At 63.1% G+C, this 114,544-nt stretch carries 100 protein-coding genes, 1 tRNA gene, 1 pseudogene and 1 riboswitch; of the genes and pseudogenes, 43 read left to right on the top strand and 59 right to left on the bottom strand.

Annotation, left to right across the window (positions count from 1 at the left end):
* Nucleotides 1-128 precede the first annotated feature (128 nt).
* A tRNA-Ser gene (locus HCN58_RS32345) sits at nt 129-218 on the top strand.
* A 106-nt stretch (nt 219-324) separates the two neighbouring features.
* Here the strand turns inward: HCN58_RS32345 and HCN58_RS32340 are convergent.
* Together HCN58_RS32340 and HCN58_RS32335 are read right to left on the bottom strand one after the other, a co-directional pair.
* Nucleotides 325-963, bottom strand: coding sequence for a 2-dehydro-3-deoxy-6-phosphogalactonate aldolase (locus HCN58_RS32340; RefSeq protein ID WP_171583397.1), 639 nt, complete (start codon nt 961-963; stop codon nt 325-327).
* A gap of 12 nt (nt 964-975) precedes the next feature.
* Nucleotides 976-1,890, bottom strand: coding sequence for a 2-dehydro-3-deoxygalactonokinase (locus tag HCN58_RS32335; protein ID WP_171583396.1), 915 nt, complete (start codon nt 1,888-1,890; stop codon nt 976-978).
* 217 nt (nt 1,891-2,107) lie between these two features.
* Between HCN58_RS32335 and HCN58_RS32330 the strand changes: the two genes are divergently transcribed.
* Nucleotides 2,108-3,100 carry a Bug family tripartite tricarboxylate transporter substrate binding protein gene (locus HCN58_RS32330; RefSeq protein WP_171583395.1) on the top strand — a complete coding sequence of 331 codons (993 nt, stop codon included), beginning with the start codon at nt 2,108-2,110 and terminating at the stop codon, nt 3,098-3,100.
* A gap of 46 nt (nt 3,101-3,146) precedes the next feature.
* On the opposite strand, the gene HCN58_RS32325 is transcribed toward HCN58_RS32330, so the two are convergent.
* On the bottom strand, nt 3,147-5,747 hold the full coding sequence (locus tag HCN58_RS32325) for a VCBS domain-containing protein (RefSeq protein WP_171583394.1): 2,601 nt from the start codon (nt 5,745-5,747) through the stop codon (nt 3,147-3,149).
* Between the two features lie 291 nt (nt 5,748-6,038).
* On the opposite strand from HCN58_RS32325, the gene HCN58_RS32320 reads away from it, so the two are divergent.
* Both HCN58_RS32320 and HCN58_RS32315 read left to right on the top strand, forming a co-directional pair.
* Nucleotides 6,039-6,695, top strand: coding sequence for a FecR family protein (locus HCN58_RS32320; protein ID WP_171583393.1), 657 nt, complete (start codon nt 6,039-6,041; stop codon nt 6,693-6,695).
* A 146-nt stretch (nt 6,696-6,841) separates the two neighbouring features.
* Nucleotides 6,842-7,660: a tetratricopeptide repeat protein gene (locus HCN58_RS32315; RefSeq protein WP_311966926.1), complete on the top strand. Its 819-nt coding sequence runs from the start codon at nt 6,842-6,844 to the stop codon at nt 7,658-7,660.
* Nucleotides 7,661-7,756: 96 nt separating this feature from the next.
* On the opposite strand, the gene HCN58_RS32310 is transcribed toward HCN58_RS32315, so the two are convergent.
* Nucleotides 7,757-8,737: a Bug family tripartite tricarboxylate transporter substrate binding protein gene (locus HCN58_RS32310; RefSeq protein WP_171583391.1), complete on the bottom strand. Its 981-nt coding sequence runs from the start codon at nt 8,735-8,737 to the stop codon at nt 7,757-7,759.
* Between the two features lie 249 nt (nt 8,738-8,986).
* A complete protein-coding gene (locus HCN58_RS32305; RefSeq protein WP_171583390.1) occupies nt 8,987-10,213 on the bottom strand; it encodes a glycosyltransferase family 87 protein in 1,227 nt (408 codons plus the stop codon).
* Nucleotides 10,214-10,463: 250 nt separating this feature from the next.
* On the opposite strand from HCN58_RS32305, the gene HCN58_RS32300 reads away from it, so the two are divergent.
* The gene (locus tag HCN58_RS32300) at nt 10,464-11,729 is read left to right on the top strand and encodes a S1C family serine protease (RefSeq protein ID WP_311966925.1); all 1,266 of its coding nucleotides are present in this window, start codon (nt 10,464-10,466) and stop codon (nt 11,727-11,729) included.
* A 163-nt stretch (nt 11,730-11,892) separates the two neighbouring features.
* Here the strand turns inward: HCN58_RS32300 and HCN58_RS32295 are convergent, their stop codons facing one another.
* Nucleotides 11,893-12,201 carry a hypothetical protein gene (locus tag HCN58_RS32295; RefSeq protein ID WP_171583389.1) on the bottom strand — a complete coding sequence of 103 codons (309 nt, stop codon included), beginning with the start codon at nt 12,199-12,201 and terminating at the stop codon, nt 11,893-11,895.
* Between the two features lie 489 nt (nt 12,202-12,690).
* On the opposite strand from HCN58_RS32295, the gene HCN58_RS32290 reads away from it, so the two are divergent.
* The gene (locus tag HCN58_RS32290) at nt 12,691-12,951 is read left to right on the top strand and encodes a hypothetical protein (protein WP_171583388.1); all 261 of its coding nucleotides are present in this window, start codon (nt 12,691-12,693) and stop codon (nt 12,949-12,951) included.
* Nucleotides 12,952-13,095: 144 nt separating this feature from the next.
* Here HCN58_RS32290 and HCN58_RS32285 read toward each other — a convergent pair whose 3' ends face one another.
* Together HCN58_RS32285 and HCN58_RS32280 are read right to left on the bottom strand one after the other, a co-directional pair.
* Complete coding sequence (locus HCN58_RS32285; RefSeq protein ID WP_235984083.1) at nt 13,096-13,689, bottom strand: hypothetical protein; 594 nt, start codon at nt 13,687-13,689, stop codon at nt 13,096-13,098.
* A gap of 84 nt (nt 13,690-13,773) precedes the next feature.
* A complete protein-coding gene (locus HCN58_RS32280; protein WP_171583387.1) occupies nt 13,774-14,238 on the bottom strand; it encodes an Lrp/AsnC family transcriptional regulator in 465 nt (154 codons plus the stop codon).
* A 158-nt stretch (nt 14,239-14,396) separates the two neighbouring features.
* Here HCN58_RS32280 and HCN58_RS32275 point away from each other — a divergent pair, with 158 nt between their 5' ends.
* Nucleotides 14,397-15,410: a 1-aminocyclopropane-1-carboxylate deaminase gene (locus HCN58_RS32275; protein ID WP_171583386.1), complete on the top strand. Its 1,014-nt coding sequence runs from the start codon at nt 14,397-14,399 to the stop codon at nt 15,408-15,410.
* 15 nt (nt 15,411-15,425) lie between these two features.
* Here HCN58_RS32275 and recQ read toward each other — a convergent pair whose 3' ends face one another.
* Nucleotides 15,426-17,288: a DNA helicase RecQ gene (gene recQ, locus HCN58_RS32270; RefSeq protein ID WP_171583385.1), complete on the bottom strand. Its 1,863-nt coding sequence runs from the start codon at nt 17,286-17,288 to the stop codon at nt 15,426-15,428.
* A gap of 245 nt (nt 17,289-17,533) precedes the next feature.
* Between recQ and HCN58_RS32265 the strand changes: the two genes are divergently transcribed.
* Genes HCN58_RS32265 through HCN58_RS32255 form a run of 3 tightly spaced genes read left to right on the top strand, consistent with a single transcriptional unit; the run spans nt 17,534 to nt 21,605 of the window.
* Complete coding sequence (locus tag HCN58_RS32265; RefSeq protein ID WP_171583384.1) at nt 17,534-18,886, top strand: c-type cytochrome; 1,353 nt, start codon at nt 17,534-17,536, stop codon at nt 18,884-18,886.
* Nucleotides 18,883-19,380 carry a (2Fe-2S)-binding protein gene (locus HCN58_RS32260; protein ID WP_171583383.1) on the top strand — a complete coding sequence of 166 codons (498 nt, stop codon included), beginning with the start codon at nt 18,883-18,885 and terminating at the stop codon, nt 19,378-19,380. The genes HCN58_RS32265 and HCN58_RS32260 overlap by 4 nt, the downstream gene beginning before the upstream one ends.
* The gene (locus tag HCN58_RS32255; RefSeq protein WP_171583382.1) at nt 19,377-21,605 is read left to right on the top strand and encodes a xanthine dehydrogenase family protein molybdopterin-binding subunit; all 2,229 of its coding nucleotides are present in this window, start codon (nt 19,377-19,379) and stop codon (nt 21,603-21,605) included. The genes HCN58_RS32260 and HCN58_RS32255 overlap by 4 nt, the downstream gene beginning before the upstream one ends.
* Nucleotides 21,606-21,613: 8 nt before the next feature.
* Here HCN58_RS32255 and HCN58_RS32250 read toward each other — a convergent pair whose 3' ends face one another.
* From HCN58_RS32250 to HCN58_RS32240, 3 genes are all read right to left on the bottom strand, one after another.
* Nucleotides 21,614-22,990, bottom strand: coding sequence for a vWA domain-containing protein (locus HCN58_RS32250; protein WP_171583381.1), 1,377 nt, complete (start codon nt 22,988-22,990; stop codon nt 21,614-21,616).
* Nucleotides 22,991-22,997: 7 nt separating this feature from the next.
* Nucleotides 22,998-23,945, bottom strand: coding sequence for an AAA family ATPase (locus HCN58_RS32245; protein ID WP_171583380.1), 948 nt, complete (start codon nt 23,943-23,945; stop codon nt 22,998-23,000).
* A 109-nt stretch (nt 23,946-24,054) separates the two neighbouring features.
* Complete coding sequence (locus HCN58_RS32240; protein WP_171583379.1) at nt 24,055-24,687, bottom strand: HAD-IA family hydrolase; 633 nt, start codon at nt 24,685-24,687, stop codon at nt 24,055-24,057.
* 107 nt (nt 24,688-24,794) lie between these two features.
* Between HCN58_RS32240 and HCN58_RS32235 the strand changes: the two genes are divergently transcribed.
* Nucleotides 24,795-25,556: a S1 family peptidase gene (locus tag HCN58_RS32235; RefSeq protein ID WP_171583426.1), complete on the top strand. Its 762-nt coding sequence runs from the start codon at nt 24,795-24,797 to the stop codon at nt 25,554-25,556.
* Between the two features lie 177 nt (nt 25,557-25,733).
* Here the strand turns inward: HCN58_RS32235 and HCN58_RS32230 are convergent, their stop codons facing one another.
* The 3 genes from HCN58_RS32230 to HCN58_RS32220 form a co-directional block, all read right to left on the bottom strand.
* The gene (locus tag HCN58_RS32230) at nt 25,734-27,956 is read right to left on the bottom strand and encodes an acetate--CoA ligase family protein (RefSeq protein ID WP_171583378.1); all 2,223 of its coding nucleotides are present in this window, start codon (nt 27,954-27,956) and stop codon (nt 25,734-25,736) included.
* Nucleotides 27,957-28,126: 170 nt separating this feature from the next.
* Nucleotides 28,127-28,705: a class GN sortase gene (locus HCN58_RS32225; protein ID WP_171583377.1), complete on the bottom strand. Its 579-nt coding sequence runs from the start codon at nt 28,703-28,705 to the stop codon at nt 28,127-28,129.
* Nucleotides 28,706-28,941: 236 nt separating this feature from the next.
* Nucleotides 28,942-31,215, bottom strand: a complete 2,274-nt coding sequence (locus HCN58_RS32220) for a marine proteobacterial sortase target protein (RefSeq protein ID WP_171583376.1) — start codon at nt 31,213-31,215, stop codon at nt 28,942-28,944.
* Nucleotides 31,216-31,402: 187 nt separating this feature from the next.
* Here HCN58_RS32220 and HCN58_RS32215 point away from each other — a divergent pair, with 187 nt between their 5' ends.
* The gene (locus HCN58_RS32215; RefSeq protein ID WP_171583425.1) at nt 31,403-32,167 is read left to right on the top strand and encodes a helix-turn-helix domain-containing protein; all 765 of its coding nucleotides are present in this window, start codon (nt 31,403-31,405) and stop codon (nt 32,165-32,167) included.
* Nucleotides 32,168-32,361: 194 nt separating this feature from the next.
* On the opposite strand, the gene HCN58_RS32210 is transcribed toward HCN58_RS32215, so the two are convergent.
* Nucleotides 32,362-33,909, bottom strand: coding sequence for an acyl-CoA synthetase (locus HCN58_RS32210; RefSeq protein ID WP_171583375.1), 1,548 nt, complete (start codon nt 33,907-33,909; stop codon nt 32,362-32,364).
* Nucleotides 33,910-33,972: 63 nt separating this feature from the next.
* Here HCN58_RS32210 and HCN58_RS37585 point away from each other — a divergent pair.
* Together HCN58_RS37585 and HCN58_RS36330 are read left to right on the top strand one after the other, a co-directional pair.
* A pseudogene (locus HCN58_RS37585) lies at nt 33,973-34,818 on the top strand (M48 family metalloprotease); the annotation flags it as partial.
* Between the two features lie 181 nt (nt 34,819-34,999).
* Nucleotides 35,000-35,896, top strand: a complete 897-nt coding sequence (locus HCN58_RS36330; protein ID WP_235984079.1) for a hypothetical protein — start codon at nt 35,000-35,002, stop codon at nt 35,894-35,896.
* A 118-nt stretch (nt 35,897-36,014) separates the two neighbouring features.
* Here HCN58_RS36330 and HCN58_RS32195 read toward each other — a convergent pair whose 3' ends face one another.
* Nucleotides 36,015-37,226, bottom strand: a complete 1,212-nt coding sequence (locus HCN58_RS32195) for an ABC transporter substrate-binding protein (RefSeq protein WP_171583372.1) — start codon at nt 37,224-37,226, stop codon at nt 36,015-36,017.
* A 214-nt stretch (nt 37,227-37,440) separates the two neighbouring features.
* Between HCN58_RS32195 and HCN58_RS32190 the strand changes: the two genes are divergently transcribed.
* From HCN58_RS32190 to HCN58_RS32160, 7 genes are all read left to right on the top strand, one after another.
* Nucleotides 37,441-38,595 carry an acyl-CoA dehydrogenase family protein gene (locus HCN58_RS32190; protein ID WP_210266253.1) on the top strand — a complete coding sequence of 385 codons (1,155 nt, stop codon included), beginning with the start codon at nt 37,441-37,443 and terminating at the stop codon, nt 38,593-38,595.
* Nucleotides 38,596-38,724: 129 nt separating this feature from the next.
* Complete coding sequence (locus HCN58_RS32185) at nt 38,725-39,876, top strand: acyl-CoA dehydrogenase family protein (RefSeq protein ID WP_171583423.1); 1,152 nt, start codon at nt 38,725-38,727, stop codon at nt 39,874-39,876.
* Nucleotides 39,877-39,912: 36 nt separating this feature from the next.
* Nucleotides 39,913-40,569, top strand: a complete 657-nt coding sequence (locus HCN58_RS32180) for a glutathione S-transferase family protein (RefSeq protein ID WP_171583371.1) — start codon at nt 39,913-39,915, stop codon at nt 40,567-40,569.
* A 195-nt stretch (nt 40,570-40,764) separates the two neighbouring features.
* Nucleotides 40,765-41,559: a helix-turn-helix domain-containing protein gene (locus HCN58_RS32175; protein WP_171583370.1), complete on the top strand. Its 795-nt coding sequence runs from the start codon at nt 40,765-40,767 to the stop codon at nt 41,557-41,559.
* A 90-nt stretch (nt 41,560-41,649) separates the two neighbouring features.
* Nucleotides 41,650-42,516: a beta-keto acid cleavage family enzyme gene (locus tag HCN58_RS32170; RefSeq protein WP_171583369.1), complete on the top strand. Its 867-nt coding sequence runs from the start codon at nt 41,650-41,652 to the stop codon at nt 42,514-42,516.
* A 117-nt stretch (nt 42,517-42,633) separates the two neighbouring features.
* Nucleotides 42,634-44,250 (top strand): acyl-CoA carboxylase subunit beta, encoded by a 1,617-nt coding sequence (locus tag HCN58_RS32165; RefSeq protein WP_171583368.1) that lies wholly within the window; start codon nt 42,634-42,636, stop codon nt 44,248-44,250.
* A gap of 11 nt (nt 44,251-44,261) precedes the next feature.
* Nucleotides 44,262-46,223, top strand: coding sequence for an acetyl/propionyl/methylcrotonyl-CoA carboxylase subunit alpha (locus HCN58_RS32160; RefSeq protein ID WP_171583367.1), 1,962 nt, complete (start codon nt 44,262-44,264; stop codon nt 46,221-46,223).
* A gap of 96 nt (nt 46,224-46,319) precedes the next feature.
* Here HCN58_RS32160 and HCN58_RS32155 read toward each other — a convergent pair whose 3' ends face one another.
* The 7 genes from HCN58_RS32155 to HCN58_RS32125 all read right to left on the bottom strand — a co-directional run bounded on the left by HCN58_RS32155 (nt 46,320) and on the right by HCN58_RS32125 (nt 54,815).
* Nucleotides 46,320-47,312: an ABC transporter ATP-binding protein gene (locus HCN58_RS32155; RefSeq protein ID WP_171583366.1), complete on the bottom strand. Its 993-nt coding sequence runs from the start codon at nt 47,310-47,312 to the stop codon at nt 46,320-46,322.
* Complete coding sequence (locus tag HCN58_RS32150; RefSeq protein ID WP_171583365.1) at nt 47,309-48,322, bottom strand: ABC transporter ATP-binding protein; 1,014 nt, start codon at nt 48,320-48,322, stop codon at nt 47,309-47,311. The genes HCN58_RS32155 and HCN58_RS32150 overlap by 4 nt, the downstream gene beginning before the upstream one ends.
* Nucleotides 48,322-49,215, bottom strand: a complete 894-nt coding sequence (locus tag HCN58_RS32145; RefSeq protein WP_171583364.1) for an ABC transporter permease — start codon at nt 49,213-49,215, stop codon at nt 48,322-48,324. The genes HCN58_RS32150 and HCN58_RS32145 overlap by 1 nt, the downstream gene beginning before the upstream one ends.
* Before the next feature lie 4 nt (nt 49,216-49,219).
* A complete protein-coding gene (locus HCN58_RS37265) occupies nt 49,220-50,167 on the bottom strand; it encodes an ABC transporter permease (protein WP_171583363.1) in 948 nt (315 codons plus the stop codon).
* 42 nt (nt 50,168-50,209) lie between these two features.
* Nucleotides 50,210-51,805: an ABC transporter substrate-binding protein gene (locus HCN58_RS32135; protein WP_171583362.1), complete on the bottom strand. Its 1,596-nt coding sequence runs from the start codon at nt 51,803-51,805 to the stop codon at nt 50,210-50,212.
* Between the two features lie 288 nt (nt 51,806-52,093).
* A complete protein-coding gene (locus tag HCN58_RS32130) occupies nt 52,094-53,644 on the bottom strand; it encodes an AMP-binding protein (protein WP_171583361.1) in 1,551 nt (516 codons plus the stop codon).
* Nucleotides 53,645-53,660: 16 nt separating this feature from the next.
* Complete coding sequence (locus tag HCN58_RS32125; RefSeq protein WP_171583360.1) at nt 53,661-54,815, bottom strand: iron-containing alcohol dehydrogenase; 1,155 nt, start codon at nt 54,813-54,815, stop codon at nt 53,661-53,663.
* Between the two features lie 730 nt (nt 54,816-55,545).
* Between HCN58_RS32125 and HCN58_RS32120 the strand changes: the two genes are divergently transcribed.
* The 3 genes from HCN58_RS32120 (at nt 55,546) to HCN58_RS32110 (ending at nt 61,347) form a co-directional block, all read left to right on the top strand.
* On the top strand, nt 55,546-56,703 hold the full coding sequence (locus HCN58_RS32120) for an efflux RND transporter periplasmic adaptor subunit (protein WP_311966927.1): 1,158 nt from the start codon (nt 55,546-55,548) through the stop codon (nt 56,701-56,703).
* The gene (locus HCN58_RS32115; RefSeq protein WP_171583358.1) at nt 56,700-59,852 is read left to right on the top strand and encodes an efflux RND transporter permease subunit; all 3,153 of its coding nucleotides are present in this window, start codon (nt 56,700-56,702) and stop codon (nt 59,850-59,852) included. Before HCN58_RS32120 ends, HCN58_RS32115 begins: the two co-directional genes overlap by 4 nt.
* Before the next feature lie 301 nt (nt 59,853-60,153).
* On the top strand, nt 60,154-61,347 hold the full coding sequence (locus tag HCN58_RS32110) for an ABC transporter substrate-binding protein (RefSeq protein WP_171583357.1): 1,194 nt from the start codon (nt 60,154-60,156) through the stop codon (nt 61,345-61,347).
* A gap of 164 nt (nt 61,348-61,511) precedes the next feature.
* On the opposite strand, the gene HCN58_RS32105 is transcribed toward HCN58_RS32110, so the two are convergent.
* From HCN58_RS32105 to HCN58_RS32090, 4 genes are read right to left on the bottom strand one after another with little or no spacing between them, the layout of a single operon-like run.
* The gene (locus tag HCN58_RS32105; protein WP_171583356.1) at nt 61,512-61,904 is read right to left on the bottom strand and encodes an MAPEG family protein; all 393 of its coding nucleotides are present in this window, start codon (nt 61,902-61,904) and stop codon (nt 61,512-61,514) included.
* A 30-nt stretch (nt 61,905-61,934) separates the two neighbouring features.
* Nucleotides 61,935-63,020, bottom strand: coding sequence for a lipocalin-like domain-containing protein (locus HCN58_RS32100; RefSeq protein WP_171583355.1), 1,086 nt, complete (start codon nt 63,018-63,020; stop codon nt 61,935-61,937).
* Complete coding sequence (locus HCN58_RS32095) at nt 63,010-65,472, bottom strand: ABC transporter permease (protein ID WP_171583354.1); 2,463 nt, start codon at nt 65,470-65,472, stop codon at nt 63,010-63,012. The genes HCN58_RS32100 and HCN58_RS32095 overlap by 11 nt, the downstream gene beginning before the upstream one ends.
* Nucleotides 65,469-66,155: an ABC transporter ATP-binding protein gene (locus tag HCN58_RS32090; protein WP_171583422.1), complete on the bottom strand. Its 687-nt coding sequence runs from the start codon at nt 66,153-66,155 to the stop codon at nt 65,469-65,471. The genes HCN58_RS32095 and HCN58_RS32090 overlap by 4 nt, the downstream gene beginning before the upstream one ends.
* A 257-nt stretch (nt 66,156-66,412) precedes the next feature.
* Between HCN58_RS32090 and HCN58_RS32085 the strand changes: the two genes are divergently transcribed.
* Nucleotides 66,413-67,699, top strand: coding sequence for an MFS transporter (locus tag HCN58_RS32085; protein ID WP_171583353.1), 1,287 nt, complete (start codon nt 66,413-66,415; stop codon nt 67,697-67,699).
* A gap of 164 nt (nt 67,700-67,863) precedes the next feature.
* On the opposite strand, the gene HCN58_RS32080 is transcribed toward HCN58_RS32085, so the two are convergent.
* Together HCN58_RS32080 and HCN58_RS32075 are read right to left on the bottom strand one after the other, a co-directional pair.
* Complete coding sequence (locus tag HCN58_RS32080) at nt 67,864-69,606, bottom strand: N-acyl-D-amino-acid deacylase family protein (protein WP_171583352.1); 1,743 nt, start codon at nt 69,604-69,606, stop codon at nt 67,864-67,866.
* 101 nt (nt 69,607-69,707) lie between these two features.
* Nucleotides 69,708-70,922: an MFS transporter gene (locus tag HCN58_RS32075; protein WP_171583351.1), complete on the bottom strand. Its 1,215-nt coding sequence runs from the start codon at nt 70,920-70,922 to the stop codon at nt 69,708-69,710.
* Between the two features lie 422 nt (nt 70,923-71,344).
* Here HCN58_RS32075 and HCN58_RS35395 point away from each other — a divergent pair, with 422 nt between their 5' ends.
* From HCN58_RS35395 to HCN58_RS32065, 3 genes are all read left to right on the top strand, one after another.
* Complete coding sequence (locus HCN58_RS35395; RefSeq protein WP_210266251.1) at nt 71,345-71,575, top strand: ATP-grasp domain-containing protein; 231 nt, start codon at nt 71,345-71,347, stop codon at nt 71,573-71,575.
* A 520-nt stretch (nt 71,576-72,095) separates the two neighbouring features.
* On the top strand, nt 72,096-72,413 hold the full coding sequence (locus HCN58_RS35390) for a hypothetical protein (protein ID WP_210266250.1): 318 nt from the start codon (nt 72,096-72,098) through the stop codon (nt 72,411-72,413).
* Nucleotides 72,414-72,795: 382 nt separating this feature from the next.
* Nucleotides 72,796-73,038: a hypothetical protein gene (locus HCN58_RS32065; RefSeq protein ID WP_065731995.1), complete on the top strand. Its 243-nt coding sequence runs from the start codon at nt 72,796-72,798 to the stop codon at nt 73,036-73,038.
* 30 nt (nt 73,039-73,068) lie between these two features.
* Here the strand turns inward: HCN58_RS32065 and HCN58_RS32060 are convergent, their stop codons facing one another.
* The 3 genes from HCN58_RS32060 to HCN58_RS32050 all read right to left on the bottom strand — a co-directional run bounded on the left by HCN58_RS32060 (nt 73,069) and on the right by HCN58_RS32050 (nt 76,063).
* The gene (locus tag HCN58_RS32060; RefSeq protein ID WP_171583350.1) at nt 73,069-73,359 is read right to left on the bottom strand and encodes a hypothetical protein; all 291 of its coding nucleotides are present in this window, start codon (nt 73,357-73,359) and stop codon (nt 73,069-73,071) included.
* A 6-nt stretch (nt 73,360-73,365) separates the two neighbouring features.
* A complete protein-coding gene (locus HCN58_RS32055) occupies nt 73,366-73,605 on the bottom strand; it encodes a hypothetical protein (protein ID WP_171583349.1) in 240 nt (79 codons plus the stop codon).
* A 187-nt stretch (nt 73,606-73,792) separates the two neighbouring features.
* Complete coding sequence (locus HCN58_RS32050) at nt 73,793-76,063, bottom strand: TonB-dependent receptor (protein WP_171583348.1); 2,271 nt, start codon at nt 76,061-76,063, stop codon at nt 73,793-73,795.
* Nucleotides 76,064-76,176: 113 nt separating this feature from the next.
* Nucleotides 76,177-76,375: riboswitch (cobalamin riboswitch) on the bottom strand.
* A gap of 280 nt (nt 76,376-76,655) precedes the next feature.
* Between HCN58_RS32050 and HCN58_RS32045 the strand changes: the two genes are divergently transcribed.
* The 3 genes from HCN58_RS32045 to HCN58_RS32035 are packed head-to-tail and all read left to right on the top strand — an operon-like array spanning nt 76,656 to nt 79,308.
* A complete protein-coding gene (locus tag HCN58_RS32045) occupies nt 76,656-77,699 on the top strand; it encodes a FecCD family ABC transporter permease (protein ID WP_171583347.1) in 1,044 nt (347 codons plus the stop codon).
* Nucleotides 77,696-78,478, top strand: a complete 783-nt coding sequence (locus tag HCN58_RS32040) for an ABC transporter ATP-binding protein (RefSeq protein WP_171583346.1) — start codon at nt 77,696-77,698, stop codon at nt 78,476-78,478. Before HCN58_RS32045 ends, HCN58_RS32040 begins: the two co-directional genes overlap by 4 nt.
* Nucleotides 78,478-79,308: an ABC transporter substrate-binding protein gene (locus HCN58_RS32035; protein ID WP_171583345.1), complete on the top strand. Its 831-nt coding sequence runs from the start codon at nt 78,478-78,480 to the stop codon at nt 79,306-79,308. Before HCN58_RS32040 ends, HCN58_RS32035 begins: the two co-directional genes overlap by 1 nt.
* Nucleotides 79,309-79,431: 123 nt before the next feature.
* Here the strand turns inward: HCN58_RS32035 and HCN58_RS32030 are convergent, their stop codons facing one another.
* The 10 genes from HCN58_RS32030 to soxC all read right to left on the bottom strand — a co-directional run bounded on the left by HCN58_RS32030 (nt 79,432) and on the right by soxC (nt 87,391).
* A complete protein-coding gene (locus tag HCN58_RS32030; protein ID WP_171583344.1) occupies nt 79,432-80,472 on the bottom strand; it encodes an MBL fold metallo-hydrolase in 1,041 nt (346 codons plus the stop codon).
* 191 nt (nt 80,473-80,663) lie between these two features.
* On the bottom strand, nt 80,664-81,125 hold the full coding sequence (locus HCN58_RS32025) for a DsrE family protein (protein WP_171583343.1): 462 nt from the start codon (nt 81,123-81,125) through the stop codon (nt 80,664-80,666).
* Nucleotides 81,122-82,870, bottom strand: a complete 1,749-nt coding sequence (gene soxB / locus HCN58_RS32020; protein WP_171583342.1) for a thiosulfohydrolase SoxB — start codon at nt 82,868-82,870, stop codon at nt 81,122-81,124. The genes HCN58_RS32025 and soxB overlap by 4 nt, the downstream gene beginning before the upstream one ends.
* A 119-nt stretch (nt 82,871-82,989) precedes the next feature.
* The gene (locus HCN58_RS32015) at nt 82,990-83,307 is read right to left on the bottom strand and encodes a hypothetical protein (RefSeq protein ID WP_376701245.1); all 318 of its coding nucleotides are present in this window, start codon (nt 83,305-83,307) and stop codon (nt 82,990-82,992) included.
* Nucleotides 83,304-84,170 (bottom strand): sulfur oxidation c-type cytochrome SoxA, encoded by an 867-nt coding sequence (gene soxA, locus HCN58_RS32010; RefSeq protein ID WP_171583341.1) that lies wholly within the window; start codon nt 84,168-84,170, stop codon nt 83,304-83,306. Before soxA ends, HCN58_RS32015 begins: the two co-directional genes overlap by 4 nt.
* Nucleotides 84,167-84,478 (bottom strand): thiosulfate oxidation carrier complex protein SoxZ, encoded by a 312-nt coding sequence (soxZ, locus tag HCN58_RS32005; protein WP_171583340.1) that lies wholly within the window; start codon nt 84,476-84,478, stop codon nt 84,167-84,169. The genes soxA and soxZ overlap by 4 nt, the downstream gene beginning before the upstream one ends.
* Before the next feature lie 82 nt (nt 84,479-84,560).
* On the bottom strand, nt 84,561-85,046 hold the full coding sequence (gene soxY / locus HCN58_RS32000) for a thiosulfate oxidation carrier protein SoxY (RefSeq protein WP_376701246.1): 486 nt from the start codon (nt 85,044-85,046) through the stop codon (nt 84,561-84,563).
* A gap of 38 nt (nt 85,047-85,084) precedes the next feature.
* A complete protein-coding gene (soxX, locus tag HCN58_RS31995; protein WP_171583420.1) occupies nt 85,085-85,408 on the bottom strand; it encodes a sulfur oxidation c-type cytochrome SoxX in 324 nt (107 codons plus the stop codon).
* Between the two features lie 80 nt (nt 85,409-85,488).
* The gene (locus tag HCN58_RS31990) at nt 85,489-86,163 is read right to left on the bottom strand and encodes a c-type cytochrome (RefSeq protein ID WP_171583338.1); all 675 of its coding nucleotides are present in this window, start codon (nt 86,161-86,163) and stop codon (nt 85,489-85,491) included.
* Entirely contained in the window at nt 86,147-87,391 is a 1,245-nt protein-coding gene (gene soxC / locus HCN58_RS31985; protein ID WP_171583337.1) for a sulfite dehydrogenase, read from the bottom strand. Before soxC ends, HCN58_RS31990 begins: the two co-directional genes overlap by 17 nt.
* A 218-nt stretch (nt 87,392-87,609) precedes the next feature.
* On the opposite strand from soxC, the gene HCN58_RS31980 reads away from it, so the two are divergent.
* The 5 genes from HCN58_RS31980 to HCN58_RS31960 all read left to right on the top strand — a co-directional run bounded on the left by HCN58_RS31980 (nt 87,610) and on the right by HCN58_RS31960 (nt 91,893).
* A complete protein-coding gene (locus HCN58_RS31980) occupies nt 87,610-88,011 on the top strand; it encodes an ArsR/SmtB family transcription factor (RefSeq protein WP_171583336.1) in 402 nt (133 codons plus the stop codon).
* 33 nt (nt 88,012-88,044) lie between these two features.
* Entirely contained in the window at nt 88,045-88,740 is a 696-nt protein-coding gene (locus HCN58_RS31975; RefSeq protein WP_171583335.1) for a DUF938 domain-containing protein, read from the top strand.
* A 105-nt stretch (nt 88,741-88,845) separates the two neighbouring features.
* Entirely contained in the window at nt 88,846-90,090 is a 1,245-nt protein-coding gene (locus tag HCN58_RS31970) for an MFS transporter (RefSeq protein WP_171583334.1), read from the top strand.
* Between the two features lie 27 nt (nt 90,091-90,117).
* Nucleotides 90,118-90,480 carry a nuclear transport factor 2 family protein gene (locus HCN58_RS31965; RefSeq protein ID WP_171583333.1) on the top strand — a complete coding sequence of 121 codons (363 nt, stop codon included), beginning with the start codon at nt 90,118-90,120 and terminating at the stop codon, nt 90,478-90,480.
* Between the two features lie 147 nt (nt 90,481-90,627).
* The gene (locus HCN58_RS31960) at nt 90,628-91,893 is read left to right on the top strand and encodes an MFS transporter (protein WP_171583332.1); all 1,266 of its coding nucleotides are present in this window, start codon (nt 90,628-90,630) and stop codon (nt 91,891-91,893) included.
* Here the strand turns inward: HCN58_RS31960 and HCN58_RS31955 are convergent.
* Complete coding sequence (locus HCN58_RS31955) at nt 91,856-92,332, bottom strand: helix-turn-helix domain-containing protein (protein ID WP_171583331.1); 477 nt, start codon at nt 92,330-92,332, stop codon at nt 91,856-91,858. The genes HCN58_RS31960 and HCN58_RS31955 overlap by 38 nt on opposite strands.
* Before the next feature lie 92 nt (nt 92,333-92,424).
* Here HCN58_RS31955 and HCN58_RS31950 point away from each other — a divergent pair, with 92 nt between their 5' ends.
* Nucleotides 92,425-93,288, top strand: coding sequence for a class I SAM-dependent methyltransferase (locus HCN58_RS31950; RefSeq protein ID WP_171583330.1), 864 nt, complete (start codon nt 92,425-92,427; stop codon nt 93,286-93,288).
* Nucleotides 93,281-93,781, top strand: coding sequence for a DUF2938 domain-containing protein (locus tag HCN58_RS31945; protein WP_171583329.1), 501 nt, complete (start codon nt 93,281-93,283; stop codon nt 93,779-93,781). Before HCN58_RS31950 ends, HCN58_RS31945 begins: the two co-directional genes overlap by 8 nt.
* A gap of 11 nt (nt 93,782-93,792) precedes the next feature.
* Here HCN58_RS31945 and HCN58_RS31940 read toward each other — a convergent pair whose 3' ends face one another.
* Nucleotides 93,793-94,287 (bottom strand): VOC family protein, encoded by a 495-nt coding sequence (locus tag HCN58_RS31940; protein ID WP_171583328.1) that lies wholly within the window; start codon nt 94,285-94,287, stop codon nt 93,793-93,795.
* A 174-nt stretch (nt 94,288-94,461) separates the two neighbouring features.
* On the bottom strand, nt 94,462-95,007 hold the full coding sequence (locus HCN58_RS31935) for a carboxymuconolactone decarboxylase family protein (protein WP_171583327.1): 546 nt from the start codon (nt 95,005-95,007) through the stop codon (nt 94,462-94,464).
* 161 nt (nt 95,008-95,168) lie between these two features.
* Here HCN58_RS31935 and HCN58_RS31930 point away from each other — a divergent pair, with 161 nt between their 5' ends.
* Nucleotides 95,169-96,353, top strand: a complete 1,185-nt coding sequence (locus HCN58_RS31930; RefSeq protein ID WP_171583326.1) for an acyl-CoA dehydrogenase family protein — start codon at nt 95,169-95,171, stop codon at nt 96,351-96,353.
* 79 nt (nt 96,354-96,432) lie between these two features.
* Complete coding sequence (locus HCN58_RS31925; protein WP_171583325.1) at nt 96,433-97,572, top strand: acyl-CoA dehydrogenase family protein; 1,140 nt, start codon at nt 96,433-96,435, stop codon at nt 97,570-97,572.
* Nucleotides 97,573-97,723: 151 nt separating this feature from the next.
* Here the strand turns inward: HCN58_RS31925 and HCN58_RS31920 are convergent, their stop codons facing one another.
* From HCN58_RS31920 to HCN58_RS31860, 13 genes are all read right to left on the bottom strand, one after another.
* Nucleotides 97,724-98,764 carry an amino acid ABC transporter substrate-binding protein gene (locus tag HCN58_RS31920; protein ID WP_171583324.1) on the bottom strand — a complete coding sequence of 347 codons (1,041 nt, stop codon included), beginning with the start codon at nt 98,762-98,764 and terminating at the stop codon, nt 97,724-97,726.
* A 52-nt stretch (nt 98,765-98,816) separates the two neighbouring features.
* Nucleotides 98,817-99,416 carry a L,D-transpeptidase gene (locus tag HCN58_RS31915; RefSeq protein WP_171583323.1) on the bottom strand — a complete coding sequence of 200 codons (600 nt, stop codon included), beginning with the start codon at nt 99,414-99,416 and terminating at the stop codon, nt 98,817-98,819.
* A 153-nt stretch (nt 99,417-99,569) separates the two neighbouring features.
* A complete protein-coding gene (locus HCN58_RS31910) occupies nt 99,570-99,701 on the bottom strand; it encodes a DUF2474 domain-containing protein (RefSeq protein WP_210266249.1) in 132 nt (43 codons plus the stop codon).
* The gene (gene cydB / locus HCN58_RS31905; protein ID WP_171583322.1) at nt 99,698-100,705 is read right to left on the bottom strand and encodes a cytochrome d ubiquinol oxidase subunit II; all 1,008 of its coding nucleotides are present in this window, start codon (nt 100,703-100,705) and stop codon (nt 99,698-99,700) included. The genes HCN58_RS31910 and cydB overlap by 4 nt, the downstream gene beginning before the upstream one ends.
* Nucleotides 100,702-102,111, bottom strand: a complete 1,410-nt coding sequence (locus HCN58_RS31900; protein ID WP_171583321.1) for a cytochrome ubiquinol oxidase subunit I — start codon at nt 102,109-102,111, stop codon at nt 100,702-100,704. Before HCN58_RS31900 ends, cydB begins: the two co-directional genes overlap by 4 nt.
* Nucleotides 102,112-102,254: 143 nt before the next feature.
* The gene (locus HCN58_RS31895; protein WP_171583320.1) at nt 102,255-102,821 is read right to left on the bottom strand and encodes a thioredoxin family protein; all 567 of its coding nucleotides are present in this window, start codon (nt 102,819-102,821) and stop codon (nt 102,255-102,257) included.
* A 17-nt stretch (nt 102,822-102,838) separates the two neighbouring features.
* Nucleotides 102,839-103,528 (bottom strand): cytochrome c biogenesis CcdA family protein, encoded by a 690-nt coding sequence (locus tag HCN58_RS31890; RefSeq protein WP_171583319.1) that lies wholly within the window; start codon nt 103,526-103,528, stop codon nt 102,839-102,841.
* 217 nt (nt 103,529-103,745) lie between these two features.
* On the bottom strand, nt 103,746-103,946 hold the full coding sequence (locus HCN58_RS31885; protein ID WP_171583318.1) for a hypothetical protein: 201 nt from the start codon (nt 103,944-103,946) through the stop codon (nt 103,746-103,748).
* A gap of 177 nt (nt 103,947-104,123) precedes the next feature.
* Nucleotides 104,124-104,735: a sigma-70 family RNA polymerase sigma factor gene (locus tag HCN58_RS31880; RefSeq protein WP_171583317.1), complete on the bottom strand. Its 612-nt coding sequence runs from the start codon at nt 104,733-104,735 to the stop codon at nt 104,124-104,126.
* Between the two features lie 340 nt (nt 104,736-105,075).
* On the bottom strand, nt 105,076-105,813 hold the full coding sequence (locus HCN58_RS31875) for a response regulator (protein ID WP_171583316.1): 738 nt from the start codon (nt 105,811-105,813) through the stop codon (nt 105,076-105,078).
* Nucleotides 105,810-107,555: an ATP-binding response regulator gene (locus HCN58_RS31870; protein WP_171583315.1), complete on the bottom strand. Its 1,746-nt coding sequence runs from the start codon at nt 107,553-107,555 to the stop codon at nt 105,810-105,812. Before HCN58_RS31870 ends, HCN58_RS31875 begins: the two co-directional genes overlap by 4 nt.
* Nucleotides 107,525-109,528, bottom strand: a complete 2,004-nt coding sequence (locus HCN58_RS31865) for a sensor histidine kinase (RefSeq protein WP_235984085.1) — start codon at nt 109,526-109,528, stop codon at nt 107,525-107,527. Before HCN58_RS31865 ends, HCN58_RS31870 begins: the two co-directional genes overlap by 31 nt.
* A gap of 80 nt (nt 109,529-109,608) precedes the next feature.
* Entirely contained in the window at nt 109,609-109,890 is a 282-nt protein-coding gene (locus HCN58_RS31860) for a hypothetical protein (RefSeq protein WP_171583314.1), read from the bottom strand.
* Between the two features lie 266 nt (nt 109,891-110,156).
* On the opposite strand from HCN58_RS31860, the gene ugpB reads away from it, so the two are divergent.
* The 3 genes from ugpB to HCN58_RS31845 all read left to right on the top strand — a co-directional run bounded on the left by ugpB (nt 110,157) and on the right by HCN58_RS31845 (nt 114,390).
* Nucleotides 110,157-111,467, top strand: coding sequence for a sn-glycerol-3-phosphate ABC transporter substrate-binding protein UgpB (ugpB, locus tag HCN58_RS31855; RefSeq protein ID WP_376701244.1), 1,311 nt, complete (start codon nt 110,157-110,159; stop codon nt 111,465-111,467).
* A gap of 135 nt (nt 111,468-111,602) precedes the next feature.
* On the top strand, nt 111,603-112,556 hold the full coding sequence (locus HCN58_RS31850) for an aminoglycoside phosphotransferase family protein (RefSeq protein WP_171583312.1): 954 nt from the start codon (nt 111,603-111,605) through the stop codon (nt 112,554-112,556).
* A gap of 211 nt (nt 112,557-112,767) precedes the next feature.
* Complete coding sequence (locus HCN58_RS31845; RefSeq protein ID WP_171583311.1) at nt 112,768-114,390, top strand: ABC transporter substrate-binding protein; 1,623 nt, start codon at nt 112,768-112,770, stop codon at nt 114,388-114,390.
* The last annotated feature ends 154 nt before the right edge of the window (nt 114,391-114,544 follow it).

Here is a 114,544-nt window from a genome sequence, read left to right as displayed (position 1 = left end):
CAAGCGCCCGGAAAGCCCCGATCATCCGAGCCAAATTGCCAAATAAATTCAAGGGATTGTGGAAATTTTAGCGGCCCTGCCCGGCTTCCCTTGCAAAATCAGTGCTGCCCCTTCAAGAGAGGGCCTCCGGAGAGATGGCCGAGTGGCTTAAGGCGCACGCTTGGAAAGCGTGTGTGCGGGAAACCGTACCGTGGGTTCGAATCCCACTCTCTCCGCCAGCCGCTCATCGCTTGCGCTTCGGCGCGGCGTGCCCGCGACCGGAGCGCACGCGAAGGCCACGCCATAGCTGCGCAGCAACGGCGGGCGGGTCGGACTCTCGCTGCTCTACCCCGCCTGTTGAATGGCCGCGTCATACGCCTCGATCGTTGCCTTGGCGCGAACAGCCACTTCCGCCGCCATCATGCCGGGCTTGTAGAGGCTGCTGCCGAGGCCGAACGCCAGAATGCCGGCCCGCGTGTAATCCACGAAGTTTTTGTCGGAGACGCCACCCACGGCGGCGATCATCAGGTCTGCGGGAAGCACGGCGCGAATGGCGGTGATCCCCGCCGCGCCGAGTACGTTCGCGGGGAAGAATTTGAGGCTCGAGGCGCCCGCCTTGGCGGCAAGCAGCGCTTCCGTCGGGCTAAAGACGCCGGGCATCGTGACCATGCCGCGTGCCCGGGCGCCGGCGATGATTTCGGGATCGACATTGGGGGTCACGAGAAGCCGGCCGCCAACATCATGGAGCCGCTCGACAGCTTCCAGCGTCAAGACCGTGCCTGCCCCAACCAGGATTCCGGCAGGGGCTTTTTTGACGGCGATCTCGATGGAGCGAAATGGCTCCGGCGAGTTGAGCGGGATTTCGATCGCCGTCATGCCGCTGTCGATCAGCACGCTGACGATATCCTCCGCCTCCTCGGGCCTCACGCCGCGCAGGATCGCGACCAGCGGACGCTTCATCGGGGGAAATGGGACAACACTCATTCAGCTGATCCTTCATACGTTCCAAATCGAGTGAGCGGCGATCGCGAGGCCGCGGCGGACCGCATCCTCGGCACCGATTGATCGGACAGGAACGGAAACCGTGTCAAATGCCAATTGGTAGAGCATCTGGAGCCGTCCTGAGGCCGCCAGCGTGATGCCCGCCTTAGGAGCTTCGTCGGCGAGCCCCGCCGCCAATTCGAGACCGATCAGCGTGCCCGATATTTTTTCGCGGGCCGAGGACGGCGTGCCGCCGTAGAGGAGCTGGCCCGATCGCACCTGAAACAGCAGATTGGCGGCAAACGCAGGCGTCTCGAACGCGGCCATGACCGCCGACTTGAATGCATCGATGTCTTCGGCCTCGTCGGCGCCCGCCACAGCGTGGGACAGAATCGTTTCGCGCGACACGACATCGAACAGCTCGCCCGTCATGAACGTGGCGAAGCGCTCGATGGTCCCGCCACTCGCCCTGACCCATTTCGAATGCGTGCCGGGCATGCAGACGAGCGCGCCGTCAATCGCATCCACGCCCAAGGCGCCGAGCAATTGTGTTTCCTCGCCCCGCATGACATCCGGCGCTTCAGGGTCTCGTTGTGCTATTCCCGGGAGGATGCGGATGTCACGATCCTGTCCGGGCACCGCGACGGCCTGCTTCAGGATCGATGCGAGCCGCGCCGGCGTGTCGACATACCCGGCTTCAACCCAGCCCTGCCGGGCGCCGGCCATGCCGCAAATGACAACGGGCAGTCCATCCGCGGCGCCGATGGCTTCCAGATGCGAGTGCAGCACGGTTGCGAAGCCAAGCTTGCCTGCCGCCATCATGCCTTCACGGCTGCGCCGTTCCTCCAGGACGTTGCCGGCCCGGTCGACGAGCCAAAGCCGAAAACTGCTCGTCCCCCAATCGACCGCGACATATGCAGCCTGGCTCATGTCAAGTTCGTCCCGATGCTATCTGCGCCTTGAGGACATGGTACCACGCCGATCTGCCGGCGAGCTACGTTCGCTTTCCATTTGATTTGCGGAAGCGCAATCAGCATGATCCGAGGTCATGCGCTGCCCGTCGTTTGCCGCGGCTCGGCTCGCCAACGGGTGCACGTCCGCGACAACGCGGCAGGCGACAAAAAGAAAGACTTGGGAGGACGCCCTCGTGATCAATTTTCCGCTCAGAAGCGCGATTGCGGGCCTTGGCGTCCTGATTGCGGCGCTCTCGCCGCAGGCGCACGCGCAATCAACCGCCAAGACGGTGACGCTGGTGGTGCCCTTTGCGGCCGGCGGCGGCACCGACACCGTCGCTCGTCTGATCGGCGAGCGGATGTCGCGCACGCTCGGCCAGACCGTCATCATCGAGAACGTGGTGGGCGGCGGCAGCACCCTGGCCAATGATCGCGTGGCCCGATCGGCGCCTGACGGCTCGACAATTCTGATCAATCACGTCGCGCTGCTCGCGGCGCCCAGCCTGTTCGTCAACTTGCGGTACGATACCAAGAGCGCATTTGAGCCGGTCGGGCTCGTCAACAACGCGCCGATGGTCCTGATCGGCCGCAAGTCGATGCCCGGCGCGGGACCGAAGGATTATGTGGAGTGGATCAAGTCGCAGGGCAACAAGGCGAACTTCGCGCATGGTGGTCTCGGGACCAACAGTCATTTGTGCGCTGTGATGATGGGCAATGTGCTCGGCTTCAAACCGACGGTTGTGGCCTATCGCGGATCAGCGCCGGCGATCTCCGATCTCCTGGCGGGGCAGATCGATCTTTTGTGGGATCAGGTGACCAACGCGCTGCCGCAGATTCAGGCCGGAACGCTGCACGGCATCGCCATTACCTCGCCGCAACGGCTCCAACAGTTGAAGGACGTGCCGACCACCGCCGAGCTTGGCATGCCCGAAGTCAGCTACTCGATGTGGCATGGACTCTACGTCGCGAAGGGCACGCCCAAGGAAACCGTGAATGCGCTGAATTCGGCGCTTCGCGCGGCTCTGTCGGAGCCTGAGCTTGTGGAGAAGCTCAAGCAACTCGGAACACTGCCGTTTCCGAAAAACGAGCTGTCGCCCGAGGCGCACGCGCGCCTGTTCGCCAGCGACCTGACGCGGGTGGCAAAGCTCGTTGAAAGCTCGGGAATCAAGGCGAGCGAAGCGAAGTAGGGGTCTCGTGCGGCGGGCCCGCTGCGCTGAACCGGCCGCAGCTCCGTCACACGATCAGATCGTGCGGCGCTTGGATAATGACAGCGTTACCCGGCTGATCCCAAACAAAACTGTCGGACGAGTGATGCCATTGTGCAGACATATCGATCGTTTGGGCTGCCCCTGAAATCGCTAACGGTCCACTGGTTCCTGCAGTGTTTTCAGGGGAACTGATCGAGGCCGGGATGTCCTCTGTGAGATCGATGGCATCCGAAGTTCGGGCGTCTGACATATTGTCCTTGAAGTGGAACGCGTCGTTGGCGCCGTTGATGGTGATCGTCACCACCTGTGCGGTGCCGTCGATGGTGGTCACCGTGAAGGTGTCGGTCAGCCCGTCGCAGTCGTTGAGCGCCTGCACTTCGCAATTGGCGTTGTCGAGCTTGTAGGTCCAGACGCCATCCGTCGTCATCGTGAAGGTGCCATACCCCGCATCGCTCGCCATCGGCGAGCACACTGCGGTGAAGGTATTTGGCGTGTTGTCAACGTCGGTATCGGTGAGCGTGCCGGTAGCGATCGGCTTACCGTATGTGCAAGCGCCAGCTTCAGTTACCGAGCCGGTCGTGGCGCCACAAACGACGGCGGCGTCGTTGGCGCCGTTGATGGTGATCGTCACCACCTGCGGGGTGCCGTCGATGGAGGTCACCGTAAAGCAGTCGGTCAGCTTGTCGCAGACATTGAGTGCCTGCACCGTGCAGTTGGTGTTATCGAGGGTGTAGGTCCAGACGCCATCCGTCGTCATGGTGAAGGTGCCATAGCCGCCCGTGCTCGCCTTTGGCGAATCGACCGCCGTAAAGGTGTTGGGAGTGTTGTCGACGTCAGTGTCGGTGAGCGTGCCGGTCGCGGTTGGTTTACAAGATACAGAATTGGCGACCCCGCCAGCCTCGATGACCGAGCCTTGCTTGGTTCCGCAAATGATGGCGGCGTCGTTGGTGCCATTGATGGTTACCGTCACCAGCTGCGCGGTGCCGTCCAGGGAGGTCACCTTGAAAGAGTCGGTCAGCGTGTCTCCGACATTAAGCGCCTGTACCGCGCAGTTGCTGTCGTCGAGCTTGTAGGTCCACGCGCCGTCCGGCGTCATCGTGAAGGTGCCATAGCCGGCGTCGCTGGTCGTCGGGCAATTGACCGCCGTAAAACCGGGCGCGTTGTCGACGTCGGTAGCGGTGAGCGTGCCGGTCGCGGTCGCCGGGTCGCACTTGGTGCCACCGTCCTCGGTCACGGAGCCGGTCGTGGTGCCGGCGATGACTGCCGCGTCGTTGGTGCCGTTGATGATGAGCGTCACTACCTGTGGGGTGCCATCGATGGTGGTCACCGTGAAGGAGTCGGTCAACTCGTCGCCGACATTGAGCGCCTGCACCGCGCTGTTGGAATCATTGATCGTGTAGGTCCATACGCCGGCCGCCGTCATCGTGAAGGTGCCAAAGCCGCGCGCGCTCTCGGTCGGTGTGCTAACCGCCGCAAAGGTATTGGGCGCGTCATCGACGTCGGTGCTGGTGAGCGTGCCGCTGGCGCTCGGCGTGCCGAGCGTGGTATTGGCGACGCCGCTCGCCTCGATCACCGTGGCATTGGTGGCGCCGGAGATGATGGCCGCGTCGTTGGTGCCGTTGATGGCGATCGTGAAGGTTTGGTCGGCCGAGAGCGTGCCGTCGGATACGGTGATGGTGAAGTCAGCGGTCGTGGGCGCCGTCAGCGCGTTGATGGCGCCACTATCCGGAACGAACGTATAGGCGCCGGTCGTGCTATCGACGTAAAGCGTGCCGTAGGCACCAGCCTTTGATACATCGTAGGTTACGCCATCGATGACGGTGTTGACCGCGGTTCCCCCGTTGATGCCGAAGGTCAGTGTCGCGCCGCTGTTGGGGCTGCTGGCAAGGAAAGTCCCGCTTGTCGCGGTGAAGACATCAAAGATGGTGGTGTCGATTTCGGTCGGCCCAATCACCGCATTCAGCGTCGGTGGTATCGGCTGCGGAGGCGGCAGTTGTCCGATAATCATCTCCGGGGCTGATGCGAGGATCACCGCGGACGAAGCAGGCAAATCTTGCTCTGGGGTAGAATCATCAATCTGAATGAAATTGATCGGTTGCACCGGCAGTCGCTCAAGGGGAGGAGGCGTGCCCGAACCCGTCGACCCCAGTCCCTTCTCGTACGTGGCGAGCGCGTCCTGCTGGGCCGCCTGCAATTCGGCCATCCGCGCAGCAGAGTTCGTGCTCTGATTCACGCTGATCGTGGACCCTTGCGAACGGAGGATGATGGTCTGTCCCGGATCCTCAACGAGGATGTGTCGAGGGGTCACCTCCTTGGTGACCAGCTCGAATGCCCCATGTTCGAGGTCCTTGTATGTGATGTTGCCGTCGTCCAGGATCGTGACATCAGGATCGGCGGCCTTAGCCTCCTTCACAAGCGAGAAGGTGAGTGCTGTGAGCCACAGCAGGCCGAACCTGCCGGCACGAGCCCGGCTTCGAGAATCGGTAGCCGCGTCTTGAGCGGAAGCGCAGGACGCAAGCCCAAGTAGGCCGGAGCCGGCCCGCGGTCTGAACGTTGCCGATGAAAGGAAGCGGGGCCGCAGCGGCCTTAACTTCGTCCCGGTTTCGGCATGGGACCGGACGAGCATGGCTCCACCCCGTCTACCACTGACTTCGTGCAATTTCCTGGTCTGGCTATGGCCAGCCCGTGAGACAAAAATATCTTGTAGCTGCCAGCCAGGGGGCGAGCCGCTGAAATCTCCTGATTCAACTTAGCTCAATCCATGGGCGTTGGGCTTTAGGCTCAAAAGGAGTAATCCTTTTGAGCGGACGGCGGATGATGCCTTCCCCCCGACATCAGGTTTAATGTCGTCTTGACCGACGGTTCAAACAGCCCGCTAGCGGTCTCTCGGGCAAGATCTTCTCAGGAAGGGGGGATCATGTGCACGAATGCTATTGCCGCATTGGTGACAGGCTTTGTTCTGGCGACAGCCGGGCTTTTCGCCGGGCCGGCTCACGCACAACGCGATATCGCCAAACCCGCCGTTCAGGATCTCGCGTTAAAACCGATTGGAAAAGTTGTTGTTGCCACGGGTTCGGTCACAATCGAACGTGCGAGTGCGGTGGTCATCCAGGCGAGTACTACAGATCAAGCTGGTCAGGCGAAGGTCGGTGATCTCGTCTATCAGGGCGATGTCGTTGCGACCGGCGCCGACGGCCGGGTCGGTATCAACTTCACTGACGGCACGTCCTTCAACCTATCGAACAACGCGCGCATGGCATTGAACGAGTTCGTGTACGATCCAAATGGTCTATCCAACTCGACCTTGTTCAGCCTAACCAAGGGAACCTTCACCTTTGTCGCGGGCAAAGTCGCGAAGAGCGGCGATATGAAAGTCGACACGCCGGTCGCGACCATGGGCGTTCGAGGCACGACGCCACGCGTCGAAATCTCGGATGACGGGACAGTCAAATTTTCCACTCTCATTGAAGAAGGCAAAAGCAGGGTCACGCGAAAGCTGGCCGCACCAGCGGCACAGCAACCGGACCCAAAGCCTTATCCAAAATCAAATCTGAACATCTGTCGGGGATGCTAGGCCCATTCGCGTTGTGAGGAACCTGTCAGCCCACGAGGTCCGGGAGTTCAAATCGCTCCCTATTCGCCAGCGCCAGGATCGGAGAGCCTGATATGAAATGCAGTGCGAGCGGGCGCGTCATTCAGGGCCTTGCGCCTGCTTTCGCCTTGCTGCTGCTGCTGGGTTCGCTGGCTGCCGCGGAGAATCCCCAGAAGAGCGACTATCTCGAGAACATAGCGTTGTGCAACGGCTCGGATGGCACGTCGTTCGCAGTCAGGATCAATGGTTGCACGGCGTTCATCGATTCCGGTCAGGGTACGGCGACGGCGCTTGCGATTGCCTACAACAATCGTGGCAACGCCCATACGGCAATGGGAGACATTGATCGCGCCCTCCTGGATTTCGATCAATCGATCAAGCTCGATCCAACTTACGCAAAGCCCTTCAACAACCGCGGCGCGGCTTACTTGAGGAAAGGCGAATACGACCTCGCTCTCAAAGCTCTGGACGACGCGATCAAGCTCAACCCGAACTACGCCAGGGCATTTGTCAACCGGGCCGGAGTCTACCTGAAAAAGAACGAGTACGATCGCGCCGCGCGAGACTACGACGAGGCAATTCGCCTTGAGCCCAATCTGGAAGCCGCGTGGAGCGGACGCTGCTGGACCCGGGCCATCCTCGGCTCGTTGCAAGCGGCGCTTGAGGACTGCAATAAAGTGCTTCAGTCGTGGCCGAACGACGCCGCCACGTACGACTCGCGTGGACTGATTCATCTAAAGATGGAGCAAGCTGGCGCGGCGATCGAGGATTTCAGCACCGCGCTGCGCTTCGATCCGAAGCTGGCGAGTGCGTTCTATGGGCGCGGGCTTGCCAGGCTTGCGAGCGGGGACAAGGCCGGCGGCGATGCCGATATCTCCGCGGCAAAGACAATTCAGGCTGGCATCGATAACGACTTCGTGCGTTATGGCGTGCGCGGCAGCAACTGATCAGCGAGCTTGGGCTGCCAGTAGCCTTCACTTTCGCCGGCGCGGCAAGCCCGCCATGAGATGAAAAATGCGGGTGCCGCGCCCAGCGCTGCCAACTCAGTCCAGCTTCACGTTCGCCTCGGTCACGACCTTTCGCCAGCGCTCGACTTCCGCGGACACCATTTTCGTGAACGCAGGACCCGCGACGTCAGGGACATCGGAGCCGTTGCGCTCCCAGGCCTCCTTGATGGCTGATGTCTGCATGGCCTTCTGCAACTCCTTGGCCATCTGTTCGACAATCGCAGGCGGCGTGTTCTTCGGCGCAAACAGGCCGTACCAGGTCGACACTTCATATCCCGCCAGGCCCGCTTCCGCGGCGGTCGGAAGATCGGGAAACGCCGGCACGCGTTTCGGCGCGGCGACGGCCAGCGCCCGCAACTGTCCGGCCCTCACAGGCGCTGCCGACGAGCCGAGCCCGTCGAAGACAACGGGCACATGGCCGGCGATGAGATCCTGCATCGCGGGGCCGGCCCCACGGTAGGGGACGTGCTGAATGTTGGTCTTGGTCAGAATCTTGAACAGTTCGCCAGCGAGATGATGCGTGGTGCCGGCGCCGGCGGAGCCATAGTTCAATTTGCCTGGATTGGCCTTGGCGTAGGCGATGAACTCGGCCAGCGTCTTGGCGGCGACCTTGTCCGGATTGACGACCACGACCTGCGGCGGCCGCGCGATCAGCGCCACCGCGATGAAATCCTTCTCGATATTGTAGTCGAGGTTGGGATAGAGCGAGGGGGCGATGGTGTGATGCGCCGCGCCCATGAAGAAGGTGTAGCCGTCGGGCGCGGCCTTCGACGCAGCGGAAGCGCCAACGGTGCCGCCGGCGCCGGCACGGTTTTCGATCAGCACGCGCTTGCCCAATTGCGCATCGAGCTGGGCCGCCAATGGGCGGGCAAAGGCATCGGTGCCGCCGCCGGCCGCGAACGGCACGATGAAGGTGATTGGCTTCTCCGGCCACGACTGGGCTTGGGCCCGACCGGCCGCGGCGGATACGACCGCCAGAAATGTAAGCAGGGCGCACCGAACAATTCTCGGCTTCACGACATTTTCCTCCGGCAAATTTGCAATTGGCGCCCGCCATCGGCGGCGCGATTGTTTTTTGCTGCCCTGTTCCGGGGATAACCCGGAATGGGCAGGGCGAGGGGCCTACCGTATGCAATATGCCATGCATGATCCATTAAAATGAGCCGCCGGAGGTGGGCCGGCACCGGGGCGTTTAGTCGCTCCCAAAGGGCGGCAGGCCGTCGGTTTGGTACGGCTGCGCCGAGGGATATTCCCGAGGTTACGCTCCTATCGCTCGCCTGGCAGGGCCGAAACCCCGGGACGAAGCAGAAGCGCCATCAGCAGCACGGGTAAGAGCGGGGCGATCCTGCCGACTGGAAACAACAAAGGCGGACTCAGCATCGGCACCAGCCAGATCATGAACGCGAGCGTCCAGCACCACAGCGGCAGCGGAGCCTCTCGTGCCATCAACCAGAACGCTGTCGCTATCACCAGTAGCGTCGCGTCATAGGGTCCGGAATGCGGAGCGGCGAGGACGGTAGCCGCCAGAAAAACCGCCGTCTTTTCCCGCGTCCCCAAACGCGACCGGAAAGCGATGACGACAGATACCGCCGCGCCGAGCGTGGCGAGCAATTGAATTAGCGACGCCAGTCGCTCCGGCGCGCCCAGCAGAACCGCGCAGGTGTAGACACTGTGGCCCCACATGCGGCCGTACTCGGTCCACTTCGGGTTCGGGCTAACGAGGTTTTCAAGGATGACCGGAAACCAGCGCAGCCACAGGTCCCATCCGAAAATCAATCCGCTCGCGATCATCATGGCCAGCGCGGACAGGCCTGCAGTTAGGAGCGCGCGCCACTGCCCGGCCGCGACGAGCGCGATCGGGACCAGGATGCAGAATTGGGGCTTGAACGTCAGCAGCCCTAGCACCAATCCGGCGAGATAGGGACGCTGTTCGAGAAGCCCAAAGCCGCCGACGATCAGGGCTGCGACCAGAAAGACGGCCTGCCCATCGATCGCATTGATAGCCGACGCGGGACAAGCCAGCGCGACCATGAGCAAAGCCCTTGATGACAGGGAGGTTCCTGCACTCGCTCTCAGCGCGACCACCATCAGGGCGCCGGTCACGATCTGAAACGCCACATAGGAGCCGAAGAATCCCAGTGGCGCGAACGGCAGCAGGATCAGCAGAAAGCCCGGCGGATAAGCCCACGGCCGGAACTCCAGCGGCGAGGAGAGCCAGCCTGCAAACGTCGTGTTGAGGAAGTCGGTGAAGCGATCGCCGTCAAAGATCAGCGGAGCATTGCCGTCGAGCACCGAGCGGATCGCGCCGTAGAAAACCATCCAGTCGGTGCCAAGCGTGTTGTAGTCGAGCCCGATCTTGCCCGGATACGGGATGGTTGTGAAGAGATTGAGCCAGACGTAGAACGACATTGCCAGGCCGGGGATCAGCACCACGGGTGGCGGACGCAACGCGGCCCTCTGCTCGAAGTTGCCTCCGCCGTGCGCCAAGTCCATGCGTTGTCCCGCTAAGCGATGAGCCGCCTTGCTACGGGCGGATGCGAATGAGCCTCGATCTTACGAGGATCGAGACGATGCGCCGAATGATGACGCAAAGATCTTAACGAAAGTGAGCTTCAGGCCGTTGCTGCCGCATCGGATGTGAACCCGATGGCGAGAGCTTCCGCGAAAGAATTTTCGGCTTACCGCGCCTGTCCAAATGGACTCTGGTTGCAAAGAGCAATATTCTCGCCCTGGGAATGTGGGGATGCTTATGACATGCCGGGTTGCTGCGGTCGTAGCTTTGCTATGGTCGATTTTTGCCAATTCGAATGCGGATGCGCGCGGACCCTATGGTTCGATCAGCATCGGCAATTGGCAGGGCGGGGCCTACACCAACGACCAAAGCGGATCCTTCTCGCACTGTGCGGCGGGCGCCCGCTACGCCAGTGGCATCTATTTTCTCGTGATGATCGATCATGGCGGCGGGTGGAGCCTCGGCTTCATGCACGAACAATGGAGCCTGACGACTGGGCAGGCCTTTCCACTAACCCTGACATTCGACGGTCAGCAACCGTTCAACGTTCATGGCGTTCCGATCGCCGACAAGCTGGTTCGCGTGCCGATGCCGAGCAATTCCTCGCTGATCAGCCAGTTCCGGCGGGCCAAGGCCATGACCGCCTACACGCAGGGTCAGCTCTTCCAGTTCAACCTCGACCAGACCGGGCAGCTATTGCCGGTATTGGCGAATTGCGTCGCCAAGATCAGGCAATCGGGATTGGCCAGTGCGGGCGATTTTTCGGTCCTGCCCACCGCCAAGGCGGTCGCCGCAGCGGCGACACCGGACTCGGCGCCGGCCAAGCCCGACAAGCTGTTCGACCAGACCGGCACCGGCTTTCTGGTGAGCACGAACGGACACCTCGTGACCAATGCGCATGTCGTGCAGGGATGCGTCGGCGATATTTTGGGCAATCTGTCCGGCGAGGCGCCCGCCAAATTGCGCCTGGTGTCGAGCGACGAGACCAATGATCTCGCGCTGCTGCAGGCGACGGGTTCGTTCAAGGACATCGCCACAATCAGGGACAAGGCGATCCCGTCCGGCGACAGCGTGGTCGCGATCGGCTATCCCTTTCATGGACTGCTGACATCAGATTTCACGGTAACGACTGGGATCGTGAGCTCGCTCAGCGGCATCCTGAACGACACGCGCTTTCTGCAGATCAGTGCTGCCGTTCAACCCGGCAATAGCGGCGGGCCGCTATTGGCCGCGAGCGGCGACGTGGTCGGCGTAGTCGCGGCAAAACTGAATGCCATCAAATTCGTAAGGGCTACGGGCAACATTCCCGAGAACATCAATTTCGCCATCAAAACCGGTGCGCTGCGCGATTTTCTCGATAACAGTGTGGTGCCGTATCAGATCTCCGACGCCAAGGCCGAATTGAAGACGGCCGAAATCGCCCGCAATGCGAGGGCGTTTACATTTTTGATTTCGTGCAAGGCCAAGGCGAAGGAGAAAGAGACCGCAAAGAATTAGATGCCTCGCCGCCGTTTTGGCCCGCCAGTCGTCGGGATCCTGCGATCGGGCGCCTGACGGCGCTCGGCCGCGAACCGAGTGCTACGCCGATATGACGATCCGGCAGATCGAGAACCGGTGCTGGACCTACCGGAAAGCCCAGCCGCTTTCGCCCACTCAAGGCTTACCGCGAATTGCCGCTGCGGCCATGCGCCGTCTGGGCGTTCCAGGCGCTCCAGCTCACGCTGGCAAGGCTTCGCTGGTCGGTCGCCAGCGGCCGCCGGGTCTGCCGCTCATAGGCGGCGATGATGTGCTGCGACTGCCGGATTTTCTGCTCGAGCTCGGCAATCGTCTTCTGGGTCTTGCCGGTCCTGCTCGACTGAGCGGACTCGCCCACCATGAACCTGGAGGTCTCGATATTCTTCAAGGTCTCGCGAAGCTTTTTGAGCTGGGCGCGGTGCCACGCAATGGCGCTGTCACTGTCTACCGGCATGCAAACCCTCCTGATTCGTGGCCGAATCTAGCACGCATGGAGCAAGTTGGGCCAAGGGGAGCGCCAGCGGGGCATTTGGGCCCACCGATTTCGCACGGCGGAAGGCGGCCGCTTCCCGATTTCGACCCCTTTTTGCCATCGAAGCGACCGCGGGCGAGCCTTCTAACAACAAACTTGCATGGCGATCTGTGGTCAGCGCGGTCCCTCTTATCCTTATCGTCCTGGCGGCTGAATGCCGGCCTAGAGCAATGGAGCGTGCGATGAGCGAAGTTGAGTTCGATCGAATTGTCGATGCCGTGCGGAAGGAAATTGCGCTGGCACCGGCGGGGAATTCATTGACGGGGTTGCAGAATCCGGAGGGGCGAGCGAAGGCGGCCGGCGACAAGCCAGCGTCCCGGCGCCAGGCCTCCTTCGCCAGGATTCGCCGCGTCGGCGAGGGCCGGAAGCGATACAGGTGAAGCGATACGGGGTGACCTAATGGAGCGATCAGTGTTCGAAGTCGTGAAGGCGCCACTGGGCTGGTCGGTGTTTGCCGACAACATCAAGATCGGCGGCGTCTATGATTCGCGGGGCGCCGCGCTCGAGGCCGCCGTACTGGCCGCTTCCTATACCGTCAGCGACGGTGGCGGCGTTCAGATCAACGTGCCCGGCGCTGCGGAAGAAAAGCCGAGATGGGCTGTCGCGTTTGAAATCGCGTCAGCCATCCTGCCGACGAAGAGCGGGCGCGAGCGAGGCGGGTCGTCACGGTAAAGCCCGTATGAAGGCAATCGCTCGACTTTGACGAACGGCCTGCACGCCTTAAGAGGAATTTCAAGCCAGCCTGAACTTGTCTGCGCAGTCGCGAGCCATGCGTGGATCGACGCTGGCCGCCGTCGGTTTTCCGCCGGCGGCCTTTCATTTCACATCGTCGAACGGCGACACCGCAGGGCTGCCGACACGCATCCGCTTGATGCGGCGCACCGCCATCGGCGCGCCGTCGGACTCGTATTGCAATTCGTATTTCTTGCCGTTCCGGTCCACGGCGGTGCAGGAGATGGAGGAAAGCTCAAGCGTCACGAAGTTTCCGACCTGCTTGCAGAGGCCGGCGGTCGATTCGATTGCCGGCACCGGCAGACCGTCGGCCTTCGGCCTGTCCTTGGTTTTCAGCAGCATCCGGTCGATCGGCAATTCGTACAGATTGGCCTCCGGCCTGCGCCCATTGTCGCCGGAGAAGGTGATGATGTGGCTGTCGTCACCGGGGTCGTCGAGGGCGATGGTAAAATTGGCGCGGCCCTCCTCGGTTTGGAAGAAGGCAACCGCCCTACAGGCGAAGTCCCGGCCCGCCACCTTCAACGTGCTGCACTTGCCCGACATCATTGCAAAGATGACGGTGTCCGGCTCCTGCCGGACAAGCTCTTCCGAGGCAAAGGACGGCGTTGCAGTGAAAATAATGGCAAGGGCGAAAACCTGCCGGCAAAGCTTCATGATCATGTTCGGTTGATAGGACATGGCGCGCTGTGTGACCATAGTCTCGCAAGGTTCCCCAAAAGAACATCGGCGGAAGATAGCCTTGTTTTGCAGTGCCGCATGCCATCAGAAATCGAGCGGCGCGTTGTCGACTACCTCCTTCATGACGAAGAAGGTCCGGGTCTGGCGGACACCCGGCAGCGCGATTAATTGTTCGCCGTGGATGCGGTTGAAATCCTCCATGTCGCCGACGCGGATCTTGAGGAAATAGTCGAAATCACCCGCCACCAGATGGCAATCCAGCACGAATTTGAGTTGCGCGATCGCCCGCTCGAAGGCCGCAAAGCTTTCCGGCGTGGAGCGGTCGAGCACGACACCGACCATGACAAGCGCACCCTTGCCGACTTTTCGTGGCGCCACCATGGCCCTGACCCCTGCTATGAACCCCTCGTCGAACAGGCGCTGGGTGCGGCGGTGACAGGTTGCGGCACTGACACCGGCCATTTCGGCCAGCTCGGCATTGGTCAGCCGGCCGCCATTCTGCAGCAAGCGCAATATCTTAAGGTCGATACGATCGAGTCTGCCGGGCATGAGAGATTCTTCCGGATTTGGGCCAGATGGCGGTTGATCATGCAAGATAACTTCGGAATATCGCAACAAGAACACTACTAACGTGGCCGATTTTGAGAACACCTTTCCAGAGCTCGGTGATAGGCATTCCCCGAATCAGACCATCAACGGGGATGACCATGCTGGAGAAATTCGAACGCTATCCGCTCACCTTCGGACCCACCCACATCGAGAAGCTGGAGCGGCTGTCGCAGCATCTCGGCGGCAAGGTCGAGCTTTACGCTAAGCGGGAAGACTGCAATTCCGGCCTTGCATTCGGCGGTAACAAGCTGCGCAAGCTCGAATACATCGTGCCCGACGCGATCGCGTCCAATGCGGACACGCTGGTCTCGATCGGCGGCGTGCAGTCCAACCACACCCGCATGGTTGCGGCGGTTGCGGCCAAGATCGGCATGAAGTGCCGCCTGGTGCAGGAAAGCTGGGTGCCGCATGAGGACGCGGTCTACGATCGCGTCGGCAACATCCTGCTCAGCCGCGTCATGGGCGCGGACGTGCAGCTGGTGGATGAAGGTTTCGACATCGGCATCCGCCAGAGCTGGGAGGAGGCGATCGCGGATGTGAAGGCCAAGGGCGGCAAGCCCTATGCGATTCCGGCTGGCGCTTCCGTGCACAAATATGGTGGCCTCGGCTATGTCGGCTTTGCCGAAGAGGTGCGGGCGCAGGAGAAGGAGCTCGGCTTTGCTTTCGACTACATCGTGGTCTGCACGGTCACCGGCTCGACCCATGCCGGCATGCTGGTCGGATTTGCCAAGGACGGCCGCGCGCGCAAGGTGATCGGCATCGACGCGTCATTCACCCCGGCCCAGACCAAGGCCCAGGTGCTCGAGATCGCCCGCAACACCGCAAATCTCGTCGAGCTGGGCAAGGGGATCGTCGAGGACGATGTGGTCCTGATCGAGGACTACGCCTATCCGGCTTACGGCGTTCCGTCGGAAGAGACCAAGGAGGCGATCCGGCTTTGCGCGCGTCTCGAAGGCATGATTACCGATCCCGTCTACGAGGGAAAATCCATGCAGGGCATGATCGATCTCGTGAGCAAGGGTTACTTCCCGAAGGAATCGAAGGTGCTCTACGCCCATCTCGGCGGCGCGCCCGCCATTAATGGCTACGCTTATACCTTCCGCAACGGATGAGGTGGGCGATCAGACTTACGCGTCGGCTGCCCGCAGTACTGCGAGCAACTCATCGCCGTAATGTTCGAGCTTCTTGTCGCCGATGCCGGGGATATTGCGGAGCTCGTCGAGCGTCATCGGCCGTGCGGCGGCGATGCCGTCGATGGTGGAATCGTGCAGCACGACATAGGCTGGCACACCTCGCTGGCGCGCGATCTCCGAGCGCCATGCGCGAAGCGCGGCCTGCAGGCCGGCATCGGCGGCCTTGGTCTCGGCGCGCGGCGCCAGATCGCCGCGCCGTGATTTAACGCGGCTGGCGCGGATGCGCGTGCCGGCCGCCGCCTCGCGCAGCATCACCTCGGTCTCGCCTTTCAGAACGCCGCGCGCGCTCTCCGTCAGCTTGAGCGCACCGAATGCTTCGCTGTCGGCCTGAAGATGGCCCATCGCGACCAATTGCCGGATCACCGCGCGCCACTGCTTTTCGTTCAGTTCACCGCCGATGCCGAACACGGACAGCTTGTCGTGGCCGAACTGCGTGACCTTCTCGGTCATGCGGCCGACCAACACGTCGATCAGGTGCATCGCGCCAAAACGCTGTCCGGTGCGGTAGGCGGCGGACAAAAGTTTTTGCGCGGCGACCTTGCCGTCGCGAAGCTGCGGCGGCGACAGGCAGTTGTCGCAATTGCCGCAATTGGTGCCGGTGACTTCCTCGCCGAAATAGCCGAGCAGGCGGCTGCGCCGGCAGCCCGCGGTTTCCGCTAGCGCCACCAGCGCGTCGAGCTTGCCGATCGAGACGCGCTTGAACGTATCGGATCCGGTGGATTCGTCGATCATGCGGCGCTGTTGCACGATGTCGGTCAGGCCGTAGGCCATCCAGGCGCTGGACGGCTTGCCGTCGCGCCCGGCGCGGCCCGTCTCCTGGTAATAGGCCTCGATGCTCTTCGGCAGGTCGAGATGCGCCACGAAGCGCACGTCGGGCTTGTCGATCCCCATGCCGAAGGCGACGGTGGCGACGATGACGACACCATCCTCGTTGATGAAGCGATCCTGGCTGCGGGCGCGGACGCTGGGATCGAGCCCGGCGTGATAGGGCAGCGCCGGGATGCCGGCCTTGCTCAGTGCTTCAGCGGTATCCTCGACCTTGGCGCGCGACAGGCAGTAGACGATGCCAGCGTCGCCCGCGTGCCGTTCGCTGATGAAGGCCTTGAGCTGGGCGGGCGCGTTCTGCTTCTCGACGATCTCGTAGCGGATGTTCGGGCGGTCGAAACTCGAGATGAAGCTCGGCGCGCCGGTAAGCCCCAGCCGCGTCACGATCTCCCTCCGCGTCATCTCGTCGGCGGTTGCCGTCAGCGCAATGCGCGGCACGTCGGCAAAGCGTTCCACGATCGCGGACAGGCCGATATATTCGGGACGGAAATCGTGTCCCCATTGCGAGACGCAATGCGCCTCGTCGATCGCAAACAGCGCGATATTGGCTTGTCCGAGCAGGGCAAGGCAGCGCGGCGTCAACAATCGCTCCGGCGCGACATAGAGCAGGTCGAGATCGCCGGCGAGCAGCCGCCGTTCGACTTCCGAAGCCTCGTCGAATGACAGCGTGGAGTTCAACACGGCCGCGTTGATGCCGGCCTCCAGAAGTCCCGCGACCTGGTCGCGCATCAACGCGATCAACGGCGACACCACGATGCCGCAGCCCTCGCGCAGCAGCGACGGCAACTGATAGCACAGCGACTTGCCGCCGCCGGTCGGCATCAGCACCAGGCAGTTGCCGCCGTCGGTCACGTGCCGGATGATTTCCTCCTGCGCGCCGCGGAAGCCGGGCAGGCCGAACACGGAATTCAGGACGGACAGCGCGTCGGGAGCATTGCCGGGTTCAGGGCGCCGGGCTGCAGGTGCAGGCATGGGGGTGAGGTCGTCCGGTTAAAGGCGTGTGGCGCCAGCCTTTTGGGGGCAGGCACCGCGGAATGAGCGGATCCAATAGGCCAAAAACATGGTGGCAAGTCTATGCCTGATTTCGATGTTCCCGCGGCGTGTTCGGGAAAGGCAGCAAGGAGGTCAACTGCCGGTGATCGGCGCGTCCGGGGCGAACGGCGGAGTGAGATTTGTGTTAGAAGGCAAACCAATCAACAAAAACCCGAGGCAAGAGCATGCGGGCATCGGCGCGAATCATCGCGGGCATCGTTGCCATCGTGCTGATTTCCGCTGCGGTGGCGGCCTTTGCAATTGCGTGGCGCCCGGCAATCGCGGCAATCGATCCTCCCGGTCCGCAATCCTTCGATGACGCTCTCGTCAAGCGAGGCCGCGACCTGGCGGCGATCGGCAATTGCAGCGATTGTCATACGCGGCGCGGGGCCAAGAACTTTGCCGGCGGCCTCCCGGTGCCGACCCCGTTCGGCACAATTTTTTCGACCAACATCACGCCGGAGCCGGAGACAGGAATCGGTCGATGGTCGGAAGCGGCATTCCGCCGCGCGATGCGGTCCGGCGTCAACCGTGAAGGCCAGCACCTTTATCCGACATTCCCATACGACCACTTCACCAACGTCAGCGATGAGGACGACCGGGCGCTCTATGCCTTCCTGATGACACGGCAGCCGGTTCGCGCAGCGGCCCGCGACAACCAGCTTTCATTTCCGTTCAATCAGCGGCTTGCCATCGCGGGATGGAAATTGCTTTTCCTTCGCCACGACACCTATCAACCTGATCCCAAGCAGAGCGCCGAGTGGAATCGCGGTGCCTATCTGGTGGAAGGGCTCGCCCATTGCGGTGCCTGCCACACGCCACGAAATGCGCTGGGCGCGGAGCGCGTCAGCGCGCAGTTTGCCGGCGGCGATGTCGACGACTGGCACGCCTATGCGATCAACGACCAGTCCCGCTCACCCGTGCCCTGGACCGCCGATGCATTGTTCGCCTATTTGCGCGAGGGCTGGCATCCCGATCACGGCACTGCGCGCGGGCCGATGGCGAAGGTGGTCAGCAATCTGTCCTCAGTGCCAGCAAGCGACGTCCGGGCTATCGCAGCCTATATGGCCGGCGTATCCGGTGCTTCAACGTCTGACCGCACGGGACCAAGCGAGGCTGCCTTGACGCGCGCCAGGACGGCGTCGCAGGCAAACGCCGTTGGCGCATCGATCTACACTGCCGCCTGCGCATCATGCCACGAGGGCGGCAGGCCGCTACCTTATGGCGGGGTCGATCTCCGCCTCAGCACCGCGATCTCGAGCCCCGATCCGCGCAATCTCATCAATATCGTCCTTTCAGGCATTGAGGCGGTGGAAGGCGAGCGCAGCCCGATCATGCCGGGCTTTGCCGCCAGCATGAACGACGAACAGGCTTCGGCCTTGCTGAATTATTTGCGGGCGCGGTTCAGCGACCAGCCGGCGTGGACCGGCGTTGAAAAGTCAATTCAAGATGCGCGCCGCACGCAGACCGTATTTCTCCAGACGTCGCCCGCGCCACGGAACGCACCTGCCGACCCTCAGCAGCGAGAAAAGCCATGATGACATTGAAGGTCAACGGCCGGGAGCACCAGGTCGATGCCGAGACGGATACGCCGCTGCTCTACGTGCTGCGCGACGACCTCAAGCTGAACGCCGCAAAATTCGGCTGCGGATTGGGGCAATGCGGCTCATGCACGGTGATCGTGGACGGCAAGGCCGTGCTGTCCTGCGTGACGCCGATGGTTTTGCTGGAGGGCAAACAGGTAACGACGCTGGAGGGTCTCGGCACGATCGCGGAGCCCGCGCCGATCCAGCGCGCGTTCATGGAAGAGCAGGCAGCGCAATGCGGCTATTGCATCCCGGGAATGATGATGCGGGCGCAGGCCTTGCTGCAGAGGAATTCCAAACCGACTGACGAGCAAATTCGCGCCGAGCTCGAACCACATTTGTGCCGCTGCGGCACTCACATGCGGATCCTGCGTGCGGTGCATCGGGCGGCGCGGCTGATGGACACGGCAGAAGCGTCGCCGGCAGCGAACAGGAGTGCCCGATGAACGCCCCCGTCATTATCGACCGCCGTCGCGTACTGGCAGGCGGCGGCGCGCTGATCGTCAGCTTCTCGCTCGGCAGTGCCCTGGCACAGCAACCAGACGCGCCCGCGGCTGCTGCACCGAGCCCGCCCGGCAGCTTGAAAACATCGCCGTATCTCGACGCGTGGATCCGCATCGATGCCAATGGCGTCGAAGTGTTCACAGGCAAGGCCGAACTCGGTCAGGGTTTTAAGACGGCGTTTCAGCAGATCGCGGCCGAGGAGCTCGACGTTGCCTTTGAATCTCTCAAGCTGACGACGGCGGACACGCGCCTGACCGCGAATGAAGGCTATACGGCCGGCAGCAACTCCATGAAAGACAGCGGCACCGCGATCCAGAACGCGGCGGCACAGGTCCGCGCGCTGCTGATTGCGGAAGCGGCGCGGCGGCTTGATCTGCCGGCCGAGAGCCTGCAGACGGCGGACGGTGCGGTAATCGCACCGGATGGCAAGCGCCTGTCGTATAGTGAGCTTGTCGCGGGCAATATGTTGCATGTCCAGGCGCAGCCGACATCCAAACTGAAGGACCCCGCGACATTCAAGGTGATCGGCCGGCCTGTGCCGCGTGTCGATATCCCTGCCAAGGTCACCGGCGCTGCGGCCTACGTTCAAGACATGCGGCTGCCCGGGATGGGGCATGCCCGCGTCGTGCGGCCGCCGAGCTACGGCGCGCAATTGAGCGAATGCGATACTTCTGCCGTCGAGAAGCTGCCGGGCGTCGTCAAGGTCATCCGCGACGGCAATTTCCTGGCCGTGGTCGCGGAAAAGGAATTCCAGTCGATCAAGGCGATGAACGCGCTTGCCGCGGCCGCCAAGTGGAACGAAACCGCACGCCTGCCGAAACAGGACGATCTGCCTAACGTGTTGACCAGCCTGCCCTCGCAGGACACGACGATTTTCGAGCGCGGCAATCCAGCCGTCGGCATCCAGAAGACCATCGAGGCGACCTATACGCGGCCCTATCAGGCACACGGATCGATCGGGCCGTCCTGCGCGGTCGCACACTTCGTCGACGGCTCGATGACGGTGTGGACGCATACGCAGGGCGTCTATCCCGATCGTCAGGGCATCGCCGAAATGCTCCGCATCCCGCCGGCCAGCGTTCACCTGATCCATGTCGAAGGCTCTGGCTGCTATGGCCATAACGGCGCCGACGATGCCGCGGCCGACGCCGCGCTGATCGCCCGTGCATTGCCCGGCCGTCCCGTTCGCGTGCAATGGATGCGCGAGCAGGAACATGCCTGGGAGCCGTTCGGCCCGGCGATGGTGACGAAGCTCAAGGCCTCGCTCGACGGCAGTGGCAAGATCGCCGACTGGAATTTCGATGTCTGGAGCAACACGCATTCGATGCGGCCGGGCGGCGCCGGATCGATGCTGGCGGCGCAGCACATGGCGCAACCGTTTGCCGTACCGGCCCCCAAGCCGCTGCCGTTGCCGGAAGGCGGCGGTGATCGCAACGCAATCCCGTTCTACAATTTCCCCAATGCGCGCGTGGTGCATCACTTCATTTCCGAGATGCCGCTGCGGATTTCGGCGATGCGGGCGCTCGGCGCCTACCACAATGTGTTCTCGATCGAGAGTTTTATGGATGAACTCGCCATTATCGCCGGCGCAGATCCGGTCGAATTCAGACTGAAGCATCTCGACGATCGGCGCGGCCGCGACGTCATCGAAAAGGCCGCGCAAGCCTTCGGGTGGAAGCCGGATCAAAAGCCGCCGCCTGATCGCGGCTATGGCTTTGCCTTTGCGCGTTACAAGAATCTGGCGGCCTATTGCGCCATCGCTTCTGAAATAGAGGTGAATCGCGAGACCGGCCGCCCGCGCCTGGTGCGCGCGGCCGCGGCGGTCGACAGCGGGCAGGTGGTCAATCCGGACGGGTTGATCAATCAGATCGAGGGCGCAATCGTGCAGTCGATGAGCTGGACGCTATATGAGAGCGTAACGTTTGACGACACCAGGATCACCAGCATCGACTGGCAGACCTATCCGATCTTGCGTTTCAATTCAGTGCCCGAAAGCATCGAGGTTCACATCATCGACCGGCCGGGGCAGCCGTTCCTCGGCAGCGGCGAAACCGGGCAGGGCCCGGCGGCGGCATCGATTGCCAACGCCGTCGCCAACGCCACGGGAAAGCGACTGCGGAATTTGCCGCTGACGCGCAAGCGCATCAAGGAGGCGATCGATGCGTGAAGGCGGGGCTATTGATAGCTCGCCACGATGTCCGACACCGCGCGTTCGAGCTGCTTTGCGGTCGCGCATTGGCGGACCACGGTGCAGAAGGTCGAATAGCGCGGCATTTCGGAATCGCCCCAGCCCCAGGCCATCCGGCCCTCCGGATTGAGCCATACCAGACGCTTCGATCGCTCGGCAATTCGACGGAGGATATCTGCGCGCGGATCGAGGTTGTTGCTGCGGGCATCGCCGAGCACGATCACGGTGGTCTGCGGCGTGATCGCGCTCATCCATTCATCTTCAAAGTCGGCGAGGGAGCTGCCGTAGTCGGATGAGCCGAAGCCCACCTTGGACATGATCTCGGCCATCGCCTCTTCCGGCGTTTTCGACTCCAGGATGTCGCTGACTTCGATCAGGTGGCCGGAGAACGCAAACGAGCGGACGTCATCCACGACCTCATGCAGGCTATGGATCAGAAGCAGGAAGAAATCCGAAACCCGTGCCACCGAGCCCGAGACGTCGCACAGTGCCACGATCTTCGGCTTGTCGCGATGCCGGCGCTTCCACGCGGTGAGAAACGGCACGCCGCCCCAGGCAGCGTTGCGCCGGATGGTGCGTCGCACGTCGAGATGGCCGCGGCGCTGTCGCTTGCGTGGCTTGGAGTAGCGCTCGCGCAGGCGGCGCGCGATCTGGCGGATCAGATGCCGCATCTGTTCGACCTGCCGCGGCTCGATCCGCGACAGCGGGGCGTTGCGCAGGATCTCGTTGCGCAAATTTTCCGCCTCCTCGCGCCCGTACAGCATCAGCGCCTGCGAAACAGTTTCGCGGACCGTGCCGCGCATGTCGTCCAGCGCATTGGTCAGCCGCTCCGCCAGCGCCGGGTTGCTGGCGGCGAGGTTATCAAGATCGTCGCGCAGGCGCTGGATGCCCATCTGGTCGAGGATGCGGCCGGAGAAGATGCCGCGCTGGGTGAAATAGCGGATGTCGGAGAGTGAAGCCGCGCTCGCCGCGTTGGCGATCGCCGCCGAAATCTGGTTGCGGTCCTGCGCCAGCAGCATTTGCGCGAGCTGACCAAGCCCTTCGGCTTGCTCGTCGCCGCTGCTTGTCTCGCCCGGTGAATCCGACCCTGCGTTGGAGCCCTGCGCATCCTGCTCGTCCGCCCTGCCGTCTTCGGCCGACGATTGCGGCTCGGGTCGATCGAAGAACAGGTCGAAACAATCGCCGAGCGCCTTCTTCTCGTCCTGCGTCTTGGCGAGCGTCAGCAGAAACGTATCGCGCAGGATTGTGCGGTCGGTAAAGCCGATCTTGGAGACGGCCCGCATTGCGTCGATGCTTTCGGCCGGCGAGAGCCTGACGCCTGCGCCCCGCGCCGCACGAAAGAAGCGATGCAGGTTCTCGCGCATTAGTCCGTCACCCGAAGACGCCTTGACGCGAGGCCTTGGCGATGAAGGTGGAGACCTGCGGCATGGTGGCCTCGATATCCGCCTCGTATTTCAGGAGGACGTTCAGCGTATCCTTGACCATCTCGTGGCCGAGCTCGGGCGCCTGCAGCAGCACCAGTACGCGCGCCCAGTCGATGGTTTCGCTCACCGATGGCAGCTTCTTCAGGTCGAGCGTGCGCACCTCGTGGATAAAGCTCACCATTTGCTTGCGCAGCGTCTGCGAAATGCCGGGCACCCGGCTTTCGACAATCCGCTCTTCCAGCTTCTGCTCGGGAAAGCCGATGTGCAGATGCAGACAGCGCCGCTTCAGCGCGTCGCCGAGATCGCGCTCGCTGTTTGAGGTCAGGATCACGGTCGGCGGTGCGACCGCGACCACTGTCCCGAGTTCCGGAATCGTCACCTGGAAGTCGCTGAGGATTTCCAGCAGCAGCGATTCGAATTCGGCGTCCGATTTATCGATTTCGTCGATCAAGAGCACGCAGCCGGCCGGCTGCTCGAGCGCCTGCAGCAACGGCCGCGGTTCGACGAATTCCTTGGAGAAGAACACGTCGCCAAAGTCGTGAAGCTGGTTCAGCGCTGCCTCGAGCGTCGGGGCGCCGCCCAGCACCTCGCCGAGCTTGTCTTTCAAGATCTGCGTATACAGAAGCTGCTTGGCGTATTTCCACTCGTAGAGCGCCTTGGCCTCGTCGAGCCCCTCATAGCATTGCAGGCGGATCATCTTCATGCCGCGCCAGGCGGCTATCGCTTTTGCGAGCTCGGTCTTGCCGACGCCGGCGGGGCCTTCGACCAGGATAGGTTTTTCGATCTGCTGCGCCAGATAGACCGCGGTCGCGATCTGGCGGCTCGCAATATAGCCTTGCGCCGCAAGACCGCTTTCCACTGCCTCGATCGAGGCCGAAGGCCTGATATCAGCCACGGGGTTTCAACTCCGAATTCGATAGGTTTCGGAACGTTCTGCCTGCGTTCCCGGCAAAGGACAAGCGCCGTTTGCTCATGGGCGGCCGCAGTTTTCCGGTATTTTCCGCCTAGCGCAATGCCAGCCCGGTTGCCGACTCAAGCTCCGTGATCGCCTGCGCCGCACTGACCACCTTGATCGTGGTCATGCCCATCTCGCGCGCCGGCTTCAGATTGACGCCGAGATCGTCGAGATAGACGCAGTTCTTGGGATCGACCTTCAGCGCCTCGATCATCATCCGGTAGATGCGCGGGTCGGGCTTTCGGAGACCGATTTTCGCGGACTCGATGACATGATCGAACAGTGCCATCACTTCGGCGACATAAAGTGTGCGGCCGCTGTGGCTGCCGATGGCGTTGGCAGGCAAATTGTTGGTGATGCAGCCGGTCTTGAGCTTTGACTTCACGCGCTTGAGCGCCTCGACCATTTCGGGCCGCAGATCGCCGGACAATAACGGCAGCACGTCCTTGCCGCGAACCGCGGCACCCAGCGCCAGCGATTCGGCCGCAAACAATTCGTCGAAAGCTTCGATATCGACCTCGGCGCGCTCGAATTTTGCCCAAGCATTTTCCAGGTGGTTGGCGGCGTTGGTGCGTCGGATGATGTCGGCCGGCAGCCCGCGCTCAGTTTCGAACCGCATGAACGCCTCGAATGGCGAGGTGGTCAGCACCCCGCCGAAATCCCAGATCACTGCCTCGATCATGTTCCTGCCTGAATGTTATGTTGGGCAGCGGCTAACACGGAATGCCTGTCCGGACCAGCCCGATCCTCGGCTTGGCGATGCACGCGGAGCGGGCTATTGCTGCGCCGATGAATATCCTGCCTCGAATGATTGCCGGCCTGACGCTGCTGCTCTCAGTTCCCGCCTATGCCATCGTCGGCGGTGGCGCGCCATTGACTGAAGGCGTCGCTCGCTCGATCGTCACCATTGTCGGCTCGCGTGGTAATTTCTGCACCGGCGCCCTGATCGCGCCAAAGATGGTAGTGACGGCGGCGCATTGCGTGCAGCCCGGCGCGGAATACAAGATCGTCGAGTATGGCGCAGACAAGCAGCCCTCGCTGCAGGACGTGAAGAGCGTCGCCATTCATCCTGGCTTCAACATGCAGGCGATGCAGGCGCATCGTGCGACGGCGGATGTGGCGTTGCTGCAATTGGTTGCATCTGCCAAAGGCAAGATGCCGGCCGCGCTAGGGATGCCCACCGTTCCCATCGCGGTTGGCAGCCGCTTTACCGTCGCCGGAATCGGCGTGACCGTACGCGGCGACGGCAGGAGCGGTGGTGCCGTCCGCGTCGCCGGGCTGGTGGCGACGGGCAAGCCCGGCACGCTGCAGATCCGTCTAGTCGATCCCGTCGGCCAGGGCGCGCGCGACGGGCTCGGCGCCTGCACCGGAGATTCCGGCGCGCCGGTGTTCGAGGACAAGGAGAGTGGTCCCGTCATGGTCGGTCTCGTGAGCTGGTCGACCGGGCCGAACGGCAGCGCCGGCTGCGGCGGCATGACCGGCGTCACGCCGCTGACGCTGTATCGTGACTGGATTGTGCAGACTGCGCAGAAGTGGGGCGCAGGGTTGTAACGACATCCGTCGCCCGCGAAAGAAATGGGGGGTTCATCCGTCGTCCCTGCGAACGCAGGGACCCATACGCCGCGGCCTAGCGGCAAGACAATGGGGCTAGTTGTCTTAGCAACAATTGGCATCGGTGGTTATGGGTCCCTGCGTTCGCAGGGACGACGATGACCACTGAATGAGGTCCTACTGCTCCGCCGCCTTGTTCGCGGCGGCGTTGTTCAGCACGATCAGGGCATCGACGGCGACGCCGAGCTTGTTGTTGATCAAAAACGGGTTGACGTCGATCGAGGCGATGCGGTTGCCGGCGTCCGCCATCAGATTGGAGAGGCCGACCAGCGCCTTCACGGCGGAAGGCTCGTGCAGCGCCGGCTTGCCGCGGTAGCCTTTCATCTTCACGCCGGCCTTGGTCTTGGCGATCAACTGTTTTGCCTCGGCCTCGTCCAGCGGCGCGCCGGCAAGCGCGACGTCCTTCATCAGTTCGATGTCGACGCCGCCGGTGCCGAACAGCACGACCGGGCCCATCTCGGCGTCGAGCGAGGCGCCGACCACGAGCTCAAGGTCGGCCTTGACCTGCTGCGCGATCAGAATGCCCTCCAGCTTCGGCTTGCTCTTGATCTTCTTTACCCGCGCGGTGATGTCGTTGAACGCCTTCTTCACCTCGGCCGCGTTGTTGAGGTTCAGCACCACGCCGCCGATATCGGACTTGTGCAGAATGTCGGCGCTGACGACCTTTGCCACGACGGGAAAGCCGATCTTCTTGGCGATCTTCACCGCCTCCGCCGCGGTCTGCGCGATTTCCTCCTTTGAAATCGGTATGCCGTAGGCCTTGAGAAGCTTTTTCGAGGCGACCTCGTCGAGTGCCGCGGCGCCGTTGGCGGCCTTGAGCGTCCTCTCCAGCACCGCTCGCGCGGAAGCCTTCGAGCTCGATACGATGTCGGGCATTTCCTTGCGCAGAGATGCATATTCGATCAGCGATTTGATCGCGCCGACCGCGCGGTCGAGGCCTTGCATCACGGCGATATTCGGCAGCGACTTGCGCAGGGCCTTGGTGAATTCGGTGAACCCGATCGAGATCGCGCTGATATAGACCACGGGCTTATTGGCGGCGCCCGCCATCTCGTTGACAATCCGTAAGTTGCGTTCGCGCAGCTCGTGCGGCGCCTTCGGCAGTTCGGCGTCGATGATGACGATGTCGGTATCGGGATCGTCGATCATGATCTTGATCGACTTCATATAGACGGAGGGGTCGACCACGGCCGCAAATCCGGCGTCGAGTGGATTGCCGATGATGCTGCCGGGGCCGAGCATTTGCGCCAGTTGCGCCGTTGCATTCGGGCTGAGCGGAGCGAAGTTCAGGCCGGCCGAATAGAACGCGTCAATCAGGAGCCCGCGTTTGCCGCCGGAGAGCGATACCGCGGCGAGACGATTGCCCTTCGGCGGATCGGCATGGACGAAACATTCGGTGGTCTCGATCAATTCGTCCAATCCGCGGACGCGGATCACGCCTTCGCGGGTCGAGATCGCGTCGAACGTTTCGATCGAGCCGGCGAGCGCGCCGGTATGCGCCATCGCCGCGGCGCGGCCGCCTTCGGAGGCGCCTAACTTGAGCGCGATGACCGGCTTGCCGGCGGCGCGCGCGGCCTTGCAGGCTTCGCGGAACACTTTTGTATTCCGCACGCCTTCGAGATAGACCACGATGACGCGGATCGAGGGATCGGCGGCAAAATAGGTCATCAGGTCCGGCGTCTCGAGCCCGGTCTCGTTGCCGGTGGTGACCATATAGCCGACGCCGACGCCGCGATCCTCCAGTGTCTGCCGGATCGCCATTACGATCGCGCCGGATTGCCCGACAATCGCCACCGGGCCGGCTTCCATGGTGACGATACGGTCGTCGATATTGGTGAACAGCTTTTCGCCCGCGCTCAAATTGCCGAGGCAGTTTGGTCCCGTCACTGCAAGGCCGGTTTCGCGCACGGCCTCCTTCAATTCAACCGCCAGCCGCTGGCTCGCTTCGTCCTGCAACTCGCTGAAGCCTGATGTGACGATGGTGGCGGAGCGCGCGCCGGCCGCGGCGGCATCGCGGATCACCTGCACCGCAAAACGCGCCGGCACCAGCACCAGCACGTGATCGGGTTTTTCGGGCAGGCTCGCAAAATCCTTGTAGCAGGGCACGCCCCAGATCGTCTCGCGCTTGGCATTGACCGGAAACAGCCCGCCTTCGTAACCGTACTTGATCAGATTGTTCCAGATGCGCTCGGCATAGTTACCGGGCTTATCGGTAGCACCGACCAGCACGATGTTGCGCGGATGCAGCATCGCATGGATGCCCTTGACGATGTCGCTGGCGTCAGGCGAGGGCGACCATTTTTCGGCATGATGCGATGCGGTGCTTGCCTGAGCGTCCATGGATATCCCTTAACTCGGTTGTTCCTTTGGCCGTGGCGATCGAGGACGAACGCCGCGCCACACTTTTCTTTTGATTGCGCCCTTTTTATTGAGACTTGGCGAGGGTGGCAACACGCGTTGCGCGCGCAGCGCCATTCGCGCCGCGCACGATATCCCGGCTCGCGGAGAATTCAGCGCGAGCCCGGCGCGTCCGCGATCATTGTGGCGTGCACAAGATAACGCTCGGGCCCCTGTGTCAGCGCGTCGAACGGCCAGCAGGTCGACAGCAGCAGGTGGTACCCGTCTGCGAGCGGGTCGATGCCGGAGGCATCGAAGCGCACCACCGAGGTCGTATCCACCCGATAGCGGAACGTTCGGCCGTCGTGTCTTGTGATGTCGATCTCGTCACCGATGACGACGTTCTTCAGGAAAGCGAAATGCGTGTCGCGATGTGCCGAATAGACGGCGACGCCGCGTTCGCCGGCGTCGCGTGTCTGTTCGACGTGACCCGGGCCGAACGCGAGCGCCTGGCCGCTGCTGCCTGCGAGCACGATAGCGCGGGCACCGAGCCGCTTCACTTCGATGCGGGCGACTGGCCATGTATCGGCCCACGACCACGGCTTTGTCTCGCGCCCGGTGGCGATCGTTTTCTCAAAGGCCCGCTCCAGCAGGACCTGTGCGAGCAGCGCCTTGGCGTGAATGTACGCCCCTTGGCCGAACAGGATCAGGCCGATGAGCGCGAGAAGGAGAGGGAGGATGAAGCGGGGCATCGGGATACTCTCCCCGTCATTGTCAGCGAAGCGAAGCAATCCAGCTCTCCACGCCGGGATAGATGGATTGCTTCCGCCTTCGCTCGTTGAGCTTCGACGGACAAGTCGTCGCTTCGCTCCTCGCAATGACGGTGGTGGTTGAGAAAAAAGCGGCGCGCGCGGCTCTGGGGGACGGTGGAAGCCGCGCGCGCTCTGGAAAGAGGAGGTTGGGGAGGTCCTCCTCCTTTCAGCCGACGTCAACGCAGTGACATCTGACGTCGATTGAACACGAAAAGGATCAGGCTGAGCGTGAGCAGGATCACACCCGAAATCATCTTCAGTTCGGCGTCAGTCGCAGTCCTCGGCAGCGTGACGGTGCTCGGCGCCTGCGTGACGACCGGCTGCGCCCGCTTCAGTGCCGCGATCTGCACCCGCGCCTCCTCCGTATCCGCGCGTCGTTCCGTTTGCGTTGCCGGAACTCGCTGGCGCTCGCCGAACACCCTTTCAAAATCCCAGCCGGCGGGCAGGTTGATCGGCAGTTCCGAGATCTTGAGCGGCTCGCCCGATGGCCTGCTCGGAGTTTTGTCGACGGCAACCAGGCTGGTCAGCCGCGTGACGAGTTGATGTTCGAGCGCTAGCGCGAGGATGGCCTTGTCGGTCTCGTCCGGGCTCGCCTGCCGCGTGGTGCGCGCAACCTCCGCGTCCGCGATCTTGCGTCGCGCCCAGAGTTTGGAGAGGCCCTTGCCTTCAGCCGCATTTGCCAGCGGGAGGGTGACTGTCCAGGGGCGGTCGCCGATGCGGCCCTTGATCTCGACCGAGCCCGTGAGCTTGTCGAGCTTGGCCGCCAGTACCAGCGGCTCGTCGCGGTAAATGTCGGGGATCGCGACCGGCGTGATATCGGCGCTGGCGTCAGTGAACTTTGCGACCAGATTGGTCACCGCGGGATTCTCCAGCTTGGCGAACAGCCCGCGCATGCGCTCTTCGACCTGCTCGACCGAGCCGATATGGGTGAAGGTGCCGCGGCCGAGCTCGGCGGCGCGCGTCATCAGATAGGTGTTCGGCGCCGATCCGATACCCACCATAAAAATGCGCGAGCGGCCGCGCAGCGCGCTGATGGTTTCGAACAATTGCTGCTCGTTGCCGATCGCGCCGTCGGTGAGGAATACGACCTGACGGACGTAGTTGGCATCGCCACTATTGTCTGACAGCGCCGCGCGCATCGCCGGCACCATTTCGGTGCCGCCATTGGCCTGCAGCGCGCCCACGAACGACGTGGCCCGGCCGATATGCTCGCTGTCTGCCGGCACGGCCGACGGGAACAACACATCCATGGTGTGGTCGAAGCGGATCACGTTGAAACGATCGTTCGGCTGCAGACGGCCGAGCGCATAGATTAGGCTCGCCTTGGCCTGGACGATCGAGACGCCGCCCATCGAACCGGAATTGTCGATCACGAAAATCACCTCGCGGGGCATCGGTTTCTGCTGCGCCTGCTCGATCGACGGCGGCGTGACGAAAGCGAGCAGATAATCGCTGTCGCCGACATGCTCGCGGAACAGCCCGACCGACGGCGCCTTCTCGGCCGCCGGTTTCCAGCTCAGCTCGAAATCGCGATCTGCCGGCACCGGGCCTTCGACAAGTCGGATGTTGCTTGTGCTGGCATCCAGCTTTTCGGTCTCGATCGCGTGATAGTGGCTTTTGATATCGCCGAGCGGGAAGCCCGCCTGCAGCCGCACGGTGATGCGGGTCGGGTTGACCGGTGCGTTGGTTGCGGGGTCGAGTACTTCGGGCGAGATACGGTCGCGATCCGGAACCGGATCGGACTTGACCAAACCCCAGCCGCCGCCCTCCGGCTTGAAATCGACGCTCTGCACGACGGGCGCGGGATTGTAGCGCGGAGCGACCACCATCGGCACCCGCAGCGAGAACGCGTCACCGGATTGCTGCAACGGCTCCTGATATTCGATCTGCACCAGTACGGTTTCGCCCGGGCCGATATTGGCGAGCGAGTTGGTGAAAATATTCGGCCGCTCCTGTTCGGTCAGCGCCGCCTTTTGCCCGTTCTGCTTGGCCTGTTCGTAGACGATCTTTGCCTGCTGCCGCTCCTTGATGTCGCCGACCACGACGCGATCGCCGATCACCATCTTCAGCGAATCGACTGCGCCGCCGGCCGGCAGCGGGTAGACATAGATCGCCTCTACCCAGTCTTTCGAAGGGTTGCGAAAAATCTGGGTAACGCGGGCGCGGACGGTGGGACCCGACACTGTGAGATCGACGTCGATGCCGAGCCGCGCTGCGTCGGCATAGCCCTCATCGATCTTGAGGAGCAGCGAGCCGGCGCGTGCGTCGCCGGGCTTGAGAAAGGCCGATTGCAGGCGTTCCGCCGACCAGACCGGCTCAAAGCTCAAAAATAATGCCGCAAACCCGACCAGGATTACGGCAACGCCTTGCATCACAAAGAACAGCACCAGCCTGACCAGCCTGGGCTGTTCGCTGCGTTTGTCGGCCTCGATTTCGTCGCATGTCGTCATGTCGCTCACTCCCGAACGGCGGTTTCGCCGCATGAGAAGGTGTGGAATTCACCGATTTGGCGCGAGCGGAACGATCGGCAATGTTCAGCCGCCGGCCGGCGCGGCACGCCGCGGCCGGGGCGGCTTTGTGCGGGTTTGTGATGGATTGTGCGTCTGGTACACTAGCGCAGATGAAGCAGGGGTGACGATGCCAGCGCCGGACAAGCAGCTTTCCGCCGAACAAAGCCGGCAGATTGCCGACACGATTCGTGAGGAGATCGCCCGCCGCCGCATCTCCCGGCAGTCTCTGGCAGAGCTTGCAAAACTCAGCCTTTCGACGCTCGAAAAAGTGCTGGGTGGCCGCCGCCCGTTTACCCTGGCGACCACCGTCCGTCTCGAACAGGCGCTCGGCGTTTCCTTGCGCAAGATGCCGGAGGCGCCGGCGCCTGTGGCTGCCGTCAACGGCGAGGTCGCGCCCGACGGACTGGGTGCCTATTCGCGCCGTGCGGTGGCCTGGATCGAGGGGACCTATGTCACGGTGCGGCCGTCATTCGGTGACAAGGCCGCGATCTTCGCCTACCGCACCGAAATCTCATGGGACGATGCGGCGTCATCCCTGGTGTTTCACGAGAGCGAACGGCAGGACGCGGCCTTCACCCAGTTCGGCGAGGTGGCGGTGCCGAATCAGTCCGGCCATATCTACCTCGTCACCAACCGGCACGGCCAGCATCGGCTGATCACGGTGGCGCGGCTGGCGATTTCGGGCGAGATGTACGGTATCATCACGACGCTGCTCGCCGGCCGCGGCTCGCTGTTGACGCCGATCGCCGCGCCAATCGCCTATCTGCCGATCGAGATGGTCGCGAGCCCGACCTTTGGCCGCGTCTCAGTCGATGACCCAAATTACGCGCAGTACCGCCAGCATTTGCGGCGGACGACGGAGGAACCGTTCGCGATGTTTCTGCCGGGGTAGTTCTTTTCAGTTCTTCCATCCCCTCTGCTGTCATCGTCCGCGAAGGCGGGCGATCCAGTACGCCGCGGCATCTCAGTTTGATGACGGAAGCCAGTATTTACTGGATGCCCCGACGGAGCCTGTCATCCGGCCGGCCGGAGGCCGGACCGGGTGGCGGGGCATGACATCGGAGGCGTTGCGGCCGCGGGGGGCCGCTACGACGCAAGCTTGTCGGTCGCTTTGGGCGCACTGAATTGCTGTCGCAGCGTCGGCTTGTGAATTTTTCCCGTCGCGTTGCGCGGCAGCGCATCGACGAACTCGATCAGCCTGGGACATTTGAACCGCGCCAGATTGGCCGCGCAATGGGCGTGAACTTCCGCAGGCGTCAGCGTCTGGCCGGGCTTCACGGCGATGATTGCCATGCCGACCTCGCCCCATTGCTCGTTCGGAATGCCGATCACCGCAGCTTCGGCTATTGCCGTAAGCTGATGCAGCACGCTCTCGACCTCGGCCGGATAGACGTTCTCGCCGCCGGAAATGTACATGTCCTTCCAGCGGTCGACGATGTAATAAAAACCTTCTTCGTCGACGCGGGTGGCGTCGCCGGTGTGCAGCCAGCCGTCGGTGAAGGATGACTGGTTGGCATCCGGCCTGTTCCAGTAGCCGGGCGTGACGTTCGGCCCCCTGACCCAGAGCTCGCCGAGTTCGCCGACAGCGGCGTCGGTCCCGTCGGGACGGACGATCCGCACTTCCGTATGCAGCACCGGCTTGCCGGACGAGCCGGCCTTGCGCGCGGCGTCCTCGCGGTCGAGTGCCAGCACGGCTGGGGACGTCTCTGTCATGCCATAGCCCTGCTGGAGGGCGACGCCGCGCTCTTCCCATACTTTCAGGAGCGGAACCGGCATCGGTGCGCCGCCGACGCCGCCGATCACGAGGCGGCTGAAATCGGCCGTCGCGAACGAAGGATGCTGCGCCATGAACTGGTAGATCGCGGGCACGCCGAAGAATTGCGTGATGCCGTAGGATGGATCACTGATCAGTTGCAGCGCCAGGCCGGGATCGAACGCGCGCATGATCAGCACGGTGCCGCCGGCATGCAGCACCGGGTTGGTGTAGCAATTGAGCCCGCCGGTATGAAACAGCGGCAGCACGGTCAGCAACACCGTCGACGGCGAGACATAGGCGGGGCCGCCGAGGTTGACGCAGTTCCAGAACGTCATGCCGTGCGTGATGATGGCGCCCTTCGGCTGGCCGGTCGTGCCTGACGTGTACATGATGGTCGAGATGTCATCGAGTGTCACCATCTCCACGTGATCGAGCGGCGTCGAATCCGCTATCGCCGCTTCGTAGGAACCACCGGGGCCGAGCAGCAGCACGGACGAAACGTTGCAGAGCCTTGCGACCGTGAGTGCGACCTCGGCGAGATCAGTGTCGTTGATCATCACTTTCGGCGAGGCATCACCGACAATGAATTGCAGTTCGGGAACGGTGAGGCGCGTGTTCAGCGGCAGGAACACCGCGCCGATCCGGAAACAGGCGAACTGCACTTCCAGTGTATCCGTCGTGTTCAGCGCCAGCACCGCAACGCGGTCGCCGCGCTTGATGCCGAGTTTGTCGCGCAGATGCGTAGCAAGGCGTGAGATCCGTGCATCGAACTGCACGTAGGAAAGCCTGCGGTCGCTGGCGAGGTCAATGGCTGCGATCTTATCCGGCGTGCGGCGGCCGAAATGCGCGATCCAGTCGTAATAGCGAACCGACGACATGCTCCCTCCACTGTAAAGCGGTCTTGCGCCGCTTTGTTTGTTTGATGGCATTCTGTTTAGCAGATGAGGGGTCAAATGGGGATGCTGTCTTGCGTGGAGTGGCTGGGTGTGTGGCTTCGTCGCGGCGTTTCATCTGCTAGCCGCGCTGGCGCTCGCCGTGCCGCTCGCCATGCTCGATCCCGACCACGCGCCGCTGTACGGGTGGACGGGATACCTCGTCCGTTGGGTGCCGATCGTCACCGTCATCGGCGCCCTGCTGTTCGTCGCGCAGATGGCGTGGCACGTCCGTACCGTTCGCCGCAGGACGGATTTCCGCTTCGTCGACGATCAGGACGAGCCGCGGCTCTGTCGCATCGTCGAGCCGCTGATAATCACAGCAGGGCTTCCGACCCCTATGTCGCTGTCATCGACAGCCCGGCGCTCAACGCGTTCGCCTGCGGTATCAGACAGAAGGACGCCGTTCTCGTCTTCACGCGCGGGCTGATCGACGGACTGGACGACGACGAACTGGCGGCCGTCGCGGCGCACGAAATCGTCCACATCGTCAACGGTGACATCCGCCTGATCGCGGCCACCAATGTCTGTCTCGACACGCTGCAACTGCTCCAGCCGCGGCCCAGCACCCGGGGCGTGAAACGTATTCAGGCGGCCTGTGCGCTTCCGATCCTGGCCCTGCTGCTGCCTCTCTTGGTGGTGCTCATCCTGGTCACGATGTTTCTGCGCCGGCTCGCCGTCGACGGCAGCCATCTCACGCGGAAGCTGATCGCCTCTGCGCGCGAGTTCATTGCCGACGCAGAAGCCGTGCGGTTGACGCAGAATCCCGCCGCGCTCGTCTCGGCGCTTCGCCGCATCGAGGGGCGCAGCGTCATCCCGGGCCTAGCGGCCGGGCAGGACGCGATGGTGATCGACGGCGCGCACGAAGGCGCGTTCGCGACGCACCCGACAATTGCCGAGCGGGTCGCGGCGATCATTTCCGTCACTGGCTCGATGGCCCCTGATCGCGCCGGCCCGCCGCGACACACGCGCGCTCCAGCGAAGCGCTGGCGAAGGTTTCGGCCGTCGACCGGCGCCGTCCCGCGAGGCGGATTATTTGCGCGCCGCGCGGCAGGGTGCGAGTGCCGCGCACGCGCGCGTCTCCCCGGGCGAATTCAACAGGCTCGGACTGACGCCGGAGCTGACGGCGGGCGCGGTCGCCGCCATTGGGGTGTTCCTGTGGACTCACAGCGCGGATCTCGCCAGACCCTCTGCGCTCGCCGCCGCCTTCGATCCGGCGCCAATGCGGACCCTTTTCGCCGCGGGCGGGCGAGGCATCCGTTGCCAGACGCAGGGACCAGGCTGGAAGATTGGGCTGGCGGCGAAGCCGACCGGCTGCGACCAGCCCTCGTACGAGGAGACGCTCGCCGCCCATCGCGGCAAGGATAATATTTTCGGCAAGCTGGCCGATAGCATGCCGGAGGTGGGGCAGAACAGCAGCGGCATCACCACGCGGGCGGACGGAACCTTCAGCAACAAACCGTCGCCGGATATCCAACTAGCCGAGGTCCAGCGTGCGCGCTGCTTCCAGACTGACCGGCCCTACGCCGTGGGCGACCGCGGCCTCCACGCGGTGACGGAGCAGCCGCGGCATCGTGACGACATCTCCCTCCCCCGCTACTTGGCTTCCAGCGACGCTGCCGCTCGGAGCGTGACGGAGGCCACTCCTGCCGAGCGCGACGCCCGACTTCTTGACTATTTCAAAGTCCGTAAGTTGATGGACGAAGTCATTCATCGCTTCTTCGGCGATCCCGGCCTACAGGTTGCAGCGGCGCGGTACGTTGCTCCCGAGCACCAGACCGCTATTGCTGCGCTCCGCGAGCGCCTCGCCGATCCCGGCTTCGCATCGGCGCTGAGCCCTCTGAAGCGAGCGGAAATCGAGGTTCTCGCCGCAGCTCCACTGGACTTCGTCACCTGCATCGCCCGCCGGGCGCAGGGGCAAAAGAAGGCTTGAGGCCGCTTCACCGCACCAGAAAGGCCAGCTTGCCGCGAAAGTGGCGGGATCCGCTGACCTTGTGCGCGACCATGGCTTCGCCGAGTAGCGCGCTCGACAATCGAGACAGGTCGCCGGTTCAGGAACCGCGCAGCAATTCGCTGATCACGTTGAACTGGCTGTCGCGAAACTCGACCATATAGCCGTCCTTGATCGGACGATAGTCTGTCGGCGAGGTGTTGAGCTTCACGCCCGGCATCAGCATCGGCAGCGATACGCCCTTGAGGTTGGCTGCTTGCGCCATGATGTTTTCGCGGCTGAGGTCGTTCTTGCACTGCGTCAGCACCACGACCAGCGCTTGCGCGACCATGTAGCCATAGCCCGCCGCCAGGTTGGCCGGATCTATATTGGGCAACCGCGCCTTCATGAAATCGCGGTAGGCGACCAGGTCCGCGTCGGTGGAATCGGCCGAATAGGTTTTTAGCGCGCCGACCGACATGATGCCGCTTGCCGCCTCAAGCCCTGCCGGCACCATCACCGTTTCCTTGTTGGCGCAGCCGGAGGAGATGAATCGCATTGGACGCCAGCCGGTCTCGTAGGCTTTTCGGATCGCCTGCGCACAGGCACGCGGCGTCACGCTGTAGATCAGGAAGATATCGGCCTTGGTATTGGCGAGCGTGAGGATCTGCGAATCCACGGTGGGGTCGGCGACCTCGAAGCTCGTCGCCATCGCGATCACCTTGTCGGCGTCAGCGCCGAGCGCCTCCTTGACGCCGCGCAGATAGTCCTTTCCGGCGTCATCGTTCTGATAAAGGATCGCAAAGCGCGCATTGGGATTCTTGGCGCGGGCGAACCGCACCTCGATGCCGGCTTCCTCGACATAATTGGGCGCCCAGGGCAGCGCCATCAGCCAGGGCTGGTTGACCGGGTCGTTCCATTTCGATGCGGAGCTGATCAGGAACAGATGCGGCACCTTGGCGCCGTTGAGAAATTTTGCGGTTGCCGAACTCGGCGCGGTGCCCATGGTTCCGAACATGAAGGCGACGCCGTCATTCTCGACCAGGCGGCGTGTCGCCTCGACCGTCTTCGGCGGCGAAAAACCGTCGTCGAGCGAGATCATATTGAGCTTGCGGCCGTTGACGCCGCCCTTCTCGTTGACCAGGTCGAAATAGGCCGCAAACGCCTTGCCGGTGACGCTGAGCGCCGATGCCGGGCCGCTATACGGCATGATGTTGCCGAATTTGATCTCGGTGTCTGATATGCCGGGTTGCTGGGCCGAGACTGTCGTCGCAGCCGTGAGGGAGAGCAACGCTGAAAAGAAGGCCGGGACGAACTTGCTCGATCGGTTCATGCTTCATCCTCCCAGGCCAAACAGCCGGCAATGTTGTTATTGGTTTTGAACCAAGGCTAGGGCATGCTCGGGCAACCGGTCTTGCGTTCAGTTGCTGGAGACAGCACGCGCCGGATTCGCTGTGCGGCAGACCGCGTCTGCACGATAATGCCAGCCGCTCAACGCAAGTTTGAGCGAGCCAAATCGGGGCATGGTCATCGTAGCGGAGGGGAGCATGCTGGAGCGCACAAAGGTGCAAAGCCCGTTCTATACGGCGGATCACGAGGCGTTCCGCGATGTGATGCGCCGCTTTGTGGCGCGCGAGATCGAGCCCTATGCCCATGAATGGGACGAGGCCGGCGAGTTTCCGCGCGAGCTTTATCGGAAAGCTTCCGAAATCGGGCTGCTCGGGCTCGGCTTTCCCGAGGAATATGGCGGGGTGGCGGCCGACCAGTTCATGAAAATCGTGGCCTCGCAGGAGCTGGCGCGCGCCGGCGCCGGCGGGGTCAGCTCGAGCCTGATGAGCCACACCATCGGCTCGCCGCCGATCGCGCGCGCCGCGCGGCCCGAGGTCAAGGCGCGGGTACTGCCGCAGGTGCTGTCGGGCGAGAAGATTTCGGCGCTCGCGATCACCGAGCCGAGCGGCGGCTCCGACGTTGCCAACCTCCGCACCAGGGCGCGGCGCGATGGCGATCGTTACGTCGTGAGCGGGGAGAAGACTTTCATTACATCGGGCATGCGGGCCGACTACCTGACGGTCGCAGTGCGCACCGGCGGCGAGGGGCCGGGCGGCGTCAGCCTGCTCCTGATTGAAGGCGATACGCCGGGCCTGTCGCGCACGAAATTGAAGAAGATGGGGTGGTGGGCATCCGATACCGCGACCCTGCATTTCGATGAATGCCGGGTGCCTGCCGAAAACCTGATCGGCGAGGAGGGCCAAGGTTTCAAGATCATCATGCATAATTTCAACAGCGAACGCATGGGCATGGCTGCGAGCTGCACCGCTTACGCCCGTGTCTGCGTCGAGGAAGCAATTGCGTACGCCAAGGAGCGCAAGACCTTCGGCAAACCGATCGCGCAGCACCAGGTGATCCGTCACAAGATTGTGGACATGGCGCAGAAGGTCGCGGCGTCGCAGGCGATGCTGGAAATGCTGGCGTGGCGGCTCGGGCAGGGCGAGAGCCCGGTCGCCGAAATCTGCATGATGAAGAACCAGGCGACCCAGACCATGGCGTTCTGCGCCTCCGAGGCGGTGCAAATCTTCGGCGGCGCCGGCTTCATGCGCGGCGTCAAGGTCGAACGCATCTACCGCGAGGTCAAGGTCAATGCCATCGGCGGCGGCACTGAGGAGATCATGAAGGATCTCGCCTCGCGCCAGATGGGGTTGTGACACCGTCGTTCCGGGGCGCGCGCCAGCGCGAACCCGGAACCTCGATATGATGGATGAAGATTCTCCGATACGCGATTGCGCATCGTAGTTCACGCGCTTCGCGAGTGCCCCGGAATGACGAGAAAAAAGATGCTGTTCAGTGCCGATCACGACGAACCGCGCCGTATCCTGCAAAAATTCATCGCCGCCGAGATCAATCCCTTCGTCGACGAATGGGAGAAGAACGACATCTTCCCCGCGCATGAATTGTTCAAGAAGCTTGGCGATCTTGGTTTTCTCGGCCTCAACAAGCCGGTCGAATTCGGCGGTCAGGGACTCGACTACTCCTACGCGCTAATGATGGCCGAAGAACTCGGCGCCATCAAATGCGGCGGCGTGCCGATGGCGATCGGCGTGCAGACCGATATGGCGACGCCGGCGCTGGCACGGTTTGGCTCTGATGAGGTGCGACACGAGTTTCTCGCGCCCGCCATTGCCGGCGACGCGGTGGCCTGTATCGGCGTGTCCGAGCCGGGCGCCGGCTCCGACGTTGCCTCGATCAACACCCAGGCGCGCTCAGACGGCGGCGACTACGTCATCGATGGCGGCAAGATGTGGATCACCAACGGCGTGCAGGCCGACTGGATCTGCCTGCTCGCCAATACCAGCGACGACCAGGTCCATCGCAACAAGTCGCTGATCTGCGTGCCGATGAAAAGCAAGGGCGTGCAGGTCGCGCGCAAGCTCGACAAGATGGGCATGCGCTCGTCCGACACCGCGCAGATCTTCTTCGACAATGTCAGGGTGCCCAAGCGCAACCGGATCGGCGAGGAAGGCAAGGGTTTTACCTACCAGATGGTGCAGTTCCAGGAGGAGCGGCTGTGGGGCGCGGCGGCTTGCCTCAAGGCGCATGAATTCATCATATCAGAGACGATCGAATATACCCGGAATCGGAAAGCGTTCGGAAAGTCGATCCTCGACAACCAGACCGTCCACTTCAAGCTGGCGGAGATGCAGACCGAAGTCGAATTGCTGCGCGCGCTGATCTATCGCGCGGCCGAGGCGCTGGTTGCGGGTGAAGACGTGACGCGGCTCGCCACCATGGCCAAGCTCAAGGCCGGGCGTCTGGGCCGTGAACTCAGCGACGCCTGCCTCCAATTCTGGGGCGGCATGGGTTTTATGAACGAGACGCCGGTCAGCCGGGCCTATCGCGACAGCCGCCTGACCTCGATCGGCGGCGGCGCCGACGAGGTGATGCTGATGGTGTTGTGCAAGACGATGGGCACGTTGCCGAAAAACTAATAGAAGCCCGATCAGAACTTACGAAGGGAACGCCTGATGATCACGCTCTATCACTGCGACGGCGCGCGCTCGTTCCGCCCGCTCTGGATGCTGGAAGAGATGGGCTTGCCCTACGAGCTGAAGATGCTGCCGTTCCCGCCGCGGGTGCTGGCCAAGGAATATCTTGCCATCAATCCGCTCGGCACCATTCCGTTCATGATCGACGGCGAGACGAAAATGACGGAGTCGTCCGGCATCTGTTATTATCTCGGCACCAAATACGGCCCGACGCCGCTGGTAGTCGGGTTGGAAGAAGCAGCCTATGGCGCCTTCCTGAACTGGATGTATTTCAGCGACGCCACGCTGACCTTTCCGCAGACGCTGGTGCTGAGATACAGCCAACTCGAGCCGGAAGAGCGGCGGAACCCGCAAGTTGCCGGCGACTACGCGAAGTGGTTCCTGGGTCGGCTGCGCGCGGTCGAGGCAGCGACTGCCAACGCCGAAAACCTCTGCGCCAGCCGGTTCACCGCGGCCGACATTGTCAACGGCTATGCGCTGCGGCTGGCCGGCAATATAGGCTTGTCCAGGGATTTCGGGCCGAATGTCAGGGTATATTGGGCCCGGTTGCAGGAACGCGAGGGCTATCAGCGCGCGCTTGCGGCGGAACGCAAGGCGGGCATCGAGCAGAACGTGGCGCCTCGGATCCGGGCTTGAGGGTGTGTGCGTCATTCCGGGGCGATGCCAATCATCGAACTATGGTGCGCAATTGCGCACCTGAGAATCTGGAGATTCCAGGTCTGGTCCTTCGGATCATCCCGAAATGACAGATTCCGCCGTAGTCAGTCCTCAAATTTCCGCTATGGTTGACCCCATCGCAGCGGCCAGAGAGCCGCGCGAGGAGGACGAGCCATGGACGATACCGGCCACAAATCCGGCCATCTGATGCTGATCACCCCGGAGCGCGTGTTCTACGCCGGCCTGCTCGGTCGGCCACGGCAACGCTGCTCGGGCGGGTTCAACATCTATGTCGCGATCGAGGGCGGTCTCTGGCTCACCACCGCCGATGGTCGAGAGAGCTATGGCGAGATGTTCACCGTGCTGCCGAACGTCAGGCACACCATCGCCAGCGATCATCGCTCGGTGCTCAGCGTTGTGATCGAACCGGAGAGTGTTCGCCCCGGAACGCTCGAAGACCTCGCCAATCGCCTCGCGGGGCCTGAGGGTGAGGCTTTCACCAGCCGCATCCGCGCCGCCTATCGCGAATTGCGCGAGCATCACGCCGGCGACGAATTCTCCAGCGCCGAATTCGATTTTCTTTGTCTCGGTGAAGCGCTGCCTCATCGCGTGTTCGATCCCCGCGTGGCGCGTGCGATCGTGCAGATCGGAAAATTCTCCGGCGAGCCGGTCACGGCAGCAAGCTGCGCCGCAGAGGCGGGATTATCCCCGTCACGCTTCCTGCACCTATTCAAGGAGGAAACCGGCATCTCCTTCCGCTCGTTCCGCGCCTGGAAGCGGGCGCGGCATTTGCTGCATTTCGCCAACCAGGACATCAACCTTGCGCATCTCGCGCAGGATATCGGCTATCCCGACTCAACGCATTTCAGCCACTCGATCCGCCGCTTCTATGGCTTGAAGCCGCGCGCGATCTTTTCCGGCTCACGTGATCTGGCGATCTACCGCCATCGCCATGCGAGCGCCGGATAGCGGGTGGACGCAAGAAGCCGGCCGATGCGGGACGCATGATCGCTGAGGATATTTCGCGATCCCTCGCGCTCCGTTTTCGAAGGTTGATCCATGGGCGACAAGGCCGTCATTACCTGCGCGCTGAACGGCGTGCTGACCGATCCGAAGCAACACAACGTGCCGGTCACGCCGGAGCAGATGGCGCGTGAAGCCAAGGCCGCGTTCAATGCCGGCGCCAGCATCATGCACATCCATCTGCGCCAGCAGGAGCCGAACAAGGGGCATCTGGCGTCCTGGGACGTCAACGTGTCCAGGGAAATCCAGCAGGCGATCCGCGAGGCCTGCCCCGGCGTCATCATCAACCACACCACGGGCACGTCAGGTCCGAAATATCAGGGCGCGCTGGATTGCGTGCGCGAGACGAGGCCCGAGATCGCGGCCTGCAATGCAGGGTCGCTGAACTATCTCAAAGTGAAGTCCGACAACACCTGGGCGTGGCCGCCGATGATGTTCGATAACGCGGTCGAGAAGGTGCAGGACTATCTCGATGTGATGAAGGAAGCCGGCACGATTCCGGAGTTCGAATGTTTCGATGTCGGCATCGTGCGTTGTGTCGGCATGTATGTGCAAACCGGCATGTATTCCGGCCCGCTCGAATATAATTTCGTGATGGGCGTCGCCTCCGGCATGCCGGCCGATCCGGAATTGCTGCCGATCTTGTTGAAGCTGAAGCGACCGAAATCCCACTGGCAGGTCACCGCGATCGGCCGTGCCGAAATCTGGCCGTTGCACCAGCGCTGCGCCGATCTCGGCGGGCACCTGCGCACCGGATTGGAGGATACTTTTTATCTCGCCGACGGCACCAAGGTGACCTCGAACGGGCAGCTGATTGAGGCCATTGCCGCCTGCGCACGGCGTGCGGGCCGCGAGATCGCGAGCCCGGCCGAGGCTAGGCGGATTTTCGGGACCAGGCATTAGTCGTCGTTCCGGGGCGCGCGCAGCGCGAACTATGGTGCGCAATTGCGCACCTGAGAATCTCGAGATTCCCGGTTCGACACTTCGTGTCGCCCCGGAATGACGGAGCAAACTTCATCCATGGCAACAATCGAAAATACCATTTCCCCCTCGAGCGCCGCCTACAAAGCTAACCGCGACGGCATGTTGGCGCTGATCATGCGGATGCGTTCGCTGGAAGATCGCACGCGGGCGGCATCCGCTGCCGCCAAGGACCGTTTCCACAAACGTGGGCAGCTGCTGCCGCGCGAGCGCGTGGCGTTGGTGCTCGATCCCGGATCGCCCTTCATCGAGCTCTCGACGCTTGCCGGCTACATGTTCGACGTGCCGGATGCGGAGAAGAGCGTGCCCGGCGGTGGCGTGATCGCGGGCATCGGCTTTGTCTCCGGCATCCGCTGCATGGTCAGCGCTAATGATTCCGGGATCGATGCCGGCGCGTTGCAGCCGTTCGGCCTCGACAAGACGCTCCGGGTGCAGGAGCTGGCGCTGGAGAACAAGCTGCCTTACGTGCAATTGGTCGAAAGCGCCGGCGCCAATCTGCTGCGCTACCGCGTCGAGGACTTTATTCGTGGCGGCAACATCTTTCGCAATCTCGCGCGGCTGTCGGCCGCCGGTTTGCCTGTGGTCACCGTGACTCATGGATCGTCAACGGCGGGCGGCGCGTATCAGACGGGGCTCTCCGATTACATCGTGATGGTCCGCGGCCGCACCCGCGCATTCCTGGCTGGTCCGCCGCTGCTGAAGGCCGCAACGGGAGAGATTGCGACCGAGGAGGAACTCGGCGGCGCCGAGATGCACACCTCCATTTCTGGCCTTGGCGATTACCTCGCCGAGGACGACCGCGACGCGCTGCGCATCGCGCGCGACATCATGGCTAATCTGGAATGGGACCGGCCGAAGGCTGCGGCAGCGCCCTTCAAACCGCCGCGGTATGATTCCGAGGAATTACTTGGCATTATGCCGATGGACCACAAGCGTCCTGTCGATATGCGCCAGGCCATCGCGCGCGTCGTCGATGATTCCGATTTTACCGAGTTCGGCGCGAATTACGGGCCGGCGACGGTCTGTGGCCACGCCCGTATCGAAGGGCAGGCGATCGGAATCATCACCAACAACGGCCCGCTCGACGTTCCCGGCGCCAACAAGGCGACGCATTTCATCCAGGCCTGCTGCCAGTCGCGCACGCCGCTGCTCTACATGAACAACACCACCGGCTATATGGTCGGCAAAGCCTACGAAGAGGCCGGCATCATCAAGCACGGTTCCAAGATGATCCAGGCGGTGACCTCGGCGACCGTGCCGCAGATCACGATGTATTGTGGAGCTTCGTTCGGGGCCGGCAATTACGGCATGTGCGGGCGCGGTTTCCATCCGCGCTTCTGCTTCTCCTGGCCCAATGCCAAGACCGCCGTTATGGGCGGCGAGCAGGCCGCCGAAACCATGGCGATCGTGACCGAGGCGGCCGCGGCGCGGCGCGGCAAGCCGATCGAGAAGGAAAAGCTGGAGGCGATGAAGGCGCAGATCACGGGCGTGTTCGACGGCCAGATGGATGTGTTCTCGACCAGCGCGCGCGTGCTCGATGATGGCGTGATCGATCCCCGCGATACCCGTAGCGTGCTTGCGGAAGTGCTGGCGATCTGCCGCGAGGCCGAAGCCCGCACGCCGCAGCGCATGCAATTCTCGGTCGCCCGGCCATGAGCGGGCTAGGCATGAAGCGAACGCCGTTCTTCAAGATTCTCGTCGCTAACCGCGGCGAGATCGCGCTGCGGATCATGCGCACCGCGCGCCGCCTCGGCTATGGCGTGGTCGCCGTCTATTCCGATGCCGATCGCGAGGCCTTGCATGTCCGCGAGGCCGATTCCGCGGTGCGGATCGGCGAAGCTCTGCCGGCCCAATCCTACCTGCGGATCGACGCGATCATCGCTGCGGCCAAAGCCATTGGCGCCAGGGCGGTGCATCCGGGCTATGGCTTCCTCGCGGAAAACGAGGATTTCGCGCAAGCCTGCCGCGATGCCGGGCTGGTCTTCATCGGCCCGTCGCCCGAGGCGATCCGGGCGATGGGCAACAAGGCTGGCGCCAAGGACATCATGCGAGAGGCTGGCGTGCCCGTCGTGCCCGGCTATCAGGGCGCGGACCAGAGCGACGCGGTGATGCTGGCGGAGGCCAGGAAGATCGGTTTCCCCGTGATGATCAAGGCGGTTGCTGGCGGTGGCGGCCGCGGCATGCGGCTGGTCGAGGACTCCGCGGCCTTTCCCGATGCGCTGCGCAGCGCAAGGTCGGAGGCGCTGGGCGCGTTCGGCGATCCGACGGTGATCCTGGAGCGTGCCATCGTCGATCCCCGCCATATCGAGATCCAGGTGTTCGGCGATCGCTACGGCAATGCCATTCATCTTGGCGAGCGCGACTGCTCGGTGCAGCGCCGGCACCAGAAGGTGATCGAGGAGGCGCCGTCGCCGAAGGTAACGCCGGAATTGCGGACGCGGATGGGTGCCGTGGCGGTCACTGCCGTCAAATCGATCGGCTATGAGGGCGCCGGGACACTGGAATTCCTGCTCGATGAGAGCGGCGAATTCTATTTCATGGAAATGAACACGCGGCTGCAGGTCGAGCATCCCGTCACAGAGGCGATCACCGGGCTCGATCTGGTCGAACTGCAGTTGCGCATCGCCGCGGGCGAACCGCTTGGACTCAGGCAGGAGGACGTCAGATTCTCCGGCCACGCCATCGAGGTGCGGCTGTGCTCGGAGGACGCGGGCCGTGACTTCATGCCGCAATCGGGACGAATGGCGTTGTGGCAGATGCCCGACGGCATTCGCGTCGAGCACGCGTTGCAATCGGGCTCTGAGATTCCGCCGTTCTATGATTCAATGATCGCCAAGATCATCGGCCACGGCGCCGATCGCAACGAGGCGCGGGGCCGGTTGATCTGCGGCCTGGAGCAGACGGCCGCATTCGGTGTCACCACCAATCAGGGATTTCTGATCTCCTGTTTGCGCCATCCGGCCTTTGCGAAGGGCGAAGCGACCACGGCCTTCATCGGTAATCACCGCGACGAATTGTTGGTGTCATGTGCGAACGACAAGACGAAGGGTGCGCTGGCGGCATTGCTGCTATACGTTACCAATCCGCATGCTCCGCCCTGGCGCGGAGGGCGCAGTCTGGCTGCGACATTTCCGCTGACGATGCGGATCGATCTCGGCAGTGGCGTGCTCGAGGTTGATGTCGTTCGGAGCCGCGAAGGGAGCTATGTCGCGAGCCTCGATGGCAACGAACATTGTTTCGAGGTCAACGACCTCGGCCGCGATGTGATCCGCTTCCGCGCCGATGGCATAATGGAATCTGCGCGTTTCCTGCGCGATGGCGACCAGCTCTATATCCTGCATCGTGGCACCACGGTTGCTGCCCGCGATCTGACGCTCGCACCGCCGGCTTCTGCAGCTGCCAGCGGTGGCGACGGCAAGGTCCGCGCGGCGATGAACGGCCGCGTGGTGGCGGTGCTGGTCAAGCCGGGCGAGCAGGTCGCCACCGGCCAGCCCGTGATGACGCTGGAGGCGATGAAGATGGAGCACGTGCATACAGCGGGCGTTGCGGGCACGGTTTCGTCGATCGACGTGGCCGAAGGCGAGCAGGTGACGACCGGCAGGATCGTCGTGGAGATTGCGGCGGCGTGACTGCGCAGGGTAGGGCAAAGGAGCATAGCGACGCGCCCACCATTCTTGCTGCGGGTGAAATGGTGGGCATGCTGCGCTTTGCCCAGCCTATGAATTCTATTCCGGCCGCCCCGTCCCATCATTCAACCAACACGCCACTTGATGCCCTTCACCCGCTTCCACCAGCGCCGGCCGCTCCACCTTGCAGCGGTCCATGACATAGCGGCAGCGGGTGTGAAAGGCGCACCCGGAGGGCGGGTTGATCGGGCTCGGGACGTCGCCGTCGACCATCGGCGCGAGCCGCTTTGCCTTGGGATCGGCGACCGGGACTGAGGCCAGCAGTGCCTGTGTATAGGGATGACGCGGGTTCGCAAACAATTCCGTCTTGTCTGCGATCTCGACAATGCGGCCGAGATACATCACGGCGACGCGGTGGCTGATATGGGCGACGACGGCGAGATCGTGCGCGATGAACAGGTAGGAAAAATCGTTCTTGCGCTGCAGGTCGATCAACAAATTGATGACCTGCGCCTGGATCGAGACGTCGAGCGCCGAGACCGGCTCGTCGCACACGATCAGGCTCGGCCCGAGCGACAGCGCGCGGGCAATGCAGATGCGCTGCCGCTGTCCGCCGGAAAATTGATGCGGATAGTTCTTCATCTGGTCGGGCCTGAGGCCTACCTGCGCGAACAGTTCGGCGACGCGTTCCTGCTGCGCACGCCCGGTCGCCAGCCCATGCACGCTGAGTGGCTCGCCGACGATATCGCCCGCGGTCATGCGCGGATTGAGCGAAGCGAACGGGTCCTGGAACACGATCTGCATCGAGCGACGATGCGGGCGCATCTCGGCCTTGCTCAGCCCGGTGATATCGGTGCCGTTCAGCTTGATGGCGCCGCTGGACGGCTCCACCAGCCGCAGCACGCTGCGCGCGACCGTCGATTTCCCGCAGCCGGATTCGCCGACCAGCCCGAGCGTCTCGCCTCTGGCGACCGAGAAGCTGACGCCGTCGACCGCATGCACCGTGCCAACGCGCCGGCGCAGGACGCCGCCGCGCACGGCGTAATGTTTGACGAGGTCAGTGACCTCCAGAAGAGGGCGTTGATCGGTCATGGCGCGCCTACCAATTCGGTTGCGCGCCAGCACGCCGCGAGATGATTGACGTCGACCTCCTGCAGCGGCGGATATTCGGCGCGGCAGCGGTCGATGGCGAGGCGGCAGCGCGGCGCAAAGGCACAGCCCGGCGGCAGGTTCGTCAGCGATGGCACCATGCCCGGAATTTCGTTCAGCCGCGCATCGGTTTTCGCGCCGAAGGAAATCACCGCGGGCATCGAGGCCATCAGTCCGCGCGTATAGGGGTGTTTTGGATTCTCGAACAGGTCTTCGACGGTCGCTTCCTCGACCTTCTTGCCGGCATACATCACGATGACGCGCTGCGCCGTCTGCGCCACCACGCCGAGATCGTGGGTGATCAGAATCAGGCCGGTGCCGAGCCTCTTCTGCAGATCGACGATCAGCGCCAGAATCTGCGCCTGGATCGTCACGTCGAGCGCGGTGGTGGGTTCGTCTGCGATCAACAGCGCCGGCCGGCAGGCCAGCGCCATCGCGATCATCGCGCGCTGCCGCATGCCGCCGGAGAGCTGGTGCGGATATTCCTGCGCGCGGCGGTCCGGCTCGGGAATGCGGACGAGGCGGAGCATTTCGACCGCCTTGGTCCAGGCCTCCTTGGAGGTCATCTCCTGGTGCAGGCGGAGAACCTCCGTGATCTGGTCGCCGATCCGCATCACCGGATTGAGCGAGGTCATCGGCTCCTGAAAAATCATCGAGATGCGATTGCCGCGGATCTGGCGCATCTCGGCCTCCTCGAGGCTGAGCAGGTCGGTTCCTTCCAGCGTCACCGTGCCGCCGACCACGCGGCCCGGCGGATCCGGCACCAGCCGCATCACCGACAGCGCGGTCACGCTCTTGCCGCAGCCGGATTCGCCGACGATCGCCAGCGTCTCGCCGCGGCGGACGGAAAATGACACATTGTCGACCGCGCGGAACAGCCCCGAGTTGGTGAAAAACACCGTCTGCAGGTTCTTCACTTCGAGGATAGTGTCGTCCTTACGCGCCTCGCTCATCAGCCGCTCTGCCTCGGGTCGAGTATGTCACGGAGCGCGTCGCCGAACAGATTGGTGCCGAACACCGCAAGACTGATCGCTACGCCCGGGAAGATCACGAGCCACGGCGCAACGCGGACATATTCGGCGGCCGATTCCGATAGCATGCGCCCCCAGGAGGGATAGGGCTCGGGAATACCGAGCCCGAGAAAAGACAGGGAAGCCTCGGTGAGGATGGTGGAACCGAGCTGCGCGGTCGCCAGCACGATCAAGGGCGCGAGCGTGTTCGGCAGAACGTGGCGCAGCGCGATGCGGGTCTCGCTCATGCCGATCGATTTGGCGGCTTCAACGAACGGCAATTCGCGCAGCGCCAGCGTGTTGGCGCGGATCACACGGGCGACGGTCGGGATTAGCGGAATTGCAATCGCAATGATCACGTTCGGCAGCGATGGCCCCAGCGCCGCCGTCATCACCAGCGCGAGCACCAACAAGGGAAGCGCCTGCAGGATGTCGGTGATGCGCTGGAACAACAGATCGACCCAGCCCGACAGATAGCCCGATACGAGGCCGACGATCACGCCGATCGTCGATCCCAATGCGGTAGCGCCGATGCCGACGGCGAGCGAGATGCGCGCGCCGTGAATGATCCGGCTCCAGACGTCGCGGCCGAATGAATCGGTGCCCATCCAGTGCGCCGCGCTCGGTGCCGCCAGCCGCTGCGCGGAATCCACACTGAGCGGGTCGTAGCGGGCGATCAGGTCGGCCGAGATCGCCATCCAGACGAACAGCACCATGATGACGAGGCCGACAGTGCCGAGCAGATAGCGTTGTGCCAGGAACACCAGCCGGCGCCAGCCATGCGTCGAATGGGCGCCGGCCCGTCTCAACTCGCTTTCGAAGTTAATCGTGGTCACACGGCTAGTCCCCATACCGGATGCGCGGATCGATCGCGGCGTAAAGCATGTCGACGGTGAAGTTTGCGACCACCACGACCACGGCGATCAGCATCACGAGATTCTGCACAATCGGATAGTCGCGCCAGCGCAGCGCCTCGACCAGGAAGCGGGCGACGCCGGGAATATTGAACACGGTTTCGGTGACGATCAGCCCGCCAATCAGGAAGGCCGCCTCGATGCCGATCACGGTAATGACCGGCAGAATGGCGTTCTTCAGTGCGTGGCGATAATTGACCGAAGCCTCGGAGGCGCCCTTGGCGCGCGCGGTGCGGATGTAATCCTGCCGCAGGATTTCCAGCATCGAGGAGCGCGTGATGCGCATCGTCAGCGCGGCGCTGCGAAAGCCGACGGCCATTGCCGGGACGGCATAGATCGCTAACGCCTCCGTCCAGGTCTTCGGGTTCGGGTTGTAGATGGGCATGCTGCCGAACAGCGAGACCGACGCCATCAGGATCAGCAGCCCGAGCCAGAACGAGGGCAGCGACAGGCCGCTCAGGCTGACGACGCGCAGCGCATAATCCAGCCGCGAGCCTTGGTGGACTGCGCTGAGGACGCCCAAGGGAATCCCGATCGAGGCGGAGAACAACAGCGCCAGTGCCGCCAGCCGGGCGGTGATCGGAATCCGCGGCAGGATCTCCTGCAGCGCCGGCTTTTCCGAGACGTAGGAATAGCCGAGATCGCCGTGCAGCAGTCCGCCGATCCAGTTCAGATATTGCTGATAGATCGGCAGGTTGAGACCCAGTTCCTTTTCGAGGTTGGCCTTGTCGGTGGGATCGACGAAGCCGGCGGCGTCGAACAGGATGTCGACGATGTTGCCGGGCACGACGCGCAGCAACACGAAGATAATGATCGAGATCCCGATCAGGGTCACGAGCATCAAGGCGAGGCGTCGCACGATGTAAGCAAACACCCGGCTACTCTCCCTGACCCATCGGCTTCTCTCGGTTGGATGTTACTTATCCATCCAGACGTCTTCGTAACGATAGCCGTTATAGGAGCTGTTCACCATTATGGTGATGCCCTTGACGTAAGGATGCCAGCAGGAGCCCTGGCGGGCGTGGAAGATGATCGGCCGCGCCACGTCCTCCTGCAGCTTCTTGTCGATCTCCCAGACCAGTTTCTTCCGCTTCTCCTTGTCGGTCTCGGCTGATTGCTGGTCAAACAGTTTTTCGATTTCCTTGTTGCAGTAGTTAGTGTAGTTGCGCTCCGACCCGCAGGAATAATTCTCGTAAAACGACTGGTCGGGGTCGTCGACGGCGTTGCCGGTGAGGTTGAGGCCAAGCGTGTAGTCTTTGCGCGCGACCTTCGGGAACCACTGCGCGGTATCGACGACGTCGAGTTCGCCGTCGATATAGATGTTCTTCATCTGGTCGATCAGGATCACCGCTGGATCGCGGTAAACCGGAATGTTGCGCGTCGAGACCTTGACGGAGAGATGTTTGTCCGGCCCGTAGCCCGCTTTCTGCATTAGCTTGCGCGCCTCCTCCCGGTTGGCGTTGATATCAGGGCCGTAGCCCGGGATCGATTCCAGCATCTCCTTCGGCATCGCCCACAGCCCACCCGGCGCAGGAAGCATGGTGCCGCCAATATCCGCCTGCCCTTCAAACAGGATCGAGATGAACGCCTTGCGATCGAGTGCCAGCGCGAGCGCGCGGCGAATGTCGATATTGTCAAACGGCGGCGAAGACGAGTTGACGATGATGTTGGTCGAGACGTTGACCGGCTCGACTACGCAGACCGCGTTCGGCGCCTGCGCCTTGACATCCTTCAAGAGCGGGATCGACACTTCCGTCGGGAAGGTCATGTCGAACTTCCCGGAGACAAATCCGAGGATCGCCGTCGAACGGTTGGGAATGATGGTGAACTCGATGCCGTCGAGATGCGGCAGCCCCTTCTTGAAGTAATCGGGATTTTTGGTGAGCTTGATCGATTCGTTGGCTTTGAACTCGACGAACTTGAACGGGCCGGTGCCGACCGGCTTGGTGCGCATCTCGGCCGGAGAGACGTGGCAGGGATAGACCGGCGTGTAGCCGGAGGCGAGCAGCGACAGCAAGGCCGGCTGCGGCCGCTTCAATTCGAACGACGCTTCGAAATCGCCGTTGACGGTCACTTCGTTGACCTGGTCATACCAGGACTTTCGCGGATTCTGCCGGAACTTCTGCTGCGACTTGCCCATCAGCATGTCGAAGGTGCATTTGACGTCGGCCGAGGTGAACGGCTTGCCGTCATGCCATTTTACGCCCTGTCGCAGCTTGAAGGTCAGCTTCTTGTTGTCGCTGCTCCAGGCCCAGCTTTCGGCGAGGTCGGGGACGATCGACTCGACGCTGTTCTGCGCCACGTCCTGCTTGAACATGACGAGGTTGTTGAAAACAGGCATGAAGGGAACGTTGATCGAATAGGTCGCGCCTTCATGGATCGATGCGCTGCCGGGGCTGTCGCGATGATAGACGCGGAGGATGCCGCCCTGTTTCGGCTCGCCCGCCGACGCAACATCGTAAGCCGGCAGCAATAACAACGCCGCGGCGGCAAGCGCACGAACGCTCCGCATGGTCCCCTCCACTTTTTTCGGTCTCAACTGGCCGATTGGTATCGAGGATACCATGATGGAGCATTCGGGCAACCGGCCAAGCCAAGGCGAGGATTGGCAATTCGGACTAATCGAAATCCGCACGGCGGGAACATGTGCGCCAATTCGGCTGTTCGCTGCGAACGCGCCAGGTTCGTTGCGGAGCAGCCGCTATATTGCGGCTCGCGCTAACATGTCCACCCGATGATGCACCGCACCACCAGGGCATCGCGACGTTCGGGTTTGATACCATCTCACATCGTGGCATGCTCACACGATCCGCGAGGCCTTGTTGCCCCAATAGCGATCGCGCAGCAGCCGCTTGTAGAGCTTGCCGGTCGGCAGCCGCGGCAGTTCGGCCTCGAAGTCGATCGAGCGCGGCACTTTCTGGCGCGACAGCGACTGGCTGCAGAAGGCGATCAGTTCGTCGGCCAGTTCCTGTCCCGGCGAAACGCCCGGCATCGGTTGCACCACGGCCTTCACCTCCTCCCCGAGATCGGGATTCGGCACGCCGAACACCGCCGCATCCGCGATCTTGGGGTGGGTGATCAGGAGGTTTTCGCATTCCTGCGGGTAGATGTTCACGCCACCGGAGATAATCATGAACGTGGCGCGATCTGTCAGGTAGAGAAACCCGTCATCGTCGACATAGCCGACGTCGCCGACCGTGCTCATGCTGCCGTCAGGCGAACGCGCCTCCTGGGTCTTGGTCGGGTCGTTGAAATATTCGAACGGGGTCGCCGTCTTGAACCACACCGTGCCCGGCGTGCCGACCGGGCACACCTTCATGTTCTCGTCGAGAACATGAAGGTCCCCAAGCAGCACCCGGCCCACGGTGCCGCGATGGGCCAGCCATTCCTCGCTATTGCAGGCGGTGAAGCCGAGCCCCTCGGTCGCGCCGTAATATTCGTGGATGATCGGTCCCCACCATTTGATCATGTCGTCCTTCACGGCAGCCGGGCAGGGCGCGGCGGCGTGGATCGCGATCTCCAGGGACGAGAGGTCGTAGCGCTTGCGCACATCCTCCGGCAGCTTCAGCATGCGCGAGAACATCGTCGGCACAAGCTGGGTATGGGTGACTCCCCATCTTTGAACCAGCTCCAGATATTTTTCCGGATCAAAACCTTCCATGATGATGACGGTGCCGCCGGCGCGGATCGTCAAATTGACCGCCGCTTGCGGCGCCGAATGGTAGAGCGGGGCCGGCGATAAGTAGATCATGCCTTCGCGGTATTGCCAGAGCTTGTGCAGGAAATCGAAGATCGGCAGGTTCTGCACCGGCGGTTGCTCGGGCAGCGGCCGCAAAATACCTTTAGGCCGGCCGGTGGTGCCCGACGAGTAGAGCATGGCGGTGCCGATGCATTCGTCTGATATAGGGGTTTTCGGCAGGCCTGCCGTCGCCTGTTGCAGCCCGACGATACGATCGCTTTCGCCTTCGCCGTCGGCGATGATGCATAGTTCGATGTTCGCGCATTCCTTGATCGCATCGCGGGCGACGTCGAGTTTCGCCTTTGAGGTGATGAGAACGCGCGATTGGCTGTTGGTGAGGATGTAGGCGAGCTCGCCCGCGGTCAGGTAGGAGTTGACGCACGTATAATAAAGCCCGCTCCGTTCGCCGGCGCCGCAGGCCTCGAGGTAGCGGCCGTTGTTCTCCATGAAGATCGAATAGTGATCGAGCCGCTTCAAGCCGTACCTGCGGAACAGATGCGCAAGCCGGTTGCTCCGGGCCTCCAGCTCGCGATAGGTCACCGCCTCGCCTGACGACGCCATGATGAAGGCGGGCTGAAGCGGACGAAGACGAGCGTGCGTGCCGGTGTACATGTTGGGCTCGCTCTCCTTACGCAGCCATATCCAGAATCTCGCGCACCTGCGCGGGCCCTTCGATCTTGCGCGGATTGCGCGGCACCCACGGCGTTTTCATCGCAGCCTGGGCGATGCGGTCGAAATGTTCAGGGCCCACTTTGACGTCCCGGAGGCTGCGCGGCATGCCGAGGCTGCGAATGAAGCGATCGAGCACGTCGCCGGCATCCTCGTTCGGGTGCCCCATCGCGGCTGCGACCAGCGCCTGACGCTCGGCATTGGTTGCCTTGTTCCAGCGCATTACCGACGGCAGCATGACGCAGGACGTGTAGCCGTGCGGCACGCCGAATTCGGCGCCGAGCACATAGCCGATGCCGTGGCTGGCTCCCATCGGCACGCCTGACGCGAGAGGCCCGGTCGAAAGCCAGGTTCCGATCTGGCAATCCATCCGGGCATCGAGGTCGCCGGCCGCGGCCTTCACCCGCGGCAAAGCCTGCGCCAGCATCGTCAGGCCCTTCAGCGCCTGTGCATCGCCATATGGATGCGCCTCGCGCGCGCAGATGCCTTCGACGCAATGATCGACGGCGCGGATGCCGGTTGACAGCCACAGCCATTCCGGCGTGTGTGCGCTGAGCCAAGGGTCGAGAATCACGGCGCGCGGCATCAACAGTGGATGGCGCAGCGCTTCCTTGACCTTCGTCTTCTCGTTGGTGACGCCGGACGTGGAAGAGAATTCGCCACCGGCAATTGTCGTCGGCACGCTGATCTGGCGCACGGTTGGTGCTTTGAGCTGCGGCGAAGCGCCGCGGCCGGCCTTGATCCTCTCGATCTCATCGGGCTTACGGATGTCGTTGGCGAGGCAGAGCTGCACCGCCTTGGCACCGTCGGTGATCGAACCGCCGCCGATCGTGACGATGAGATCGGCATCCGCGGCGCGGGCCTGTTCGGTGGCGGCAACGACCGCGGCGCGTGGCGTGTGCGGCGGCATAGCATCGAACGTGCCGACGCATCGCGGACCCAGCGCGCGGCGGATATTCTCGATTTCATCGGTTTCGCGGTTAAGCGTGCCGCTGACCATCAGGAAGACGCGCCTCGCGCCGAGCCGGTTCAACTGCTCGACAACAGCCTCGGCTGCCGGCCTCCCGAACACGACCTCGTCCATAGCGCCGAATACGACACGCCCTCTGTGCACGCTTGTCCTCCCCGGCCATTTTCTGGCCCTTGTGGCGGGCCTTGCCGCAACGTTAGCGGAGGAAATCAGCGACGTCATGCCCGAAGGCGGCTATGTGCACGGACGGTGCCGCCCCGCGGGCGGTCGCTCCCTCCCCCAAGGGGCCCCCAAGGGGAGGGAACGACCGTTCGTGCGGTGACAGGGTACGCAAGACGTTGCGAGCGAAGCGAAGCAATCCAGCTCGCCGCACAAAGAATGGATTGCTTCCGCCTTCGCGCGTTGAGCTTCCGCGGATGCGGTTGTCGCTTGCGCAATGACGGCTGAGCGCAATTGCCGTCATTCCGGGCGCTCGCAAAGCGAGAGCCCGGAATAAGCAGGCCGCATGCTCGGAGCTGAAATGGATTCCGGGCTCGCGCCCCGAGGCAGGTCCCGGCCTGACGGAGAGGGCAACGGATGTCACGTTTTCGTCATCCGGCGGCGATAGCTGAGTGGTCGTGGCGGCAGGTTCCCAGCTTCATCGCAATGCAGAAAAGGTAGAATCCAAGGGCGCAGAGCGTTGGCGACGCGGATGCATAACGATTGTGCTTGATCCCGCCGCCTTCTTGACGAGACTGGGAACCGATCACATCTGAGGCCTCCACAAAGTTCCACGGCAGCCGCTTCCATCGATCAGGATGTTGAGAGTGCAGGGGAGATGGGATTGAGCACGACTGAACAATTGGAACGTCCGGCTGCACCCGCCAGCGTCGGCATTCACTCATTTCGCCACTTCAAATGGCTTCCGCCGCTGCTCGCGCTCGCGCTGTCTGCCTGCGGCGACAAGCCGCCGCAACAGCCGGCCGCAGCGCCGCCATCTGTCACAGTTGCGCAGCCGGCGAAACGCACCGTCACGGATTGGGACGAATTCACCGGCCGCTTCGAGGCCATCCAGGAAGTCCAGGTTCGCGCCCGTGTCGGCGGTTTCGTGACCAGCGTCGAATTCCGTGACGGAGCCATCGTGCGCGCAGGCGACCTGCTGTATGTGATCGATTCCCGTCCGTTCGAGGCGGTCGCGGAGCAGGCCGACGGCCAGTTGTCGGACGCACGCGCCAAAGCGGAACTCGCCAGGCGCGAGCTCGACCGCGCCTTGACCCTGAACCAGACCCAGGCCGTGTCCGATTCCGTGGTAGATCAGCGTCGCCAGACCTTGCAGGCGGCCCGCGCCGCGGAGATGCAGGCCGAAGGCGCGCTCAAGGCCGCCAAGCTCAACATCGAATTCACGCACGTGATGGCGCCGATCACGGGTCGTGTGAGCCGCCACCTCGTCACCCCCGGCAATCTTGTACAAGGCAGCGAAGGCGGCGCCACGCTGCTCACCTCGATCGTATCGCTCGATCCGATCTACATCTATTTCGACGTGGATGAGGCGACCTATCAGCGGAATAGTAGGCTCTGGTTCGAAGGCAAGCGCCCAAGCTCGCGCGACACGCCAAATCCGGTTCAGGTGATGCTGACGGGCGAAACCAAGCCCTCGCATGAAGGCAAGATGGATTTTCTCGATAACCGCCTGGATGTCTCGACCGGGACGCTGCGCAGTCGCGCGGTGATCCCCAACAAGGATCTCTCGATTCTTCCCGGGCAGTTCGGCCGCGTCCGCATCATCGGCAGCGCGCCGTACGAGGCCTTGCTGCTGCCGGATACGGCTGTTGCGACTGATCAGTCGCGCAAGATCGTGTTCATCGTCAAGGAGGACAATACGGTTGAGGCGAAGCCAGTAACCCTCGGCCCGCTCGATGAAGGCCTGCGCGTGATCCGCGAGGGGCTAAAGCCCGATGACCGCGTGATCATCGACGGCCTGCAGCGGGCGCGCGTCGGCGCGAAAGTCAGCCCGCAGACGGGCGAGATCAAGCCTGCCGGTGCCAAGACATGAATCTCGGCCGTCTTTCCATCAACCAGCCCATCCTGGCGATGGTGCTGTCGATCGTGCTCCTGATCGTCGGCGCGATCGCCTACACCACGCTGCCGGTCTCGGAATATCCGCAAGTGGTGCCCCCGACGGTGACGGTCACCACACAATATCCGGGCGCTTCCGCGCAAACCGTCTCCGATACGGTGGCTGCTCCGATAGAGCAGGAGATCAACGGCGTCGAGGACATGCTGTACCTCTACAGCCAGGCCACCTCGAACGGGCAACTGACCATCACGGTCACTTTCAAGCTCGGCACCGATCTCGACAAGGCCCAGGTGCTGGTCCAGAACCGCGTCGCGATTGCACAGCCGCGGCTGCCCGAAGAGGTGCAGCGCAACGGCGTCGTCACCCGCAAGAACAGCCCCGACATCCTGATGGTCGTGTTCATGCTGTCGCCGGACGACACGTTCGACCAGCTCTACATCTCCAACTACGCACTGCTGCAGGTCCGCGACCAGTTGCTGCGGCTCGACGGCGTCGGCGACATTCAGATCTTCGGCGCGCGCGACTATTCGATGCGGCTGTGGCTCGATCCCGACAAGATCTCGACGCTCGGCCTGACCGCGGGCGAGGTGGTGGCGGCGATCCGCTCGCAAAACGTGCAGATCGCGGGCGGCCAGATCGCGGAGCCGCCGATCGCCGACCGCGCCTTCTCACCCAATCTCACCTTCACTGGCCGCCTCAAAGACCCGAAACAGTTCGAGGAGATCGTGGTCAAGGCCGGCGCAGATGGGCGCACCGTCAAGTTGCGCGACGTCGCGCGGATCGAACTTGGTGCGCTGGCCTATTCGACCAACAGTTTTCTGCTGCGCAAATCCGCCGTCGCCATGCTGGTGACGCAGCGGCCGGGTTCCAACGCGCTGGCGACCGCCAAGAGCATTTCCAACACTATGGAAAGGCTGAAGGCGAGCTTCCCGAAAGGGCTCGACTACAACATCGGCTACAACCCGACCGAATTCATCGCGCAATCCGTCAGCGAACTGATCAAGACGATCTACGAGGCGATGGCGCTGGTCGTGATCGTAGTGCTGGTGTTTTTGCAGGGCTGGCGTCCGGCCATCATTCCGATCATCGCGATCCCGGTCTCGCTGGTCGGCACCTTTGCGGTGATGGCGGCGCTCGGATTCTCGATCAACAATCTGACGCTGTTTGGTCTCGTGCTCGCGGTCGGCATCGTGGTCGACGACGCCATCGTGGTGGTCGAGAACGTCGAGCGCCATCTCGAGCACGGTATGAGCCGGCGCGACGCCGCGCTCCGCACGATGGAGGAAGTCGGCAGCGCGCTGGTGTCGATCGCGCTGGTGCTGTGCGCGGTGTTCGTGCCCACCGCGTTTCTGGGCGGCATCTCGGGGCAATTCTTCCAGCAGTTTGCCGTCACCATCGCGGTCGCGACCGCGATTTCCTGCTTCTGCTCGCTGACGCTGTCGCCGGCTCTGGCCTCGCTCATCCTGCAGCCGCATGAAGACAAAAGGCCGCCGGCGAGATGGAATTTCATCGCCCGCGGCTGGGACACCTTTACCGGCGTGTTCAATCGCGGCTTCGAGCGGCTGGCGCATGGCTATGCCCGCGCTGCCGATTTCGTGATCCGGCACGCGGTGGTGATGCTGGTGCTCTATGCGGCGCTGATCGGCAGCGCCGGTTGGCTGTTGATGACGACGCCGCAAGGCTTCATCCCGGCGCAGGACCGCGGTTACGTCATTGTCTCCGTGCAATTGCCGGGCGCCGCCTCGCTGGCGCGGACCACCGAAGTGGTCCGCGAGATCGAGCGGATTGCGCTTGATACGCCCGGCATCATCCGCGTCGCGGCATTTGCCGGTTTCTCGGGTGCAACGCGAACGCAGGCGAGCAACGCAGCCGCGTTATTCCCTGTGTTCGAAGATCCGGAAGAGCGTCACAAGAAGGGGCTTTCCGCAGGCGCGATTGCCAACAATCTGCGCATGCGGCTGGCGAGCATCCAGGGCGCATTCATCATTGTCATCCCGCCGCCTGCGGTGCCCGGCATCGGCACCGGCGGCGGCTTCACGATGCGCATCCAGGACCGCCAGGGCCGCGGCTCGGAAATGCTGGCGGCCGCGACCGACGAACTGGTCGGCGCCGCGCGCAAGGCGCCCGGCCTGACGCAAGTGTTCTCGCCGTTTGCCGCCAACACGCCGCAATTGTTCGTCGACATCGACCGCGTCAAGGCGCAGAAGCTCGGCGTGCCGATTGCCAACATCACCGATACGATCCAGACCTATTTCGGCTCGTCCTATGTCAACGATTTCAACCTGTTCGGTCGCACCTACCACGTCACCGCGCAGGCTGATCTGCCGTTCCGAAAAGAAACGTCCGATCTCGCACGCCTGCGCACGCGCAACGCTGCCGGCGACATGGTGATGCTCGGCAGCGTCGTGAGTTTCAGCGATATCTCCGGCCCCGACCGTGTCGCGCGCTACAATCTCTATCCCGCGTCCGAACTGCAGGGCGATACGCTCCCGGGCACCAGCTCGGCAACCGCGATCAACACCATGAAGAAGGTGGCCGAGGACACGCTGCCGAGCGGCTTCTCGTTCGAATGGACCGATCTGTCCTATCAGCAGGTCACCGGCGGCAACACCGGCCTCTACGTGTTTCCGATCTGCGTGCTGTTCGTGTTCCTGGTGCTGGCCGCGCAATATGGCTCATGGAGCCTGCCATTCGCTGTCATCCTGATCGTGCCGATGTGCCTGCTCGCGGCCACCATCGGCGTACGCATCATGGGGCAGGACGTCAACATTCTCACCCAGATCGGTTTCGTGGTGCTGGTGGGGCTGGCGGCCAAGAACGCCATTCTGATCGTCGAGTTCGCGCGCGACATCGAGCTGGAAGGCCGGTCGCGCCTGGAGGCGGTGATCGAAGCCTGCCGGCTGCGGTTGCGGCCGATCCTGATGACGTCGTTCGCCTTCATCCTCGGCGTGCTGCCGCTGGTGATCTCCTCGGGCTCGGGCTCTGAGATGCGGCAGGCGGTGGGCGTCGCCGTGTTCTTCGGCATGCTGGGGGTGACGCTGTTCGGCCTGGTCTTCACGCCGATCTTCTATGTCATCGTGCGGAATCTCGCCGATGGGAAAGGCAAGAAGCCGGTCGCGGCGTGAGCGGGATCGGACAATTGGCCCTGCCGTCATTCCGGGGCGCGACGAAGTCGCGAACCGATCCATTGGGCCGCATCACGTGTCGAGAAGTGGTTTCTCTGATGTGCAATTGCACATCAAAGCTCGCGCTTCGCGCGCCCACAGGTGCGCAACTGCGCACTGGGGAATGACGGGTGAAGCGTTGGCGCGCGCCTCGCCTTCAAGGGTTCCCCATACTTTTGGCTGATTCGAAATGGATGGGCAGGTGCGGGGTTATTGAATAGTGTTGCCAGGTTCCTCTGACAAAAAATTCCGGGAGAAAAAAATGAAGTCGGGATTGTTAGCCGCCGTTGCGGTGGGTGGTCTCTTGCTCGCCGCGCCGGCATTGGCGCAGGGCGTCAAGATCGGTATTCTGAACGATCAGTCCGGGGTCTACGCCGATTACGGCGGCAAATGGTCGTTCGAGGCGGCCAAGATGGCGATCGAGGATTTCGGCGGCGAAGTGCTGGGCCACAAGATCGAAATCGTCTCCGCCGACCATCAGAACAAGCCGGATCTCGGTGCAGCCATCGCGCGGCGCTGGTATGACGTTGAAGGCGTCGACATGATCACCGAACTGACGACGTCCTCGGTCGCGCTCGCGATTCACGAGCTTTCGAAGGAAAAGAAGAAGATCGATATCGTTGTGGGCGCGGCGACCTCGCGCCTGACTGGCGACGCTTGCCAGCCTTACGGCTTCCATTGGGCCTACGATACGCACGCGCTGGCGTTCGGCACCGGCGGCTCGCTGGTGGAAGCGGGCGGAGACACTTGGTTCTTCATGACCGCCGACTACGCCTTCGGTTACGCGCTGGAAAAGGACACCGGCGATTTCGTCAAGGCGAAAGGCGGCAAGGTGCTGGGCGCGGTCCGCATTCCCCTCAATTCGTCGGACTTCTCGTCGTTCCTGCTGCAGGCGCAGAGCTCGAAGGCCAAGATCATCGGGCTCGCGAATGCCGGTCTTGACACTACCAATTCGATCAAGCAGGCCGCTGAATTCGGCATCGTCAAAAGCGGCCAGAAGCTGGCCGGCCTGCTGCTGACGCTCGCCGAAGTGCACGGCCTCGGGCTTGAAGCCGCGCAAGGCCTGGTGCTGACCGAAGGCTACTATTGGGACCGCGACGCCAAGAGCCGCAACCTCGCCGAACGCTTTTTCAAGCGCACCGGCCGGATGCCAAATATGATCCAGGCCGGCACCTATTCGGCAACGCTGCAATACCTCAAGGCGGTCAAGGCCGCCGGCACAAAGGACACCGAGGCGGTGGCGAAAAAGCTGAAGGAGCTTCCGGTGGACGATGACTTCGCGCAGGGTGGCAAGGTGCTGGAAAATGGCCGCATGGTGCACGACCTCTATCTGTTCGAGGTAAAGAAGCCCTCGGAGTCCAAGAAGCCGTGGGATTACTACAAGCAGCTCGCCGTGGTGCCCGGCGACAAGGCGTTCCCGGCGGCGAAGGATTCCGGCTGCCCGCTGGTGAAGTAGGTGTCTCCGTCGTCCCTGCGAAAGCAGGGACCCATAACCACAGGCGGTTGTTGGTTACACCGGGCGGTGGCCTCAGCGTCGCGCGACAATTACCATCGGTGGTTATGGGTCCCGGGTCGCGCTTCGCTTGCCCGGGACGACGTGGGGATGGAACTGCGTGGATATTACCCCTGCGCCAACCGCCACACGATCGCGCCGAATGCGCCGATCCACAGCGCGATCGTCGCCAGCGCCTGAGTCGCAAATCCGGGGCTGCGTTGTGGGACCGACTTCGCGTAGCCAAATATATAAAGAATGCGGCCGACGGCCCAGACCAGCCCGAGCGCAGCGGCGATGCCGTCGCTGATATAGATCGCGAACAGCCATAGCGACGGCAGGAATATCGGCAGCCATTCCAGTGTGTTCATCTGCGCGCGATACACGCGCTCGAAATCGGGATTGCCCGAAATCGCCGGCAGCTTGACGCCGAATTTGCCGCGCGCCCGCGACACCAGAATGGACGAGTAGAAGTAGACCAGGACCGCCAGCAAGGTGGCGAGCGCGGTGAGATGATACATCGCTGAAACTCCCCTGTTTCCTGCGCGGGCTTAATAGCCGGTCATTTCCAGATAGCCCATCCCCGTGTGGCTGCCCGCAAAGCGGATCGGGCCTTCCCAATACGGAAAGCTCGTGCCCATCCAGCTCCTGGGATTGAGCGGCCGGCATTCGATCGCGAGCGCCATTTTCGCAACCGCGATGCGCCATGCCGTCGGGACCTTCCGTCCCTCGATCACCGTAACGGTGAGCGGGGTCATGGCGATGTCATCGGAGCCGAGCGTCTCGGCGGTGCCGTCGGACGCGATCCATTTGCCCGAGCTGTAATGCTGGCCGTCGGTCTGGCGCATCCGGTACAGCATCAATTTGTCGCCGGCGTTGAAATGCAGCGAGAGCCAGTCCCATCCGCTTTGATCCGGAGCCAGCGGCTGGCTGCTCCATTCACGATCGAACCAGGCCATGCCGGTGACGTCGATGGGCCTGTCGTCAACGGTGAGGATGCCCGTCGCCGCGTAATGTGGCTGGCTGTAGTAATAGGAGGCCTGTTCGCGCAGCGATTTGCGGCTATAGCCGCCATCGCCCTGCAGCACCAGCGGCCGATCCGCATCCAGGCGTAGCGTGTAGCTGAAGTCGGTGCCCGATGCTTTCAGCTCGCACGATGCGATATTGTCGTCATTCACCTGATCGAGGGCGCGCATCTCCCAGGCATCGATCCAGGCGTGAAACGGTTGGGCTTCAACGCCAGCCTGGCCGACGCCGCCGCGCGCGAACGTCTGGCTGAAGCGGTGGGTATCTTCGCGCGTGACGGCAGCATGGCCCATCCAGATCTGCTGGTTGGCCCAACCTTCCTGCGGCCCGCCCCCTGCGATCGCCTGGCGAAACAGCGTCCATTGCGCGCCGTAGGCCACGCCGCGCGCATCGGCGAGGTTGGCCGTCACATACCACCACTCGATTCGAAACTCCGGATGCGGACCGTGGTCGGCGGGAAATGCGAACGTTCTGCCCGGCACGACCGGTGCAAATCCATCCGCGCCTTCGCTCAAACCCGCAAAACCCTGCGCGAGCGCCTTGCCACCAAGACCTGCGAGGAGTGCGCCTCTGATGAAGCCGCGGCGGGTAATGAGGCCGCTACCGTTCATTGGCGAAGATCCTGATCAGGCTGGCTGGTTGCATGCGCGCCAGCCTGATGACGGGGAGCGCGGAAGCCGCAACCGCAGCCGCCATCGCGACGCCGGTAAGCCATAGCAGTTGCAACGGAAAGATTTGAAACGGCAACCGCCAGCCGAACGCCTTGACGTTGACGATCGCGAGCAGGCACCACGCGACCAGCAGACCCAGCGGAAGCGCAAAAATGGTAGTGATCAGCGCCACCGACACCGTCTTCAAGAGTTCGATTGCCGCGAGCCGCCGCCGTGTGATGCCGATCGCCCATAACGGGGCCAGTTGCGGCAGGCGGGAGTTGGCAAGCGTCAAGAGGCTCGTTAACAGCGCAACGCCGGCGACCCCGAGCGTGAACGCGTTCAGCGCCGCCGTGACCGAGAAAGTGCGGTTGAAGATCCGCGTCGATTCCGCCTTCATCGTCGCCTGATCGGCGATGTTGCGGTCGTCGAGGCCAAATTTTTCCTGCAAGGCAGAAATCAGCGCCGGGATCTTTGGCGAGTCGACGCGCAATCCCATGCGCGTCAGCGGGATTTCCGGAAAGCGCCGCGTCAGCGCGGCGAAGTTCACCGCGATCTGGCCCTTGGGGTTGCCGTAATCGGCGTAGATGCCGACCACGTCGAGCGCCCAGTTTCCGCCCGACGCGGGCACTTCGATGCGAGTGCCGACAGAGAGGTGCAGCCGCCGCGCCAGTTGTTCGCTGACGAGCGCCGCATCGCCCGGACGCAGCCTCCGCCAGGCATCCTCAGTCGATTGCAGCAGCGGCCAGTTTTCGCGGTAGGTGGCGTGATCGGGCAGGCCCAGCACTTCGAGCGGTGCGCCTGCCAGTTGCGTATCGGCGCGGCCGCCGGGCAAGATCGCCTTGACCTCTGGCCGTTCGCGCAGCCACGCCTTGATCTCGTGTGCCTGTGCGTCGTTGGTGGCGTTGACATAAACGTCTGCCGCCAGCCGCCCATCGAGCCAGACCAGGAAGGTGCGGGAGAAACTTTCGACCATGGTGGACACGCCGACATTCACCGCCAACGCAAGTAACAGCGCCATCAGGGCGAGCGACAATCCCGACAATTGCTGGCGGCTATCGGCCCAGAACCAGATGCCGAGCGGCGCTCGCGCACGACGCTGACCAAACGACAGCACGAGTTCCAGAAACATCGGCAGGATCAGCGCTGCGCCGAGCATCAACGCAGCGAGCACGGCAAAGCCCGAAATCAGAGAATCGCCAAACCACAAAAAGCCGCCAGCCGCGGCAAACGCCGCGAGCGCCAGTGCGCTCTGATAGGTCAGCCAGCGCCGCTGCGCCTGTTGCCAGGCAAACGGTTGGGCGGTGGCGAGCAGCGGCAGCCGCAGCGCCTTGGTCAGGCTCGTGGTGGCTGCAGCGAGCGCGCCAAGAATGCTGATGGCGATGCCCGCGATCCACCATTGCGGTTTGAGCGTCAGGTGTCCCGGAATCTGCGCGCCATAGAGCCCGCGGAGCGAGGCCGCGACGTCAGGCAGCAGCGCTCCGGCGATGAAGTAACCGCACACGAGTCCGATCAGCCCCGCGATCAGGGCGAGCGATACCAATTCGAGCACCAGTACGGCGTTCAGCATCCGCGCTGAGACGCCGCAGGCGCGCAAGGTGCGCAAGGTCGGCAGCCGCTGTTCGAAGGCGAGCCCGATCGCGGAATTGACGATGAACAGGCCGACAAAGAACGACAGCAGCCCGAATGCGGTCAGGTTCAGGTGAAAACTGTCGGTCAGGCGTTCGAGATCGGTTTCCGCATCCGATTCGACCAGGCGAAGCTTGTCGCCGACAACACTTTCGAGCGTCGGATGCTTGCCTGTCGCCTTGCCGATCAGGAGGCGCGAGAGCTGATCGGGCATTTTCAATAGGCTTTGCGCAATGCCGATGTCGACGACCAGGACGCCAGGCACCAGATTCGGCTGCACGCGAAGCGGCGGCAGCGGCGCGCCGCCATCGCCTTCTGGGCGCGCGCCCTCGGCCAGCTTGAGGTCGGAAAGCGTTTCCGGCGCCACCAGCATCTCGCCTGGCGGCGTCATGAAGGATTGCAGGCTGGCTTTGCCGATTGTCGGCGCATTGCCGACTTCGGCGGGCAGTGTGACCGGCTCGATACCCAATAGCCGGAACGATCGTCCCTCGATCTGGATGCGGCCTTCCAGCACCGGGGAGACCGGCCAGCCGGCGCGGCGTAACTCGACAAAGAGTTTTTGCGGAAAGGTCGCGCCGTTGCGGGCGACCAGCATGGCGGTGCGAGTGCCACCAAAGGTGGCGGCAGCGCGATCGTAAGAGGTGCGCGCCTGCTGATTGAGCGCCTGCACGCCGCTCCATAGCGCGGTCGCCGAGATCAACCCGATCAGCAAGGTCGCCAACTGCGTCGGATGCCGGCGCCAGTGGCTGAGCAGCACGGCCAGTGTCCACAGCGCGCGTTTCACGCGATCACCCCGGCATGGAGGTTGACCTGGCGGTCGAGCGTTGCGGCGAGCCGCGTGCTGTGCGTCACCATCAGAAAGCCGCAGCCGCTGCGCGTCACCAGATCGCGCGCGAGCGCCAGCACCTCGTCCGCGGTATCCTCGTCGAGATTGCCGGTCGGCTCGTCTGCGAGCAGCAATAACGGCTTGACCGCCAGTGCCCGGCCGATCGCGACGCGTTGTTGCTGGCCGCCGGACAATTGCTCGGGATAGCGTTTCAGGAAACGGCCGAGCCCGAGCCGCTCCACCAGTTCGTGGTGCCAGGCCGCATCGTGACGGCCGGCGATGCGTGACTGGAAACCGAGGTTGTCTTCCACGGTGAGGCTCGGGATCAGGTTGAATTGCTGAAACACCAGGCCGAGCCGGTCGCGGCGCATTTCCGCCCGGTCGGCATCGCTGAGTTCGGCGACGGATGCATCCGCCAACTTGATCTCGCCGCCATCGGCTGCCTCGAGACCGGCGATCAGGTGCAACAGCGTGCTCTTGCCGCTGCCGGATTCGCCGGTGAGCGCGACGCTCTCGCCGACAGCGACTGTCAGGTTCACCCCGCGCAGCACTGCGATCTCTTCGCCGGCGGTGCGGTAGCTCTTGGTCAGGCCGGCTACGTGAAGCACGGGGCCGGTTACGCTGGGATTGCCTTTGGTCATGCGCGACGATGGACCGATCTGACCATGAAAATCCCCCGACGTGATGGCATCCAACATATCAGGGCGCACGTCCCCGATCACGGCCTCAATCGCGCCGCGACGCGATCGTGATCCGGTTGTGGTGCGCGCCTGCCGCACCAGCCGGCAGTTGCGCGGCGGGCATTTGCGGAAAAATCCCGGTTGCCTTGCCTGCAAGCCCCCTTGTAGCATTGGAACCGGCCGATGCTACAGAGCCAGCCAAGACGGGGAAACCAGCCATGACCGCGCAACCGACGCCCAAGGCGACGCCCAAGGGCGCCTGGAAAATCACCTTCCTGCTGTTTCTGTTCATGCTGGTGAACTTTGCGGACAAGATCGTGGTCGGCCTAGCCGGTGCCCCGATCATGGATGAGCTGAAGCTCTCGCCGGAACAGTTCGGCTTTCTCGGCTCCTCGTTCTTTTTCCTGTTTTCCATCTCGGCCATCGTCGTCGGTTTCATCGTCAATCGCGTCGATACCCGCTGGGTGCTGCTCGCGATGGCGGTGATCTGGTCGGTGGCGCAGTTTCCGATGGTCGGCACCGTCGGCTTCACAACGCTGGTGATCTGCCGCATCATCCTCGGCGCCGGCGAGGGGCCGGCGTTTTCGGTGGCGGCGCATGCGGTCTACAAATGGTTTCCCGACGAGAAGCGGACGCTGCCGACCGCCATTCTCTCGCAGGGTTCGGCTTTCGGCGTAATCCTCGCGGTGCCGGCGCTGAACTGGATCATTGTCAATCATAGCTGGCACTACGCCTTCGGCGCGCTCGGCGTGGTCGGCCTGATGTGGACGGCAGCGTGGCTGGTGATGGGCAAAGAAGGGCCGCTGGTGCACACGGTCGAAATGGCGGCGGCCGACCCGCGCGTTCCCTATCTTCAGCTCCTGACCTCGCGGACATTCATCGGCTGCTGCGCGGCGACCTTTGGCGCCTATTGGGCGCTGTCGCTCGGCTTGACCTGGTTCACGCCGTTCATCGTCAAGGGGCTGGGCTTCTCGCAAAAGGATGCGGGCTGGATTTCGGTGCTGCCCTGGGTGTTCGGCGCGACGGTCGTGCTGCTGACGGGCTGGATTTCGCAGGTGATGCTGACGCGGGGCTATACGACACGCGGTGCGCGCGGCGTGCTCGGCTCGGTGCCGCTGATCGTCGGTGGGCTGATTCTTGCCGTGTTGCCGCATGTCAACGGCGCGGGGCTGCAGATCGCGTTCCTGGTGGTTGGCTCCGGGCTCTGCGGCTCGATCTATGTGGTCTGCCCGCCGATGCTCGGCGAATTCACGCCGGTGCAGCAGCGCGGCGCCGTGCTCGCCATCTATGGCGCAATCTATACGCTGGCGGGGATGATTGCGCCCTCGGTCATGGGCGTCGTGATCCAGAATGCGGCGGTGCCGCTCGACGGCTACATGACCGGTTTCACCATCAACGCCGTGATCATGGCGGCGTCGGGGTTGCTCGGACTGCTGCTGCTGTGGCCGAACACGGAACGCGCAAGGCTGATGGCGCAAGCAGCGGCACAGCCGAAGTTCGCGTGAGGCAACAACGAATCATCCGTCGTCCCTGCGAACGCAGGGACCCATAACCACGAATGCTGATTGCCTAAGCGAGGCGTCTGCCACTTCGCCATGAACGATCGGCCGCAGCGTATGGGTCCCTGCGTTCGCAGGGACGACACCACGTATATTGAAGCAGTTCCGTCCTAACTCGCGGCCGCGTCGAACTGCGGCTTACTTCCTTGCGCGCCGCGCACCAGCTTGCCCGGGCGGGCGCCGGTGGCTTTGCCGGCGCGCTGCGTGATGACGCCTGACACAATGGTGGCGTCGTAGCCGTCGACCTGCTGCATCAGGCGGCGGCCGCCGACCGGCAGGTCGTAATGCACCTTCGGCGGATGCAGATGCAGGCGGTCGTAGTCGATCACGTTGACGTCGGCCTTGAAGCCGGGCGCGATCACGCCGCGGTCGTAGAGGCCGACCGAGAGCGCGGTCTTGCGCGACTGCGCTGATACCACGAACGGGATCGACAGTTTCTCGCCGCGGGTGCGGTCGCGCGTCCAGTGCGTCAGGAGATAGGTCGGGAAGCTGGCGTCGCAGATGATGCCGCAATGCGCGCCGCCGTCGGAGAGCCCCGGCACTGCATTGGGATCGCGCAGCATCTCACGTGTCGCATCGAGATTGCCGTCGGCATAATTGAGGAACGGCACATAGAGCATGCCGCGGCCTTCGTCCGTCAGCATCGCATCATAGGCGAGTTCTTCCGGCTGCCGGCCTTGGCGCTTCGCTTGCGCGCCCAGCGTATTTTCCGGCGGCTGCTCGTAGTCAGGGGGATTACCGAGCAGGTACATCTTGTCGTAGTTCGGCCGGAAGAACAGCGGGTCGTCGGTCGCGGTCGCGTGCTCGCTCAGGATCGCTTTGCGCACGTCCGACTGACGCAGGCGGGCAAGGCGTTCAGTGAGCGGCAAATGCGCGATCGCCTGGTAGCTTGGATGTGTTTGGAACGGGTTGCGCGACAATTCCAGCCCGAGCATCAGTCCGACTGGGCGGGCGGCGATCTGCGCCGTAACCGACAGGCCGCGCACTGAGGCCTCTCTGATGGTGTCGAGCGTCTGGCGCCAACGCTGCGGCGCCTTGTCGTTCTGGGTGATCGAGAACGACACCGGGATTTTGGTGTTCTCGGCGACCCGCAGCATCATTGGCAGGTCTTCGTCGATGGTGGAGAGATCGAGCACGAATTGCAACACGCTGCGGCCCTGCGCATGCATCGCCGCCGCGATGGCGGTCAACTCGTCCTCGCCGGCTTTCAAGGTCGGCGTGAAATCGCCGGTCGAGGTGCGATGGTTCAGCGTGCGCGAGGTCGAGAAGCCGAGCGCGCCGGCGCGCACGGCATCAGCAGCCAAGGCCGCCATCGCCCTGTTGTCCTCCGGCGTCGACGGATCGCGGCGCGCGCCGCGCTCGCCCATCACATAGACGCGCAAGGCCGCGTGCGGCAGTTGCGCGCCGATATCCATGTCGAAGCTTCTCTTCGACAGCCACTCCATGTAGTCCGGAAAGCTCTCCCAGGCCCATGGAATGCCGGCGCTCAGCACCGGCTCGGGGATATCCTCGACGCCTTCCATCAGTTGGATCAACCGGACATGGTCGGCCGGACGGCATGGCGCGAAACCGACGCCGCAATTGCCCATGATCGCTGACGTGACGCCGTTCTGCGAGGAGGGCGTGATGTCCTGGCTCCAGGTGACCTGGCCGTCATAATGGGTGTGGATGTCGACAAAGCCCGGCGTGACCAGTTTGCCCCGGGCGTCGATTTCTTCCTTGCCCTTCGCGGCAACCTTGCCGACTTCGGTGATGCGGCCGCCCGTGATCGCAACATCGGCTTCGAACAATTCGCCACCCTTGCCATCGGCAATGGTGCCGCCGCGGATCACGAGGTCGGGGGTCGAGGTCATGGCTTCCATCCCGGTATCTGGTTTTTGTTGACGCATCATCCGGCGCCATCAGACGCTGTCAACCGCCGGGGATGAGGCTCAGGAATGCATCGCCGACTCCGTTACGTTGTGACGGGTTCCGCAGGCTTGCGGTCGGTCACCAGCGCCAGCAGGACCGTCAGCACCATAAAGGCCACGGACGCGCCGAACACCCAATGCGGCAGGCTCTGGTCCATGATCCAGCCGAACAACAGAGGAGAGAGAATGCCGCTGAAATTGAAGCCGGTGGAGACGATGCCAAAAGCGCGGCCCGCAGCGCCCGCCGGGGCTGCATTGCGGACCAGCATGTCGCGCGAGGGAGCGATGGCGCCGCCGAGGAACCCGGCCAGTCCCATTGCGGCGATCAGCAGCACCGACGGCAAATTGATCGTTGCAATGACCGTTATGATGACGGCGTTGATCGCAAAGCAGGCGGCTGCGACATTGCCGTGGCGCTTGGTGCGATCGGCGAGATAGCCGCCGGCCAGCACGCCGGCGGCGCTGGCGCCGAGATAGGCGGTCAGCGCGATGTTGGCCGCCGAAAACGTCACGCCATAACCGCTGATCAGCGCCACCACGCCGAAATTGCTGATGCCGGCATTGGACAGGCCGAGCAGCATGAAAAAGATCGTCAGTACGATGATGGCGGGAGTCACGATGCTCTGCTGCGGCGCTGTAGAGTCGTCGGCCTTGCGATCGGCCGAGCTCGCATCGGGAATTCTGACCGCGATCAACAGCAGCGCCACCGCCGGGCCGACCGCGCCGGCCGCGATCAACGCGCCCAGCCCGCCGACGGTCGCCACCAATGCCGCCATGATCGCCGGCGCCACTGCGCCGCCAAGGAAGCCTGCAAAGGTATGGACCGAAAACGCGCGGCCCATCCGCGCTTCATCCATATGCGTCGACAAGATCGCATAGTCGCAGGGGTGATAAACGCTGTTGGCAAGGCCAAGCAGAGCGGCGCTGACGATCAGCGAAACGTAGCTCAGATGCAGGCCGAGCATGATCAGCGCGAGCCCGCCGACGGTGAGGCCGATCAGCAGCACTTTTCGCGCGCCGATATGGTCGGCGAGATAGCCGATCGGGGCCTGTGTCAGGCCGGAGACGACGCCGAACACGGTGAGCGCGAAGCCGAGCTCGATATAGCCGACGCCCAACTGCTCCTTCAGGAACGGAAACAGCATCGGCAGCACGAAGAGATGGAAATGACTGACCCAATGGGCGACTGAAATCGCAGCAAGCGTGCGCAGCGAAGTGTCCGCTTTGGCTTGTTGCGGTGCGGCCAGAATGTCGACCATATCAGCTCAGATCCCTGTATAAATAACGGCCCGGCGAAAATATAGTCCAGCCGTTATTTGTCCATGAATGCCGCTGCATGGCTGCCCCGGCGGAGGGCAGGGGCGCACGAATGGCGCCATTAAATCGGGAGACAAAGGCGCGGGGCACGGCAACGATCCGGCATGCCTGATCCTTTAAAACCGCTCCGGGTGCTCGTCTCCGACCTCGGCCCGGGAGGCCATTACGATTCTCGGTCTTTCGGGTCATCACGTCGAGGTCTGCGATCCCTCGCCCTGGTGCCTGTCGCGGTTCTCGCGGTTCGTCCGCAAATTTCATCGCTGCCCTGGACTGCGGGACGACCCCGCCGGTTATCTGGCCTTCATCGAGCAGCGACTGGCCAGCAGGAAATTCGATGTGCTGCTGGCGCGCATGAGCAGGATTCTTGTTTGCGCGGGTTGGGCAACATATCGAAGGCCGCGCCGGGATCGCGCTGCCGAGCTTCGAGAGCTATCGGCAAGCGCACAGCAAGGCCGGTTTCAGCCGGCTGCTCGACCGCTTGGGATTGCCGCAGCCGCCGACGCGCTTCGTGAAATCCGCGGAAGGCGTGCGCGACGCGGTTCGCTTCCGGGCCGTTGTGAAAACCTCTGTCGGCACCGCAAGCCGCGGCATCTGATTCGTGCGCAGCGCGGACGGTCTGATGCGCGCGCTGCATGATCAAACCACAGCGATGCGCTTACCAGTGAGGTGCTGGTACAAGATTTCGTCGCAGGCACCACTGAGAAGGCGCAATCGGTGTTCTGCGCGGCCGGATGCGGCTTTCATTCCTGTCGATAGCTTGCAGCGGGCGTCGGCGGCGCCGAGGCGATCAAGCGGAGTGTGAGCCGGCCGGTCCTTCGCGCTTATGTCGAACGGATCGGCCAGGCGTTCGATTGGCAAGGCACGCTGTCGGTTGACTACATCATGCCTGACGTCGATTCCGCGCCATTGCTGATTGATTGCAATCCGTGGCTGGTCGAGCCGATGAATGCCTATCGCTCCGGTGTCGATCTGGTCGGGCCTTGCTTCGGATCTCGTTGGGCAAGACGCCGGCTCCGGTGCCCGATGGCCGCGAGGGCGTGCTCACGCATCTGGCAATGCAGGCGTTGCTCGGATGTGCGGCGCGCGGCACGCGGCGCGACATTGCGAGGCAATGCTTGCATCTCGCTGCAGCGCGCGGGCCTTATGCCGGCAGCAGCGAAGAACTCACGCCGGTGCAATCGGACTGGATGAGTGCCGTGCCGCTGGCGATGACGGCCGCATTGCTGCTGGCTTCGCCGCAATCAGCAAGCAAGCTCGCACGCGGCGGCTTTGGCGCGCATCTGCTGGATCCCGGCAGTATTCGGGTGATTGAGAACGAAGATTTCTACCGACACAGCTCGTCATCGCCTGCGAAGTGCTTAGCCCGGAGACATGGCAGACACCTGTTCGGACACATCACTGACAGGTTGGCCGGCGGTCAAGCCGGGCGATGACGACAGTGAGTGACGCGCCGGTCTGGTCACCTCACGGTTACCTCACAACGGCTCATCATCAGGGCCATGGCGGTCCCGCTTCGGCGTGGCGATGTCACCATCCTCGTAGTCTTCCTCCTCCTCAACCCGCCTGCGCGGCGGCTTCTTCGGTTTGTCATCGCCTTGTTTCGGAGGCCCGCTGTTCTTCCTACCTGTTCCGCCCATATGATTTCACCAATGTGATGCCTCTTCGCCGGATCAATCGGCGTTTGCGCTGCATGCCGACTCAGGGTAACGGCATGACCTCAATCTGACCGCGTCCGGATAGCATCCTAGCGCCGGTCCAACGATTCTTCCCGCCCTTTTTGCAGCTTCAGCTCGAAGGGCATCACATGGAGCCAGTATGAAGAAGCCCCGCATTGCGCTCGATGAACCGCAACAGCGCAAGATACTCCGCGCCGACAAGGCGCCGAGCACCGGTTACTCGCTGGTCGTGGATGGCCACTTCAAGTCGCATCACGATACGGTCGAGGCGGCTGAGGAAGCGGGCATGGCGTTGAAGAACCGCTTCCAGATGCTTCAGGTGCAGGTCTATGACGCTGAGAACAAGACGCGATCGATGATCGATTGGCCGGGGCCGGCGTAATGCCGGATCTTTGAGCTCAATCGGCCGATCTCAGGTTCGCCGTCCGCCGTTCTGCTGGCTCGCCAGCCACTCCGACAGCGCCACCGGCTTCTCGTCGGGCCGCTTCGTGCTGCTGCGCACCTTCTTTGCGGCCTTTGCGGCGGGCGCACGTTGCGGCTCGGTTGCTTCGCGCGCGAGCCGCAATGCCTTCAGCTTCGCCATATTGTCGAGCACGGCTTTAGCTGCTGCGTCGCGTTCGGCCTTGCCGGACTTTGCATCCTGAACTGCCTTGGCCGCCTTGTCGAAGCGCGCCTGGGCGCGATCGCGATCCTCTTTCGTCATTTCAGGTCAGCCTCTCTTCGCAATCCTGGCTTTGGTCTTGCCCTTGACCTTCGACTCCGGCGGATTTGCGCGGTCGGCCGCTTCCTTTGCCAGACGCATTGCGCGTAGCTTCTCGGTCCGCTGGCGGATCGCGATATCGGCAGCCGCGATCTCGGCCATCGCCTTGATGCCGTCGACTTCCTGGGCGCGTTTGCGGTTGAGCCTCATTTCCTTCAGCTCGGCCGCGCTCTTCGGCTCATCGTTCATGTCATACCTCTGAAATCACGACTGATATCGTCGAGCGGTCTGTGGCCCATTTACCACGGATCGGCTCGCAGAGGGCGTTATTTTCGGTCGAAAATGGCGCGGTTTCTGACAGAATCTGCCTGTGAAGGTTGGCGGGAACACGGCGCGTCGAGCCGGTCCGGCAGGAAAGCCGAACCGGCTATGTCGGTCAGAACGTCGCGCCGGCCTTCACCATGAAAGTGCGGCCGGGGAGCGGATAGGCCGCGAAGCGGCCCGGCGTGAACGTGCTGGCAACGGCGTAGTCATAGTACAGCGCATTGAGCACATTGTTCACGCTGAGCGACCAGAAGAAGTGCTCATAGGCGCCGCTTAGCTTGAAATCGACCGTCGCGTCGGCCGGAATGCGGCGCTGAGTGTTGGCCTGATCGTTGTCCATGACGCGTTCGCTCCAGGCCCGCACCGTGGCGTCGAACACCAGATAGTTCTCCCAGATGTTCCAGGTCACGCCGCCGCTGGCGGTGTAGCGCGACACCAGCGGCACGTCATTGCCCGCGAACGCACCCTCGCGAAACACGGCACGGGTGTAGGCCACACCGCCCCGCAGCAGCACGCTGTCGCTGACGCGCAGCGAAGCACTTGTTTCGCTGCCATAGCGGCGAGTCGGATCGAGGTTGACGTTGTAGAACAGGACGGGATTGAAATGGATCTCGTTTTCGAGGTCCATGTTGTAGATGCTCGATTGCATCTGGAAGCCGCCGCTCTTGATGCGGAATCCGCCCTCGATGTCGTGCGAGGTCTGGGTCTTTAGTTTGAATTCGCCCGGAATCGCGGCGAAGGAGACGGGATCGAACGAGGGGCCGGAGGAAACTCGCTCGTCGACGTCAGGAGTGCGGAATGCGCGAGCGGCACGACCAAACACCGCGAAAACATTGTTGAAGCGGTGCTCGAGACCGACATGCAGCGCGTACTGCGTCTCGTTGCTGTCGAGCGGAAGGGCCTCGGTGCCGAACGCGAATGGAGCCGTCCCATCAAAGCGGTCGCGCGCGGTCAGGTTAGTGTTTTGAACCCTGGCTCCATAGGAGAAGTCGGTCGTCGGCAACAGGCCGATTGATTGTTGCCAGTAGCCGGCCAGCGTCTGCTGCGCCAGATCGTACCTGTGAAACGGCGTGAGGCCTTTTAATGCGCCGCGATCTTGGTGGAAGGTGGCATCGTAATAATCGATTCCGGTCAGAATCGACGACGGAATACCGAATATCGTATTCTTGACGCTCAGCCGCGGCGTTATCGACCAAGTCAGCAAATTCGCATCGACGTAAGTGGATGCGAAACTGGAGCCCGGGTTCGTGCCAAAGAATCCTAACTGCTGCTTTTTGTCCCGTACGCCGCCATCGACGATGAACTCAGCGCCGTTCCAAAGCGATTTGGTGAAGCCCGCCGTGGCGTTAGCGCCCTGCTTGTTGGCATAATCGAAGGGCGTGCCGGTGCCTCTGCGGTCAGTAGCCAGTTCGTCGAGTCCGATGGAAGGCTGAACGAAACGGCCGCCGGGGAGGCCCAGCTTTTGGTCGTCGCCCGATAAGGTCAGGAACGCGGTGAGGCCAGGGGTGGTGTAATTGATGTTTCCGATGCCGTTGCGCTGATCGAGCGCGTTGTTCACCCGATATCCATCGGACTTGACGCCGTTGCCATAGAACGAGGCTGACCATGGACCCGAGTTCAACGCGGTCGAAACAGAGGCCATGCGCTGGTTGAAGGACCCAACTCCGGCTTCGCCGCGGATCGAGACCGGCGGACCGCCGACGCCGGTCTTGGTGACGATGTTGACGACGCCGCCGACTGCGTTGTCGCCGTAAAGCACTGCGCCGCTGTTGCCCCTGGTGATCTCGATGCGTTCAATTGAATTGAGCGGGATGGTTGAAAGATCGACGCCGGCCTTGTCGATGTCGTTGAGCCGGCGGCCGTTGATAAGAACGAGCGTGTTATTGGTGGCGAACGCGCCGAACCCGCGCACGTCGACCGTGGTCCCGGCGCCGTTCACGCCGCCGTACAGGTTGGTGAGTTGCACGCCCGGGGTTTGCGCGATGATCTCCTGCACGGTTTGCGCCGGCGAGTGCGCGATATCCTCAGCCGTGATCACGGTCGCCGATGCGCCAACGATGCCGGAGAATTGCCGGCCGCCAGTTCCGCCCGCACCTTGCGAAACGGTTTGCGATGCGACGTTCGAGCCGGTGCCCGCCGCAGGTTGCGCGCCGGTCGACGGCGCAGCCGCCGGCACGACGCGGCGCGAGGTCGATGCTTCATCGTAGGTCAGTTTGGCGCGCGTCCTGTTCTGGTCTCCGGGCGAGGTGACCTCGATCGGCGGCAACTGTTCGGACGCCGGCGTCTGCGCCTCCGCGCCGGAGATGCCGAGCGATACAATCGGTATGAGAAAGCTGGAAGCAAGCCAGACGCGGCGCCGCGTGGCTGTGATGGTGGAAGGCATGGTTCAGACCTCGGTATGACGTCAGTGGCACGTCACAGCGAACCAAGTCTCACCATGTGCTTTCAGCAGCTCAGGTGAAGCTAATGTCTGTACTCCCCGACCGACATCTTCGCGTGTGACCACGGCTGACGGCAGGTCTCCTGGCTCGCGGGTCGTTACCCCATCGTCGCCTTCCCAGGACCGAGATGCCCAGTGGCTTATGACGAAGGATTCGCCGCTTACAGTTGCGGGGGCAGCCGCGGAATTGGGGGATTTCCCCGCACCGCATTCCCTTTTGATCCCCAAACGGGAACCGTCGGGAACTATGGTAGAATTTTGTCAAAGTCCGAGTCAATCCGCCCCTGGGCGTCCGGCGGTCCTCACTGGACGAGTGCGCTATTTTTGCCGCAGGAGCATGCCTGCCCCGCCGCCTGTACCGGGGCGGGCAAAACTGCTTTAGCTCTACTGCATCATAGCCTCTCAATCCCTCGTCCTGAAGAGCCGCGTAGCGGCGTCTCGAAGGATGTAGGCCACAGACGGGCCGCATGGTTCGAGACGCGCTTCGCGCTCCTCACCATGAGGGGCTTATGGCGCAGTGAGGTTGGGACGATCGATGAGTGTTGAGGCCGCAACCCTGAGCAACGAGGAAGCCGCGCGCCGCCGGATCGGCGCGAGCGCGGCGCTTGCCGCCCTCGTTGTGCTCTTGATGCTGATCTCGCTCGGCATCGGGCCGGTGCGGCTGTCTCCGCTTGCGGTGGCGGAAGCGCTGCTCGGCGGCGGCAGCGAGGTATCACAGGTGATCGTGCGCGAAATCCGCCTGCCGCGGACGCTGCTGGCGCTGGCGATCGGCGCCATTCTCGGGCTGTCGGGCGCGTCGCTGCAGGGTTTGCTCCGCAATCCGCTGGCCTCGCCCTCGCTGTTCGGCGCGCCGCAATCGGCGGCGTTCGGCGCGGTGCTGGTGATCGCGCTCGGCCTGGCCGACGTGCGCTCCTATGCGCTGCCGGTCGCGGCGATCGTTGCGGCGTTCGCTTCGGTGTTCGCGCTGCTCTCGATCGCCGGCCGCAATGCGGGTTTGTTGATCCTCATTCTGTCGGGACTGGCGATTTCGAGCTTTGCGGGCGCTGCCACCGCGCTGGTGATGAACCTCTCCAGCAATCCCTTCGTGGTGCTGGAGATCGCATTCTGGCTGCTCGGCTCGCTGGAGGACCGCAGCTTTCAGCATGTGGTGCTGGCGTTTCCCTTCATCATTGCGGGCGCGCTCATGCTGCTCAGCCAGCGCCATGCGTTTCGGGCGCTGAGTCTCGGCGAGGAAACCGCGCAGAGCCTCGGCGTCGATGTCGGGCGGTTGCGGCTGTTCGTGATTTCAGGCGTCGCGCTCGGCGTCGGCGGCGCGGTCGCGGTTACCGGCACCATCGGCTTCATCGGCCTCGTTGCGCCGCATCTGATGCGGCCGCTGATCGGGCATGATCCGGGCCGGCTATTGGTGCCGAGCGCGCTCGCTGGCTCGGCGCTATTGCTGGCCGCCGATATCGCGGTGCGCATCATTCCCTCGACATCGGACATCAAGGTCGGCGTGCTGACCTCGATCATCGGCGTGCCGTTCTTCCTCTATCTGATCATGCGCGAGCGCCGCGCGCTCGGCGGAGGCGTCGCATGAGCGAGGCAGCGCTGCTGACCGCAACGGGGCTCGGCGTGCGGCTCGCCGGCCGTGTCGTGCTGAGGGACGTTTCGCTGGCGCTGTCGGCTGGACATCTGGTAGCGCTGGTTGGACCGAACGGCGCGGGCAAGACGACTTTGTTGCGAGCGCTGGCTGGATTGATCCCGTCCGAAGGCGAGATCGAGATCGGTGGCGATTCGCTGGCTTCGCTGCCGCTGCACGAACGCGCAAAACGTTTTGGCTACCTGCCGCAGGGGCATGTCGTACATTGGCCGCTGCCGGCGCGCGATATCGTGGCGCTCGGCCGCTATCCGCATGGCGCAACTGATCCGGCGCGGCTGTCGCCCAGGGACGCCGAGGCTGTACTACGCGCGATGCAAGCGGTCGATGTGATGGAATTCAGCCACCGCCGCGTCACCGAATTGTCCGGCGGCGAGCGCAGCCGCGTCGCTCTGGCGCGCGCGCTGGCGGTGGAGGCACCCGTCATCCTGGCCGACGAGCCGACCGCCTCGCTCGACCCGCGGCACCAGATCGACGTGATGCAGAGTTTGCGCGCGACCGCCGACACGGGTGTGCTGGTGATCGTGGTGACGCATGATCTCGGTCTCGCGGCGCGGTTTGCCGATCACATGCTGGTGCTGCGCGAAGGGCGCCTGGTGTCGCAGGGCGCGCCGGCGGTGGCGTTGTCCGAACAGGTGATGGCTGACGTGTTTCGGATCTCGGCCTACCGCGCGGAATATCAGTGCGAGGCTGTCATCGTGCCCTGGGCGGATATCTGATGCGGTTCGGCGTTCTTGTCGCGATCGCCGCGTTGGCGGTGTCAGGCGGCGCGGCATTCGCGGCCAGCCCTCCGCGTATGGTGTCGATGAATGTCTGCAGCGATCAGTTGCTGCTGACGCTGGCCGACCCCGAGCAGATTTTGGGCCTCAGCCGCTTCGCGCGCGACGGCTGGCAATCGCAGGCAGGCGACATCAGCCGCTATCCGGTGTTATCAGGCGCGGCCGAGGACGTGCTCTTGCTCAAGCCGGACCTGGTCCTGGCCAGTGCGTTCGACAAGCGCTCGACGCGGGAGCTGTTGAAGGCGAAGGGCCTTCATCTCGCCGAGCTCGCCGTGCCGCGAAATCTCGACGAAGCTCGCGCGCAGATCCGCGAGGTCGGCGATATGACCGGACATCCTGATCGTGCGGACGCCGAAATCGCGCGGCTCGACGCCGCGCTGGCGCGCGCCCGCCGCGCCGCCGCCGAGCGCCACTATCGCGTGCTGCCGCTGTCCCGGCGCGGCTGGGTCGCTGGCAGCGACAGTTTTGTCGGCTCGCTGCTGAGCGAAGTCGGACTGCGCAGCGCGGCCGGCGATCTCGGCTTTAGCTTCGGCGGCTTTGCGTCGCTCGAGGCGATCGTGAATTTGAGGCCCGACTTCATCGTGGTTTCGCAGGCCGGCAATTATGCGCGCGACGACGGCCAAGCGTTTCTGGTCCATCCTGCGCTGCAGCGCTTCTATCCGCCGGAAAAACGCATCGTAATTCCGGAGCGGCTGACCGAGTGCGGCGGCGTGATGCTGGCGGCTGCGCTGGACGCGCTGACGGAGGAGTTGAAGCGGGTGGGAAAGTAAGTTCGTAGTCCGGATGGAGCCAACGGGTCGCGCGAATGCGCGCCCGATGACAGGCTCCGCGAAATCCGGGATGCCGCAGTATGATTCCCGGATTGCGGTTCGCTCCATCCGGGCTACGAGCTACTACTCGTGCACCACTGGGCCGCCGAGCTTCTTCCACGCGTCGATACCGCCCTCGATATGCGCGGTGTTGGCCAGCCCCGCGTTCTTGGCCGCGGCCACCGCCATTGCCGAGCGTTCGCCGAAGGCGCAGAAGAACACGACGCGGCGACCGGTGGCGGCGGCGACTTCGCGCAGCATGCCGCCGGGCTTGAGGCTCTCGGCGATACCGGGATAGGGCGCATGCAGGGCGCCCGAGATCGTGCCGTGCTTGGCGCGCTCGCTGGTCTCGCGCAAATCGACCAGCAGAATGTCGGGCCGGCCGAGACTGCTGATCGCGTCGCGGGCCGAGAGCGCGAGCCCCTGCTTGGCAAGCTCCTCCTGATGCAGGCCGACATGCATGTTGGCGGGTACGGCGACATCCATCATCTTCGGATTGGGCAGCTTCAGGTTGGCCATCAACTCGATATATTCGTCGACCGAGCGCACCTGCAGCCGCGGATTGTAGCGCTTCTCCTCGCCGATGGTGGAAACCGTATCGCCCTTGTAGTCGTGCGCGGGGAAAACGAGCGTTTCTTCCGGCAATTTCAGCAGCCGGTTGAAGATCGATTCATACTGGGCACGGGAAGAGCCGTTCTGGAAATCGGTGCGGCCGGTGCCGCGGATCAACAGCGTGTCGCCGGTGAAGACGCGGTCGCCCATCAAATAACTATAGGAATCGTCGGTGTGGCCGGGCGTATACATGACATCCAAGCTCAGCCCCTCGATCGTCACCTTGTCGCCGTCGGACACCCGCATCGACACCACGTCGGCCTTGCTCTGCTCGCCCATGATGGTGATGCACTGGGTGCGGTCGCGCAGCTCACCGAGGCCCGTGACGTGGTCGGCGTGCAGATGGGTGTCGACCGCCTTTACCAGCCGCAGGTCGAGTTCGCGCAGCAGCTGGCAGTAGCGGTCGGCCTTTTCCAGCACGGGATCAAGGATCAGCGCCTCGCCGCCGGCGCGGCTCGCCAGCAGATAGCTGTAGGTGCCGGAGACGCTGTCGAACAGTTGACGAAAGATCATGGTCGATGCCGTATGTTGCTTCTCGACTTTATCATATCATGGCCGGGTGTCGCGCCAGCCTTGGTTTTCACGTCATTGCGAGGAGCGTTTGCGACGAAGCAATCCGTGGCCGCACGCAAAGATAGATGGATTGCTTCGCTTCGCTCGCAATGACGGTGAGGGGCATTGCGGTCTGCTCCCTCGCAATGACGTCACGGCCGCACCAAGGTATACCCATTCTCCGTCAGAAACAGTATCTGCGCGACGCCGACCTGCACGGGCGTCGCCGCGGCGATGAATTCCGGTCGCTTGCCGTGCTCGCGTTCGAGCGTGTCGACGGTGTTGAGGCAGATGTCGAAGCGCGCGCCCTGCGCGACCAGGCTCTCGACCATCTTGCGGTTGGCATTTTCCGGCCGCAGCAGGTCGATGCCGGGACCGAACGCCACGACCTCGATCGCGACCTTATCAGGGTCGTAATGCTTCATCAGATTGCTGGCGACGCTGAGCACGAGGCCCTGCTTTCGCGAGTCGTTATCGGAGAGCTGCAGCACGATTTTGTGCTCGGCGAACGGCTTGTCCTGCAGCGGCGCCTGCTGGGCGTGGGCATCGGGCGCGGCGGCGGCGATCAGGAGCGCCGCGGCGACTGTGCGAATGATGATCGAAAGACCTGTCATCCCTGCCCCGCAATGCCCGGATTGCCTTCAACGCCTTTCAGCGTGACGCCCGGCGGCGCGCGGTTGGGCGGCTTGCCCGACCTCAGATGCCTGGCGACGACATCCCAGATCGGCGCGCCGGTCTGCTCGTTGACGGAGGCCCAGCCCGCCACCCTGTAGCTCTTGCGGGCCCCGAGCGCGCGGCCGTTGTCGAGCTTGAGTTCGGAAATCCGCTTTCCCATGGCTTCAGTCGGCATGCAGGCGTAGGCGAGCCCGCCGACACGGACCATGTCGCCGCCCTGCTGATAATAGGGGTCGGTGTTGAAGAGATTGTCGCAGATGTCTTCCAGCACGTCCTTGATCTGGCCGCCGGTCATGGTCTGGACATAGGTCTCCGGATAGGTGACGGCGGTCTGCGCCAGCACGTCTTCCATCGTCAGCGGCTGGCCCGCCAGTGCGGTGGTGCCCCAACGAAAACCGGGCGACAGCGCGATCTCGGCGTTCAATTCGCCGAGCAGCGCGTCGCAGATCAGTTGATCCATGGTGCCGCTGAAATTGCCGCGGCGGTAGAGCAGGCGGTCGGCGGACGCGATCTTCTCGTTCAGCGCAGCCGCATGCGGCTCGCGAATCTTGTCGATCAGCGCCTGCATCGTCGGATCGGGCTTCAGCAATTCCGAAAATATCGGCAGCAGCCGGTAGCGCACATTGCTGACCTTGCCCTTGCCGATGTCGAGGTCGAGCACGGCGAGAAACTTGCCGTTCGAGCCGGCATTGGTAACGAGTGTGGTGCCGCCCGCGTTGGTCACGGCAATCGGCTGCGGCACGGCGTCATGGGTGTGGCCGCCGAGAATGACGTCGATCCCGGTGACGCGGCTGGCGAGCTTGAGGTCGACATCCATGCCATTGTGCGAGAGAAGAATGACCGCGTCGACCTTGTCGGCGTTGCGATGGGTATCGACGAGCTTCTGCAGCTCTTCGTCGCGGATGCCGAATTTCCAGTCCGGCGTAAAACGCTTGGGATGCGCGATCGGCACGTAGGGGAACGCCTGCCCGATCACGGCAACGCGATGCCCGCCGATTTCTTTGATGATGGACGGCTTGAAGACGCGTCCCGATGCCGGATCGAACGCCTTGGCATCGTTGAAGGCGGCTTCTTCGGTGAGATAGACATTCTGCGCCAGGAATTCGCCCTTGAAGCGTTCGAGATTGGCGCGCAGCGCCTTCTCGCCATAGGTGAATTCCCAGTGCCCGGTCATCGCCTCGATGCCGAGCAGGTTGGCGGCCTCCACCATGTCGGCGCCCTGCAGCGTATTGGAAAGGCCCGTGCCCTGCCAGAGATCGCCGCCGTCGAGCAGGAGCGAGCGTCCGGAGGCGACCTCGCTGCGCATGCGGTCGATTAGCGTTTTCAGATGCGCGAAGCCGCCGAGCTTGCCGAACCGTCCGGCGGCCTTCTCGAATTCGATACAGGTGAAAGCATAGGCGTCGGCACTGTCGGGCCGGATGCCGAAGCGATCGAGGAAGGCGCGTCCGACTAGGTGCGGTGGGTTGCCCTGCATCGGGCCGACGCCGAGATTGACGCTCGGCTCGCGGAAGAACACCGGCCGGAGCTGCGCGTGCGTATCGGTGATATGCAGGATCCGGGCATTGCCGAAGCGCTCGAGATCGTAAACGCCGGCATTGTCGGCGCCGCGCGCCAGCCGCGGCAGGCTGCCCGACAGGGTGGCGGCGCCTGCTAACTTCAGGAAATCGCGGCGGCGGATCGTCATGCGGGTCTCCGCGCGTCGAAACTAGATCGCGATGCGATTTGGCAATCGCATCACGATCTCATCCATTGTTTGAGCATGATGTTGTCGGAAAACCGGTTTCCACTTTTCCGGATCATGCTCTAGCGTATTTCCAAATCCTTCCAGCGGGTCTTCTCGCTGGTGGCCTGGAAGATCGAAGCTTTGGCGAGCGCCTCGGCTTCCTTGGCCGATGCGGTGGCTTTGTCGAAATCACCCGCGTCCGCCGCCTTCTTCGCTGCCGCCAGCGTGTTCGCCGTGGTGGTCCATTGGTTGCGCAACTTCCCGGCTTCCCTGTTGGCGGCTTCAGCCGCTGCGTATGCCGCCTTGAAATCCTCCTCGGAGCCCGCGGCGAGCGCGGACACAGCGCCCGCGGCAATCAGCGCAAATACCAATGCGGATTTCTGCATCATGTTCCTCATGGCCGCGCTCCGGGGCCCGATATCGGTAACCCGTTGCTGACATAGGACAGATAATATTCGACGTTGCGATATTCATCGTCCTGCGGGCTGAGCGGCACTGCGCGGATCTGGCTGTTGCAGGTGGTGAAACGCCGGCTGGTGGTGCCCATGCCGCTCCATTCCGAGCGGTAGATCGGCATCGCATTGACGATGCCGAGCGCGGGCGCGAGGATTTCGGCGCGGATGCGCTCGCCCGGGCTCTGCACGTGGCAGGTGGCGCAGGAGAAATTGAGCTGGCCGCGCCGCGTGTAGAAATATTCCTTCCCCTTCTCGTAAGCCTCGAGCGCCCGGGGATCGTTCGGGATCTTGATGTCCATCGGCTTGCCGCGCGAGGTGAAGGCCATATAGGCGGTCAAAGCCGCCATTTCGTCCTTTACATACGAGTACGGCGGTTCGCCATTGGCCTCGCGGCAGCGATTCAGCGCCAATTCAAGCGTGATGACCTTGCCTTCCTTCTCGTCGAAGTAGGGGTAGTTCTGGCGGATGCCAATGCCGCCGTTCGGGAAGCAATCCGCATAGGTCTTGCCGTTCTTGAACGGCTTGGAGAACATCTCCTTGCCCATTTCGAGCGAGAACTCGTAGGGCGGAAATTGTTCCTTCTCCTGCCACTGCCGGTACAGGTCCTCGTTCATCGAATAGGGGCCGTTGACGAAATCCTCGAGTTTCACCTTCGGGAATTTGTCGGTGAAGAATTTCCTGAACGCCTTGGCGTCGGCGGCGGGATCGACCTTGTCGGCGGCGCCCGAGGGCAGGGTGCTCGCAAGCGTCAACGCCGCAAGCGCAAGGGCCGCGGACGCCAGATAGATCGCGGATCGCAGCTTCATTGGATCTTCGCCGTGGTGGTGTCGGTCGCGCCCTTGTTGTCGATCCAACTGATCTTCAGCTCGTCGCCCTTCTTGGCGCCCTTGAACGCGAACTTGACATAGGGGTCCTTGGAAACGCCGCCGCCCCAGTCGGCTGTGAACACGTTCTTGCCGTCATGCTCGAAGATGAGCTGCTGGATGAAATGCGGTGGAATGATCTCGCCCTTGGAATCCTTGACGAAGCCGGAATCCATCGGATGCTGGATCAGCGCCTGCACCTCGGTGGTCTCGCCGCTCGAAGTGGCGCGCACGCGAATGGTCGATGCCATTTGAATACTCCTAGCCTATTCTTTGGCGCATGATCCTGTCGGAAAACCGGTACCCAGTTTTCCGGATCATGCGCGCCGCCTGTTAGCCGCCGCACCCGCCGACGGTGACTTTGACTTCCTTGCTGACGCCGTAGAGCTTGCCGCCGGCTTCCACGACCACGACCACGTTGCTGGTTCGCGCCATCTTGATGCGATTGGCGACGTTTGGAAGGGTGCCTGCCGGGATTTTGTAGGACGCCACCAGCGCGACCGGGTTTTCGCTGACCAGGAACGAGATCGAGGTCACGTCCGCAAGCGTCGTCGTCACCGAAATTGGAACCACGGCGCCATTCTCCGCGATCTCGGGCGCGTCCATCTTGACCTTGTCCGAAGGCTCCGGAGTCTTGCCATAGAGCGCCTTGATCGCATCGGCCTCGCTCTTTGCCTTGAAGGCCTCTTCCGGATATTTGTCGTTGGCCGCAGCGAGCACCTTCGTGACATCAAGGGGCACGATGCCAAGGCCGATCAGCGTCAATACGCCGGCGCCTTTCAGGATCAGTCGGCGGGTCGCTGAAAAATCATTTGCCATAGTGCTCATCCAAACTCTCCTAAAGCATTGCGCCGCGTTCAAAGCGTCTGCAGGAAATCAACCACCGCGTCGATTTCCTTCTCGGTCAGGATCCGGTTGCGTCCGAACGGCGGCATCACTGTCAGCGGATTGCGCAGGGTTTCGTCGTTGAGGATGGCAACGAGATCCTCGCGCTTGGGATATTTGCTCTTGATGTCGACCAGTTCGGGCCCGATCGTGCCGGGAAGGTTGCCGCCCTTGATGACGTGACAGGTCAGGCAATTGCCCTTGCCGCGGTCGAAGGCAAGCTTGCGGCCTTCATCCACCGCGGACTGCGCTTGCGCGAAGCTTGCGGACGCAAAGGCGCCGATCACCAGCGCCAGCGCGAACGCAGCAAGCCTTAACGTCGGAAACCTTGCGGATTTTGTCGGGAAATGATCGGTCACAGGCGTTTCCGTAATTTCTACTTCTGTTGCATCGTGTCGAGCGGTCCGGTCGTGCGCGGCGTCAGATTTCTGCCCTCGGCCGTCGATGATATCCTGACATCGGCGGCGTTGACGCAATCGTTCATACAGGGTTTTGCCATCGTATCGGGCCGCGGGTCGGTCCAGATGAAGTTGTCGCGATTGCGCATTTTGACTTTCGGCAAGCTGTTGCGATCGGCAACGAATTCATAGGGTACGAGATCGTTCAGGCTCAGAATATAGGCGGTCAAAGCATAAACGTCATCCGCTGACAATGTGTGCGGCGCGGGCATCGGCATGGCGCGGTTAATATAGTCCCACAGGGTCGGGGCGAATGGCCAGTAGCTGCCAACCGTCGGCTCCGGGCGCTCGTCGCGCAGCGACCCGACGCCTCCCACCAGCTTGGGGAAGCGGCCTTCGCCTTCGCCGAAGGTTCCATGGCACGCAGCGCATTGCTCGGCATAAACCTCCGCGCCCCTGTCGACTGTGCCCTTGCCGGGCGGCAGGCCCGTTCCGTCCTCGCCGCGCACGTCGATGTCCCACCCGGCGATCTGCGCCGGCGTCGCCACACTGCCGTAACCGAATGAGCCGGGCTCGGCCGCGCCGGCGAGGCTTCCGGCGGCGGCAAGCAGGATGGCCGCGACCGGCAGGCAAATCTTACGCGAGCTGTACATTGAAGACGCTTCCGTCGGGCTTGACCTGCCAGGTCTGGATCGAATTGTTGTGATAAACCGAGTTCGAGCCGCGCTGTGCGCGCAGTTGCGCAATGGTCGGCTGCACGTAACCGGTCTCGTCGATAACGCGGGATGCGACCAGCGCGGGCCGGCCATCCCACCGCCAGGGCAGCGAGAATCTGGTCAGCGCTTTCGACAGCACCGGCTCGTGCAGCCGCGCGGTGTGCCAGTTGACGCCGCCGTCCATGGAGACGTCGACGCGCTTGACCTTGCCGTTGCCGGTCCAGGCCAGTCCCCTGATCTCATAAATTCCGGGCCCATCGAGCGGCTTTTCCGGGCAAGGAAACGTGACGACCGACTTGGCGTCGATCAGCCAGGTGAAGCCGCGCGAGGTGCCGTCCGGCATCAGGTCGGTGTATTTCGAAGTTTCCTCGCGGGTGTGCCACGGTTTTTCGCCGAGCTTGATCCGTCGCAGCCACTTGATGTTGACGTTGCCCTCCCAGCCCGGCACCACCAGCCGCAGCGGATAGCCCTGTTCGGGCCGCAGCGCCTCGCCGTTTTGCGCATAGACCACAAGGCAATCGTCGAGGCATTTGTCGAGCGGCAGGCTGCGGTTCATATGCGCGCCGTCGGCGCCTTCGACCATCGCCCATTTCGCCTCTTTCTTGAGGCCGACTTCTTCCAGCAGCGTCGACAGTTTGACGCCGGTCCATTCGGCGCAACTGACCATGCCGTGACTGAATTGCAGCGAGTTCATCTGCGCGGCGCGCCAGTTCATGCCGCCATTGGCCGGACATTCGATGAAATGGATGCGCGACACGGACGGGAAGCGCAGGATGTCCTTCATGGAGAGCAGCAGCGGGCGCTCGACGAGGCCGTGGATCATGAATTTGTGTTGCGCCGGATCGATATCCGGCCGTCCCGCATGGTGGCGCTCGAAGAACAGTCCGTTCGGCGTGATGATGCCGTGCAGGTCCTGCAGCGGGGAAAAGCTCACCGACGATTCCGCGCTCGCGGTCAACCAGGGCACGTTGCGGCGGATCACGGAGGCTTCGGTATCGGCCGGCCGGCCGTAGGGCCGCTCGACCACGCCAGCGCCGATCGACTGCGACCAGGGCGCGTCTGCGGGGGGTGACTCCGGCGCGGGGTCCGCGATGGCCGTTTTGCCGCCGACGGCGAGGCTGCCGGTCAGGGCTGCGCCGAGGCCAAGGAAGCTGCGGCGGCCCATGGGGGTGCCCGGGGCGGCGGGATCAGAGAGAACAGCATTGCTGCGTAACGGGTCAGGCCGCACGTTTTCTTCCCCTCGCGGCCACATCGCCGCGTCATTTCTTGCTTTTTGGAACCGATATCGTCATTTGCTAATTTAGTCAATGCTAAAGAAGGTCTGGCGCGCTAATGTGGTATGTGTGCTTCGCAGGCGCGGAAAATGATACCGGATTTGCAGTGATGAGAGCAGCCGCCACGGCAGCCCAAGGGACTCAGCAAGGGACTCAGCAAGAGACTCAGCAAGAGGCCGCCTTCGTCCCCGGCGGCGACGACGCGACGGCGCTGAAGAAGCTGGCGAAGCAGGCCGGTGACGCCGCGCAGCTTCTGAAAATGCTCGCCAACGAAAAACGCCTGCTGATCCTTTGTTTTCTCGCCGTGCGCGGCGAGATGACGGTCGGCGAACTTGTCGGCGTGGTGAAACTGAGCCAGTCGGCGCTGTCGCAGCATCTGGCGAAATTGCGCGCCGATGGCCTGGTGGAATTTCGCCGGACCTCGCAGACGCTGCATTATCGTGTGGCCGACCAGCGCACATTGCGTCTCCTTAGGGTATTGAAGGAGATTTTCTGCGGCGATCTGAAGTGACGCTGCGCCACTATTTTTCAGGACTGAACTGCGATGGCTGAATTTGTGGTGGAATTCGGTAAGGATGGCCAGCCGGTCGAACCCGACGGACGGCTCGATGCGGCGGCGTTTCACCGCAACCACGAACCGATCTGGGCGGTGCTGCAGAAATTCCTTGCCGGCAAATCCGGCGATGTGCTGGAAGCCGGCAGCGGCACCGGCCAGCATGTCGTTCACTTTGCAAAACACACGCCCGACATGGTTTGGTGGCCGAGCGATCTCAATGAGCGACATCTCAAAAGCATTGAAGCTTGGCGCGCGCATGTCGCCTTGCCGAACATTCGCCCGCCGCTGCGGGTCGATCTCGCCGATCCGGCCTGGTGCCCGGCGATGCACGACGGCAGCGGGCCGGGCAAACTGCTGGCGGTGTTCTGCGCCAATGTGATCCACATCGCGCCCTGGCGCGTCGCCGAAGGCCTGTTCGCCGGCGCGGAGCGCTATCTCCGTGATGACGGGCGGCTGTTTCTCTATGGCCCATTCAAGCGCGACGGCAAGCATACCGCGATGAGCAACGCCGTGTTCGACACCAGCCTTCGCGAGCAGAATGCCGAATGGGGCGTGCGCGACATCGGAGAACTCAGTACATTGGCTGAGAGCGTCGGCCTTTCCTTGATCCAAACCGTGCCGATGCCGGCCAACAACATGATATTGGCCTTCGCGCGCTCAACGAAGCGTGACGTCGGCGCATAGCGCGCGCCCGTTTGCGTCGGTTGATCGCAGTGCCCCGCATCTTCATAGTGCCGCGCAATCAATCAACGAGGCTCCCGGCCCGGGGCCTGCCGGGCGGGAATGCCGATGCTGGATACGACAGCCACCGAAGAGATATCAAACGACGCACGCGCGCGCGCCAACGTGCTGCGGCTCGCCGCCGCGCAGGCGCTGACCGGCGCCAATTCGGCGGTGATTTTCGCGACCGGCTCGATCGTTGGCGCGACGCTGGCGCCTGACATCTCGCTCGCCACCGTGCCGCTGTCGATGTACGTGCTGGGGCTCGCCGCGGGCACGCTGCCGACGGGTGCGATCTCGCGCGCCTATGGCCGCCGCGTCGCGTTCATCATCGGCACCCTCTGCGGCATCCTGACCGGTGCACTCGCCGCCGTCGCCGTTCTCTACGCCTCATTCTGGCTGTTCTGCTTCGCGACCTTCCTCGGCGGCCTTTACGGCGCGGTGGCGCAGTCCTATCGCTTTGCCGCCGCCGACGGCGCCAGTGCCGCGTTCCGACCTAAGGCGTTGTCCTGGGTAATGGCCGGCGGCGTGTTCGCCGGTGTGCTCGGGCCGCAGCTCGTGCAGTGGACCATGGATATCTGGCCGCCCTATCTGTTTGCCTTCAGCTTCGTGGTGCAGGCCTTCGTCGCGCTGGTGGCGATGGCGGTGCTGTGGGGCGTCCATGCGCCGAAGCCCGCACCGTCGGACATGCATGGCGGCAGGCCGCTGCTCGAGATCGCGCGGCAACCGCGCTTCATTGCGGCGGCGCTGTGCGGCGTGATCGCATACCCCATGATGAATTTGGTCATGACTTCGGCGCCGCTCGCCATGAAGATGTGCGGGCTCACCGTCAGCGATTCCAATTTCGGCATCCAATGGCACATCGTGGCGATGTACGGCCCGAGCTTCTTCACGGGCACGCTGATCGCCCGCTTCGGCGCGCCAACGATCGTGGCGCTTGGCTTGACCCTGGAAGCCGCCGCTGCCGCGATCGGCCTTTCCGGCGTCACCGCGCTGCATTTCTGGGCGACACTGATCGTGCTCGGCGTCGGCTGGAATTTCGCGTTTATCGGCGCCTCGGCACTGGTGCTGGAAACACATCGGCCGCAGGAGCGCAACAAGGTGCAGGCGTTCAACGATTTCCTGGTGTTCGGGATGATGGCGCTGGGTTCGTTCTCGTCCGGCCAGTTGCTGGCGCATTACGGCTGGTCGATGGTAAACGTGGTGGTGTTCCCGCCGGTGCTGCTCGGCCTTGCGGTCCTGTGGTTTGCGTCATTCGCCAGGCGCCGCGCGAAGCTGCGCGCGGTCGACGAAATTCCTGATCCGAGTATCTAATTCTCAATTTGACAGCCTGGAGGCCTCATGCCGACGCGCGCCCGTCTTGGCGAATTCATTGCAGCCGTCGTCTCCGGCGACCATGCCGGCGCCATTGAGCGGTTCTACACCGAGGATGCCAGCATGCAGGAGAACACGGCAGCGCCGCGGGTCGGCCGCGACGTGCTGGTGGCGCATGAGCGCGCAGTGCTGGAACGGGTCAAAAGCGTGACCTCGACCTGCGTGACCTCGATCGTCGAGGGCGATCATGTCGCGATCCATTGGGTCTTCGAGTTCCTCTATCAGTCCGGCAAGACGGGGCGGTTCGACGAGGTCGCATTGCAGGAATGGCGCGGCGACCGGGTGTTTCGCGAGCGCTTCTTCTACGATCCGTCGAAGCCGGCGGCCTAGTTGCCACTTGCTGACAGTTCGGTCGGCGCCGAAGCAATTGGCTTGTGGGTCTGCTAACCCTCGTCGTCATGCCCGCGCTTGTCCCGGGCATCCACGTCTTTCTCGCTGTCGGACGCAAAGACGTGGATGGCCGGGTCAAGCCCGGCCATGACGAACGAGAACAACATAAGAAGAAAGACGTTGGACGCCTACAGCCACACCTCCATCGACGAATCCTCCATCCGCTACGACGGCTGGCGTATCGTTGCCGTCTGCTTCCTGCTGGCAACCTTCGGCTGGGGGCTCGGCTTCTACGGCCAGAGCGTCTATGTCGCCGAGCTGCAGCGGCTGCACGGCTGGCCGACGTCGCTGATCTCGTCCGGCACCACGTTCTTCTATCTGTTCGGCGCAGCCCTGGTCGCGTTCGTCAGCGAGGCCATCAAGGCTTTCGGCCCGCGCAATTGCCTGATCGCGGGGACGTTTGCGATGGCCGCGGCGGCGATCTCGATCGGTCAGGTACGCGAGCCCTGGCAGCTTTACCTTGCCAACGCCGTGCTGGCGTTCGGCTGGGCGGGGACCAGCCTCGGCATCATCACCAATACGCTGGGGCTGTGGTTCGACAATAAGCGCGGCATGGCGATCAGCCTGGCGCTGAACGGCGCGAGTTTTGGCGGCATCGCCGGCGTGCCGCTGTTGATCGCGGGGATCGGCTATTTTGGGTTCTCTGGCGCCATGATGGCATCGGCCGCCGTGATGGTGGCGTTGATGGTGCCGGTGATCCTGCTGCTGGTCGGAAGGCCGCCGCTCCACCTGAGCATGAGTGGGCTCGACGCTGCGGACGCGCCGTCGCCGACGCGAATTCGCGCACGCGCGTTTCGCGATATCGGCTTTCTATCGGTGTCATCGGCGTTCGCGCTGGTGCTGTTCGCTCAGGTCGGCTTCATCGTGCATCTGATCGCGTTTCTGGATTCGGTGATCGGGCGGCAGCAGGCGGCGATTGCGGTGGCGCTATTGACGGCGATGGCGGTGGTCGGCCGCGTGATGTTTTCATTCGTGATCGACCGGATGAACCAGCGGCTGGCTTCGTCGCTCTCCTTTGTCAGTCAGGCGGTGGCGCTCCTGATCGTCATCAATGTGCATCATGACTACGCGCTGATCGCAGCCTGCGCGCTGTTCGGCTTTTCGGTCGGCAATCTGATCACGCTGCCGGCCCTGATCGTGCAGCGTGAGTTCGATCCGCGTTCATTCGGCGTGCTGGTCAGTTTGATCACGGCGATCAATCAGATCACTTACGCGTTCGGTCCCGGCGTGGTCGGCCTGCTGCGGGATTTGTCGGGCAGCTACACGCTGCCGTTCTACGGCTGCATCGGGGTGGAATTGACCGCGGCCGTGCTGATCATGGTTCGCGGGCGCGGCCCTTCTCGCGTCCAGTAGCGGCGAGCGATTTGCGCGGCGGTCGTCGCGCCTTCCTTTCGCCGATAGCGCCTGACGCCGCGGCCCGCAGCAGGCGGCGGAAGGTGGGACACTCCATGTGGCTCGGAGCGGGGCAGGCGGCGGCGTGGCGCAGGCCGTCGCGCATGGCGTTGAGCTTTCGGATCGTCCGGTCCAACTCCTCGGCCTTGGCCGCCAGCATCCGCCGGTCGATGCGCGGCCGGCCGTCGGGTGCGAACATCGTGGCGATCTCGTCGAGCGAGAAGCCGGCGGCGCGCCCGAGCGCGATCAGCGCCAGCCGGTCCAACACGGCCGGATCGAACAGCCGGCGAAGGCCCCGTCTTCCGTGAGAGGCGATCAACCCCTTCTCTTCATAGAAGCGCAGGGTCGAGGCGCGAACGCCCGACAATCGAGCCGCCTCCGCGATATCGACGTCTCTCATGCCTTGACCTCAAGTTGACTTGAACTGGCAGAGTGCAGCCATCGGCGCCCTCAAGGCAAGCCAGGAAATAGCGCAAGCTAAAGGAAGTGATCATGAATAACGCGCATCAGACAGATGACGAGCAGGCAAGACTATGGAACGGCCCCGCCGGACGTGGCTGGGTCGAGGCACGGCACGTGCTCGAGGAGATGTTCAAGCCCTTCGAGGATCTGCTGGTCCAGGAGGTGTCCGAGGCTGCGGCGAGCCGCGTGCTCGACGTCGGCTGCGGCACGGGTGCCACGACGCTCGCCGTCGCGCGGGCACTCGGTCCCAAGGGATACTGCACCGGCATCGACCTCTCGGAACCGATGATCGCCGCGGCACGCGCCCGAGCCAGGCTGGACGGCCAACCTGCAGGTTTCATCTGCGCCGACGCCCAAACACACGCCTTCGCGCCCGCAACTTTCGACATGATCGTCTCGCGCCTCGGCGTCATGTTCTTTGCCGATCCGGTGCAGGCCTTCGCCAACCTGCGCCAGTCGGCACGGCCTGACGCGAGGCTGCGCTTTATTGCCTGGCGGGCTCCTGCGGAAAATCCATTCATGACAACGGCCGAGCGGGCGGCAAGGCCGCTTCTGCCCGGCCTTCCCGAGCGTCGATCCGAAGGGCCGGGGCAGTTCGCCTTCGCCGACCGGCGCCGGATCGCGTCCATTTTGGCGGCGAGTGACTGGACCGCGATCGACATCCGACCGATCGATATCGCCTGCAGTTTTCAAAGGACGGAGCTCGTCCGCTATCTCAGTTGGCTCGGACCGGTCGGCCTGTTCCTTCAGGGGGCGGACGAATCGACACGTGCACGGGTGATCAAGACGGTCAGTGCCGCCTTCGAGCCCTATGTGCGCGGGCCGGTAGTTTCCTTCACCGCGGCGTGCTGGATGGTCGCAGCGCAGGCTCCGACGGAGGTCATGCGTGGCTGAAGCGGCAGATTATGTGACATCGGCGGTGCTGATCGGGGCAGGTGCAACGGCCGTGATGGACATCTGGACGATGATCCGGCAGCGGCTGCTAGGCAGTCCGTCGCTGGACTATGGTCTGGTGGGCCGGTGGCTCGGCCATCTCGCACGCGGGCGCCTGCGCCACGACCAGATTGCCGCGTCGCCGCCGCTGCGGGACGAACGGCTGATCGGGTGGTCCGCGCATTACCTGATCGGGATTGTCTTTGCCGGCGTGCTGCTTGCGATCTTCGGCCTCGATTGGGCGCGCAATCCGACGATCGGTCCGGCACTGATGGTCGGGATCGGGAGCGTGGCTGCGCCGTTCCTGGTGATGCAACCCGCCATGGGTGCCGGCATTGCCGCGAGCCGCACGCCACATCCTGCAGCCGCCCGGCTCCACAGTCTCGTGACGCATGCGGTGTTTGGCGGCGGCCTCTATCTCGGCGGCTGGCTTACGCACCTGGTGCTACGGTGAATCGCGTCGGCCTATGCGTTGCGCTGCTTCAGCAGATCCTCCAGATCCAGCCGCTTGGTGAACATCGCAAGCGATCCATCCGGCGCGCGGGGCCATTCTTCTTTCGGCCGGTCGCGATAGAGTTCAACCCCGTTCTGGTCGGGATCGCGCAAATAGAGCGCCTCGCTGACACCGTGATCGCTGGCGCCGTCAAGCTCGATGCCGGCTTCGATCACGCGATAGAGCGCATCGGCCAGCGCTGCGCGCGTGGGATAGAGAATGGCGGTGTGGAACAGCCCGGTGGTGCCCGGCGGCGGCGGATGGCCGCCTTTGCTTTCCCAGGTGTTGAGGCCGATGTGGTGGTGATAGCCGCCGGCGGAAATGAACGCCGCGCTCGATCCCATCCGCTGCATCACCTCGAAGCCGAGCACGCCGCAATAGAAGGCGAGCGCGCGTTCGAGGTCGGCGACCTTGAGATGGACATGCCCGATCCGCGTACCGGCAACGATGGGTGGAGATTGGGACATGTTGTCTCCGCTTGCTGCTCTTACCTCGCCCCGGTTGCGGGGAGAGGTCGGATTTTACGCGAAGCGGAAAATCCGGGTGAGGGGGTACAGGTCTATCGGGAGGTCACAATTCGCGGAGGGAGCCCCTCACCCCAACCCTCTCCCCATCGAGAACGGGGAGAGGGGGAGGAGAGATCAAACAAGATCCGACACCTCTCCCTCCGGCAGTCCGAATTCAAACGTGTTCAGCGTCATCGACACCATCGTGTAATAGCCGCATAGCCCGATCACCTCGACGATCCCGCGTTCGGTGAGCACTTTTACGGCTTCGTCATACAGCGCCTGCGACACGCCATGGCCCTCATGCAGCGATTTGGCGAGATCGTAGATCATCTGGCCCTTCGGATCGTCGAACGTTGGCGTGCGGCGATCGCGGATGTCCTCTATGATCTTGGGATCCATGCCGCCCTTCAGCGCCAGGCGCTTGTGCGCATACCATTCGTAGTGCGAGGTCCAGTGCCGCGCAGTAACAAGGATCGCGATCTCGGAAAGTTTTGCCGGAAACATCGTGTTGAACCGGAGTTGCTCGCCGAGCCGCGTGGCGTGCCGCGCCATCTCCGGGCTGTTGAGCCAGGCCATCATCGGCGCCGGTGGGGCGCCGCGCTTGCCTGATATCGCTTCATCGTAGGTTCCTTTTTGCTCGGCGCTCATTTCGCCAGGCGAAAGCAACTTCAGCCGCATGCCCGTTTCCTCTTGTTTTTCAATCGCTACGCTTTGCGCATACACCCGATCGAACATCGTGACCACCGCCAGAGCGACATAGGCTGATGTCAGACATATATTGAATTCCGCAACGCGAGGGCTAAGGTCGCTTCCAAACATTCCCACATGGAAACGCCGTCATGTCCGATCTGGAAACATTCCGCCGTGAAACCCGCGCCTGGCTGGAGGCCAATTGCCCGCCGGAGATGCGGCGTCCGATGACCTCCGAAAGCGATACCTACTGGGGCGGCCGCAACGCCAAATTCTCCTCCGAGCCGCAGCGCGTCTGGTTTGAGCGGATGCGCGACAAGGGCTGGACCGTGCCGGATTGGCCGAAGGAATATGGCGGCGGTGGACTTTCGCCCGCGGAGCACAAGGTGCTGCGCGAGGAGATGGCGGCAATGGGCGCGCGCTCGCCGCTGTCGAGTTTTGGCATCTGGATGCTCGGGCCGGCGCTGCTGAAATACGGCACCGAGGCGCAGAAGAAAGAGCATCTGCCAAAAATCGCCGCGGGCCTGATCCGCTGGTGTCAGGGCTATTCCGAGCCGAACGCCGGATCGGACCTCGCTTCGCTGCAGACCCGCGCCGAGAGCGACGGCGACGATTACATCATCAACGGCCAGAAGATCTGGACCTCATACGCGAACTATGCCGACTGGATTTTTTGCCTGGTGCGGACGGACCCTGCGGCGAAAAAGCACGACGGCATCAGCTTTATCCTGTTCGACATGTCCTCAAAGGGCGTTTCGACCAAGCCCATTCTCCTGATCTCGGGCTATTCGCCGTTCTGCGAAACCTTCTTCGACCATGTGCGGGTGCCGAAATCGCATGTGGTTGGCCAAGTCAACCGCGGCTGGGATGTTGCGAAATATCTGTTGCAGCATGAGCGCGCGATGATCTCGGGGATGGGCGAGCGCGGCGTCGGCCGGCCGCTCGGCCAGGTCGCCGCCGATTCGGTCGGCACCGACGAGCAGGGCCGGCTGGACGATGCGATGCTGCGCAGCCAGATCTCGACCTTCGAGGTCGACGAGGCGGCGCTGGCGGCTGCGGCCGAACGCGCGGTCGATCTGGCAAAGGCCGGGCAGTCGCATCCGGCGTTTTCGTCGGCGATGAAATATTACGGCACTGAGCTCAACAAGCGCCGCCACGAAATCCTGATGTCGGCCGGTGGCATCGATGCGCTGGAATGGGAAAGCGATCGCTCCAGAGGCGGCGCTCGCCCGCGCGCCTGGCTGCGCACCAAGGCCAACTCGATCGAGGGCGGCACATCAGAGGTGATGCTCGGCATCGTCTCCAAGCGCATCCTCGATCTGCCGGGGGCGTAGGTGCGAACCCCCCACGTCGTCCCTGCTTTCGCAGGGACGATGAAGCAACCTAATTTACCTTTTGAAGCGGAATTTCCCCATGCCCCTCGTCCTCACCGAAGAACAATCCATGCTGCGCGACAGCGCGCGCGGCCTTATCAGCGACAAGGCGCCGGTGGCGCACCTGCGTCACCTGCGCGACAGCAAGGATGAAACAGGCTTTTCCCGCGACCTCTGGAAAGCGTTTGCCGAAATGGGATTTTCCGGCCTGCTGGTGCCCGAAAATTTCGGCGGCAGCGGGCTCGGCTTCGTCGACGCCGGCGTCGTGATGGAGGAAATCGGCCGCACCCTGATGCCGTCGCCGTTTCTGTCGACCGCGGTGCTGGCGGTGTCTGCGCTCTCGCGCGGTGGCAATGAAGCGCAGAAATCGGCGCATCTGCCGAGGATTGCCGATGGATCGCTGCTGGCGGCGCTCGCGATTGATGAAGGCGCGAAACATCGTCCCCTGCAGATCAGTTTGCAGGCGGTGCGCTCCGGCAACGGCTTCAGGCTCAACGGTACCAAGGCGCTGGTGGTCGACGGCCATACGGCCGATCTCCTGATCGTCGCTGGCCGCACCGGCGGCGCCGCCGGCGAGCGCGACGGGCTGACGCTGTTCCTGGTCGATGCCAAAGCCAAGGGCGTTGCCATCGAACGCACCGTGATGGTTGACGCACATAACGCAGCGCGGATCGAGTTCAGCGATGTCGAGGTCAATGCGGACCAGGTGCTCGGCGAGGTCGATCAGGGCGGCGCGCTGCTGGAAGGCGTGCTCAACATCGGCCGCGGCGCGGTCGCCTCCGAAATGGTGGGCCTGAGCGAGGAGGTGTTCGGCCGCACCGTCACCTACCTGAAAGAGCGCAAGCAGTTCGGCAAATTGATCGGCGAATTCCAGGCGCTGCAGCACCGCGCCGCTCAGCTCTATATCGATATCGAGATCACCCGCGCGGCCGTGCTGAAGGCGTTGCAGACGCTCGACGGCGATTTCGACCACGCCGGAGCGGCAGTGTCAGTCGCAAAAGCGAAGGCCGGCACCACCGCCACGCTCGCGGTGCAGGAAGGCGTGCAGATGCACGGCGGCATGGGCATGACCGACCAGTTCGACATCGGCTTCTTCATGAAGCGCGCGCGCGTCTGCCAGGAATTGTTCGGCGACAGCAATTACCACGCCGATCAGTTGGCGTTGATGAAGGGTTATTGAGGGCGCGAACGGCGCCCACACTCAGGTGTCATCGCCCGGCTTGACCGGGCGACCCAGTATTCCAGAGGCGTTAGCGTTTAAGCAGTGAGGCCGCGGCGTACTGGATCGTCCGCCTTCGCGGGCGATGACGGCTTATGGCCGTTGATAGCGTCTACCGTATCGGCGGGGCGTACTGGATGCCGCCGTTGCTCCACAGCGAATTCAGCCCGCGCGGGATCTTCAGCTTCGATCCTTCGCCGACATTGCGTTCGTAGACCTCGCCGTAATTGCCGACATGGCGGATGATGCGGGCCGCCCAGTCCTTGGGCAGACCGAGATCTTCGCCGTAGGCGCCTTCGGTGCCGACCAGCCGCATCACATCGGGCTTTTTCGACTTCAGCGCCTCGTCGATATTCTTCGAGGTGATGCCGAGTTCCTCGGCGTTGATCATCGCATACAGCGTCCACTTCACGAGCATCATCCAGTCGTCGTCGCGCTGACGCACCACGGGCGCGAGCGGCTCCTTGGAAATGACGTCGGGCAGGATGACGTGATCGCTCGGCTGGATTAGGTTCAAGCGCAGCGCGTAGAGCTGAGAGACGTCGGCGGTGAAGGTGTCGCACTTGCCGGACTCGTAGGCCTTGAGCACGTCTTCCAGCTTGGGAAACTTGACCTCGGTATATTTCATGTTGTTGGCGCGGAAATGGTCGGCGACGTTGAGCACCGTCGTCGTCCCCTCCTGCACGCAAACCTTGCTGTTGTTGAGGTCCAGCGCGGAATCGATGTTGCGCGAGCGCGGCAGCATGAAACCCTGGCCGTCGTAATAGGCCACCGCCGGGAAATACAGGTCGTAATTGGTCTCGCGCGACATGCTCCAGGTCGAGTTGCGGGAGAGGATATCGACCTTGCGGCTCTGCAGTTCTTTGAAGCGCTCGCTGGCGTCGAGCGGCACGAACTTGGCTTTCTTGGGATCGTCAAAGATCGCCGCTGCGACCGCGCGGCAGAAATCGACGTCGAAGCCGGTCCAGTCGCCCTTGTCGTCGGGGATCGAGAAGCCGGGCAGGCCTTTGTTGACGCCGCACAGCACTTCGCCGCGGCGGATCGTCCGCTTCAGCGTCTTGGTGTCGTAACGTTCGTAAGTGATTGCAGCGGCCGCGACCGCGATTGCGACCGCCAACCCGATCAGGAGGCCGCCTCGAAATGTCCGTAGCATTTTTAATTCACCAATTTCAGGGGGAATGGAGGCCGGAGCGGCCGAGTCGCAATTACAGTTCCGGCTTCTGCCGGATAATCACCTTGGTGCCCACAGGCACGCGTTCATAGAGATCAGTGACGTCGGCATTGACCAGCCGGAAGCAGCCGGAGGAGACGGCGGTGCCAATGGTGTCGGGCCGATTGGTGCCGTGGATGCGGTAGACAGTGGTGCCGAGATACATCGCGCGCGCACCGAGCGGGTTGCCAGGGCCGCCAGCCATGAAACGCGGCAGATAGGGCTGGCGCGCGATCATCTCCGGCGGCGGCGTCCAGTCAGGCCATTCCGCCTTGCGGGTAATGTTCACAAGCCCCTGCCATTGAAATCCTTCGCGGCCGACGCCGATGCCGTAACGCAACGCGCGGCCATTGCCCTGGATCAGGTAAAGATGGCGCTCGGCCGTAACCACGATGATGGTGCCGGGCGCTTCGTTGGTACGATAGAGCACCGCGGTCTTCCTGAACTGCGGATCGAGTTCGACGGATTCGTCGGGGAGCAGGCCGGGCTGGTCGCCGACGTCGGGCTGCCGCATCTGCGCCTGGCTCTGCGAGGCCGAAAGGATCAGACCGCCGGCGGCGATCACCATCCAGATCAGATGCCGAAATTTTGTCATCGCAGAATTCTCCTTGCTGCACATTGGCCAAATCAGCGGAACCATCAAATCTCAGGGCTAGCTTGATGGCAAGTTTAGGGCGAGGGAATCGGTTACCCCACTGAAGTATCTTCTATTTCCGTCAAGCCGCCATATTCATGGGACCAGGGCGCCTTATTTCGGCGCGATCCACAGCCGCAGGCAAAACGAAATCAGCGCGACGGTGCCGACGCCGCCGAGCCAGAGCGCGACGAACCACAGCAGGCGCTGAATGAGCGGGCGGGGGGCGGGTTCGTTTGGGCTCAATGGTATCCGCTCTCGGGTTTGACCTTGCCGCGGAACACCCAATAGGCCCAGGCGGTATAACCGAGGATCAGCGGGATCAGCCCGGCGACGCCGACCAGCATGAAGAGCTGGCTGTTCGCCGGCGCCGCCGCCTGCCAGATCGTGATGCTCTGCGGCACGACATAGGGATACATGCTGATGCCGAGGCCGGCATAGGACAGCGCAAACAACGCCAGCGCCAGGAAGAACGGCTGGTAGTCGTATTTGTTGGCGAGACTGCGGAGCAACAACACGGTGACCGCGGCCACCGCGACCGGCACTGGCGCGGTCAGCAGAATATTCGGCCAGGCGAACCAGCGGTGCGTGTACTGCACATGGAGGAACGGTGTTGCGATGCTGACCGCGCCGATCGCCCCTAACATCGCCAGCAAAAATATCCAGCTCAGATGATAGGCGCGGTCGCGCAACGCGCCCTCCGTCTTCATGACCAGCCAAGTCGCCCCTAGCAATGAATAGCCGATCACCAGCGACACGCCGGTCAGGATGCTGAACGGCGTCAGCCAATCCCACCAGCCCCCACCATAGTGCCGCCCCTCGACATGCACGCCTTGCAGGATGGCGCCAAGCGCGATGCCCTGCGCCAGCGTCGCCAGAATTGATCCGCCAAAAAAGGCGATATCCCAGCGGTTGCGCTCCTTTGTCGTTCGCCAGCGGAATTCGAAGGCGACGCCGCGGAATACGAGGCCGAGCAGCATCGCAATCATCGGCGTGTACAACGCCGGCATCAGCACGGCATAGGCGAGCGGGAAGGCCGCCATCAGGCCGCCGCCGCCGAGCACGAGCCAGGTTTCGTTGCCATCCCACACCGGCGCGACGCTGTTCATGATGACGTCGCGGTCGCGCTTCTCCGGAAACAGCGGAAACAGAATGCCGAGCCCGAGATCGAAGCCGTCCATCACGACATAGACGAACACGGCAAAGGCGATGATGAAGGCCCAGATGATGGCGAGGTCGATTGCAATCATCGGGCGGCTCCCTCGGCGACCGCGCCCGCGGCCGGCGTGATGCCGGCGGTGCGGATCGGGACCTCGTGCGACGGTCCTTCCTCGCCCGGATGCGGCGGGGCCGCCATCAGGCGCAGCAGATATATTATGCCGGCGGTGAACACCGCGAAATAGACGATGATGAACGCGATCAGCGAGGAGGCGACCGCCGGCGCCGCCAGCGGCGAGGCCGATTCAACCGTCCGCAACAATCCGTACACCGTGTAAGGCTGCCGCCCGGTCTCGGTGGTGATCCAGCCGGCGAGCACCGCCATGAAGCCCGCCGGACCCATCAGAAGCGCAAACATATGGAGCAGGCGCGAATCATAAAGCTTGCCGCTGAGGCGCATCAGCAGGCTAAAGAGTCCTAGCCCCGCGATGAGAAATCCCAGGCCGACCATGATTCGGAACGACCAGAAGGTGATTGGCACCGGAGGCCAGTTCTCGCGCGGCACCGTATCGAGGCCGGCCATCGGCGCGTCGAGCGAATGTTTGAGAATCAGCGAACCGAGCTTCGGCACTTCGATCGCGTAGTCGACCCTGCCGGCGCTCTGGTTAGGCAGGCCGAACAGGATCAGGGGCGCGCCGTCCTTGTGGCTTTCGAAGTGGCCTTCCATCGCCATGATCTTCACCGGCTGATGCTCCAGCGTGTTAAGCCCGTGCTGATCGCCGGCGAGGATCTGGATCGGCGCCACCAGCGTCGCCATCCACATCGCCATCGAAAACATCACGCGCGGGCCGGCGAGGTGCCGGTCGCGCAACAGGTGCCAGGCGCCGACAGCGCCGACCACCAGCGCCGTGGTCAGGTATGCCGCCAGCACCATGTGCACGAGACGGTATGGGAATGAGGGGTTGAAGATCACCTTGAGCCAGTCGGCGGCAATGAACTGACCGGCCTCATTGACGGTGTGGCCCGCCGGTGTCTGCATCCAGGAATTGGCCGACAAAATCCAGAACGCCGAAATCAGCGTCCCGATCGCGACCATTAGCGTCGCCAGAAAATGCAGTCGTGGGCCGACGCGGTTCAGGCCGAACAGCATCACGCCGAGGAAACCCGCTTCGAGGAAGAATGCGGTGAGCACCTCATAGGCCATCAGAGGGCCGATTACCGGGCCGGTCTTGTCGGAGAAGGCCGACCAGTTGGTGCCGAACTGGTAGGACATCACGATGCCGGATACCACGCCCATGCCGAATGCGACGGCAAAGATTTTTAGCCAGTAGTTGAACAGGTTGATATAGACCTCGCGCCCGGTCGCAAGCCACAGCGCTTCGAGCACCGCGAGATAGCTGGCGAGCCCGATCGAGAAGGCGGGAAATATGATGTGGAACGACATCGTGAAAGCAAATTGCGCCCGGGCCAATACGACCGCATCCCAGCCTTCAAACATCCGCACCACCCGTCGCTAATCCCGCCAGCCGCGATCTTTTTTAAACTGGATGACAGTTTACGAAGATCGTGTCCGGACCCGGCGCGGAGCCTACCACGCCGGATGCGACGATAGTACCCGCGCGCGCTGCGCGGATCGGCATTTCAGCTATTCGCGTTCAGGAGCCCGGTGACCGTGCGCTCGATCTGCTCGTATTGGCCCTCGCCGTCGTGCTGGAACACGATCTTTCCGTTCTGGTCGACGATATATTGCGCCGGCCAATAGCGGTTGCGGTAAGCATCCCAGGTCCGCGACTCATTGTCTTGCGCCACCGGATAGGTGATGCCGTGCCGCTTCAGCGCGGCCTGAACGTTGGACGCCGACCGCTCGAACGGAAATTCCGGCGTATGGATGCCGATGACGACAAACCCCCGATCCCTGTATTTGGCATAGAGCGCGGTGACATGCGGCAGCGTGTTGACGCAGTTGACGCAGCCATAGGTCCAGAAATTCACTAGCACGACTTTGCCGCGGAGATCGGCGAGTTTGAGCGGCGCGGAGTTGAACCAGTTGCCGAGACCGACGAAGTCAGGCGCGGGGGCCTGCGCAGCGGCGAGCGTAAACGGCGTTTCCAGCACGCGTGGCGCGTCGCCGCAGAAGGCAGGTAACGCTGAACCCGCGAGAGAAGCGGCAACGATGGCAGCGGATGCGGCAAGTAGACGTACGTTCATGGCAATCTCCATTGCAATCAGAGGCCGATCTGGCCATTGGGGTAAAATCCGGTCAGCCACGACACGACCAGCGTGTCGTACTGGAGGTAAGACAGCAGCGCGAAGGTGATGACGACGACGCCGAATCCCTGCTGCAGCCGCGGCGCGATCCGCGCGACGCTGCGAACACGGGTGGTGACAGCCTGGCCGCCATAGGCGATCGCGAGCATCGGCAAGGCCGCGCCGATCGCGTAGACGACCAGCAGCAGGCTGGCCCAGGCGGTGTCTTTCGACGTGGCGACGACGGTCAGGATCGAGCCGAGCACAGGCCCGGCGCAGGGCGTCCAAACCAGGCCAAGCGTCATGCCGAGCACGAAGCCGCCGATCGCGCCCTGACGCGACGTGACCGAACTGCCGCTGTATCCACCGATCCGGGTCGACAGCCACTCGAAAGACGCCGGCCAGATCATCAAGACTCCAAAGCCGACCAGCAGGATCGCGGCAGCGTTGCGCAGATGATTGGGATCAAAATCGAACACGCGCGTGATCGCACTCAGCAGCAATGCCGCCATCGAGAATGACATCACAAAGCCGAGCGCGATCATCGCTGGCCGCACCTTGCCGGTCTGACCGACCGATGTCCCGAGGAGGATAGGCAGCATCGGCAGCGTACAAGGGGCGGCCACAGTGACGACACCTGCGAGCAGCGCGAGGACGAGATTGAGCATCGAAAGCATCCATCACCGGTCCCGGCGGGATATGCCGGGTGACTTGATGAACTTCGCGGTGATGGGGCAGGCGTTACGCCAGCCTCACTTCAGGCGGCGTCACGTCCGTGTGAGACTCTTTCACGCCGCGGACACGGAATCCGGCGCAAAACAGAGCGACCCGGCTGGGGGGCATCCCGGCCGGGTCGTTGGAGGTCGCTTGGGAGGTGAGAAGAAATCAGCGGGGGGTCTCGCTGGCGTAGGAGATCACACAGACCTCCTTGGGACTCTTGGTGCCGCAATCGACCACCTGTTCGCGCACGAAGGTCGAACCGGCGTCGCGCTGGGCGCGGGGGTGGACGTTCTGGGCCGACAGGGTGGCTAGCGTAGCGACGGCGCCGAGCGGGACGATGAAAAAGCGGAAGGACGGCTTCAGCATGTTCGCTCTCCTGTTCGGCGTTGGCGCTTAAGTTGGTAATGAGCGGTATAGCGGGTGAGTTTTTCCGGGTGATGTCGTGAAATGTTTCATTTGTTTCGTCGGAAGTAATCTTTGTCCTTCGAAACCGACCCGTTTTCTGCCCTCAATACCGATATAAGTAATTGATGTTATTTGATATTACGCAGCGATGCTGTCCACGCCGGCGCCCTTAAGCAACTCGGCCAATTGTTTGCGGGCATAGAACATCCGGGTTTTCACCGTGCTCTGGGGAATACCGATGATCGCCCCGGCCTCTTCCACCGACTTCTCGTGGTAGTAGACCAGGTTGATGATCTCGCGATGCGCCGGTGACAGCTTGGCGACGCAGGCGCGCAGGATGGCGCTGGTGTTGCTGCGGTCGAGCGAGGCTTCCGGCGTGTCGGCCTCGTCGGCGATCTCCAGCACGTCTTCCTGCTCGATGTCCTCATGCTTGCGCTGTCGCAGCGCAGTCAGCGCCTTGAAGCGGGCGATCGACAGCAACCAGGTCGAAACCTGCGAGCGGCCCTCGAACTGGGCGGCGGTCCGCCACACGTCGAGAAACACCTGGCTGACGAGGTCTTCCGCCATCGTGGTGTCGCGCATCATGCGCAGCACGAAGCGGTAAACCCGGACGTTATGACGGGAGTAAAGCACGTGCATCGCCGTGCGGTCGCCCTTGGCAATACTCTGCAGCAGCATCTCGTCCGATGTCGCGCGGGCGGCGGCAATCGACTTCTTGGCTGCGGCGTTGATGGCGATGACGTTCGACATGACAGGCTCCCAATTCCACGCCGGGCGGCGTTTCGTTGGGAGGATTGTTAATTAGGCTCGGTTTCGGGATGTCTGCACGAAAAGCGAAAAATGGTTTCGTGCGGCAGAGAATTGTTTCGTCGCAAGGCCTGCGACGAAACATTCGGTACAAAAAGGCCAGTAATTTCAATATGCGGAAAATTGGAAGATTTCAGATGCGGAATAGTTCCGAAGGTAGACCCTCATCCAGGAGCGGCGCCTTCGCCGCGTCTCGAAGGATGCAGGCCACATAGGGGCCGCATGGTTCGAGACGCCGCTTCGCGGCTCCTCAGCATGAGGGTCGGACAGCAGCAGCGTGGCCCTAACCCTTCTCGCCGGTCGGCGAGAACAAATAGCCGCCGCCTCGGATGGTGCGGATCACGGCGGGCTTGGTGGGATCAATCTCGATCTTGCGGCGGATACGCATGATCCTGAGATCGACGGCACGGTCGAAGGCTTCCGCGTCGCGCGCGTTGGCCAGCTCCAACAGCCGCTCGCGCGACAACACCCGCTTCGGATTCGCTGCGAACACTTTCAGCAGGCCGAATTCGGACGCCGTCAGCGGATGCTCGTTGCCTTCGTCGTCGCGCAGCGCCTGGGCTTCGAGGTCGAGCCATTTGGTGCCGAAGCGTACCAGTTGGTCCTTCTCCGCCTTGGCCGCCGCGGGCTCGGGCGTCGCCGCCTTGGCCGGCGTGCTGCGGCGAAGCACGGAGCGGATGCGCGCCATCAGCTCGCGCAATTCGCAGGGTTTTGCAATGTAGTCGTCGGCGCCGAGCTCAAGCCCGACGACACGGTCGATCGGGCTCGCGGTCGCCGTCAGCATGATGACGGGAACGTTGATGCGGCTCTTGAGGTCGCGAATGATCGAAAGCCCGTCTTCCTCAGGCATGTTGAGGTCGAGCACGACGAGATCAGGCACGGCGTTCTCGATCTCCTTGCGCAGGCTTTTTCCCCCGTCGCACAAGGTGACGCCAAAACCGTGCATTTTGAGGTAATCGCCGACCATTTCGCGGGCCGGCGCCTCGTCGTCGACGATGAAGATGTGCGGGCTCTGGGTCATGTCGTCTCTGTCGCCGGCAGTGTAACCGTAAACGTCGATCCCTGTCCGGGACCGGCGCTTTCCGCGGTCACATGGCCGCCATGCATGTCGATGATACGTTTGACGATCGACAGGCCGAGGCCGGTCGAGCTTTCGCCGGCGGTCGGCTTGGCCGAGAGCCGCTGGAAACGGCCGAACAGCCGGCCAAGATCCTCCGGCGAAAGGCCGGCGCCCTGATCGGTGATGCGGATCACCGTCTCGCTGCCTTCATGGGCCACAGCGACCGTGATCTTGCCGCCGATCGGCGAGTATTTGATGGCGTTGCTGACGAGGTTGTCGATCGCCTCGCGGATTCGGTCGATGTCGCACATGGTGACGATATTCGGCGGCGCTGACACCGTGATGGCCTGCTGCTTGTTGACGGCCGAGGGCAGGTTGGAATCGGTGACCTCGGTCACGAGCGCTGCGATATCGACCGGCTCTCGGCGGATCGTGATGTCGAAGGCATCCGCCATCGCATCCGAAATCAGGTGGTCGACCATCGAAGTCAGGCGCTTGGTGGCGTCCCTGATGTGTTCGACCTGTGCGGTGACGTTCTCCTTCGGCGAGCCGGCGCCGATCAATTCGGTCAGCATCTCGGTGCGGCCGAGGATCACGCCGAGCGGATTCTTCAAATCGTGCGCGACGGTGCCGAGGATTTCGTTCTTGAAGCCGTTGGCGCGCTGCAGCCGCAGCCACTGCGCCGAGAGCCTGCGGTTGGCCTGCATCAGCGCGCGGGTGCGCTGGGCGACGCGGTCTTCGAGCTGGGTGTTGGCCTCGTGCAGTTGCCGGTAGAGGATGACATTGTCGAACGCGATCGACAGCCGGCTGGAAAAAATCTCGACCAGCGCACGGTCGGTATCGGAAAGCTGGCGTTCAGCCTGCAGCAGCACCACGACTTCGCGGCCGCTGCCGGTGCGCAAATAAAGCACGCTGCGGTGGTCGGCGAATTCGTTCTTGCGGCGCTGGAAGGCGGCTTCCACCATCGCCCGCAGATCGGGATCGAGCGCCTTGGAGCTGGTAGTGCCGATGAAGCGGCTGTAGCAGCCTGAACCGGCCAGTACCGAAAATTCGCTCCCCGAGGCGCCGTCGTCGCGCAGCACCAGGATGCCGGCGCAATCGACATTGAGCAGCGAGGCGAGCTGCGTCAGCACGCCCTCCGCCAGCCGCTGCATCGATTTGAAATCGTAGAGCGTCGAGGCGGCATCGATGATGATTTCAAGTCCGCGCCTTGTCTGCACCATGCGCTCGAGCTGCTGATAACTGCGCAGCGCTGCGGTCAGCGAGGTGAACAGTTTGTCGGCCGTGAGCTCCGTCTTGGCCTTGTAGTCGTTGATGTCGTACTGGACGATGACACGGCGCTCGGGCGCCTGTCCCGGCTGGCCGGTGCGCAGGATGATGCGGACGGTTTCGTTCTTGATCTCGTTGCGGATGTATTCGACCAGTTCCAGCCCCGCGACGTCGGTCTCCATGATGACGTCGAGCAGCACGGCCGCCACATCCGGATTGTCGCGCATCAGGATGCGGCCTTCGGCCGCGGAATAGGCCGACAGGATTTCCAGCGTCGCGCCGTGGAGATTGTAGTCGCTGAGCGCAAAGCGGGTGCCCTCGTGCACCGCGGCATCGTCGTCAATGACGGCGATCTTCCATTTGCGTGCGGATGAGTCCTCCGGAGCTATTCCGGTATCGTCGATCAGGTGGAGGACATCGTCCTGTTCGGCCATTGCGAAGTTCCGTCGGCTGCTATCTGGTCTGTACTCGTCGATCCGCCCTTGGCGACTTTCGGCATGATAATGCGGAAGGTGGTGCCTTGTCCCAGCCTCGACTCCAGCATCATCCGGCCGCCGAGTTGTTGAGTGACAAGATTATAGACGATATGCAAGCCCAGTCCGGTACCGCCTTCGTTGCGGCGCGTCGTAAAGAAGGGGTCGAACGCCTGCCGCTGCACGTCCGGCGTCATTCCGGCCCCGTTGTCGGCAAAAATGATCTCGACATCATCGCCGCCGCGCGCCCGGGCCGAGATCGAGATCGACCCGGAACGGCCGTCGGCAAAGGCATGGTTGGCGGCGTTGAGGAAAAGATTGGTTAATATCTGGCCGTAGGAGCCGGGATAGCCGTCGATGACGAGCCCTTCCGGCACGTCGACCGACAGCGTGATCGCCGCCTTCTTCAAGACCGGCCTTAAGCTCGCGACGATCTGATCGGTCGCCTCGCTCAAGTTGAATTGCCGGCGCTCGGCGTGCGAGCGGTCGACCGCCACCTGCTTGAAAGACTGGATCAGCTCGCCGGCGCGGTGCAGGTTTGCCACCAGTTGCTGGGCGGCATCGCGCGAGCTCTTGACGAATTCGTCGAGCTTGGAGCGGCGGAGCGGCTCGGTGCGCAATTCGGACTCGAACGTTTCGGCCCGGCGCGCAAAGCTCGACGCCACCGTCAGGCTGATGCCGATCGGGTTGTTCACCTCGTGCGCGACGCCGGCGACCAGCCCGCCCAGCGCCGCCAGCCGTTCGGCGTCGATCAGGTTCTGCTGCGCGGTGTTGAGCTCGATCAGCGCACTTTCGGCTCTTTCCTTTGAGGCGCGCAGTTCGTCTTCGGTCTTGCGCTTGGCGATGGCGTTTTCACGGAAGACGTCCACCGCGCGGGCCATGGCGCCGACCTCGTCTCGCGCGGTGGTGCCCTGCACGCTGCGATCGTAATTGCCTGACGTGATCGCATGCATCGCTGCCAGGATCTGCTGCAGCGGCAGGCGGATCGACAGCGCGATCAGGACGCCGGCGGACAGGATGATGCCGAGGAACATCACGGCGATCGACAGCACCCGGCGCGAGATGCCCGACAGCGTCTTGTCAAAAGTCTCCTGCGCCTTCTGTTCGCGCTGGCGCATCTTGACCGACAGCTCGTCGATGACCGCGATGGCCTCGGCCTGGCTGGCATCGATGGTGTTGCGCAACAGTTCGGTCCGGATCGCCAGTTGCTCGGTCAGTTTGGCCATGCCCTCGCGCAGCGCCACCGTCCGCGCCTTCAGCCGCGTCAGCGCCATGCGCTGCAAATCGTTATCGGCCAGATCGGTCATTACGGGGATGGTCTTCTCGATCGCCTCGGTATTCCTGCTGGCGTCTTCGGCCGAGGCCGAGGCGGGCGACAGGTAATAGGCGTTGGCGGCGACCAGCAGAGCCGTAAACGCCTCGCGCGATCTTCCGAGCGCGGGCCAGATCTGCGCGTCGCGATGCCCCGTGGCGCCCTCGATGATCGAATACAGCCCGGCCATTTCCCGGGCCGGCCCCAGCACCTGCTGCTCATAAGTCTTGGTGATAGTGGCCTGGACGGCGCGCAATTCGCCGAAGCCGTTGAGGAAACGGTCGGTGACCTGTTCGAGCCGTTCGACCGACCCCGATAGCATCGGGTCGTTCGAGGCGCGCGTTGTGAGCGTGCCCAATACGGCCTCTCGCAGCAGCAGGATCTCGGCGAACAGCTCAGGGCTCGGCTGGTTGATGTAGCGGTGGATCAGGTTTTGCAGCCGGCTGGTTTCGCTTTCGAGGTGCGCCAGGATTTTGTCGGATTCCCGCACCTGCCGGACGTCGTCCCAGGCCGAACCCAAAACCTTGGAGCCGTTCCAGATCAACACGACGAGCACGACCACGACGGCGGAATTCAATGCAGCGATCGACAGAATGCGCCAACGGATCGGGACCGCGCGCAGCCACTGGACGACGTGAAAGCGCCCGCGCGCGGCGAAGGTCGCCGGCCGTTCCGCTGCTCGCTGCTGTTGCGGCGTGCCGGTCAAATCCACTCCACTCTGCAAAGGCGTCCGACCAATAGCGATGCCATCTTTCCGATCAATGCAACGTTGGTACGGTGGAGATCAATCGCGCCGGTCCCGGTCTGTCCGGGTCGGTCCTGTTCCGCGCCGAACTGGCGGGAATGGAACTCGTCGATCCGATGCCTGTCATTTCGGAGATCGGCAGCAGGAAATGCGCGCGCAAAACCGCCCGTTGAGATCGCCGTAAGCAACAGCGCGACAACAAGCACAAACGTCCGCGAAAGGTTGGCGCGGCGGTACACAGGCGACAAATCCCCTTAGAGATGGAGTCTGCGGCGGGGAAAAAAGGTTCAACGCAATTTTAGCAGAATTTGCCGAGGCTTGGGTATTGGGGCATGGCGGGCAGAGACTAGCCTGGGTTTAATCCTGACACGCCGACTGCAATCTTTAATTGTGCACTGCGGTGAGGGCGGCGGATTGAAACCGCGGTCGCAGGGATTTATGAGGGCGCGGCGAACGGGTACATCGCTCGCGTGGCAGAGCAGGGTGATCACCGGTGAAATTGGCCTTGAGGTTCTTGCAATTCGCAGCGCTTGCCGCCGTGGCGCTTGCGTCTCCCGCCCAGGCCGCCACCGAGATCATGTGGTGGCACGCGATGTCGGGGGAACTCGGCAAGCAACTCGAAAGGCTGACGGCCGATTTCAATGCGTCGCAGTCCGACTACCGGATCGTGCCGACCTACAAGGGCAACTACACCGAGACGGTGACGGCGGCGATCTTCGCATTCCGTTCGAGAAGCCAGCCCGCCATCGTTCAGGTCAACGAGATTGCCACCGCAACCATGATGGCAGCCAAAGGCGCGATCTATCCGGTGTTTGAATTGATGCGCGACCAGTCGGAGCCGTTCTCGCCGGAGGCGTATCTGTCGGCCGTGACCGGCTACTATTCCGATGTCGCCGGCAACATGCTCTCGTTCCCGTTCAACGTTTCGGCGCCGATCCTCTACTACAACAAGGATCTGTTCCGCGCCGCGGGTCTCGACCCCGAGGTGGCGCCGAAGACCTGGGCCGAGGTCGGCGCCGCGGCGAAGCGCCTGCGTGCGGCGGGTTCGCCCTGTGGGCTCACCACATCGTGGCCATCCTGGGTCCATGTCGAAAACTTTTCCGCATTCCACAATCTGCCGCTGGCGACCCGGGCCAATGGCTTCAGTGGTCTCGATGCCGAGCTGACCTTCAACAATCCGGACGTGGTTCGGCACATCGCGCAACTCGCGGAATGGCAGGCGACGAAAGTTTTTGACTATAGCGGCCGCGGGCAATCGGCCGAGCCGCGCTTTCAAAAGGGCGAATGCGCCATCTTCATCGGCTCATCCGGGACGCGCGCCGACATCAAGGCCAATTCGAAATTTGAGGTCGGCTACGGCATGATCCCGTACCGGCCCGAAATCGCCGGCGCCCCGCAAAACTCGATCATCGGCGGCGCCACACTGTGGGTGCTGCGCGACCGGCCGCGCGCCGAATACACCGGCGTTGCGCGGTTCTTCGCCTATCTCTCAAAGCCCGAGGTTCAGGCGGCCTGGCACCAGAAAACCGGTTACTTGCCGATCACCCGCGCCGCCTTCGACCTCACCCGCGCGCAGGGCTTCTACGACCGCAACCCGGGTGCTGCGATCGGAATCGAGCAGATGACGCTGAAGCCGCCGACCGAGAACTCGAAGGGAATCCGGCTTGGGTCCTTTGTGCTGATCCGCGACGCCATCGAGGACGAGCTGGAGCACGTCTTCAGCGGCAAGCGCACCGCGCAGGCGGCACTCGACTCAGCCGTCGAGCGCGGCAACCGCCTGCTGCGCCAGTTCGAACGCGCGAACCCGGATAGATAATTTTGCGTAGCCCGGGTGAAGCCAACGGGTCGCGCGAACGCGCGCCCGATGACAGGCTCCGCGTAGCCCGGGGATTCAACTGCGGCCTCGGCCCCGGATTTCGCTTGCGCTCCATCCGGGCTACACACTGAACCAATGGTGCCATCACTACCGCCACTCACAGACTACGAGGCCTTCCGCGCCTGGCGCGCCGATCCGGTGCAGTGGCTGCCGATCGCGCGCGATATCGCCCGCAGACACGGCCTGTCGTGCGCGGCGCCGCACGTCTTCTCCACCGGCACCAATCTCGTCCTTGCGCTCGACGAAAAGCTCATCCTAAAAATCTTCCCGCCGTTTCTTTGCGCCCAATTCGTCTCGGAACGTGGCGCACTCGCGCAGCTTCACGGATGGCTTCGTGTCGCGATTCCCGAAATCGTCGTCCAAGGCGAACGCGACGGATGGTCGTATCTCGTCATCACGCGGCTATCGGGCGTGTTGGGCGCCGACGCCTGGCCATCGCTGCCGGAAGCGGACAAGGAGCGCGTGCTTGCCGAGATTGGCGAGACCATCGCCGAGGTACAGCGCGCGCCCGTCGGACCGCTCGCCTCGGTCGAGCCTGGCTGGGACGTCTTCATGCGCCGGCAAATCGAGGGATGCCGCGCCCGGCATGAGCGTCTCGGCCTGCCGCGCAAATTTCTCGATGGCCTGGATGAATTGCTGCGCGATCCGGCCTCGCTGGTCGCGCTGGACGGGCCAGCGGTGATCCTCACCGGCGAATACATCCCGGAAAACTTCCTGCTGAGCCGCGGCGATTCGGGTTGGCATCTCGCGGGGCTGATCGATTTCGGCGACGTGATGACGGGTAGGGGCGAATATGACCTGCTTGGTCCCAGCGCCTTCATGACCTCAGGCATGCCGCGGCGGGTGCGAAGCCTGTTCGAGGGCTTTGGGTACTCTGCGGCGGATATTACCCCCGACCTGAAGCGGCGCTTGATGGCGCTGATGCTGCTGCATCGCGCCAGCGATCCGGTCAGGCATGTCTGCATCGAGGGGTGGCAGGAGAAGGCCGCGGACCTGCATCAATTGCAGGATTTGCTCTGGCCGATTTGAGTGCCGCATAGCATATCTGCACATCTATTGGGCAAATATGCCGCTTTGTATGCAATATGTGAGGAGGTCACACCCTCTCACGACGCCAAGGCCGGATACATTTTCCAGCTAAATCAATCGGTTCTCGTGAGAGAAAGCTTTCCTTAAGGGTTGGCACGAACCTTGCGATTCCCGTTCCAAAGCCTTTCCCTCAGGCGTTGGAGCATCACCCATGAAGCGTCGCGATTTCCTCAAGTCCGTGTCGGGGCTGGCGGCTGCCGGCGCGTTGACGCCGGCGCCGGCGATCTGGTCCGGCGCCAAGGCTGATGCGCGTTCGGAGACGCTGCTGATCGTCTCAGAAAGCGGCCCCAACAATCTCGACATTCACGGCGTCGGCACCAACGTGCCCGGCTACGAGGTATCGTGGAATTGCTACGACCGCCTGATCAGCCACGAGATGAAGAGCGGTCACGGCGGGGTGCCGTATTACGACCGCGACAAGTTCAAGCCCGAACTCGCCGAGGACATGAAGGTCGGCGACATGTCGGTGACCTTCAAGCTGAAGAAGAAGGCGAAATTCCATGACGGTGCGCCGGTCACGGCCAGGGATGTCAAGTGGTCGCTCGATCGCGCCGTCAGTGTCGGCGGCTTTCCGACCTTCCAGATGGGCGCGGGTTCGCTGACCAAGACCGAGCAGTTCGTCGTCGTCGACGACAACACGGTGCGGATCGATTTCGCCAAGAAGGACCGTCTCACCATCCCCGATCTCGCGGTCATCGTGCCCTGCGTCGTCAATTCGGAGCTGGTGAAAAAGAACGCCACCGAAAAGGACCCCTGGGGCCTCGAATACACCAAGCAGCAGACCGCGGGCTCCGGTGCCTACAAGGTGGTGAAGTGGACCGCCGGCACCGAAGTCATCATGGAGCGCAACGACGACTGGGTCGGCGGACCTATGCCGAAGGTCAAGCGCGTGATCTGGCGCATGGTGCCGCAGGCCGGCAACCGCCGTGCGCTATTGGAACGCGGCGATGCCGACATTTCCTATGATCTGCCGAACAAGGATTTTGTCGAGCTGAAGGACAGCGGCAAACTCAACATCGTCTCGGTGCCGTATTCCAATGGCGTCCAGTACATCGGCATGAACGTCAAGATCGCGCCGTTCGACAACGTCAAGGTTCGCGAGGCGGTGGCGTGCGCGATTCCCTACCAGAAGATCATGGATGCGGTGCTGTTCGGCCTCGCCAAGCCGATGTTCGGCGCGCCCGCGGACAGGGCGACCGAGGTGGCCTGGCCGCAACCCACAAAATACGTCACGGATATTGCGAAGGCCAAGGCCTTGCTGGCCGAGGCCGGTTACCCCAACGGTTTCGAGACCACGCTGTCGTTCGACTTAGGCTTCGCCGGCGTCAACGAGCCGCTCTGCGTGCTGGTGCAGGAGAGCCTGGCGCAAATCGGCATCAAGACCACCATCAACAAGATCCCCGGCGCCAACTGGCGCACCGAGCTCAACAAGAAGGTGCTGCCGCTCTACACCAACGTGTTCTCCGGCTGGCTCGACTATCCCGAATATTTCTTCATCTGGTGCTACGACGGCAAGAATTCGATCTTCAACACCATGAGCTACCAGTCAAAGGCTATGGACGAGTTCATCAGCGGCGCCGTCGATGCCGCGGCGATCGGCAACACGGCGAAATATGATGCCGATGTAAAGGGTTTCGTCGACCTCGCTTTCAAGGACATTCCGCGCATCCCGCTGTATCAGCCCTACGTCAACGTCGCGATGCAGAAGAACGTGTCCGGCTATCAGTACTGGTTCCACCGCCGCTTGGATTACCGCGCGCTGGTGAAGGCGTAAGCCACCGTGCTGAGTCCGGGCGACATGTCGTTTTGCTCCGCTTCCTCCATGTTCGGTGAGGCGGGTACCGCTCTCTCACCCCCTCCCCCCTCGCGGGGGAGGGGGTGAGAGAGCGGTACCCGCCTCACCGAACATGGAGGAAGCGGAGCAAAAC

The organism is Bradyrhizobium australiense (genome assembly GCF_013114825.1).
GTDB classification, from domain to species: Bacteria; Pseudomonadota; Alphaproteobacteria; order Rhizobiales; family Xanthobacteraceae; genus Bradyrhizobium; species Bradyrhizobium australiense.
The sequence above is the reverse complement of the archived record's forward strand: the minus strand, read 5'-3'. Positions and strand labels throughout refer to the sequence as shown.

Bases quoted from the DNA above. Each gene is read 5' to 3' on its own strand.
- HCN58_RS32065 (WP_065731995.1), top strand. From the start codon at position 72,796: ATGAAGAAGCCCCGCATTGCGCTCGATGAACCGCAACAGCGCAAGATA.
- HCN58_RS31900 (WP_171583321.1), bottom strand. From the start codon at position 102,111: ATGTTTGAAGGCTGGGATGCGGTCGTATTGGCCCGGGCGCAATTTGCT.
- HCN58_RS32230 (WP_171583378.1), bottom strand. From the start codon at position 27,956: ATGGACGCTCAGGCAAGCACCGCATCGCATCATGCCGAAAAATGGTCG.
- HCN58_RS32040 (WP_171583346.1), top strand. From the start codon at position 77,696: ATGAGCGAGGCAGCGCTGCTGACCGCAACGGGGCTCGGCGTGCGGCTC.
- soxA (WP_171583341.1), bottom strand. From the start codon at position 84,170: ATGAAGCTGCGATCCGCGATCTATCTGGCGTCCGCGGCCCTTGCGCTT.
- HCN58_RS31950 (WP_171583330.1), top strand. From the start codon at position 92,425: ATGAATAACGCGCATCAGACAGATGACGAGCAGGCAAGACTATGGAAC.
- HCN58_RS32110 (WP_171583357.1), top strand. From the start codon at position 60,154: ATGAAGTCGGGATTGTTAGCCGCCGTTGCGGTGGGTGGTCTCTTGCTC.
- HCN58_RS32075 (WP_171583351.1), bottom strand. From the start codon at position 70,922: ATGGTCGACATTCTGGCCGCACCGCAACAAGCCAAAGCGGACACTTCG.
- HCN58_RS31990 (WP_171583338.1), bottom strand. From the start codon at position 86,163: ATGTACAGCTCGCGTAAGATTTGCCTGCCGGTCGCGGCCATCCTGCTT.
- HCN58_RS31960 (WP_171583332.1), top strand. From the start codon at position 90,628: ATGACGAACGAGAACAACATAAGAAGAAAGACGTTGGACGCCTACAGC.
- soxC (WP_171583337.1), bottom strand. From the start codon at position 87,391: ATGGGCCGCCGCAGCTTCCTTGGCCTCGGCGCAGCCCTGACCGGCAGC.
- HCN58_RS32055 (WP_171583349.1), bottom strand. From the start codon at position 73,605: ATGAACGATGAGCCGAAGAGCGCGGCCGAGCTGAAGGAAATGAGGCTC.
- HCN58_RS32265 (WP_171583384.1), top strand. From the start codon at position 17,534: ATGCGGGCATCGGCGCGAATCATCGCGGGCATCGTTGCCATCGTGCTG.
- HCN58_RS31930 (WP_171583326.1), top strand. From the start codon at position 95,169: ATGTCCGATCTGGAAACATTCCGCCGTGAAACCCGCGCCTGGCTGGAG.
- HCN58_RS31970 (WP_171583334.1), top strand. From the start codon at position 88,846: ATGCTGGATACGACAGCCACCGAAGAGATATCAAACGACGCACGCGCG.
- HCN58_RS32160 (WP_171583367.1), top strand. From the start codon at position 44,262: ATGAAGCGAACGCCGTTCTTCAAGATTCTCGTCGCTAACCGCGGCGAG.
- HCN58_RS32130 (WP_171583361.1), bottom strand. From the start codon at position 53,644: ATGTACACCGGCACGCACGCTCGTCTTCGTCCGCTTCAGCCCGCCTTC.
- cydB (WP_171583322.1), bottom strand. From the start codon at position 100,705: ATGATTGCAATCGACCTCGCCATCATCTGGGCCTTCATCATCGCCTTT.
- HCN58_RS32300 (WP_311966925.1), top strand. From the start codon at position 10,464: ATGCTTATGACATGCCGGGTTGCTGCGGTCGTAGCTTTGCTATGGTCG.
- HCN58_RS32225 (WP_171583377.1), bottom strand. From the start codon at position 28,705: ATGCCCCGCTTCATCCTCCCTCTCCTTCTCGCGCTCATCGGCCTGATC.
- HCN58_RS32135 (WP_171583362.1), bottom strand. From the start codon at position 51,805: ATGCGGAGCGTTCGTGCGCTTGCCGCCGCGGCGTTGTTATTGCTGCCG.
- HCN58_RS31980 (WP_171583336.1), top strand. From the start codon at position 87,610: ATGAGAGCAGCCGCCACGGCAGCCCAAGGGACTCAGCAAGGGACTCAG.
- HCN58_RS31935 (WP_171583327.1), bottom strand. From the start codon at position 95,007: ATGCGGCTGAAGTTGCTTTCGCCTGGCGAAATGAGCGCCGAGCAAAAA.
- HCN58_RS32170 (WP_171583369.1), top strand. From the start codon at position 41,650: ATGGGCGACAAGGCCGTCATTACCTGCGCGCTGAACGGCGTGCTGACC.
- HCN58_RS31895 (WP_171583320.1), bottom strand. From the start codon at position 102,821: ATGAACGTACGTCTACTTGCCGCATCCGCTGCCATCGTTGCCGCTTCT.
- HCN58_RS32180 (WP_171583371.1), top strand. From the start codon at position 39,913: ATGATCACGCTCTATCACTGCGACGGCGCGCGCTCGTTCCGCCCGCTC.
- HCN58_RS32045 (WP_171583347.1), top strand. From the start codon at position 76,656: ATGAGTGTTGAGGCCGCAACCCTGAGCAACGAGGAAGCCGCGCGCCGC.
- HCN58_RS31920 (WP_171583324.1), bottom strand. From the start codon at position 98,764: ATGCTACGGACATTTCGAGGCGGCCTCCTGATCGGGTTGGCGGTCGCA.
- HCN58_RS31845 (WP_171583311.1), top strand. From the start codon at position 112,768: ATGAAGCGTCGCGATTTCCTCAAGTCCGTGTCGGGGCTGGCGGCTGCC.
- HCN58_RS32050 (WP_171583348.1), bottom strand. From the start codon at position 76,063: ATGCCTTCCACCATCACAGCCACGCGGCGCCGCGTCTGGCTTGCTTCC.
- HCN58_RS32155 (WP_171583366.1), bottom strand. From the start codon at position 47,312: ATGACCGATCAACGCCCTCTTCTGGAGGTCACTGACCTCGTCAAACAT.
- HCN58_RS32060 (WP_171583350.1), bottom strand. From the start codon at position 73,359: ATGACGAAAGAGGATCGCGATCGCGCCCAGGCGCGCTTCGACAAGGCG.
- HCN58_RS32260 (WP_171583383.1), top strand. From the start codon at position 18,883: ATGATGACATTGAAGGTCAACGGCCGGGAGCACCAGGTCGATGCCGAG.
- HCN58_RS32105 (WP_171583356.1), bottom strand. From the start codon at position 61,904: ATGTATCATCTCACCGCGCTCGCCACCTTGCTGGCGGTCCTGGTCTAC.
- HCN58_RS32305 (WP_171583390.1), bottom strand. From the start codon at position 10,213: ATGGACTTGGCGCACGGCGGAGGCAACTTCGAGCAGAGGGCCGCGTTG.
- HCN58_RS32025 (WP_171583343.1), bottom strand. From the start codon at position 81,125: ATGACAGGTCTTTCGATCATCATTCGCACAGTCGCCGCGGCGCTCCTG.
- HCN58_RS32285 (WP_235984083.1), bottom strand. From the start codon at position 13,689: ATGTCCTATCAACCGAACATGATCATGAAGCTTTGCCGGCAGGTTTTC.
- HCN58_RS32320 (WP_171583393.1), top strand. From the start codon at position 6,039: ATGTGCACGAATGCTATTGCCGCATTGGTGACAGGCTTTGTTCTGGCG.
- HCN58_RS31870 (WP_171583315.1), bottom strand. From the start codon at position 107,555: ATGGCCGAACAGGACGATGTCCTCCACCTGATCGACGATACCGGAATA.
- HCN58_RS32275 (WP_171583386.1), top strand. From the start codon at position 14,397: ATGCTGGAGAAATTCGAACGCTATCCGCTCACCTTCGGACCCACCCAC.
- HCN58_RS32030 (WP_171583344.1), bottom strand. From the start codon at position 80,472: ATGATCTTTCGTCAACTGTTCGACAGCGTCTCCGGCACCTACAGCTAT.
- HCN58_RS32165 (WP_171583368.1), top strand. From the start codon at position 42,634: ATGGCAACAATCGAAAATACCATTTCCCCCTCGAGCGCCGCCTACAAA.
- HCN58_RS32150 (WP_171583365.1), bottom strand. From the start codon at position 48,322: ATGAGCGAGGCGCGTAAGGACGACACTATCCTCGAAGTGAAGAACCTG.
- HCN58_RS31965 (WP_171583333.1), top strand. From the start codon at position 90,118: ATGCCGACGCGCGCCCGTCTTGGCGAATTCATTGCAGCCGTCGTCTCC.
- HCN58_RS32080 (WP_171583352.1), bottom strand. From the start codon at position 69,606: ATGACCTCGACCCCCGACCTCGTGATCCGCGGCGGCACCATTGCCGAT.
- HCN58_RS32340 (WP_171583397.1), bottom strand. From the start codon at position 963: ATGAGTGTTGTCCCATTTCCCCCGATGAAGCGTCCGCTGGTCGCGATC.
- HCN58_RS31880 (WP_171583317.1), bottom strand. From the start codon at position 104,735: ATGTCGAACGTCATCGCCATCAACGCCGCAGCCAAGAAGTCGATTGCC.
- HCN58_RS32195 (WP_171583372.1), bottom strand. From the start codon at position 37,226: ATGAACCGATCGAGCAAGTTCGTCCCGGCCTTCTTTTCAGCGTTGCTC.
- HCN58_RS31940 (WP_171583328.1), bottom strand. From the start codon at position 94,287: ATGTCCCAATCTCCACCCATCGTTGCCGGTACGCGGATCGGGCATGTC.
- HCN58_RS31975 (WP_171583335.1), top strand. From the start codon at position 88,045: ATGGCTGAATTTGTGGTGGAATTCGGTAAGGATGGCCAGCCGGTCGAA.
- soxB (WP_171583342.1), bottom strand. From the start codon at position 82,870: ATGACGATCCGCCGCCGCGATTTCCTGAAGTTAGCAGGCGCCGCCACC.
- HCN58_RS32215 (WP_171583425.1), top strand. From the start codon at position 31,403: ATGCCAGCGCCGGACAAGCAGCTTTCCGCCGAACAAAGCCGGCAGATT.
- HCN58_RS32240 (WP_171583379.1), bottom strand. From the start codon at position 24,687: ATGATCGAGGCAGTGATCTGGGATTTCGGCGGGGTGCTGACCACCTCG.
- HCN58_RS32280 (WP_171583387.1), bottom strand. From the start codon at position 14,238: ATGCCCGGCAGACTCGATCGTATCGACCTTAAGATATTGCGCTTGCTG.
- HCN58_RS32325 (WP_171583394.1), bottom strand. From the start codon at position 5,747: ATGCTCGTCCGGTCCCATGCCGAAACCGGGACGAAGTTAAGGCCGCTG.
- soxY (WP_376701246.1), bottom strand. From the start codon at position 85,046: ATGGCAAATGATTTTTCAGCGACCCGCCGACTGATCCTGAAAGGCGCC.
- HCN58_RS31885 (WP_171583318.1), bottom strand. From the start codon at position 103,946: ATGCTGAAGCCGTCCTTCCGCTTTTTCATCGTCCCGCTCGGCGCCGTC.
- HCN58_RS31925 (WP_171583325.1), top strand. From the start codon at position 96,433: ATGCCCCTCGTCCTCACCGAAGAACAATCCATGCTGCGCGACAGCGCG.
- HCN58_RS32015 (WP_376701245.1), bottom strand. From the start codon at position 83,307: ATGAGGAACATGATGCAGAAATCCGCATTGGTATTTGCGCTGATTGCC.
- HCN58_RS31955 (WP_171583331.1), bottom strand. From the start codon at position 92,332: ATGAGAGACGTCGATATCGCGGAGGCGGCTCGATTGTCGGGCGTTCGC.
- HCN58_RS32085 (WP_171583353.1), top strand. From the start codon at position 66,413: ATGACCGCGCAACCGACGCCCAAGGCGACGCCCAAGGGCGCCTGGAAA.
- HCN58_RS31875 (WP_171583316.1), bottom strand. From the start codon at position 105,813: ATGACCCAGAGCCCGCACATCTTCATCGTCGACGACGAGGCGCCGGCC.
- HCN58_RS32335 (WP_171583396.1), bottom strand. From the start codon at position 1,890: ATGAGCCAGGCTGCATATGTCGCGGTCGATTGGGGGACGAGCAGTTTT.
- HCN58_RS31890 (WP_171583319.1), bottom strand. From the start codon at position 103,528: ATGCTCAATCTCGTCCTCGCGCTGCTCGCAGGTGTCGTCACTGTGGCC.
- HCN58_RS32035 (WP_171583345.1), top strand. From the start codon at position 78,478: ATGCGGTTCGGCGTTCTTGTCGCGATCGCCGCGTTGGCGGTGTCAGGC.
- HCN58_RS32090 (WP_171583422.1), bottom strand. From the start codon at position 66,155: ATGACCAAAGGCAATCCCAGCGTAACCGGCCCCGTGCTTCACGTAGCC.
- HCN58_RS32185 (WP_171583423.1), top strand. From the start codon at position 38,725: ATGCTGTTCAGTGCCGATCACGACGAACCGCGCCGTATCCTGCAAAAA.
- soxZ (WP_171583340.1), bottom strand. From the start codon at position 84,478: ATGGCATCGACCATTCGCGTGCGCGCCACTTCGAGCGGCGAGACCACC.
- HCN58_RS32295 (WP_171583389.1), bottom strand. From the start codon at position 12,201: ATGCCGGTAGACAGTGACAGCGCCATTGCGTGGCACCGCGCCCAGCTC.
- HCN58_RS32115 (WP_171583358.1), top strand. From the start codon at position 56,700: ATGAATCTCGGCCGTCTTTCCATCAACCAGCCCATCCTGGCGATGGTG.
- HCN58_RS32235 (WP_171583426.1), top strand. From the start codon at position 24,795: ATGAATATCCTGCCTCGAATGATTGCCGGCCTGACGCTGCTGCTCTCA.
- HCN58_RS32175 (WP_171583370.1), top strand. From the start codon at position 40,765: ATGGACGATACCGGCCACAAATCCGGCCATCTGATGCTGATCACCCCG.
- HCN58_RS32190 (WP_210266253.1), top strand. From the start codon at position 37,441: ATGCTGGAGCGCACAAAGGTGCAAAGCCCGTTCTATACGGCGGATCAC.
- HCN58_RS32210 (WP_171583375.1), bottom strand. From the start codon at position 33,909: ATGTCGTCGGTTCGCTATTACGACTGGATCGCGCATTTCGGCCGCCGC.
- recQ (WP_171583385.1), bottom strand. From the start codon at position 17,288: ATGCCTGCACCTGCAGCCCGGCGCCCTGAACCCGGCAATGCTCCCGAC.
- HCN58_RS31850 (WP_171583312.1), top strand. From the start codon at position 111,603: ATGGTGCCATCACTACCGCCACTCACAGACTACGAGGCCTTCCGCGCC.
- HCN58_RS32220 (WP_171583376.1), bottom strand. From the start codon at position 31,215: ATGACGACATGCGACGAAATCGAGGCCGACAAACGCAGCGAACAGCCC.
- HCN58_RS32255 (WP_171583382.1), top strand. From the start codon at position 19,377: ATGAACGCCCCCGTCATTATCGACCGCCGTCGCGTACTGGCAGGCGGC.
- HCN58_RS32100 (WP_171583355.1), bottom strand. From the start codon at position 63,020: ATGAACGGTAGCGGCCTCATTACCCGCCGCGGCTTCATCAGAGGCGCA.
- HCN58_RS32250 (WP_171583381.1), bottom strand. From the start codon at position 22,990: ATGCGCGAGAACCTGCATCGCTTCTTTCGTGCGGCGCGGGGCGCAGGC.
- HCN58_RS31915 (WP_171583323.1), bottom strand. From the start codon at position 99,416: ATGACAAAATTTCGGCATCTGATCTGGATGGTGATCGCCGCCGGCGGT.